At 66.7% G+C, this 109,570-nt stretch carries 110 protein-coding genes, 1 pseudogene and 1 riboswitch (2 of these 112 cut by a window edge); of the genes and pseudogenes, 51 read left to right on the forward strand and 60 right to left on the reverse strand.

All coding sequences use genetic code 11. The features are described 5' to 3' along the window. Positions 1 to 1,056 carry the 5' portion of a murein hydrolase activator EnvC gene (locus tag CDO87_RS09050; RefSeq protein ID WP_100928473.1) on the reverse strand. Its footprint begins 54 nt before the window's first position, so 1,056 of the gene's 1,110 nt are visible here — the first part of the coding sequence; its start codon is at positions 1,054 to 1,056; its stop codon lies off the left edge, out of view. Further along, on the reverse strand, positions 1,053 to 2,606 hold the full coding sequence (gene gpmI / locus CDO87_RS09055) for a 2,3-bisphosphoglycerate-independent phosphoglycerate mutase (RefSeq protein WP_100928474.1): 1,554 nt from the start codon (positions 2,604 to 2,606) through the stop codon (positions 1,053 to 1,055). The genes CDO87_RS09050 and gpmI overlap by 4 nt, the downstream gene beginning before the upstream one ends. 360 nt (positions 2,607 to 2,966) lie before the next feature. On the opposite strand from gpmI, the gene CDO87_RS09060 reads away from it, so the two are divergent. Together CDO87_RS09060 and CDO87_RS09065 are read left to right on the forward strand one after the other, a co-directional pair. Further along, positions 2,967 to 3,701, forward strand: coding sequence for a MipA/OmpV family protein (locus CDO87_RS09060; protein WP_100928475.1), 735 nt, complete (start codon positions 2,967 to 2,969; stop codon positions 3,699 to 3,701). A 505-nt stretch (positions 3,702 to 4,206) separates the two neighbouring features. Next, on the forward strand, positions 4,207 to 4,863 hold the full coding sequence (locus tag CDO87_RS09065; protein ID WP_157814953.1) for a putative phage abortive infection protein: 657 nt from the start codon (positions 4,207 to 4,209) through the stop codon (positions 4,861 to 4,863). A 4-nt stretch (positions 4,864 to 4,867) separates the two neighbouring features. Here the strand turns inward: CDO87_RS09065 and carB are convergent, their stop codons facing one another. Both carB and CDO87_RS09075 read right to left on the reverse strand, forming a co-directional pair. Beyond that, the gene (carB, locus tag CDO87_RS09070) at positions 4,868 to 8,230 is read right to left on the reverse strand and encodes a carbamoyl-phosphate synthase large subunit (RefSeq protein WP_100928477.1); all 3,363 of its coding nucleotides are present in this window, start codon (positions 8,228 to 8,230) and stop codon (positions 4,868 to 4,870) included. A gap of 242 nt (positions 8,231 to 8,472) precedes the next feature. Beyond that, complete coding sequence (locus CDO87_RS09075; RefSeq protein WP_198521852.1) at positions 8,473 to 9,699, reverse strand: cyclopropane-fatty-acyl-phospholipid synthase family protein; 1,227 nt, start codon at positions 9,697 to 9,699, stop codon at positions 8,473 to 8,475. A 157-nt stretch (positions 9,700 to 9,856) separates the two neighbouring features. Here CDO87_RS09075 and aspS point away from each other — a divergent pair, with 157 nt between their 5' ends. After that, the gene (gene aspS / locus CDO87_RS09080; protein ID WP_100928479.1) at positions 9,857 to 11,638 is read left to right on the forward strand and encodes an aspartate--tRNA ligase; all 1,782 of its coding nucleotides are present in this window, start codon (positions 9,857 to 9,859) and stop codon (positions 11,636 to 11,638) included. Between the two features lie 482 nt (positions 11,639 to 12,120). Here aspS and CDO87_RS09085 read toward each other — a convergent pair whose 3' ends face one another. Further along, complete coding sequence (locus CDO87_RS09085; protein ID WP_157814954.1) at positions 12,121 to 12,357, reverse strand: hypothetical protein; 237 nt, start codon at positions 12,355 to 12,357, stop codon at positions 12,121 to 12,123. 134 nt (positions 12,358 to 12,491) lie between these two features. Further along, positions 12,492 to 12,968 (reverse strand): hemerythrin domain-containing protein, encoded by a 477-nt coding sequence (locus tag CDO87_RS09090; protein ID WP_100928481.1) that lies wholly within the window; start codon positions 12,966 to 12,968, stop codon positions 12,492 to 12,494. Between the two features lie 282 nt (positions 12,969 to 13,250). Here CDO87_RS09090 and CDO87_RS09095 point away from each other — a divergent pair, with 282 nt between their 5' ends. After that, the gene (locus tag CDO87_RS09095) at positions 13,251 to 14,639 is read left to right on the forward strand and encodes a DUF1800 family protein (protein ID WP_100928482.1); all 1,389 of its coding nucleotides are present in this window, start codon (positions 13,251 to 13,253) and stop codon (positions 14,637 to 14,639) included. 4 nt (positions 14,640 to 14,643) lie between these two features. Then, complete coding sequence (locus tag CDO87_RS09100; RefSeq protein ID WP_100928483.1) at positions 14,644 to 15,858, forward strand: DUF1501 domain-containing protein; 1,215 nt, start codon at positions 14,644 to 14,646, stop codon at positions 15,856 to 15,858. Between the two features lie 22 nt (positions 15,859 to 15,880). Here CDO87_RS09100 and CDO87_RS09105 read toward each other — a convergent pair whose 3' ends face one another. Further along, positions 15,881 to 16,597 carry a response regulator gene (locus CDO87_RS09105; RefSeq protein ID WP_100928484.1) on the reverse strand — a complete coding sequence of 239 codons (717 nt, stop codon included), beginning with the start codon at positions 16,595 to 16,597 and terminating at the stop codon, positions 15,881 to 15,883. 200 nt (positions 16,598 to 16,797) lie between these two features. Here CDO87_RS09105 and mce point away from each other — a divergent pair, with 200 nt between their 5' ends. Both mce and CDO87_RS09115 read left to right on the forward strand, forming a co-directional pair. Then, positions 16,798 to 17,202: a methylmalonyl-CoA epimerase gene (gene mce, locus CDO87_RS09110; protein WP_100928485.1), complete on the forward strand. Its 405-nt coding sequence runs from the start codon at positions 16,798 to 16,800 to the stop codon at positions 17,200 to 17,202. Beyond that, positions 17,202 to 17,489, forward strand: a complete 288-nt coding sequence (locus tag CDO87_RS09115; protein ID WP_100928486.1) for a DUF1467 family protein — start codon at positions 17,202 to 17,204, stop codon at positions 17,487 to 17,489. Before mce ends, CDO87_RS09115 begins: the two co-directional genes overlap by 1 nt. Before the next feature lie 212 nt (positions 17,490 to 17,701). Here the strand turns inward: CDO87_RS09115 and CDO87_RS09120 are convergent, their stop codons facing one another. Then, positions 17,702 to 18,403, reverse strand: a complete 702-nt coding sequence (locus tag CDO87_RS09120; protein ID WP_100928487.1) for an EI24 domain-containing protein — start codon at positions 18,401 to 18,403, stop codon at positions 17,702 to 17,704. Further along, entirely contained in the window at positions 18,400 to 18,978 is a 579-nt protein-coding gene (locus CDO87_RS09125; protein WP_100928488.1) for a nitroreductase, read from the reverse strand. Before CDO87_RS09125 ends, CDO87_RS09120 begins: the two co-directional genes overlap by 4 nt. A 100-nt stretch (positions 18,979 to 19,078) precedes the next feature. On the opposite strand from CDO87_RS09125, the gene CDO87_RS09130 reads away from it, so the two are divergent. Continuing rightward, complete coding sequence (locus CDO87_RS09130; RefSeq protein WP_100928489.1) at positions 19,079 to 19,333, forward strand: DUF167 domain-containing protein; 255 nt, start codon at positions 19,079 to 19,081, stop codon at positions 19,331 to 19,333. A gap of 10 nt (positions 19,334 to 19,343) precedes the next feature. Here the strand turns inward: CDO87_RS09130 and arsB are convergent, their stop codons facing one another. Next, on the reverse strand, positions 19,344 to 20,387 hold the full coding sequence (gene arsB, locus CDO87_RS09135; RefSeq protein ID WP_100928490.1) for an ACR3 family arsenite efflux transporter: 1,044 nt from the start codon (positions 20,385 to 20,387) through the stop codon (positions 19,344 to 19,346). 125 nt (positions 20,388 to 20,512) lie between these two features. Between arsB and CDO87_RS09140 the strand changes: the two genes are divergently transcribed. Both CDO87_RS09140 and CDO87_RS09145 read left to right on the forward strand, forming a co-directional pair. Beyond that, positions 20,513 to 20,836, forward strand: a complete 324-nt coding sequence (locus CDO87_RS09140) for a helix-turn-helix transcriptional regulator (RefSeq protein ID WP_100928491.1) — start codon at positions 20,513 to 20,515, stop codon at positions 20,834 to 20,836. An 89-nt stretch (positions 20,837 to 20,925) separates the two neighbouring features. Continuing rightward, positions 20,926 to 21,555 (forward strand): LysE family translocator, encoded by a 630-nt coding sequence (locus CDO87_RS09145; RefSeq protein WP_198521853.1) that lies wholly within the window; start codon positions 20,926 to 20,928, stop codon positions 21,553 to 21,555. Positions 21,556 to 21,763: 208 nt separating this feature from the next. On the opposite strand, the gene CDO87_RS09150 is transcribed toward CDO87_RS09145, so the two are convergent. Continuing rightward, positions 21,764 to 22,447: a helix-turn-helix transcriptional regulator gene (locus CDO87_RS09150; protein WP_100928492.1), complete on the reverse strand. Its 684-nt coding sequence runs from the start codon at positions 22,445 to 22,447 to the stop codon at positions 21,764 to 21,766. 73 nt (positions 22,448 to 22,520) lie between these two features. Between CDO87_RS09150 and CDO87_RS09155 the strand changes: the two genes are divergently transcribed. Then, complete coding sequence (locus tag CDO87_RS09155) at positions 22,521 to 22,844, forward strand: NIPSNAP family protein (protein WP_100928493.1); 324 nt, start codon at positions 22,521 to 22,523, stop codon at positions 22,842 to 22,844. After that, positions 22,841 to 23,188: an antibiotic biosynthesis monooxygenase gene (locus tag CDO87_RS09160; RefSeq protein WP_100928494.1), complete on the forward strand. Its 348-nt coding sequence runs from the start codon at positions 22,841 to 22,843 to the stop codon at positions 23,186 to 23,188. Before CDO87_RS09155 ends, CDO87_RS09160 begins: the two co-directional genes overlap by 4 nt. A 169-nt stretch (positions 23,189 to 23,357) precedes the next feature. Here the strand turns inward: CDO87_RS09160 and clpB are convergent, their stop codons facing one another. Then, a complete protein-coding gene (gene clpB / locus CDO87_RS09165) occupies positions 23,358 to 25,970 on the reverse strand; it encodes an ATP-dependent chaperone ClpB (RefSeq protein ID WP_100928495.1) in 2,613 nt (870 codons plus the stop codon). A gap of 272 nt (positions 25,971 to 26,242) precedes the next feature. Between clpB and pyrF the strand changes: the two genes are divergently transcribed. Together pyrF and CDO87_RS09175 are read left to right on the forward strand one after the other, a co-directional pair. Next, a complete protein-coding gene (gene pyrF, locus CDO87_RS09170) occupies positions 26,243 to 26,998 on the forward strand; it encodes an orotidine-5'-phosphate decarboxylase (RefSeq protein ID WP_100928496.1) in 756 nt (251 codons plus the stop codon). 380 nt (positions 26,999 to 27,378) lie between these two features. Then, entirely contained in the window at positions 27,379 to 27,657 is a 279-nt protein-coding gene (locus CDO87_RS09175) for a hypothetical protein (protein ID WP_100928497.1), read from the forward strand. A gap of 316 nt (positions 27,658 to 27,973) precedes the next feature. Here the strand turns inward: CDO87_RS09175 and CDO87_RS09180 are convergent, their stop codons facing one another. The 3 genes from CDO87_RS09180 to CDO87_RS09190 are packed head-to-tail and all read right to left on the reverse strand — an operon-like array spanning position 27,974 to position 29,557. Next, a complete protein-coding gene (locus CDO87_RS09180) occupies positions 27,974 to 28,405 on the reverse strand; it encodes an NUDIX hydrolase (RefSeq protein ID WP_254698394.1) in 432 nt (143 codons plus the stop codon). Then, on the reverse strand, positions 28,398 to 28,664 hold the full coding sequence (locus CDO87_RS09185) for an NfeD family protein (protein WP_100928498.1): 267 nt from the start codon (positions 28,662 to 28,664) through the stop codon (positions 28,398 to 28,400). Before CDO87_RS09185 ends, CDO87_RS09180 begins: the two co-directional genes overlap by 8 nt. Further along, a complete protein-coding gene (locus CDO87_RS09190) occupies positions 28,661 to 29,557 on the reverse strand; it encodes an SPFH domain-containing protein (RefSeq protein ID WP_100928499.1) in 897 nt (298 codons plus the stop codon). The genes CDO87_RS09185 and CDO87_RS09190 overlap by 4 nt, the downstream gene beginning before the upstream one ends. A 95-nt stretch (positions 29,558 to 29,652) precedes the next feature. Between CDO87_RS09190 and CDO87_RS09195 the strand changes: the two genes are divergently transcribed. Further along, entirely contained in the window at positions 29,653 to 30,906 is a 1,254-nt protein-coding gene (locus tag CDO87_RS09195; RefSeq protein WP_100928500.1) for a DNA polymerase IV, read from the forward strand. Positions 30,907 to 30,931: 25 nt separating this feature from the next. Here CDO87_RS09195 and CDO87_RS09200 read toward each other — a convergent pair whose 3' ends face one another. The 5 genes from CDO87_RS09200 to CDO87_RS09220 form a co-directional block, all read right to left on the reverse strand. Further along, entirely contained in the window at positions 30,932 to 31,261 is a 330-nt protein-coding gene (locus CDO87_RS09200; protein ID WP_100928501.1) for a DUF3775 domain-containing protein, read from the reverse strand. Between the two features lie 65 nt (positions 31,262 to 31,326). Continuing rightward, the gene (locus CDO87_RS09205) at positions 31,327 to 32,058 is read right to left on the reverse strand and encodes an SDR family oxidoreductase (RefSeq protein ID WP_100928502.1); all 732 of its coding nucleotides are present in this window, start codon (positions 32,056 to 32,058) and stop codon (positions 31,327 to 31,329) included. Next, positions 32,055 to 32,618, reverse strand: a complete 564-nt coding sequence (locus tag CDO87_RS09210; protein WP_100930896.1) for a DUF3833 family protein — start codon at positions 32,616 to 32,618, stop codon at positions 32,055 to 32,057. The genes CDO87_RS09205 and CDO87_RS09210 overlap by 4 nt, the downstream gene beginning before the upstream one ends. Further along, positions 32,618 to 33,391: a DUF1365 domain-containing protein gene (locus CDO87_RS09215; protein ID WP_100928503.1), complete on the reverse strand. Its 774-nt coding sequence runs from the start codon at positions 33,389 to 33,391 to the stop codon at positions 32,618 to 32,620. Before CDO87_RS09215 ends, CDO87_RS09210 begins: the two co-directional genes overlap by 1 nt. Next, positions 33,388 to 34,683, reverse strand: coding sequence for an NAD(P)/FAD-dependent oxidoreductase (locus tag CDO87_RS09220; protein WP_100928504.1), 1,296 nt, complete (start codon positions 34,681 to 34,683; stop codon positions 33,388 to 33,390). The genes CDO87_RS09215 and CDO87_RS09220 overlap by 4 nt, the downstream gene beginning before the upstream one ends. A 176-nt stretch (positions 34,684 to 34,859) precedes the next feature. Here CDO87_RS09220 and CDO87_RS09225 point away from each other — a divergent pair, with 176 nt between their 5' ends. Both CDO87_RS09225 and CDO87_RS09230 read left to right on the forward strand, forming a co-directional pair. After that, positions 34,860 to 35,546, forward strand: a complete 687-nt coding sequence (locus tag CDO87_RS09225; RefSeq protein ID WP_100928505.1) for a sigma-70 family RNA polymerase sigma factor — start codon at positions 34,860 to 34,862, stop codon at positions 35,544 to 35,546. Beyond that, positions 35,543 to 36,193, forward strand: coding sequence for a ChrR family anti-sigma-E factor (locus CDO87_RS09230; protein WP_100928506.1), 651 nt, complete (start codon positions 35,543 to 35,545; stop codon positions 36,191 to 36,193). Before CDO87_RS09225 ends, CDO87_RS09230 begins: the two co-directional genes overlap by 4 nt. 93 nt (positions 36,194 to 36,286) lie before the next feature. Here the strand turns inward: CDO87_RS09230 and lpdA are convergent, their stop codons facing one another. The 7 genes from lpdA to CDO87_RS09260 form a co-directional block, all read right to left on the reverse strand. Further along, positions 36,287 to 38,038 carry a dihydrolipoyl dehydrogenase gene (gene lpdA, locus CDO87_RS09235; protein ID WP_198521855.1) on the reverse strand — a complete coding sequence of 584 codons (1,752 nt, stop codon included), beginning with the start codon at positions 38,036 to 38,038 and terminating at the stop codon, positions 36,287 to 36,289. A gap of 5 nt (positions 38,039 to 38,043) precedes the next feature. Further along, positions 38,044 to 39,336, reverse strand: coding sequence for a dihydrolipoyllysine-residue acetyltransferase (aceF, locus tag CDO87_RS09240; protein WP_100928507.1), 1,293 nt, complete (start codon positions 39,334 to 39,336; stop codon positions 38,044 to 38,046). 21 nt (positions 39,337 to 39,357) lie between these two features. Then, the gene (gene aceE / locus CDO87_RS09245) at positions 39,358 to 42,018 is read right to left on the reverse strand and encodes a pyruvate dehydrogenase (acetyl-transferring), homodimeric type (protein WP_100928508.1); all 2,661 of its coding nucleotides are present in this window, start codon (positions 42,016 to 42,018) and stop codon (positions 39,358 to 39,360) included. Positions 42,019 to 42,252: 234 nt separating this feature from the next. Then, on the reverse strand, positions 42,253 to 43,419 hold the full coding sequence (locus tag CDO87_RS09250; protein WP_100928509.1) for a DNA recombination protein RmuC: 1,167 nt from the start codon (positions 43,417 to 43,419) through the stop codon (positions 42,253 to 42,255). Next, positions 43,416 to 43,700 carry a hypothetical protein gene (locus CDO87_RS26705; protein ID WP_157814955.1) on the reverse strand — a complete coding sequence of 95 codons (285 nt, stop codon included), beginning with the start codon at positions 43,698 to 43,700 and terminating at the stop codon, positions 43,416 to 43,418. Before CDO87_RS26705 ends, CDO87_RS09250 begins: the two co-directional genes overlap by 4 nt. Next, positions 43,700 to 45,595: a DNA mismatch repair endonuclease MutL gene (mutL, locus tag CDO87_RS09255; protein ID WP_100928510.1), complete on the reverse strand. Its 1,896-nt coding sequence runs from the start codon at positions 45,593 to 45,595 to the stop codon at positions 43,700 to 43,702. Before mutL ends, CDO87_RS26705 begins: the two co-directional genes overlap by 1 nt. Before the next feature lie 368 nt (positions 45,596 to 45,963). Further along, positions 45,964 to 47,187 carry a urate hydroxylase PuuD gene (locus CDO87_RS09260; RefSeq protein ID WP_100928511.1) on the reverse strand — a complete coding sequence of 408 codons (1,224 nt, stop codon included), beginning with the start codon at positions 47,185 to 47,187 and terminating at the stop codon, positions 45,964 to 45,966. A gap of 216 nt (positions 47,188 to 47,403) precedes the next feature. On the opposite strand from CDO87_RS09260, the gene CDO87_RS09265 reads away from it, so the two are divergent. The 3 genes from CDO87_RS09265 (at position 47,404) to CDO87_RS09275 (ending at position 49,542) form a co-directional block, all read left to right on the forward strand. After that, a complete protein-coding gene (locus CDO87_RS09265) occupies positions 47,404 to 48,300 on the forward strand; it encodes an MBL fold metallo-hydrolase (RefSeq protein WP_100928512.1) in 897 nt (298 codons plus the stop codon). An 11-nt stretch (positions 48,301 to 48,311) separates the two neighbouring features. Then, on the forward strand, positions 48,312 to 48,692 hold the full coding sequence (locus CDO87_RS09270) for a rhodanese-like domain-containing protein (RefSeq protein WP_100928513.1): 381 nt from the start codon (positions 48,312 to 48,314) through the stop codon (positions 48,690 to 48,692). A gap of 127 nt (positions 48,693 to 48,819) precedes the next feature. Further along, positions 48,820 to 49,542, forward strand: coding sequence for an STAS/SEC14 domain-containing protein (locus tag CDO87_RS09275; protein WP_198521856.1), 723 nt, complete (start codon positions 48,820 to 48,822; stop codon positions 49,540 to 49,542). Positions 49,543 to 49,759: 217 nt separating this feature from the next. Here CDO87_RS09275 and CDO87_RS09280 read toward each other — a convergent pair whose 3' ends face one another. Next, on the reverse strand, positions 49,760 to 51,163 hold the full coding sequence (locus tag CDO87_RS09280) for an aspartate aminotransferase family protein (protein WP_100928515.1): 1,404 nt from the start codon (positions 51,161 to 51,163) through the stop codon (positions 49,760 to 49,762). Between the two features lie 314 nt (positions 51,164 to 51,477). Beyond that, positions 51,478 to 52,140: a GntR family transcriptional regulator gene (locus CDO87_RS09285; RefSeq protein WP_100930898.1), complete on the reverse strand. Its 663-nt coding sequence runs from the start codon at positions 52,138 to 52,140 to the stop codon at positions 51,478 to 51,480. 149 nt (positions 52,141 to 52,289) lie between these two features. Between CDO87_RS09285 and CDO87_RS09290 the strand changes: the two genes are divergently transcribed. From CDO87_RS09290 to CDO87_RS09310, 6 genes and pseudogenes are all read left to right on the forward strand, one after another. Next, positions 52,290 to 53,387, forward strand: coding sequence for a polyamine ABC transporter substrate-binding protein (locus CDO87_RS09290; protein ID WP_198521858.1), 1,098 nt, complete (start codon positions 52,290 to 52,292; stop codon positions 53,385 to 53,387). Between the two features lie 72 nt (positions 53,388 to 53,459). Further along, positions 53,460 to 54,233: pseudogene (locus CDO87_RS27575) on the forward strand (ABC transporter ATP-binding protein); the annotation flags it as partial. A gap of 66 nt (positions 54,234 to 54,299) precedes the next feature. After that, positions 54,300 to 54,908, forward strand: coding sequence for a TOBE domain-containing protein (locus CDO87_RS27580; protein ID WP_404944750.1), 609 nt, complete (start codon positions 54,300 to 54,302; stop codon positions 54,906 to 54,908). Continuing rightward, positions 54,905 to 56,005, forward strand: coding sequence for an ABC transporter permease subunit (locus tag CDO87_RS09300; RefSeq protein WP_254698395.1), 1,101 nt, complete (start codon positions 54,905 to 54,907; stop codon positions 56,003 to 56,005). Before CDO87_RS27580 ends, CDO87_RS09300 begins: the two co-directional genes overlap by 4 nt. Positions 56,006 to 56,189: 184 nt before the next feature. After that, positions 56,190 to 57,008 (forward strand): ABC transporter permease, encoded by an 819-nt coding sequence (locus CDO87_RS09305; RefSeq protein ID WP_100928518.1) that lies wholly within the window; start codon positions 56,190 to 56,192, stop codon positions 57,006 to 57,008. Beyond that, positions 57,005 to 58,303: an FAD-binding oxidoreductase gene (locus CDO87_RS09310; RefSeq protein ID WP_100928519.1), complete on the forward strand. Its 1,299-nt coding sequence runs from the start codon at positions 57,005 to 57,007 to the stop codon at positions 58,301 to 58,303. The genes CDO87_RS09305 and CDO87_RS09310 overlap by 4 nt, the downstream gene beginning before the upstream one ends. Positions 58,304 to 58,360: 57 nt before the next feature. Here CDO87_RS09310 and CDO87_RS09315 read toward each other — a convergent pair whose 3' ends face one another. The 6 genes from CDO87_RS09315 to mbfA all read right to left on the reverse strand — a co-directional run bounded on the left by CDO87_RS09315 (position 58,361) and on the right by mbfA (position 64,426). Next, positions 58,361 to 59,275 (reverse strand): DMT family transporter, encoded by a 915-nt coding sequence (locus tag CDO87_RS09315; protein WP_100928520.1) that lies wholly within the window; start codon positions 59,273 to 59,275, stop codon positions 58,361 to 58,363. Between the two features lie 404 nt (positions 59,276 to 59,679). Next, positions 59,680 to 60,066 carry a hypothetical protein gene (locus tag CDO87_RS09320; RefSeq protein WP_100928521.1) on the reverse strand — a complete coding sequence of 129 codons (387 nt, stop codon included), beginning with the start codon at positions 60,064 to 60,066 and terminating at the stop codon, positions 59,680 to 59,682. A 22-nt stretch (positions 60,067 to 60,088) separates the two neighbouring features. Beyond that, positions 60,089 to 60,865: a DUF6478 family protein gene (locus CDO87_RS09325; protein WP_100928522.1), complete on the reverse strand. Its 777-nt coding sequence runs from the start codon at positions 60,863 to 60,865 to the stop codon at positions 60,089 to 60,091. Between the two features lie 163 nt (positions 60,866 to 61,028). Next, a complete protein-coding gene (locus CDO87_RS09330; RefSeq protein ID WP_100928523.1) occupies positions 61,029 to 61,610 on the reverse strand; it encodes a dihydroxy-acid dehydratase in 582 nt (193 codons plus the stop codon). A 5-nt stretch (positions 61,611 to 61,615) separates the two neighbouring features. Continuing rightward, positions 61,616 to 63,349: a dihydroxy-acid dehydratase gene (ilvD, locus tag CDO87_RS09335; RefSeq protein WP_100928524.1), complete on the reverse strand. Its 1,734-nt coding sequence runs from the start codon at positions 63,347 to 63,349 to the stop codon at positions 61,616 to 61,618. 102 nt (positions 63,350 to 63,451) lie between these two features. Then, positions 63,452 to 64,426 (reverse strand): iron exporter MbfA, encoded by a 975-nt coding sequence (gene mbfA, locus CDO87_RS09340; protein ID WP_100928525.1) that lies wholly within the window; start codon positions 64,424 to 64,426, stop codon positions 63,452 to 63,454. Between the two features lie 174 nt (positions 64,427 to 64,600). Between mbfA and CDO87_RS09345 the strand changes: the two genes are divergently transcribed. From CDO87_RS09345 to CDO87_RS09370, 6 genes are all read left to right on the forward strand, one after another. After that, complete coding sequence (locus tag CDO87_RS09345) at positions 64,601 to 64,807, forward strand: hypothetical protein (RefSeq protein ID WP_100928526.1); 207 nt, start codon at positions 64,601 to 64,603, stop codon at positions 64,805 to 64,807. 77 nt (positions 64,808 to 64,884) lie between these two features. Beyond that, a complete protein-coding gene (locus CDO87_RS09350; protein WP_254698396.1) occupies positions 64,885 to 65,547 on the forward strand; it encodes a TetR/AcrR family transcriptional regulator in 663 nt (220 codons plus the stop codon). 35 nt (positions 65,548 to 65,582) lie between these two features. Beyond that, positions 65,583 to 66,413, forward strand: coding sequence for an S-formylglutathione hydrolase (gene fghA, locus CDO87_RS09355; protein ID WP_100930901.1), 831 nt, complete (start codon positions 65,583 to 65,585; stop codon positions 66,411 to 66,413). Positions 66,414 to 66,418: 5 nt separating this feature from the next. Continuing rightward, a complete protein-coding gene (locus CDO87_RS09360; RefSeq protein WP_100928527.1) occupies positions 66,419 to 66,877 on the forward strand; it encodes a YaiI/YqxD family protein in 459 nt (152 codons plus the stop codon). Then, complete coding sequence (locus CDO87_RS09365) at positions 66,874 to 67,494, forward strand: HAD family phosphatase (protein WP_100928528.1); 621 nt, start codon at positions 66,874 to 66,876, stop codon at positions 67,492 to 67,494. The genes CDO87_RS09360 and CDO87_RS09365 overlap by 4 nt, the downstream gene beginning before the upstream one ends. Next, the gene (locus tag CDO87_RS09370; protein ID WP_100928529.1) at positions 67,491 to 68,420 is read left to right on the forward strand and encodes an alpha/beta fold hydrolase; all 930 of its coding nucleotides are present in this window, start codon (positions 67,491 to 67,493) and stop codon (positions 68,418 to 68,420) included. Before CDO87_RS09365 ends, CDO87_RS09370 begins: the two co-directional genes overlap by 4 nt. 16 nt (positions 68,421 to 68,436) lie before the next feature. Here CDO87_RS09370 and CDO87_RS09375 read toward each other — a convergent pair whose 3' ends face one another. Then, positions 68,437 to 69,687 carry an MFS transporter gene (locus CDO87_RS09375; protein WP_100928530.1) on the reverse strand — a complete coding sequence of 417 codons (1,251 nt, stop codon included), beginning with the start codon at positions 69,685 to 69,687 and terminating at the stop codon, positions 68,437 to 68,439. Positions 69,688 to 69,912: 225 nt separating this feature from the next. Between CDO87_RS09375 and zapE the strand changes: the two genes are divergently transcribed. Continuing rightward, positions 69,913 to 70,977: a cell division protein ZapE gene (gene zapE / locus CDO87_RS09380; protein WP_100928531.1), complete on the forward strand. Its 1,065-nt coding sequence runs from the start codon at positions 69,913 to 69,915 to the stop codon at positions 70,975 to 70,977. 76 nt (positions 70,978 to 71,053) lie between these two features. Here zapE and CDO87_RS09385 read toward each other — a convergent pair whose 3' ends face one another. The 9 genes from CDO87_RS09385 to CDO87_RS09425 form a co-directional block, all read right to left on the reverse strand. After that, a complete protein-coding gene (locus CDO87_RS09385; RefSeq protein WP_157814956.1) occupies positions 71,054 to 71,665 on the reverse strand; it encodes a LysM peptidoglycan-binding domain-containing protein in 612 nt (203 codons plus the stop codon). Positions 71,666 to 71,880: 215 nt separating this feature from the next. After that, complete coding sequence (locus tag CDO87_RS09390) at positions 71,881 to 72,498, reverse strand: LysM peptidoglycan-binding domain-containing protein (protein ID WP_100928533.1); 618 nt, start codon at positions 72,496 to 72,498, stop codon at positions 71,881 to 71,883. Positions 72,499 to 72,512: 14 nt separating this feature from the next. Continuing rightward, positions 72,513 to 73,088, reverse strand: a complete 576-nt coding sequence (locus CDO87_RS09395) for a rhodanese-like domain-containing protein (protein ID WP_100928534.1) — start codon at positions 73,086 to 73,088, stop codon at positions 72,513 to 72,515. Positions 73,089 to 73,217: 129 nt separating this feature from the next. Continuing rightward, positions 73,218 to 73,646 carry a hypothetical protein gene (locus CDO87_RS09400; protein WP_157814957.1) on the reverse strand — a complete coding sequence of 143 codons (429 nt, stop codon included), beginning with the start codon at positions 73,644 to 73,646 and terminating at the stop codon, positions 73,218 to 73,220. Positions 73,647 to 73,717: 71 nt separating this feature from the next. Continuing rightward, positions 73,718 to 74,989 carry a folylpolyglutamate synthase/dihydrofolate synthase family protein gene (locus tag CDO87_RS09405; RefSeq protein ID WP_100928536.1) on the reverse strand — a complete coding sequence of 424 codons (1,272 nt, stop codon included), beginning with the start codon at positions 74,987 to 74,989 and terminating at the stop codon, positions 73,718 to 73,720. A 37-nt stretch (positions 74,990 to 75,026) separates the two neighbouring features. Further along, positions 75,027 to 75,962: an acetyl-CoA carboxylase, carboxyltransferase subunit beta gene (gene accD, locus CDO87_RS09410; protein WP_100928537.1), complete on the reverse strand. Its 936-nt coding sequence runs from the start codon at positions 75,960 to 75,962 to the stop codon at positions 75,027 to 75,029. Positions 75,963 to 76,132: 170 nt separating this feature from the next. Beyond that, positions 76,133 to 77,464, reverse strand: coding sequence for a hypothetical protein (locus tag CDO87_RS09415; RefSeq protein WP_100928538.1), 1,332 nt, complete (start codon positions 77,462 to 77,464; stop codon positions 76,133 to 76,135). Positions 77,465 to 77,542: 78 nt separating this feature from the next. Then, positions 77,543 to 78,442, reverse strand: coding sequence for a CPBP family intramembrane glutamic endopeptidase (locus CDO87_RS09420; protein ID WP_100928539.1), 900 nt, complete (start codon positions 78,440 to 78,442; stop codon positions 77,543 to 77,545). Next, the gene (locus tag CDO87_RS09425; protein ID WP_100928540.1) at positions 78,442 to 79,377 is read right to left on the reverse strand and encodes a fatty acid desaturase family protein; all 936 of its coding nucleotides are present in this window, start codon (positions 79,375 to 79,377) and stop codon (positions 78,442 to 78,444) included. The genes CDO87_RS09420 and CDO87_RS09425 overlap by 1 nt, the downstream gene beginning before the upstream one ends. A 206-nt stretch (positions 79,378 to 79,583) precedes the next feature. Between CDO87_RS09425 and CDO87_RS09430 the strand changes: the two genes are divergently transcribed. Further along, positions 79,584 to 80,519: an AEC family transporter gene (locus CDO87_RS09430; RefSeq protein WP_100928541.1), complete on the forward strand. Its 936-nt coding sequence runs from the start codon at positions 79,584 to 79,586 to the stop codon at positions 80,517 to 80,519. A gap of 35 nt (positions 80,520 to 80,554) precedes the next feature. Here the strand turns inward: CDO87_RS09430 and CDO87_RS09435 are convergent, their stop codons facing one another. From CDO87_RS09435 to CDO87_RS09465, 7 genes are all read right to left on the reverse strand, one after another. Then, positions 80,555 to 81,256 (reverse strand): NYN domain-containing protein, encoded by a 702-nt coding sequence (locus tag CDO87_RS09435; RefSeq protein WP_100928542.1) that lies wholly within the window; start codon positions 81,254 to 81,256, stop codon positions 80,555 to 80,557. Positions 81,257 to 81,340: 84 nt separating this feature from the next. Continuing rightward, on the reverse strand, positions 81,341 to 81,841 hold the full coding sequence (locus CDO87_RS09440; RefSeq protein WP_100928543.1) for a hypothetical protein: 501 nt from the start codon (positions 81,839 to 81,841) through the stop codon (positions 81,341 to 81,343). Then, positions 81,838 to 82,446, reverse strand: coding sequence for a hypothetical protein (locus tag CDO87_RS09445; RefSeq protein WP_100928544.1), 609 nt, complete (start codon positions 82,444 to 82,446; stop codon positions 81,838 to 81,840). Before CDO87_RS09445 ends, CDO87_RS09440 begins: the two co-directional genes overlap by 4 nt. Continuing rightward, positions 82,446 to 82,802 carry a hypothetical protein gene (locus tag CDO87_RS09450; protein ID WP_100928545.1) on the reverse strand — a complete coding sequence of 119 codons (357 nt, stop codon included), beginning with the start codon at positions 82,800 to 82,802 and terminating at the stop codon, positions 82,446 to 82,448. The genes CDO87_RS09445 and CDO87_RS09450 overlap by 1 nt, the downstream gene beginning before the upstream one ends. A 103-nt stretch (positions 82,803 to 82,905) precedes the next feature. Continuing rightward, positions 82,906 to 83,340, reverse strand: coding sequence for a GNAT family N-acetyltransferase (locus CDO87_RS09455; RefSeq protein WP_100930902.1), 435 nt, complete (start codon positions 83,338 to 83,340; stop codon positions 82,906 to 82,908). A 138-nt stretch (positions 83,341 to 83,478) separates the two neighbouring features. Further along, a complete protein-coding gene (locus CDO87_RS09460; RefSeq protein ID WP_100928546.1) occupies positions 83,479 to 84,240 on the reverse strand; it encodes a potassium channel family protein in 762 nt (253 codons plus the stop codon). 28 nt (positions 84,241 to 84,268) lie between these two features. Then, positions 84,269 to 85,687 (reverse strand): TrkH family potassium uptake protein, encoded by a 1,419-nt coding sequence (locus CDO87_RS09465; protein ID WP_100928547.1) that lies wholly within the window; start codon positions 85,685 to 85,687, stop codon positions 84,269 to 84,271. A 320-nt stretch (positions 85,688 to 86,007) separates the two neighbouring features. On the opposite strand from CDO87_RS09465, the gene CDO87_RS09470 reads away from it, so the two are divergent. Beyond that, on the forward strand, positions 86,008 to 86,844 hold the full coding sequence (locus tag CDO87_RS09470) for a hypothetical protein (RefSeq protein ID WP_100928548.1): 837 nt from the start codon (positions 86,008 to 86,010) through the stop codon (positions 86,842 to 86,844). Positions 86,845 to 86,869: 25 nt separating this feature from the next. Here the strand turns inward: CDO87_RS09470 and CDO87_RS09475 are convergent, their stop codons facing one another. Beyond that, complete coding sequence (locus CDO87_RS09475; protein ID WP_100928549.1) at positions 86,870 to 87,907, reverse strand: zinc-dependent alcohol dehydrogenase family protein; 1,038 nt, start codon at positions 87,905 to 87,907, stop codon at positions 86,870 to 86,872. Between the two features lie 126 nt (positions 87,908 to 88,033). Then, positions 88,034 to 89,146: an S-(hydroxymethyl)glutathione dehydrogenase/class III alcohol dehydrogenase gene (locus CDO87_RS09480; RefSeq protein WP_100928550.1), complete on the reverse strand. Its 1,113-nt coding sequence runs from the start codon at positions 89,144 to 89,146 to the stop codon at positions 88,034 to 88,036. A 187-nt stretch (positions 89,147 to 89,333) separates the two neighbouring features. On the opposite strand from CDO87_RS09480, the gene CDO87_RS09485 reads away from it, so the two are divergent. Continuing rightward, a complete protein-coding gene (locus tag CDO87_RS09485) occupies positions 89,334 to 89,795 on the forward strand; it encodes a hypothetical protein (RefSeq protein ID WP_100928551.1) in 462 nt (153 codons plus the stop codon). A gap of 9 nt (positions 89,796 to 89,804) precedes the next feature. On the opposite strand, the gene CDO87_RS09490 is transcribed toward CDO87_RS09485, so the two are convergent. Continuing rightward, positions 89,805 to 90,068: an I78 family peptidase inhibitor gene (locus CDO87_RS09490; protein WP_157814958.1), complete on the reverse strand. Its 264-nt coding sequence runs from the start codon at positions 90,066 to 90,068 to the stop codon at positions 89,805 to 89,807. 239 nt (positions 90,069 to 90,307) lie between these two features. Here CDO87_RS09490 and CDO87_RS09495 point away from each other — a divergent pair, with 239 nt between their 5' ends. After that, entirely contained in the window at positions 90,308 to 91,945 is a 1,638-nt protein-coding gene (locus tag CDO87_RS09495; protein WP_100928553.1) for a DNA polymerase Y family protein, read from the forward strand. Between the two features lie 22 nt (positions 91,946 to 91,967). Here CDO87_RS09495 and CDO87_RS09500 read toward each other — a convergent pair whose 3' ends face one another. After that, positions 91,968 to 92,525 (reverse strand): gamma-glutamylcyclotransferase family protein, encoded by a 558-nt coding sequence (locus CDO87_RS09500; protein ID WP_100928554.1) that lies wholly within the window; start codon positions 92,523 to 92,525, stop codon positions 91,968 to 91,970. Between the two features lie 105 nt (positions 92,526 to 92,630). On the opposite strand from CDO87_RS09500, the gene CDO87_RS09505 reads away from it, so the two are divergent. From CDO87_RS09505 to serB, 5 genes are all read left to right on the forward strand, one after another. Further along, positions 92,631 to 93,146: an Rrf2 family transcriptional regulator gene (locus tag CDO87_RS09505; RefSeq protein WP_100928555.1), complete on the forward strand. Its 516-nt coding sequence runs from the start codon at positions 92,631 to 92,633 to the stop codon at positions 93,144 to 93,146. 7 nt (positions 93,147 to 93,153) lie between these two features. Continuing rightward, positions 93,154 to 93,240: riboswitch (glycine riboswitch) on the forward strand. 149 nt (positions 93,241 to 93,389) lie between these two features. Then, positions 93,390 to 94,532, forward strand: a complete 1,143-nt coding sequence (gcvT, locus tag CDO87_RS09510) for a glycine cleavage system aminomethyltransferase GcvT (RefSeq protein WP_100928556.1) — start codon at positions 93,390 to 93,392, stop codon at positions 94,530 to 94,532. 18 nt (positions 94,533 to 94,550) lie between these two features. After that, a complete protein-coding gene (gene gcvH / locus CDO87_RS09515; protein ID WP_100928557.1) occupies positions 94,551 to 94,910 on the forward strand; it encodes a glycine cleavage system protein GcvH in 360 nt (119 codons plus the stop codon). 96 nt (positions 94,911 to 95,006) lie between these two features. Next, entirely contained in the window at positions 95,007 to 95,297 is a 291-nt protein-coding gene (locus CDO87_RS09520; protein WP_100928558.1) for a hypothetical protein, read from the forward strand. A 74-nt stretch (positions 95,298 to 95,371) separates the two neighbouring features. Further along, complete coding sequence (serB, locus tag CDO87_RS09525; protein ID WP_100928559.1) at positions 95,372 to 96,235, forward strand: phosphoserine phosphatase SerB; 864 nt, start codon at positions 95,372 to 95,374, stop codon at positions 96,233 to 96,235. Between the two features lie 3 nt (positions 96,236 to 96,238). Here serB and CDO87_RS09530 read toward each other — a convergent pair whose 3' ends face one another. Next, on the reverse strand, positions 96,239 to 97,216 hold the full coding sequence (locus CDO87_RS09530) for an asparaginase (RefSeq protein WP_100930903.1): 978 nt from the start codon (positions 97,214 to 97,216) through the stop codon (positions 96,239 to 96,241). Between the two features lie 183 nt (positions 97,217 to 97,399). Here CDO87_RS09530 and CDO87_RS09535 point away from each other — a divergent pair, with 183 nt between their 5' ends. The 9 genes from CDO87_RS09535 to CDO87_RS09575 all read left to right on the forward strand — a co-directional run bounded on the left by CDO87_RS09535 (position 97,400) and on the right by CDO87_RS09575 (position 104,920). Next, a complete protein-coding gene (locus CDO87_RS09535; RefSeq protein ID WP_100928560.1) occupies positions 97,400 to 97,930 on the forward strand; it encodes an invasion associated locus B family protein in 531 nt (176 codons plus the stop codon). Positions 97,931 to 97,940: 10 nt separating this feature from the next. Next, positions 97,941 to 98,825 carry a 2-dehydro-3-deoxygalactonokinase gene (locus CDO87_RS09540; protein WP_100928561.1) on the forward strand — a complete coding sequence of 295 codons (885 nt, stop codon included), beginning with the start codon at positions 97,941 to 97,943 and terminating at the stop codon, positions 98,823 to 98,825. Further along, positions 98,822 to 99,427, forward strand: a complete 606-nt coding sequence (locus CDO87_RS09545; protein WP_100930904.1) for a 2-dehydro-3-deoxy-6-phosphogalactonate aldolase — start codon at positions 98,822 to 98,824, stop codon at positions 99,425 to 99,427. Before CDO87_RS09540 ends, CDO87_RS09545 begins: the two co-directional genes overlap by 4 nt. A gap of 249 nt (positions 99,428 to 99,676) precedes the next feature. Beyond that, positions 99,677 to 101,182 (forward strand): alkaline phosphatase, encoded by a 1,506-nt coding sequence (locus CDO87_RS09550; protein ID WP_100928562.1) that lies wholly within the window; start codon positions 99,677 to 99,679, stop codon positions 101,180 to 101,182. A 103-nt stretch (positions 101,183 to 101,285) separates the two neighbouring features. Continuing rightward, positions 101,286 to 101,714: a hypothetical protein gene (locus CDO87_RS09555; protein ID WP_100928563.1), complete on the forward strand. Its 429-nt coding sequence runs from the start codon at positions 101,286 to 101,288 to the stop codon at positions 101,712 to 101,714. Between the two features lies 1 nt (position 101,715). After that, entirely contained in the window at positions 101,716 to 102,378 is a 663-nt protein-coding gene (locus tag CDO87_RS09560; protein ID WP_198521859.1) for an ABC transporter ATP-binding protein, read from the forward strand. Further along, positions 102,375 to 103,688: an ABC transporter permease gene (locus tag CDO87_RS09565; protein WP_100928564.1), complete on the forward strand. Its 1,314-nt coding sequence runs from the start codon at positions 102,375 to 102,377 to the stop codon at positions 103,686 to 103,688. The genes CDO87_RS09560 and CDO87_RS09565 overlap by 4 nt, the downstream gene beginning before the upstream one ends. Then, entirely contained in the window at positions 103,685 to 104,149 is a 465-nt protein-coding gene (locus CDO87_RS09570; RefSeq protein ID WP_100928565.1) for a copper chaperone PCu(A)C, read from the forward strand. The genes CDO87_RS09565 and CDO87_RS09570 overlap by 4 nt, the downstream gene beginning before the upstream one ends. 75 nt (positions 104,150 to 104,224) lie before the next feature. Continuing rightward, the gene (locus CDO87_RS09575; RefSeq protein WP_100928566.1) at positions 104,225 to 104,920 is read left to right on the forward strand and encodes a GntR family transcriptional regulator; all 696 of its coding nucleotides are present in this window, start codon (positions 104,225 to 104,227) and stop codon (positions 104,918 to 104,920) included. A gap of 2 nt (positions 104,921 to 104,922) precedes the next feature. On the opposite strand, the gene CDO87_RS09580 is transcribed toward CDO87_RS09575, so the two are convergent. The 3 genes from CDO87_RS09580 to CDO87_RS09590 form a co-directional block, all read right to left on the reverse strand. Further along, complete coding sequence (locus tag CDO87_RS09580; protein WP_100928567.1) at positions 104,923 to 107,403, reverse strand: heavy metal translocating P-type ATPase; 2,481 nt, start codon at positions 107,401 to 107,403, stop codon at positions 104,923 to 104,925. Between the two features lie 89 nt (positions 107,404 to 107,492). Then, positions 107,493 to 108,677, reverse strand: coding sequence for a 23S rRNA (adenine(2503)-C(2))-methyltransferase RlmN (gene rlmN, locus CDO87_RS09585; RefSeq protein WP_404944747.1), 1,185 nt, complete (start codon positions 108,675 to 108,677; stop codon positions 107,493 to 107,495). Positions 108,678 to 108,899: 222 nt separating this feature from the next. Further along, positions 108,900 to 109,570, reverse strand: partial view of a gamma-glutamyl-gamma-aminobutyrate hydrolase family protein gene (locus CDO87_RS09590; RefSeq protein WP_100928568.1) — the 3' portion only. 43 nt of this gene lie beyond the right edge of the window; 671 of the gene's 714 nt are visible here — the last part of the coding sequence; its start codon lies beyond the right edge, outside the window; it ends in the stop codon at positions 108,900 to 108,902.

Genomic DNA, 109,570 nt, shown 5'->3' on the forward strand with positions numbered 1-109,570 from the left:
TCTGACCTCTATATAGAGCGTTTCCGTACGCCCTGCGCCAGCCCCTTCACCGGGAGTTGACGCATTTGTGGCCCCACCCATGAGGCCGATCGGACTGCCCGCTGGCAGCACCTCTCCTATCTCGCCGTAGACGAGGTCCAACCCGGCGAAAACAAAGAGAATATCGGGTGACGGCTCGAGGATCGTCACCAGACCGTAGTCCAGCAACGGGCCGTTGTAGCGGATCGTGGCGGCGGTCGGCGTGGTCACAAGCGCGCCGGGACGGGTGGCGATCAGGATGCCCGGACGGGTCACTCCGGCGGCGTCCGGATCGCCCGCCTCGCGCAGCAGCGTGCCCCTCACGGGCAGCGGAAGGGTGCCGCGCAGGTCCTCGATATCCGGGAGCGGAGCGCCCTCTTCCTCCCCCTCCGCGATCTGGCTGAGACCGGAGGCGAACCCCTGCAGCGTCTCGGTGGCGGAGATCAGGATGGCGGTGCGCACCGGGTCCTCGGTGAAGCGCTTGGGCAGATCGGTGCGGTCGGCGATGGCCTGGCTGAGGTCGGTGCGCGCTTCCTGTACACCTTTCAGCCCTTCGGCCAGCGTGTGTGCCGCGTTCTGCTGAAGATCGCGCAGGGCGGTGACCTCTTCGAGATCGGCGCGCAGGTCGGCGGCCTGCGCGGCCAGCCCCGGCGTCACTGCGGCGACCAGCATGCCCGACCGCGCGGTTCCTAAGGGCCCCATCGGATGCAACAGAGCACCCGGCGAGGCCCGCCCGCCCATCGCGGTAAGTACACCCAGCAGCTGGGAAATTTCCTGGTTCTGCGCCTCAAGCTTGCGCTCCAGCTCGGTCTGGCGGATGGCGGCGGCGCGCAGCCCTTCGCGCATCGCGGCCAGCCCGTCCTCGTAGGCACGGATGGTGTCGGTCAGGGCAGAGACCCGGTCCTGCGCGTCCTCGGCCCGGTCGAGCTGGACGGAGGCCGCCTCCAGCGCCTCTGCCGCGCGGCGCGCATCCTCGCCCGCGTCCTGCGCGGCAAGCGGCGTGGCGGCCAGGGTCAGAAGGAGCGCGAGGCGTTTCACCGGATCAGACTTTCCCCTGTCATTTCATCGGGTTGCGGCAGGTCCATCAGCGCCAGCAGCGTCGGCGCCACATCTGCCAGCCGCCCATCCGCCAGCGATGCGCCCTCCGGCCCGCCGAACAGGATCACCGGAACGAGGTTCGTCGTATGCGCCGTATGCGGCCCGCCGGTTTCCGGATCGACCATCGTCTCGCAGTTGCCGTGGTCGGCGATCACCAGCAGGGCACCGCCGGTTTGCTCAAGCTTCTCAACCACTTGTCCAAGGCCATGGTCCACCGCCTCGCAAGCCTTGATGGCCGCGTCCAGATCGCCGGTGTGGCCGACCATATCGGGGTTCGCGTAGTTCACGACGATCAGGTCATAGCCTTTGCCGATGGCTTCAAGGAACTTCTCCGTGACCTCGCCCGCGCTCATTTCCGGTTGCATGTCGTAGGTCGCGACCTTGGGCGACTTCGGCATGAAGCGGTCTTCGTGCGGCTCCGGGGTTTCCTTGCCGCCGTTCAGGAAGAAGGTCACATGCGGGTATTTTTCCGTCTCGGCGAGGCGGAACTGCGTCTTGTCGTGCTTGGCCACCCATTCGCCCAAAGTGTTGACGATCTCGCGCTTCGGAAAGGCCGTGGTCATGTATTTGCCGTGCGCCTCGGAGTATTCGACCATGCCGAGACAGGCGGAGAGCGCGGGCTTCTCACGCGCGAAACCGTCGAAGTCCGGCGCGGCGATGGCGGCGAGGATCTCGCGCGCGCGGTCGGCGCGGAAGTTCAGGAAGAACAGCCCGTCGCCTTTGCCAAACCCTTGATATCCTTCGATGACAGAGGGCTTGATGAACTCGTCGCCCTGGCCCCGCTCCGCGTACCCGGCCTTGATCGCGGCCTCTGGCGTGGGGTGCGTGCCGCCGTTCGGGAAGGCATCGGCGTTGCTGTCGGCATAGGCGGTCATGGCGCGGTAGGCCGCCTCAACCCGTTCCCAGCGGTTGTCGCGGTCCATGGCGTAGTAGCGCCCGATCACCGTGGCGAAGCGCACCGGGCCGGTGTTGTCCTCCGGGATGTCCAGCTCTTCACGAAGGTTAGCGATATAATTGAGCGCGCATTTCGGATCGGTGTCGCGGCCGTCCGTCAGGATGTGCAGCCAGACCTCAAGCCCCTGATCCCGCATCATTTTCGCGGCGGCGATCATGTGGCTGACATGGGCGTGCACCCCGCCGTCGGAGGTCAGCCCCGCAAGGTGCACCTTGCCGCCGGCTTCGTTAACGGCGCCGCAGAAATCGAGGATCTCCTTGTTTTCGAAGAAGCTTTTGTCCTCGATGGCAAGGTCGATCTGGCCAAGGTCCATGGCCACCACCCGGCCCGCGCCGATGTTGGTGTGCCCCACTTCGGAGTTCCCCATCTGCCCGGTCGGCAGACCCACGTCAGGCCCGTGGGTGATCAGCGTCGCATGCGGACAGGTCGCCATAAGCCTGTCGATTGTCGGGGTTTTTGCCAGCGCGGGGGCGTTGTTCGCCGTCTCTTCGCGCAGGCCCCAGCCGTCGAGAATGGTAAGGATGACGGGTTTCATGATCTGCGCCTCCGGACTGCCCTGCGCTGTCCTGTAACAGAGCCGGAGCGCGATGTGGAGAGCGCGCGGGTCAATGCTGCGTGCGGTGGCTTAACCCTGCCCGGTTAACGCCTCGTTATGGTGAGTCCCGGCCGGTTCAGGGGGTCGAACCGGCCGGTTGTTAACCATGCCCGCCGCCCGCGAATCGGCAGTCCGGCGCCTTTCGCCGGGATCCGGCGTCGCGCCGCCGCGCGCGCCGTTCCGCCGATCACGACTGCGTGAAGGTGACGCGGGGACCCCACTTTCGGAGCGGCGCCGCTGGCACCCGGGGGCGCGCGTGCTACGCTCGGGTCAAATGCCTTTCCCCTGGAGACCCATCCTATGACGCTGACCCACCGGCTTTCCGTCCTGGCCCTGGCCGCCTCTGCCCTGCCCGCAGCCGCGCAGGAACGCGCGCTGTCCTTCGAACTGGGGCTTGGTGTGCAATCGCGCCCGGCCTACGAGGGGTCGGACGAATATGTCGCCGGTCCGGCGCTGGGGGCATCGGTCACGACCTTCCGGATGCTGGGCCTCGACATCGACCGGGGCGACGGCATGGGCTTCGGCTTCGGCCCGTCCTTCCGCTACCTGCCGGAGCGCGAGGCGTCCGACTATTCCCGCCTGACCGGCATCGACGACGTGGACGCGGCGCTCGAACTGGGCGGCCGGGTGTCCTACCGCTGGCCGTCGGTGGAGGTCTGGGGCGCGGTGCGCAAGGGTGTCACCGGGCACGAAGGCGTGGTCGGCGACCTGGGTTCGGACGTGGTGCACGACTACGGCCAGGGAACGGAGGTCCGCTTCGGCCCGCGCCTGTCCTTTGCCAACGACGAATACATGGACACCTATTTCGCCGTCCCGACCGGCGCGACGCTGCCGGCCTATTCGGCGGACGGCGGGCTGTACACGGCCGGGCTGGAGTTCACCGTGCGGCACGACTTCTCGGAGGTCTGGGCGGTCGAGGGCGCGCTCGGCTGGACCCGGCTGGTGGGCGACGCGGGCGACTCCCCGGTCGTACAGGACCGCGACAGCGGCACGGTCAGCGTGAAACTGATCCGGACGTTCGACTGGCGGTGGTGAGGGACGTGTCGAAGACCCTCTTTGCAAAAGCGCCGTCTTCCGACTGATCGGCGTACCCGGCGCGGAACAAGGCCGAAGGCCGCCGCGCCAGAGACGACGCGCCCCTATGCGGCGGCTCTCTGGATGGTCCTGGTTTGACCTTCGAGGTCCTACGGATGTGTAGGGATAAAGCGCACCCGAACTAAGGATGGCGAGCCGCCGCGCGCGCCGTCACTGGCGCCGCTTGCACAAGCAATCGTTCTCATACAACTTAAGAAAGGAACCCGTGTTTTCAAAAGGTGGACGCTTGCTTGGCCTCATAGTCTTTATCCTAGTGTGCGTGGCCTCCTATCAATTCCTATCTACAGCCGCGGAGCGAAGACTTAATCGTTCGAGGCTGGAGGCAATACTGTCTCGTCCCGCAAATTGGTTTGCGATTGTCCTTATTGCCTGGGCATCGACATTCTTCACCATGCCTGCATTCTTTCCTCCATCGGACAAGTTAGGGACCGGGGAGGCTGGCGACATGTTTGGCGCAGTCACCTCACTTTTCTCCGGACTGGCCTTCTCCGGACTAGTGTGGACGCTTATCCTCCAAAAAAAGGAACTTGGCCTGCAGCGCGAGGAATTGCGTCAAACGCGGAAGGTTTTTGAACGCCAAGCGTTCGAAACCACGTTTTTCAATCTTCTTGAAAGTCTCGAATCCTACATTTCCTCTCTCGAAGTATCTTCACGAAAGCCCAATGATACAGAATATCGAGCGAAAGGGCGCCGCGCACTGCGAATTATCGCAAACGAATGTAGAGACCTTGATGCAGGAACCCGAATGTACGTGACCGATAGCGCAAAAATTGAAATGGCGCTCATAGACTTATATGAGCGCCATTTTAAAAAGTATGAAATCGAACTGGCCCCTTACTACAGGTCACTATTCAACGTCTTCAGACACATTCGCATTTCAGACTTATCAGAAGAAGAGAAATTTAAGTTCGGAAAGATCGTGCGCGCCCGACTGTCCAGTCCCGAAATCTATCTGATAGTTGTTAACGGCCTTTCATCAAACAAAGACGGTTACACGAAGTCCATATCTGAGTTCGGCCTACTTAGGCACTTGCCCGAAACGTGGGCAAGTGATTTGCCAAGTGCGCGCGCGACTTTCGGGGAAGGTGCTTACCGGGAGTAAGCACTCACCCCTGCAGCGACTTCACCACCAGTTCGCCCTCTTCCCGCGCCTGCATGGCCAGCGTTGCGGCGTGGGCGCCGGCGGCGGTCGTGAAGTAGGGGATCTTGTCGTAGAGGGCGACGGAGCGGATCTCTCGCGAGTCCTCGACCGCGGCGGAGCCTTCGGTGGTGTTCAGCACCAGCTGCACGCCGCCGTCCTTCATCAGGTCGACGATGTTCGGCCGGCCCTCGTAGACCTTCTTCACCGTGTCGCAGGTCAGCCCGTGCTCCGACAGGAAGGCCGCGGTGCCGCTGGTGGCGATCAGGCGGAAGCCCAGGCCGGACAGGATCTGCGCCGCCTCGACCATCTGCGGGGTCTTGTCGTCGTTCTTGATCGACAGGAAGACCGCGCCTTCGGTCGGCAGGTGGGTGCCGGCGCCAAGCTGGGCCTTCAGGAAGGCGCGCGGGAAGGACTTGTCCCAGCCCATGACCTCGCCGGTCGAGCGCATCTCGGGCCCGAGGATGGTGTCGACGCCGGGGAAGCGGGCGAAGGGCAGCACCGCCTCCTTGACCGAGAACCACGGCATGTCCGGGTCGGCCAGCGTCATCATGTCGGCCATCGGCACGTCGGTGTCGTAGTCGATGTCGGCGGCATAGGGCAGACGCGTCGGGAAGGCAGAGAGCTTCTCTCCGGCCATGAGGCGCGCGGCGATAGAGGCAATCGCACTGTCCGTCGCCTTGGCCACGAAGGGCACGGTGCGGGAGGCGCGCGGGTTCACCTCGATCAGGTAGATCTCGTCGTTCTTGATGGCGAACTGCACGTTCATCAGGCCGACCACGTTCAGCGCGCGGGCCAGCGCCTCTGTCTGGCGCTTGACCTCTTCGATCAGGTCCTTCGACAGGGAGTAGGGCGGCAGCGAGCAGGCGGAGTCGCCGGAGTGCACCCCGGCCTCCTCGATGTGCTGCATGATGCCGGCGACGTGCACCGCCTCGCCGTCGCACAGCGCGTCGACGTCAAGCTCGGTCGCGCCCGAGAGGTAGCTGTCGAGCAGCACCGGGCTGTCGCCCGAGACCACCACGGCGTCGCGGATGTAGCGCTTGAGCCCGTCCATGTCGCGGACAATCTCCATCGCGCGGCCGCCCAGCACGTAGGACGGGCGGATCACCAGCGGGAAGCCGATCTTCTCGGCGATCTTGAACGCTTCCTCGTCGGTGGAGGCGATGCCGTTGTTGGGCTGCTTCAGGCCCAGATCGTTGACGAGGTTCAGGAACCGGTCGCGGTCCTCGGCCAGGTCGATGCTGTCGGGCGTGGTGCCGAGGATCGGGATGCCCGCCTCTTCCAGCGCGTTGGCCAGCTTCAGCGGCGTCTGGCCGCCGAACTGGACGATGACGCCGTGCAGCGTGCCGCGCTCCTGCTCGACTCGCATGATTTCCATCACGTGCTCGAAGGTCAGCGGTTCGAAATACAACCGGTCAGAGGTGTCGTAGTCGGTCGACACCGTTTCCGGGTTGCAGTTGATCATGATGGTCTCATAGCCCGCGTCGGCCAGCGCAAAGCAGGCGTGGCAGCAGCAGTAGTCGAATTCGATCCCCTGCCCGATCCGGTTCGGGCCGCCGCCCAGCACGACCACCTTCTTGCGGTCGGAGGGACGCGCCTCGCATTCGACCTCGCCCATCATCGGCTCTTCGTAGGTCGAGTACATGTAGGGGGTCTGCGCCTCGAATTCGGCGGCACAGGTGTCGATGCGCTTGAAGACGGCGTTGACGCCGAGGTTCTGGCGGGCGCGGCGCACCTGCCCCTCGGTCCGGCCGGTCAGCCCGGCCAGGCGCGCGTCGGTGAAGCCCATCATCTTGAGCTGGCGCAGCCCGTCCTCGGTGACGGGCAGGCCGTCGCGGCGCACTTCCTCCTCGGCCTCGACGATCTCGCGGATGCGTTCGAGGAACCACGGATCGTAGGCGGTGACGCCCTGGATCTCGATGTCCGAAAGCCCGTGGCGCATGGCCTGCGCGATGGTCCGCAGCCGGTCGGGGGTGGCCTCCGACAGCGCCTTGATGACGGCGGCCTTGCCTTCGCTGCCGACGGATTCCCAATGGCCTTCCTTCAGCCCGGGGATGTCGACCTCGTTGAAGCCGGTCAGGCCGGATTCCATGGAGGCCAGCGCCTTCTGCATGGATTCGTGGATCGTGCGGCCGATGGCCATCGCCTCGCCCACCGACTTCATCGCGGTGGTCAGCTTCGGCTCGGAGCCGGGGAACTTCTCGAAGGCGAATTTCGGGATCTTGGTGACGACGTAGTCGATGGTCGGCTCGAAGGAGGCGGGCGTGACCTTGGTGATGTCGTTGTCGAGCTCGTCCAGCGTGTAACCCACGGCCAGCTTCGCCGCGATCTTGGCGATGGGGAAGCCGGTGGCCTTCGACGCCAGCGCCGAGGAGCGCGACACGCGCGGGTTCATCTCGATCACCACCATGCGGCCGTTTTCCGGGTTGATCGCCCACTGCACGTTGGATCCGCCGGTCTCCACCCCGATCTCGCGCAGCACGGCGATGGAGCCGTTGCGCATGATCTGGTATTCCTTGTCGGTCAGCGTCAGCGCCGGCGCCACGGTGATCGAGTCGCCGGTGTGCACACCCATCGGATCGACGTTCTCGATGGAGCAGACGATGATGCAGTTGTCCGCCTTGTCGCGGACGACCTCCATCTCGAATTCCTTCCAGCCCAGCAGCGATTCATCGACGAGGATCTGACCCACCGGAGAGGCATCCATGCCCGAACGGCAGTAGTGGATGTAATCCTCGCGGTTGTAGGCAACGCCGCCGCCGGTGCCGCCCAGCGTGTAGGCGGGACGGATGATCGCGGGCAGGCCGATGTGCTCCAGCGTCTCCAGCGCCAGCCGGACGCCCTCGTCGAGGTCGCGCTTGCCGTTGGCCTTCTTCGGCGCGGTGATGATCTCGGCCTTGGGGTTCTCGAGGCCGATGCGGTCCATTGCCTCGCGGAACAGCTTGCGGTCCTCGGCCATCTCGATGGCCTCGCGCTTGGCGCCGATCATCTCGACATTGTATTTCGCCAGCACGCCCATCTCTTCGAGCGCGAGCGAGGTGTTCAGCCCGGTCTGGCCCCCCATCGTCGGCAGAAGCGCGTCGGGGCGTTCCTTCTCGATGATCTTGGCGACCACCTCGGGGGTGATCGGCTCGATGTAGGTGGCATCCGCCAGGCCCGGGTCGGTCATGATCGTCGCCGGGTTGGAGTTCACCAGGATGACCCGGTAGCCTTCTTCGCGCAGCGCCTTGCACGCCTGGGCGCCGGAGTAGTCGAACTCGCAGGCCTGCCCGATGACGATGGGTCCGGCGCCGATGATCATGATGGATTTGATATCGGTACGTCTGGGCATGGAGAACCTCGTCTGGCGGCGTGTTTCAGCGGGGCAGGGACTCGCCTGTCCTGCCCGCAAATTGTGGCGGTTATAGACGGGCGTCGCGCGGGTTCAACCCCCAAGCTGACGCAGGAGGCCGCGCGGCGTCGCACCACGCGGAAAGGGGCGGATCGGCGACCCGCCCCTCCTTCATCTTGGCGATAAATACCTCCCCGCCGGAGGCGTCCCGCAACCGCCACCCGCGGGTGGCCGGGACGGGCTCACTCCGCCGCCATGCGGTGATCCTCCGCCTCGGACGCATACAGGTAGTCGCGGGTGATCGGCACCGCGTCCATGCGCTTGGCGAGCTGCCACTGCTGGACGTGCAGCGTGCCGATCCGGAAGGATACCTCCATCGAGGTCAGGTAGAAGCGGAACATGCGGACAAAGCGCGTGTCGAACATCTTCTCGATCCGGTCGGACTGCGCCTCGAACCGCATCCGCCAGGCGTGAAGCGTCTTGGCGTAATGCAGGCGCAGCGCCTCGTCGTCGGACTGGAAGAGCCAGGCCTTCTCGATCGCACCGTAGATCTCGGAGGCGGAGGGCGCGTAGCTGCCCGGAAAGATGTAGCGGTCGATCCACGGGTTGTTGGCACGCGGCGGCCCGGATTTCACGATGGAATGGATCAGCGCGATGCCGTCGGCGCCCATCAGGTCCGAGACCTTGGCGAAGTACTCGTCGAAATGCGGGGCGCCCACGTGTTCCAGCATCCCCACCGACACCACCCGGTCGAATTCCTCGTCGAGCTTGCGGTAATCCAGCAGGCGGAAGTCGGTCACGTCCTCCAGCCCTTCGGCACGGGCGCGGGCCTGCGCGGTGGCAAGCTGGTTCTCCGACAGGGTCACGCCGGTCACCCGTGCGCCGTGGTCGCGCGCCAGTGTCAGCCCCAGCCCGCCCCAGCCGCAGCCGATGTCCAGCACCCGCATCCCCGGCTCGATCAGCAGCTTCGAGGCGATATGCGCCTTCTTGGCCTCCTGCGCCTCGTCCAGCGTCATGTCGGGCCGCGGCCAGTAGGCACAGGAATACTGCATGTCCCGGTCGAGGAAGAGCGCGTAGAGATCGTCGGAGATGTCGTAGTGATGCGCCACGTTCCGCTTCGACTTGAGCGGGTTGTTGCGCTGGATGACGCCGCGCAGCGCGGTCCGGGCCTTCAGCGCGCCCATGTACCACCCCGGCATCCGGTTGTAGCTTTCGTTTTCCAGCAGAAGCGTCATGAAGCCGGTCAGGTCGTCCCCGTCGATGCGGAGCGTGCCGTCCATGTAGCACTCTCCCAGCGCCAGCGCGGGCTGCGTCACGAGCCGCCTGACCGACTCGTCGGAGGTGATGTTCACCATGATCTCGGGACTGCCCTGTCCGTACGTGCCGGTCTGGTCATCCGGACCGACGACGCAGAGCCTGCCCCTGACGATCATCCGTTTCAGCATTCTGTCGAGTACGGTCCACCACATCGTATACCCCCATACGGTTGTCAGAAGACTGCTTTCCCAAACGTTAATCTTCGTTAATGGTTCCCTTCGGTCCAGCGTTTTTTGCGCCGCTCTTGACTTCCCGGGGCTGGAACGGTGTATCGGCGCCTGATCAAGCCGCTTTTTGAGGGGAGCCGTCATGCACGCCTACCGCAGCCACACCTGCGCCGATCTGACCAAGGATAACGTGGGCGAGACCGTGCGCCTGTCGGGCTGGGTGCATCGCATCCGAGACCACGGCGGCATCCTGTTCATCGACCTGCGCGACCACTTCGGCACCACGCAGGTGCTGTGCGACCCCGACAGCCCGGCCTTCAAGGACGTGGAGAAGGTGCGCTCCGAATGGTGCATCCGCATCGACGGCAACGTGAAGGCGCGCGACCCGGAGCTGGTGAACCCCAAGCTGCCGACCGGCGAGATCGAGGTCTTCGTCCGTGACCTCGAGGTTCTGGGGCAGGCGCAGGAACTGCCGCTGATGGTCTTCGGCGAACAGGAATACCCCGAAGAGACACGCCTGAAGTACCGTTACCTCGACCTGCGCCGCGAGAACATGCAGCGCAACATGACGCTGCGCTCGGACGTGGTGGCGTCGATGCGCAAGCGGATGTGGGACAAGGGCTTCCGCGAGTACCAGACGCCGATCATCACCGCCTCCTCGCCCGAAGGCGCGCGCGACTTCCTCGTGCCGTCGCGCCTGCATCCGGGCCGGTTCTACGCGCTGCCGCAGGCGCCGCAGCAGTTCAAGCAGCTGATCATGGTGTCGGGCTTCGACAAGTATTTCCAGATCGCGCCCTGCTTCCGCGACGAGGACCCGCGGGCCGACCGTTCGCCCACCGACTTCTACCAGCTCGACCTTGAGATGTCGTTCGTGGAGCAGCAGGACGTGTTCGACACGATTTCCCCGGTGATCGCGGGTGTCTTCGAAGAGTTCGGCGGCGGCAAGTCGGTGGACGCGCCCGAGAGCTGGCCGCAGATCCCCTACAAGGAAGCGGCGCTAAAGTACGGCACCGACAAGCCCGACCTGCGCAACCCGATCGTGATGCAAGACGTGTCCGAGCATTTCCGCGGCTCCGGCTTTGCGATCTTCGCCAAGCTGCTTGAGCAGGATGGCACCGAGATCCGCGCCATCCCCGCCCCCACGGGCGGCAGCCGCAAGTTCTGCGACCGGATGAACGCCTGGGCCCAGAAAGAGGGCCTGCCGGGCATGGGCTACATCTTCTGGCGCGATCAGGGCGAGGGCATGGAAGCCGCCGGTCCGCTGGCCAAGAACATCGGGCCGGAGCGCACTGAGGCGATCCGCGAGCAGCTTGGCCTTGGTGTCGGCGACGCGGCGTTCTTCCTTGGCGGCAAGCCCGCCTCCTTCCAGAAGGTCGCCGGCCGCGCGCGTGACGTGCTCGGCCATGACCTGGGCCTCATCGACGAGAACCGCTTTGCCTTTGCGTGGATCGTGGACTTCCCGATCTACGAAAAGGACGAGGAAACCGGCGAGATCGACTTCGAGCACAACCCGTTCTCCATGCCGCAGGGCGGGATGGAGGCGCTGCAAGGCGATCCGATGGCGGTGAAGGGCTACCAGTACGACCTCGCCTGCAACGGCTACGAACTGGTGTCCGGCGCGATCCGGAACCACAAGCCGGAGGTGATGCTGAAAGCCTTCGAACTGGCGGGCTACGGCGCGGACGAGGTGAAGGCGCGCTTCGGTGCGCTGTTCAACGCCTTCCACTACGGCGCCCCGCCGCACGGTGGCTGCGCCGCGGGCATCGACCGGATCGTGATGCTGCTGGCGGGTACGTCGAACATCCGCGAGGTCATCATGTTCCCGATGAACCAGCGCGCCGAGGACCTGATGATGAACGCGCCCTCCGATCCGACCAGCGATCAGCTGATGGAGCTGGGCCTGCGGATCATGCCGCGCGAGTGAGCCCGGGCCATAGGCCTCTGCCCATGTGACAAAGTGAAAGGGTGCCTCCGGGGAGGCACCCTTTTTCGTTTACGGAGGGAGAGAGAGTATTCCGCCGGAGACCCCCCGGCACCCGCGGACATATGCGCCGGAAATCCGGCTGAATTTTTGAGGACTGCGACCTGCCCACCCAGTTGAAGCACATCTGGTCGCAGTCCTCGCTGCTGATCGGTCCGAAAGCGATCACGGTGATATCCGTCAACTCGTTCGATCCGAACACGGCTGCATAACTGTTGTCCCGGTGCCGGAAGCGCCCGCCATGGGGCGCCTTGGCACCTGCGACGTCACGCCGGTGCATGAGGTCGCGTATCCTTCCTTGTCTGCGTCCCGGGCTGGCCTGCCGCCTGCCCCGGCTTTCGTTTTCCGTCCGCCGCACCCGCGCCGGGCCGTCTGTACGTCCGACCCGTGCCAACCCCCGTTGCACGCATCGCAGGCGCAGCCCGTCAGTGCAGGCCGCTGCCCGGCGCCAGGATCTGCGGGTCGAGCGTCAGCACCGCGAAGACCATCGCCAGCGTTGCGGTGGTGACGAGCGCGAAGCGCATCTTGTCGTTGCAGCTTTCCGCAGCCTCGGGACCGTACTTCCGCATGAAGGCCCGTTTGACGAAACACTTCAGCATGAAGAGCGGAAACATCAGCGCCAGAATTGCCCCCGAAACCATCAGAGCGACTTGAGTTGCCATTTCATAACTCCGTCTGCGGTTGTATCTGCAATTGGAGATTGTAAGGCAATTGTGGCGCGATTGCGGCAAAAGGGTGCGGAAATAGCGGTTTGTTAACTTTTGTATAGCCCGCACCCCAATCGTATAGGTTTCGCTCAGTCTTCGAGCGAATCCTCGCGCTTCTCGTCGATCAGACCGGCCTCTTCCTGCTTCCGCTTGAGGAAGCGCTCGCCGTATCCCTTGATCTCCGAGTCGTCGATAACCTCTTTTGCGCGCGAGAAAACTTCGTCTTCTTCCTCGTCGACGTGGTGTTCGTAGTCGTGCCGGAGGGTCTTGAACTTGGTCAGCCAGCCAGAGGACGACATGTCCATCTCGTTGAGCTCTTCCATCAGGTCGTCGAGCTGCTGGTGCTCGTGGACGGAGTGCCGTGCGGCGTCCTGACCCCAGGTCTTGGAGATCAGCTTGGAGTAGAATGTCTCTTCTTCCGCCGCGGCGTGAGCCTTCACGTCATGGTAGAACTCGTCCCATGCCGCCTTGCGCTCGTCCGAGGCGCCGGAGGTGTCGGAGATCTTCTCCAGCAGGTCCCGATGCCTGTCGTGGTCGGACTTGATGGCGGTGTAGATGTCGGTCATTTGGCTCCCCTGGCTGTTGTCGCTTTCATGCCGCGGCTCATTCGCGCGTTTTCGCGTTCAGAACGCACAAACCCGCGTCAGGTTCCGGATGTGCAGGCGAATTCCCGCCTTGGCCCGGAGGGGCGTATTGGCGGGCGGCCCGGGCGGGTCTAGATTCAGGACTGTGCCGGCCCAGCCGGAATGGCCCGCCGGGGGATGGCGACCCCGGGCACCCGAACGCCCTGCCGACCAACGATGCAGGACACGCCGGGCCGGGTGAGGCGCTACGAGCAGGAGGCTTCCATGTCCTTCGATGCAGTCCTTGCAGAAAAACGATTCGGTTGCGGGCTGTCGCCCCGCATCGCGCCCCCGGCGGACGTGGCGGCGATGATGGCCGGGCTGCGCGCGCCGGACGTCATGTCCGAGCGGTTCCCGATCGAGCCGTTCCCCGCCTTCCTGAGCCGGATGGCCGAATACCGCCAGCTGGCGAAGCGTGCGCGCAAGCAGGGCGAGACGCAGGAAGGCACCGGCCTGAAGAAGCAGACCCGGCTGATGCAGCGCGAGGCGCGCGAGGCCTGGCTGCACTGGATGGCGGCGCATATCTCGCGCCGGGTGCACACCGAGTCGGGCTTCCGCGAACGGCTGGAGTTCTTCTGGGCCGACCATTTCACCGCGACGGGCAAGAACGCGCTGATGCGGCGGTCGTCCTCGCCCTACATGCAAAGCGCGCTGCGCCCGCGGATCATGGGCCGGTTCGAGGACCTGCTGGTGGAGGCGGTGACGCACCCGGTGATGGTGGATTACCTCGACCAGACGCGGTCCACCGGGCCGGGATCGCCGGCGACGCTGAAGCGGCCCGACAAGCGCGGCATGAACGAGAACCTCGCCCGCGAGGTGCTGGAGCTGCACACGCTGGGCGTCGGCGCGCCCTACACCCAGACCGACGTGCGCGAGCTGGCCGAGCTGATGACCGGCCTGACCTTTGACCCGCAGAACGGACGCAAGTTCGTCAAGGGCTGGGCGGAGCCGGGCGCCGAGACGGTGCTGGGCAAGACCTACGGCGGCACGAAGAACGCGACCTTCCGGGATCTGGAGGCGGCGCTGCGCGACATCGCCAACCACCCCTCGGTCGCCGGGCACCTGGCGTGGAAGCTGGCGATGCATTTCGTGTCGGACACCCCCGACCCCGCGCTGGTGGCCGAGCTGGAGGGCGTCTGGACGGAGACCTCGGGCGACCTGCCCTCGGTCTACGAGGCGCTGTTGCGGCACCCGGCGGCCTGGCGGCCGGAGGGCGCGAACGTCAAGCAGCCGTTCGACTTCATCTCGTCCGCGTGCCGGGCGCTCGACGTGCCGCACGCGGCGCTGGCAGACCTGAGCGAGCGCGATTTCCGGCTGCGCATCCAGCGGCCGCTGATGCTGATGGGCCATGTCTGGCAGAAGCCCGACGGCCCGGACGGCCTGCCGGAAGAGGACGACGCGTGGATCAAGCCGCAGGGTATCGCGGCGCGGCTGCAATGGGCGGTGACCATGCCGCAGATCATGCTGGACGACCTGCCCGACCCGCGTGACTTCGTCGAGGTGGCGCTGGGACCGGATGCGCCGGAGGCGGTGCGCTTTGCCGCCTCTGCCGCCGAAAGCCGGGCGGACGGAATCGGGCTGGTGCTGGCAAGCCCGGCGTTTCAGAGGATGTGAGCGGATGGATCGGCGCGGATTTCTGACGGGTCTTGTGGGATGTTCGCTGGCGGCCTCGCCGCTGGTGACCCCGGTGAGTTTTGCCTCGGTCCCCGGGGACCGGCGGCTGGTGGTGATCCTGCTGCGCGGCGGGATGGACGGCATGGGGCTGGTCGCGCCCTACGGCGACCCGGGCTATGCCGCCCTGCGCGGCGCGCCCGGCATCGGACCGAAGGGGGCGGCGGACCTCGACGGGTTCTTTGCCCTGCACCGGGGCGCGCGGCGGCTGCTGCCGCTCTGGACCGCGGGCGAGCTGAGCTTCGTGCACGCGGTGTCGACTCCCTACCGTGACAAGCGCAGCCATTTCGACGGGCAGGACCTGCTTGAGGCGGGCTTGGGCGAAGGCAATGTCGGGCAGGCCCGCGACGGCTGGCTGAACCGGCTGACCGGCCTCCTGCCCGGTGCGGTGGCCGAGACCGCCTATGCGGTCGGCAACGATCCCCTCGCCATCCTGAACGGGCCCGCCCCGATGACGCGCTGGACGCCGGATGCCGACCTCGCCCTGTCGCCGCAGGCGATCCGGCTGGCGGAGCTGGTGATGCGCGACGACCCGATGATGAGCGCCGCGCTGGCCGAGGCCTTTGCGCTGGCCGGCAGCGACGGCGACGGCGTTGCCTTCGACGGCGACGCAGAGGCGATGATGGGCGGCATGGTCGAGGACATGAAGGCCGCACGCAATTCCGATGCGGTGGCCCGCATGGCGGAATTCGCGGGCAAGAAGCTGCGCAACGACGCGGCGATCGCCACCTTCTCGATCAACGGGTGGGACACGCATGCCCGGCAGGACAAGCTGCTGGAGGCGGCGCTGGAGCAGCTTTCGACCGCGGTGCTGACGCTGAAGGAGCACATGGGCGCGGCGACATGGGGCAAGACCGTGGTGGCCGCCGTGACGGAGTTCGGGCGCACCGCCCGGCTGAACGGCAACGCGGGCACCGACCACGGGACGGCGGGGGCGATGCTGCTGGCGGGCGGCGCGCTGCGCGGCGGCAAGGTCCATGGCGACTGGCCGGGGCTGGCGGAGGCCGACCTTTACGCCCGGCGCGACCTGATGCCGACGCGCGACCTGCGCGCCCACCTGGGCTGGCTGATCCGCGGCCTGTACGGCACCGGGATCACGGACGTGGAGCGCACGATCTTCCCCGGGCTCGACATGGGCGCCGATCCGGGGCTGCTGCTTTAGGGCTTCGGCGTCGCCTGACGGCCTACATCGCCAGCCGGTCGGTCAGCCGGTCCTGCACAAGTGCCGCGACGCGGGCGAGGCTGGTTTGCGTCGGCCGGCCGGAGCGGCGGGCGTCGGCCAGATCCTCTGCCGCGCTTTGCAGCGCCCGGTCCCCGGCGCTGCGCGCCACCCCGGTCAGGAACTGCGTGACATAGCGGATGGAGCGTTCGTCGTCCCGGTCGTCCAGCACGTCGGCGGCATGGGCCATGTCGTCGCGATAGGCCAGCGGGTCGGGCAGGATCGGGTCGTCGATCACCAGCCGCGGGCCGGTGGGCTGCCGTTCGGGCGGCAGGGCCGAGAGGATCGCGTTCTGGAACCCCGTCACCGACGAGATGGGCTTCGCCAGGAAACCGTCTGCCCCGGCGGCCAGCGCCACCTCCTCTGCAAAGCTGTCGCCGGAGGTGCCGAGCAGCACGTCCACCCGCGGGCAGGCGATGGCCAGTTCCGAGATCAGCTCTGCCCCCGAGCCGTCGGGCAGGCCGAGGTCGACGATCACCACGCTGGGCCGGTAGACCTGCAGGTGGCGGCGGGCGGATTTCAGGCAGTCGGCCCGGCGGATGCGCGCGCCGGAGCGCAGGCACAAGAGCCGCATGGCGTCGCAGGCAAAACGGCTGTCCTCGACCACGAGGATGGTGAGGCCGAGAAGCGGCCGGGTGGCGGTGGGCCGCCTGTGCGCGGCGAGGTGGTCGTTGCGGTCCATTCGTCCCTCCTGTTGATCGAGTCGCCGGTCATGATGCCGCCTGGCTGGTGAACAAGCGGTTAAGCACGGTTGCGGGGCGGTACAGGGCGGGGCGAGCCGGGGCGCGGGGGTGGCGCCTGTTGTCGCGGGGCGCCGGGTGGCGCTTGTCTTGCGCGGGTCCGCACGGGCATAAGATGGCAGCCCAAGACAGGAGTTCAGGAATGATCGGTCGTCTCAACCATGTCGCCATTGCCGTCCCGGATCTGGAGGCGGCCTCTGAACAGTACCGCAGCGCGCTGGGCGCCAAGGTCGGCGCGCCGCAGGACGAGCCCGATCACGGGGTCACGGTGGTCTTCATCGAGCTGCCCAACACCAAGATCGAACTGCTGTATCCGCTGGGCGACGACAGCCCGATCAAGGGGTTCCTGGACAAGAACCCCTCTGGCGGCATTCACCATGTCTGCTACGAGGTCGAAGACATCCTTGCCGCGCGCGATCACCTGAAGGCGTCGGGCGCGCGGGTGCTGGGAACGGGCGAGCCGAAGATCGGCGCCCACGGCAAGCCGGTGCTGTTCCTGCATCCCAAGGACTTCAACGGCTGCCTCGTGGAACTGGAGCAGGTCTGATGGGTGTCACCTCCGGACTGGTGCTGTTCGCCGTCATCTGGTTCATGACGTTCCTCTGCGTGATCCCGGTGCGGCTGAAGACGCAGGGCGACGTGGGCCAGGTGGTCGAGGGCACCCACGCGGGCAGCCCCGAGGTCCATAACCTGAAGAAGAAGGCGCTGATCACCACGGGGATCTCGCTGGTGCTCTGGGCGGTGATCGCGGGCACCATCCTCTCCGGCGCGATCACGGTGCGCGACATCGACGGCTGGATGTTCAACCGGATGGCGCCGCTGGACGGCCAGTAAGGCGGCGCGGAGCCCCGCCCTGCATGGCGTATCGCGGGGCGGTCTGCTGAGTGTGGTGACCTTCGGGCGGTGGCGGCGCAGAGCCCCGCCCTACGGCGGTTCCGCAGTTGGCGGTTGGCACGCGATGCCCCGGACGGGGGCGCGCCAGCCTGCGACGTCCTCCGGTCATGCTCCCCCCTTTCGTTCCGGGACCGGCGGGTTGTAGGGCGGGGCTATGCGCCGCCCCTGCCCCGGTTCAGCCCGTGGAAGATGTGGGTGAAGGTCGCCGCGCCCAGCACCGGGATCAGCAGGTTCACCACCGGCACCGACAGCGGCATCGCCATCAGCACGCCTCCGGCCCAGATCGTCGTCAGGTGTCTGCGCCAGAGCCGCTTCGCCTCCACCCGGCCGACGCGGCGCATGGCGGCGAGGATGAAGTATTCCCGGCCCAGCAGGAACCCGTTCAGCCCCCAGAAGATGAACGGCGCGAAGGGGGCGAACAGCAGGTAGAGCACCAGCGCCACCACGTTCGCCAGCACCATCGTGCCCAGGAACCCCAGCCCGTCCATCACGCTTTCCGAGAACGGGACGGAGGCGGCGCGGCCGGCCTCCGGGTAGTGCACGTCCTCCACCGCCTGCGCGACCTCTTCGAGGAAGAGCCCCGTCACGGCGGAGGCCACGGGCACCATCAGGAAGACGGAGGCGATCATCGTCACCGGCACCATGGCCCAGCTCAGCACGTTGTCGACCCAGGTGATCGTGCCGATCCACGGCAGGGTCAGGCTGTCGCCCACCAGCCAGCCCGCGCCCCAGACCATCAGCGCGGCGAAGGCGAAGAGCACCAGCACGGTGATCCCCACCCCGCGCAGCAGCACGGAGCGGAAGCGCGGGTCGCCCATCTGGCCCACCGCCTTGAAGAAGGCGTCGAAGATCATGCGTCGACCCAAGTGGTGATGGCGCCGAGGTCCGGGCGCGGCCGGTCCGGCGGCGTGGAGGTTTCCGTGCCGATGTGGACGAAGCCCGCGATGGTCTCGTTCTCGGCCAGTCCCAGCGCGTCGCGGCGGAAGTCCGCGTCGTGGCTCGCCCAGCCCGACAGCCAGTTCGCGCCCCAGCCGCTGGCCAGCGACGCGTTCAGCAGCGCGAGGCAGACAGCCCCCGCGGAATAGGTCTGTTCGATGGCGGGGATCTTGTCGGAGGGTTTCTGCACTTCGATCACCGCAACGCAGAGCGGGCTGTCGTCGAAGGCCGCGCGCGCCTTGGTGATGGTGGGTTCGTCCTTTCCAAGCCGCTGGCCGGTGGCCTCCACCGCGCCGGCCATGCGCTTCAGCGCGTCGCCGGACAGCACGATGAAGCGCCACGGCTCCAGCTTGCCGTGATCGGGCGAGCGGGCGGCGGCGGTCAGCAGCGTCTCCAGCGTGGCGCGGTCGGGGGCGGGGGTGGTCAGCGTCTTGGAGGGGCGAGAGCGGCGGGTGAGAAGGAAGTCCATGGCTTCCGGGTTCGGGGTGGGCATGTGACGTCTCCTTGTCCTGTCGGATGGTATCAAAGCCCTGAGCGCCCGGGATTCAACCGGGAAAGTTGCGGGTTTGTCGTCAGGATGCTAGCGCCGTCCCATGAAACCGCCCGATCTCTCCGACCTTGCCGTGCCCGGCGCGACCCTTGCGGTGCGCGTCACGCCCAAGGCGTCGCGCAACGCGGTCGAACGGGACGGCGTCGCGCTCCGGGTCTACGTGACCACGGTGCCAGAAGGCGGCAAGGCGACGGCGGCGGTGGTGAAGCTGCTGGCCAAGGCGCTTGGCGTGCCGAAGTCGCGGCTGGAGCTGGTGCGCGGAGAGACCTCGCGCGACAAGGTGTTCCGGGTGCTGTGAGCCCGGCCCGTCAGGCCGCGCCGGGAAAGCGCGCCCGCGTGCGGTTGGCGAAGGCCACGAGCGACAGCATCACCGGCACCTCGACCAGCACGCCGACCACGGTGGCCAGCGCCGCGCCGGAGTTCAGCCCGAAGAGCGAGATCGCCACGGCCACCGCCAGTTCGAAGAAGTTCGACGTGCCGATCATCGCGCAGGGGGCGGCGATGCGATGCGGGACCTTGAGCAGGAAGGCCGCGCCGTAGGCCAGCGCGAAGATGCCGTAGCTCTGGATCAGGATCGGCACGGCGATCAGGGCGATGACCACGGGACGGCTCAGGATGACCTCGCCCTGCAGGCCGAAGAGGATCGCGACCGTGGCGACGAGACCGATCATCGACAGCGGTTTGACCCGGGCCGAGAAGGAGTCGATCGCTGCGTCCGACCCCAGCACGCGGCGGGTGATCAGCCCGGCGATCAGCGGCAGCACGACGTAAAGCACCGTCGCCAGCACCAGCGTGTTCCAGGGCACCGCGATCTCCGTCACGCCCAGCAGCAGCGCCACGATGGGCGCGAAGGCCACGACCATGATGAGGTCGTTCACCGAGACCTGCACCAGCGTGTAGGTCGCATCCCCGCGCGTGAGCTGCGACCAGACGAAGACCATGGCCGTGCAGGGGGCGGCGCCCAGCAGGATCAGCCCGGCGATGTACTGGGAGGCATCCTCGGGCGCGATCCACGGCGCAAAGATGTGGTCGAAGAACAGCACCGCCAGCAGCGCCATGGTGAAGGGCTTGATCAGCCAGTTGACCGTCAGCGTCACCAGAAGGCCCTTCGGCTGCTTGGCCACGCCCGCCACCGCGCCGAAGTCGACGCCGACCATCATCGGGTAGACCATGGCCCAGATCAGCACCGCGACGACAAGGTTGATGGAGGCGACCTCGGCCCCCGCAATGGCCTGCACCAGCCCCGGCGCCACCACGCCGACCGCGATGCCGGCGATCATGGCCAGCGCGACCCATAGGGTCAGCAGGCGTTCGAAGGGGCCCATGGGTTGCGGTTCGGCGGCGTCGCTCATCGTTCCCTCCGGCCCGGTCTGCGGGCTGTCATGATGGTGTCATTTCGCGGAATCCCGAATTGAGGGCGGTGTAGCCCCCGCCCGCCGATCTTGTCAAGATTCGTCATTTCGCGTATTCACGAAACATGGATCAGGCCAAGGCAACGGACGCTTTCACCGCACTGGCGCACGATGTGCGGCTGTCGGTGTTCCGTCTGCTGGTAAAGCGCGGTCCGGAGGGGACGCCCGCGATGGAGGTGGGGCGGCTTCTGGATCTCAAGCCCTCGACCCTGTCGGGCCACCTGTCGGTGCTGAAACGCGCGGGCCTCGTGACGGCGACGCGCCAGCACCGCGAGGTGCTATATGCACCGAACTTCGCGGCGGTTAACGGGCTGGTGACCTTCCTGCTGGAGGACTGCTGCGGCGGCGATGCGGCGGCCTGCGCCGGAATCGGCCTGCCGCTGCGCTGACCCCCGCGCCCGCCCGGAAGGACAGGCGGTTTGACGGCTGTGCCGCGCAGGGCCTAGCATGGCCGCGAGCAACCGGAAGGACCGCGGCCATGCCGATGGAGACGTACCTGATCTACCTGGCCGCCGTGGCGGTGTTCTTTGCGACGCCACCCGACACCAGCCAGCTTCTCATCATCTCGAACAGCGTGCGCCACGGGCTGCGGCGGAGCGTGTTCACCATCGCCGGGGACCTGACGGCCAACTGCCTGCAGATGACCGGAGCGGCCTTCGGGCTGGCCGCGATCATCGCCACCTCGGCCAGCGCGTTCCTCTGGATCAAGTGGCTTGGCGTCGCCTACCTGCTGTGGATCGGTGTGCAGCTTGTCCTCGCGAAGGAGCGGGCCGGGGACGTGTCGGCCAATGCCTCCGGCCAGTCCTTCCGCCTGTTCCGGCAGGGCTTCGTCACCTCCATGGCGAACCCCTTCGCCGTGGTGTTCTTCGGCGCGCTCTTCCCGCAGTTCATCGACCCCGGCGCGCCGGTGCTGCCGCAGCTTCTGATCCTCGGGGTCACCTACCTGGCGGTCGACGGGGCGATCCTGCTGCTGTGGGGCTGGCTGGGCATCCGGGCGGCAGCCGTGCTGAAGCGGTATTCCTTCGGGCTGGTGAACAAGGTGTGCGGCGCGCTGATGATCGCCGCGGCCGGGCTGCTGGCCAGCAAGGATTTCCAGCCGCAGAAGTGATCTGGGGCCATTGCGCAAGCGGGAGCACAGGGGAAGAGGCGGAGGGTCCCCCAGCCATTGGCTTAGGCTGATGCCGTGCATGCGGGATGACCTTTGGCCAGGACGTCATGCTCCCGGAGAAAGCTCCGGTATCTGGCTGCAGAGGTCGGCTTGGCGGACAATCCCGCCATTCATCCGTTGGCTGCCTTGGTGCAATCCGTAGCGGTTCTCAGTTCACCGGGAAGAGTTTGTTGAATTCCACTGCTCCATTCCGAGAGAAGGTCACGATCCGGGTTTTCTGATCCCGCTTGGCCCAGGACAGCTCCTCGAACCGACCGAGGAATGCGCGCCCCAAGCTGCCCGCCAGATGCGACCGCCGTTCACTCCAGTCGAGGCATTCTCGGCAAACAGGCGCGCGCGCCTTGCGCAGGCCCGCGACGTCGATGCCAAATTCGGCGGAGAATGCCGCCCCGGTCTCGGTCAGTCTCAGGTCTTCGCCACCCTGGACCAGATGCCCCTGCGCGATAAGGCTGTCGAACATCTGTGTGCCCATATCCCCGGCGAGATGGTTGTAGCAGACACGCGCCTGGCGCAGTTCCGCATCCCGCGGGCCGGTGCGTTTGCGCAAATGACCCGACCCCGCCGCGAGACCCATCAAACCTTCGAGCACATGGGCCACCTCGTCACTGGCAAGCGCGAAGTACTTGTGTCGTCCTTGTTTCCGGGGCCTCAACAAGCCGCCATCATCGAGCTTCGACAGGTGCGAGCTGGCGGTCTGGACCGTCACTCCCGCTTCTTCCGCCAGTTCGCTGACCGTCAGGGCTTTCCCGCTCATGAGCGCGGTCAGCATGTTGGCGCGGGCGGGATCGCCGATCAAAGCAGCTATTCGCGCGATATCCGGACCTTCTTTCATAGTTCGATCTTGATCGAAGCATCTGCAGAAAGCAACCGGCTATGGTCGGAGGACACGCTGCAAGGAGTCCATCATGCTGACATGCGTAATCCGCTACCATATCGATCCGACGAAAAAAGCCCAGTTTGAGGAGTATTCCCGCAATTGGGGGCAGGCGATCCCGCGCTGTGGAGCCGACCTGATCGGCTACTACGCCCCGCACGAAGGGTCATCCACGCTCGCTTACGGCATCTACAATGTCGCGAGCCTTGCAGACTACGAAGCCTACCGCGCGCGTCTTGCCGCCGACCCGCTAGGCCGCGAGAACTACGAGTTCGCCCAGAAGGAGAAGTTCCTGCTCCGGGAAGACAGGACCTGGCTCAAACTCGCTTCCGCGTCGCATGGAGACGGCGCATGATCGCCGTCATTTTCGAGGTCGAACCGGCGGAGGGTCGCAAGGACGAGTACCTCGACATCGCTGCCGAGATGCGTCCGATGCTCGATGATGTCGAAGGTTTCATCTCGGTCGAGCGGTTCCAGAGCCTGACCGATCCGCGCAAGATCCTGTCCCTGTCGTTCTTCGAGGATGAAGACGCGATCACACACTGGCGCACCCTCAATGCCCATCGAGGCGCACAAACGAAGGGGCGCAGTGGGGTCTTCGATGACTACCGCTTGCGGATCGCCAGCGTGATCCGGGACTACGGCATGTTCGACCGGGCCCAAGCTCCGGCTGACAGCAGCAAAGCGCATGCGACCTGAGTTCGGTCCACTCACTGACCAAGCCCACGTTCGCGGCACAGCGGAAACCTAACCGAAATGGGCTCGAAGCGGTCATTGGAGTACGAACCGCTTCCTGGATTGCAGGAGTACTTTGCATGAAAAAAGGCGGGGTTTCCCCCGCCTTTCTCGTAGCTTTCCGGCGTCCGGATCAGTGCACCACGGCATCGTCCGGCTTGGGCCGGTTGGTGGCGCCGACGCGGTCGCCGATCAGGAGGCCTTCTGCCCCGGCAGAGACCGGAACCACGTCGCCGTCGTTCACGTCGCCGGACAGGAGCATCTCTGCCAGCGGGTCCTGCAGGGCGCGCTGGATCACCCGCTTGAGCGGACGCGCACCGAACACCGGGTCGTAGCCCTCGTCCGCCAGCCACGCCTTGGCCGCATCGTCCAGCTCCAGCCGGATCTTGCGGGCCGCGAGGCGCTTCAGCAGACGGCGGAGCTGGATCTCCACGATGCCGCCCATGTCCTCGCGCTTCAGCCGGTCGAAGATGATCGTCTCGTCGAGACGATTCAGGAACTCCGGCCGGAAATGGGCGCGCACGGCGTCCATCACGTCACGCTTGGCCTGGCCGCCGTCAGCGCCGTCGGGCAATTGGCTGAGGGCCTGGGAGCCGAGGTTCGACGTCAGCACGATCAGCGTCTGCTTGAAGTCCACGGTGCGGCCCTGACCGTCGGTCAGCATGCCGTCATCGAGGACCTGCAACAGCACGTTGAACACGTCCGGGTGCGCCTTCTCGACCTCGTCGAACAGCACGACCTGATACGGACGCCGCCGCACGGCTTCGGTCAGGACACCGCCCTCGTCGTAGCCCACGTAGCCCGGAGGCGCGCCGATCAGGCGGGCCACCGCGTGCTTCTCCATGAACTCCGACATGTCGATGCGGACCATCGCCGAGTCGTCGTCGAACAGGAACTCTGCCACGGCCTTCGTCAGCTCGGTCTTGCCGACGCCGGTGGGGCCGAGGAACAGGAAGCTGCCCAGCGGACGGTTCTCGTCGTTGAGACCCGCACGCGCCCGGCGCACGGCATTCGCAACGGCGGTCACCGCCTGGTTCTGGCCGACAACCCGGCGATGCAGGTTCTCTTCCATGCCCAGCAGCTTCTCGCGCTCGCCTTCCAGCATCTTGCCGGCGGGGATACCGGTCCAGCGCTCCACGACAGAGGCGATCTGGTCCGGGCGCACCGCTTCCTCGACCATGACGTCGTCGGACGCCTCGGCCTCGGCAAGCTGCTTCTCCAGCCCCGGGATGATGCCGTAGGACAGTTCCCCGGCGCGGGCGAGGTTGCCCTGCCGCTTCACCTGCTCCAGTTCGGCGCGGGCCCGGTCGAGCTGCTCCTTCAGGTCGTTGGCCGAGGCCAGCTTGTCACGCTCCGCCTGCCAGCGCGCGGTCATCTCCGCGCTCTGTTCCTGCAGGTCGGCCAGGTCCTTCTCCAGCTTCTCGAGCCGGTCCTTCGAGGCCTGGTCATCCTCGGACCGCAGGGCTTCGACCTCGATCTGCTTCTGCAGGATGTCGCGGTCGAGCGCGTCGAGTTCCTCCGGCTTCGAGTCCACCTCCATCCGCAGACGGCTGGCGGCCTCGTCCATCAGGTCGATGGCCTTGTCCGGCAGGAAGCGGTCGGTGATGTAGCGGTGAGACAGCTGTGCCGCCGCCACCAGCGCGGAGTCGGCGATCCGCACGCCGTGGTGCAGTTCGTACTTCTCCTTGATGCCGCGCAGGATCGAGATGGTGTCGTCGACCGTCGGTTCCTCGACCATGACCGGCTGGAAACGCCGCGCCAGCGCCGCGTCCTTCTCGACGTGCTTGCGGTACTCGTCCAGCGTGGTCGCGCCGACGCAGTGCAGCTCGCCCCGCGCCAGGGCCGGCTTCAGCAGGTTCGACGCATCCATCGCGCCGTCCGCCTTGCCCGCGCCGACCAGCGTGTGCATCTCGTCGATGAAGAGCACGATCTCACCGGCGGCCGAGGTGACCTCCGACAGGATCGACTTGAGCCGCTCCTCGAATTCGCCGCGGTACTTCGCACCGGCAATGAGCGCACCCATGTCGAGCGCCAGAAGACGCTTGTTCTTCAGGCTTTCGGGCACGTCGCCGTTGATGATGCGCAGGGCGAGGCCTTCCGCGATCGCGGTCTTGCCGACGCCCGGCTCACCGATGAGCACCGGGTTGTTCTTGGTCCGGCGGCTGAGCACCTGCATGGTCCGGCGGATTTCCTCGTCCCGTCCGATGATCGGGTCGATCTTGCCCTCGCGGGCGCGCTCCGTCAGGTCCAGCGTGTACTTCTTCAGCGCCTCATAGCTGTCTTCGGCATTGGCGCTGTCCGCCGTGCGCCCCTTGCGCACGTCGTTGATGGCCGTGTTCAGGCCCTGCGGCGTGACCTTGCCCGCTTCCAGCGCTTCCTTGGCGGGGGATTTCACCATGGCCAGCGCCATGAGCATCCGCTCCACCGGGACAAAGCTGTCGCCGGCCTTCTTGGCGATCTTCTCTGCCTCGTCCAGCACCTTGCCGGTGGCGGAATCGAGGTACACCTGCCCGGCATCGCCGGACACCTTGGGGATCTTCGCCAGCTTGGTATCCAGCACCTGCACAACGCGCTTCGGCTCTCCGCCGGAAGCTGCGATCAGGTTGGGTGCAAGCCCCTGCTCATCGTCCATAAGCGCCTTGAGAAGGTGCTCCGGGGCCAGCTTCTGGTGGCTCTCCCGCATCGCGATGGTCTGCGCCGCCTGAATGAAGCCGCGCGCACGCTCCGTGAACTTGTCCAAGTTCATCTTACTCTCCTTTGCACAAGCACCCTGTTGCGACCGCGCCTGCACAAGGCAGCGCCCGGCCTTCTGGGCCTCACATCCTAAATGGGCGTGTTTGCGCAGCCCTTCAAGATATTCGTTGCAAAAATGCAACGCGAATGGTGCGGTCGATACGGCGGGCCGCGGGCGCCCCGGCCCGGTCGGCAAACCCGCGGCGCCCGGGCCGTCAGGACCCCCGGCGTGCTTGACGCGACTCGTCGGGGCGGTCACATGGGGAAAACCTCAGGAGCCCCGCCATGACCCTTGCCCGTGCCACCGAACAGAACGCCCCCACCGCCGCCGACGACCGGCTGATCGTGGCGCTGGACGTCCCGAACGTGCTGGAGGGCATCGACCTCGTGCAGAAGCTGGGGGATGCGGTGTCCTTCTACAAGATCGGGCTCGGGATGCTGACCGGCGGCGGGCTGGCGCTGGCCAACGAGCTGAAGGCCGAGCACGGCAAGCGCATCTTCCTCGACATGAAGCTGTTCGACATCGGCGCCACGATCGAGGCGGCGGTGCGGGGCATCGCGCAGTTCGACCTCGACTTCCTCACGGTGCACGGCGACCCCTACGTGGTGCGCGCCGCCAAGGAGGGCGCCGCCGGGTCGGACCTGAAGATCCTTGCTGTCACGGTGCTGACCTCGCTGGACCGCGACGACCTCGATTCCGCGCTCATCAAGGATGGCGTCATCCCGGACCTCGTGACCGAACGGGCCGGGCGCGCCTTCGACGCCGGAGCGGACGGGGTGATCTGTTCGCCGAACGAGGCGGCGTTGGTCCGCGCCCTGCCGGAGGCCGATGGCCGCCTGATCGTCACGCCGGGCGTGCGCCCCTTCGGGGCCGACGTGGGCGACCAGAAACGCATCGCAACCCCGGCCCAGGCGATTCGCGACGGCGCGGATCACATCGTGGTCGGCCGCCCAGTGCACCGCGCCGCATCGCCCCGGAAGGCCGCCGAGGCCATCGTGGCCGAGCTCCGCTCGCCCCAGGCGCAGCGCGCGAACTCCTGATCATTTCAATCACGCCCTGAAACATGTGAGCCGCCTAGATCCAGCAGGATTCAGGCGGCTCTATCGCTATATCTGGTCGATTTTGGAACCGATTCGCGAAGGTTCGCGTTTTTCCACCGTAAGAAGTGCAGAAATGCCGGTCTGACGGAGATAAACGTGGCTCAGGTTCGAAATAATTTGACACGTGGTCGTGATGCAACGGCTGTCGTCCGGTCAACGATGGGCAAAAAGGCGCCGAATCCTGCGCTGACTTCCGCTTACACATTGGAGTCATGGGGAAATTCCATACCTGATTCCGTGATGAAACTTATCCACAACTTCTTACGTTATGTATACACAGGGGCCGAAAGTGGGGCCCGTTACAAAAAAGGGTTGAGGTTATGAGCGATATGACACCCCGAATTCACGACGTCCGTTACAACGCCGCCGAACAGTGCTTCGAGGCCCTTGTGACCCTTCACACGCCGGGTGGACGGGTGCGCGTGGCCAGCACCTTCTCCGCGCCGATGACCACCGATTTCGAGGCCGCGTCGCGCGGACTGCTGAACACGGCACTGATGGCGATGGGCGACCGCGCCGCGCTGAAGTCGCGCGAGTTGCGCAAGCCGATCGTTCCGCCGCGCAGCCCGATGGCGTCGCACATGCCGCACGCCGCCTGATCCGTTTCCGTCTTTCGTCGCGCTGTCGATGGCATCCGGCGCGACGCCTGCTGCCTGCCGCTCATACGCCTGTATGAGCCTGCCTGACCGAACCCCTTCTGTCCCTCGGGGAGCGGTCTTACTGCCGGGGCGCCGCACGCTGCCTTTCGCGGCCCCCGGCCTTTTCTCCCCCAGGGGGAGACCCATTCCCGCCGCGCCTTCCGTCCCCGGCATTGCGCGGCACGATCTGCCTGCAGCCCATGCGCCTGTATGGGCCTGCCTTCCGGGATCTCTACTGTCCCCTTGAGACCCGGACAAACTGCCGGGGCGTGCCAATTCAGGCACGTCCCGGTTTTTTCTTTTCCGAAGCAAGGTAGCTGGCGAGGATGCCGCGGAACGGCCAGACGGCATCCGGGGCGTTGACCAAATCCATGGGCGGTATGGCGGCCCATTCCAACCCTTCGCCACCGAAACGCACCTCGTCCACCAGACCGGCCGGGCCGTGGGCCGCGAAGAACCAGCTTCTGCGCCCGCCTGCGTCGCGCAGGTGCACCCAGCGCAGCAGGTCGGGGTCGAGGGTCAGGCCCAGCTCTTCGCGGGTTTCGCGCAGGACGCAGGCGACGGGGTCCTCGTCGCCCTCTGCCACCCCGCCGGGGAAGTCCAGCATCCCCGGCCACGCCAGCCCCGGCGCGAAGTCGCGGCGCAGGACCAGAAGGTCGTCCCCGGCGAACAGCATCACCTTCGCGCCATAGAACCGGCGGCTATTCATTGATGTCGGTGGTCCAGATCTTCACCTGGCCCTTGCGCTCTCCGGCGAGCTTGCGGATCACCAGCCACGCGACAAGCGAGGCCACGGCCCAGATCAGCAGCGTCAGCGGCAGAGAGCCCAGACCCGTGACCAGCAGCAGGAACCCGACGATGAAGGCGCCGACCGCCAGCCCGAGGGCGATGAACCCCGGCGCCAGCACCTCGACGATCAGGAGGACGATGCCCCCCGCGATCCAGAGCCACCAGGTGTCCCAGCTCATGACGTGCCTCCCTTGAATAGCTTGAACGCGTTGCCGAAGGCCTCGATTGCGCTCGACGGCAGGACGATGGTCTGCGTGCCGCCCTTCTCGGCCATGCGGCGCAGGGCGTCGACCTGCTTCAGCGCGACCTCGTACTGCGCGGCCTCGACGCCGTTTTCGCGGATGACCTTGGCCACGACCTCGGTGGCGTAGGCCTCGGCGTCGGCGGTGATGCGGCGCGCCTCGGCCTCCTGCTTGGCGGCGTAAAGCTGGGCGTCGGCGGCCAGTTCGACCGCGCGGCGCTTGCCCTCGGCCTCCGTCACCTGCGCGCGGCGGGCGCGTTCGGCGTTGAGCTGCTGGAGCATCGCGTCGCGCGTCGCCTGGTCGAGGTTCACGTCGAGGATCTCGGCCCGCGTCACCTCGATCCCCCAGTTGTCGACAGCGTCCTCCACCAGCATCTTGATCTCGGCGATCAGGCGGGCGCGGTTCGACTGTACCTCGTCCAGTTCCATCTTGCCGATCTCGGCGCGGACGATGCCCGCCACGGTGGTCGCGATGGCCGCGTCCACGTCACGGATGCGGTAGACGGTCTTTTCCGGTTCGAGGATGCGGTAGAAGACCGAGGTCTCCACCTCCACCAGGACGTTGTCCATGGTGATCGCGTCCTGCGAGGCGGTGGGCAACTGGCGTTCGAGGATCGAGATCTTGTGCCGGACCTTGTCGAGGAAGGGCACGATGAAGTTTATCCCCGGCCCGAGGACCGCGCGCAGCCGCCCGAAGCGTTCGACCACGTGTTTTTCGGACTGCGGAACGATCCGCACGCCCAGGAAAATGCAAAGCAGGATAAAGACCGCCAGCAGGAGGAACACGATGTTCCCGCCGAGGAATTCGGCGATCAGCGACTCAATGGGCATCGAAGGACCTTTCTCGGAAATAATCTTCGACTTATGTAAGCATGGCCGGAGATTTGCGCCAGATTATCCGGTGACCCGGCAAGGATAACCCGACCATGCCCGCGCTGTGCCGCGACTGCCTGACCCTCTTTGACAGCGGACCGCGCTGCCCCGCCTGCGGGCGGCCGCGCGTGATCGCCCATCCGGAGCTGGCCGAGCTGAGCATCGCGCACATGGATTGCGACGCCTTCTATGCCTCGGTCGAAAAGCGCGACAATCCGGAGCTGGCCGACAAGCCGGTGATCATCGGCGGCGGGCGGCGCGGGGTGGTGTCGACGGCCTGCTACGTGGCGCGCATCCGCGGCGTGCGTTCGGCCATGCCGATGTTCAAGGCGCTGCAGCTCTGCCCCGACGCGGTCATCATCAGGCCCCGGATGGAGGTCTATGTCGGCGTCTCGCGCCAGATCCGAGCCATGATGGAAGAGCTGACCCCGGCGATCGAGCCCTTGTCGCTGGACGAGGCCTTCATGGACCTGTCGGGCACCACGCGGCTGCACGGCGCGCCGCCCGCCGTCATGCTGGCGCGTCTGGTCAAGCGGATGCAGGCGGAGCTGGGGGTGACCGGCTCCATAGGGCTTTCGCACAACAAGTTCCTGGCCAAGATCGCCTCCGACCTCGACAAGCCGCGCGGGTTTGCCGTGATCGGCAAGGCGGAGACGCAGGCGTTTCTCAGGCCGAAATCGGTGCGCATGTTGTGGGGTGTGGGTCAGGCCGGGCAGGAGAGCCTCGACCGCGCGGGCATCCGCACCTTCGAGGACCTCTTGCGCTGGGACCGCCGCGATCTCGAGGCGCGGTTCGGCGCCATGGGCACGCGGCTGTGGCACCTTGCGCGGGGCGAGGATCACAGGCGGGTCACGCGCAACGCGCCGGTGAAGTCGATCTCGAACGAGACGACCTTCAACGAGGACACCGCCGATGCGGATATCCTCGACGGGCATCTGTGGCGGCTGTCGGAAAAGACCACGGACCGCGCCAAGGCGAAGGGCATGGCCGGCCGCACCGTCACGCTGAAGCTGCGGCGCACGAATTTCAGCATCCTCACCCGGCGGATGACCCTGCCGGACGCGACGCAGATGGCCGACCGGCTTTACCGGGCGTCCCGTGCACTGTTCGACCAGGTGAAGGAACCGGGGCCGTGGCGGCTGATCGGCGTGGGTCTGTCGGACCTCGTCCCCGAGGCCCAGGCGGATCGTGCGGGCGATCTGCTCGATCCGCAGGCCGGTGCGCGGGCAAAGGCGGAGCGTGCCGCCGACGAGATCCGCGCCCGTTTCGGCAGCGAGGCGATCCTGAAGGGCCGCGCGCTGCGCTGACGGCGTGCGGGGCGGTGTGCCCCTGTCAGGCGCCGCGCCGCATCAGGTCGTCTTCTTCCTCGGTGACGCTGTACCCCAGCGCGTCCAGCCCGGCCTCAAGGTTGTCGGCGAGGTGCGGCGTGCCGATCAGGTAGTCCGACGTGGGCGCCGTCGCCTCTGCCAGCGCGGTGCGGTAGGCCTCGTCGAATTCCTCCGGCTCGAACGAGCCGCGCCCGATCCACATGATCGCGGTCAGCGCCGCGGCTTCCTCTTCGTCCATCCGGTCGATCAGGCCGCGCAGCTCGCCCTCGCCCCGTTCGATTTCGCGCGCCATGAGAATCACGGCCGCCACTTGTCTTGTGCTGATCTGGTCCATGCGGTCATCCTTCACTGTCTGATCAGGGCGGACACTGCACCGAAAAGAGGTACGGCACCTTGATCTTAAGCAAACAGCCGGAAATAGAGCCAATCCGGCAAAAACTGGCTGCCGCGGAACAACAGGCTGAACATGCGAGGAAACGCGCGCTGGAAGCTGTTGCCGCTCATGTGGCGGAAGACGATGTCCGCCGCCTCTTCGGGCTCCATGATGAAGGGCATCCTGAAGTCGTTCTTTTCGGTCAGCTGCGTGCGGATGAAGCCCGGGTTCACAAGCTGCACGTCGACGCCGGTGCCCTTGAGGTCGGCGTAAAGCGATTCCGCCAGCGCCATGATGCCCGACTTGGTCGCGACATAGGCCGCGGCCCCCGGCAGGCCGCGATAGCCAGACAGCGACCCGGTCAGCACGATGTGCCCGGACCCGCGCGCCACGAAGCGCGGCACCACCACGCCCACCAGCCGCATCGCCCCGCCGAAGTTGACGTCGGCCATGAGATTGGCGTGCTCCGCCTCCCATTCCTTGCCGCCGAAGGGCCAGTAGACCGCCGCAAGCTGCACCACGCCGTCGAACGTCCCGATCTTCTGCGCGGCCTCTTCCAGCGCCTCGGCGTCGGTGACATCCACGGGGACCACCTCGGCCTTGCCGGGCAGCTTGTCGGCCAGCGCGCGCAGCTTGTCCTCCGACCGGGCCGAGAGGATCAGTTCGGCGCCCGCCTCGCTCAGCCTGTGGGCCAGTGCGGCGCCCAGTCCTTCGCTTGCGCCCACGATCCAGTAGCGCTTTCCGTTCCAGTCTCTCACACAACCTCCTTGCGGCGCATGACCGCCACGAGTTCAGCAACCTTCAGACCCAACTTCCGAAACTGCGAGCGGTTCACGATGGTCCCGTCGGGGGTGAGATACATCCAGTCCGTGGCGTTCAGCACGATGCCGCCCTTGTCCTCCGGCAGGCGCAGCCGGTAGCGCATCTGCACGGACGGGCCGCTCTGCCGGCCGCTGCCCTCGCCCACCACGTCCGCTGCCGTGGCGCGGATGCGGCCGTCGTTGCCGAGCGTGAGGTGCCAGGCGCGCTCTTCCTCCACGCCGGAGGCATAGAGGTAGCGTTCGTGCAGGACGCAGGTGTTGCCCTCCCACGTGGCGACGAAATCGCCCCTGAAGCGGGATGTGACGCGGCCGGTGGGTCCGTAGATCACGCCCTCCGCTTCCAGCGCGCCGTTCAGATGGCGGCGGATGTCCATCGCTTCGCCGGGGGCATCGGCATAGTCGGCGGGGCGCTGTGCGGAGAAGCCCGCCAGCCGGTCGCGCAGCCAGACGAGGGCCAGCGCCACGAACGCGCCGGTCAGGAGCCAGACGGCCGTCATCATGCGGCTTTCCTTTCGTGATGCGGGCCGGAGACCTCGGGCTTCGGCGGTTCGGGGCGGTTGCGGTAGCGCGCGCCCTTCCACCACAGCTTCAGCGCCTGCCAGTGGATCAGCGCCAGCACACGGCGCGACCCGAACGGACGGCGCAGCAGGGTCCAGAGCAGGTGCCCGCTGGTCAGCGGCCGGCGCGGGCCGACCAGCGTGGCGATCAGGCCGCCGCCGTCGTGGTCGAGGTCGATCCAGATGCCGATCCGCTTGGCCGTGATGTCGAAGCGGAAGGTGTAGCCCCCGGCAATCGGCTGGAACGGCGAGACGTGGAAGACCTTCTCTGCCGCCAGTTCGTCGCCCGGCCCGATGGGCGCGCCGTCCGGCTTGTGGCAGAGGTAGGAATGCCGGTCGCCGAAGGTGTTGCTGACCTCGGCGATCACCGCCTTCAGCGCGTCGCCGTCATAGGCCAGCCAGAAGGACACCGGGTTGAACACGTGGCCAAGGATGCGCGGCTGGGTCAGCAGCATCAGCGGCCCCTTCGCCGCGATGCCGTAACGGTCCAGTACCTCGCGCGCCCAAGGGGCACCGCGCCCGTGCTTCGGCGGGCCGCCGTGGTCGCTGTCCTGAACGGAGGCGACGTTGCGCCGGTTGCGGGAAAACAGCCGCGGGCCCTTCACCTTCGCCTCCGCATCGAAGAGCACGTAGTCGACGGAATAGCGGAAGGCGTTTTCCAGCGCCCCCTTCCGCCCGTGCCACGTATGGGCCTGGATGAGGTCGACGGTCATGCCACCGCCCCGAGCCGGTTGCCCGCGCGGATCGCCTCTGCCACGTCGGCGGCGCTGGCCAGACCGTCCTCGTGGAAACCGTTGCGCATCCATGCGCCGCAGAACCACGTGTTCTGCGCACCGTTGAAGCGGGCGACCTGAGCCTGCGCCTGCAACATGCCCTCGTCGTAGACCGGGTGCCGCAGGATGACCTCGTCGTAGATCAGGTCCTCGCGGATCGGGCGGGTGCTGTTGAGGGTGACGAACATCGGGTCCTCTTCCGGGATCGGCTGGAGGCGGTTCATCCAGTAGGTGAGGTCGATGGTCTCCACCGTCTTGTCGGCGGCTTCGGTGTAGTTCCACGACGACCACGCGGCGCGGCGCTTGGGCATCAAAGTCTCGTCGGCGTGCAGGACGACGCGGTTCGGCTGGTAGGCGACCTTCGACAGGGCGGCGCGTTCCTCGACGCTCGGGTCTTCGAGCAGGCGCAGGGAGGTGTCGCCATGGGTGGCCATCACCACCTCGTCGAAGGTGTCCCAGTCGGCGCCGGGCACCTTGATCCGCACCTTGCCGCCCGCGCGCCGCACCGCCTGCACCGGCGTGTCGGGGCGGAGCGTCGCACCGCGCGCCACAAGCGCCGCGGTCAGCCGCCGCACGTATTCCACCGATCCGCCCTGCACCGTCCACCACTGGTGCTGGCCGGTGGCGCTGAGCAGCGCGTGGTTCTGGAAGAAGGTGACAAGCGCGTGGGCGGGGAAATCCATGATCTTCTCGGTCGGGGTCGACCAGATCGCGCCGGACAGCGGCAAGAGGTAGTAGTCGCGGAACCACACCCCGGTGCCCAGCACGTCGAGGAACTGGCCCAGCGTCAGGCTGCGGTCGCGGGCGACCTCGACCGCGCGGGCGTTGAACCGCATCACGTCGCGCAGCATCCCCCAGAACTTCGGGTTCCCCAGGTTGCGCTTCTGGGCGAAGATCGCCTTCAGGTTCCGCAGCCCGTATTCCATGCGCCCGCCGCCGAGCGAGGCGGAAAAGCTCATGTCCGAAGGGGTCACCGGCACGTCCAGGTCGTCGAAGAGGCGCGTCAGAAGGGGGTAGTTGGCATAGTTGAACACGATGAAGCCGGTGTCGACCGGCTGGTCGCCCCGCTTGCCCGCCATCCGGGTCCGGGCGTGCCCGCCAAGGCGCGGCTCTGCCTCGAACACGGTGACATGCGCGTCCTCCGCCAGCATGTACGCCGCGCCGAGGCCGGAGATGCCGCCTCCGATGACGGCGATGCGGCGTGGCGCGAGCGGGCTGTTTTCGAACGGCATGGGCAGGTCCTTCTTGATGACTGGCCTGTTGTCTACGCAACAGCCCTCTGGACGGATGACTTTAAGCCGTGACTTGCAAGGAAAAACTGACGCCGCCCGCGTGGCGCGGCCTGCGCCGCAAGCTCCGCACGCGGTGATGAAAAAAATGTGATCCGGGTGGCGCACACCTCCGTAAGATGGGCATGTTCACCGCAACCGACACCGCCGACCCTTGCGACTCCCTGCCCCCTGCCATCCCGGCGGGCGGCGGGCGATCAAGGGTGAGACGACCGAAGAGGACCGCCGTGAACAGACAGTCCGACAGCGAACGCGAAGAGGAGCAGGCCACCTGGGCCGCGCTTCTGATCCGCATTCGCGACCATCGGGACGAAGCCGCCTTTGCCGCGCTGTTCGCGCATTTCGCGCCGCGGCTGAAGGGCTTCCTGATCCGCAGCGGCGCCGACGCCGCGCAGGCGGAGGAATGCGTGCAGGAGGTGATGACGACGCTCTGGCAGAAGGCCGCGCAGTTCGACCCCGACCGCGCCTCTGCCGCGACGTGGCTGTTCACCATCGCGCGGAACAAGCGCATCGACCTGCTGCGCCGCGCCCGCCGCCCGGAACCGGAGGACCTGCCCTGGGGGCCGGAACCGGACCCCGACCAGGCGGAGATGCTGGGGCTTCAACAGGAGACGGAGGCCCTGGGTGCCGCCGTGGCCGCGCTGCCGCCGAAACAGCGCGACCTGATCCACAAGGCCTATTTCGGCGAGATGACACACAGCGAGATCGCCGCCGAGACCGGCCTTCCGCTGGGCACGATAAAATCACGTATTCGGCTCGCGCTGGACCGCCTGCGCCATGCCATGGACGGAAAGAACGAGAGATGACGGAGATCACGCACCACCTGACCGAGAGCCTCGTGATGGGCTATGCCGCGGGCACCCTGCCCGAGGCGGTGAACCTGATTGTCGCCGCGCATGTGTCGATGTGCGACACCTGCCGTGCCGCCGTGGAGGCGCATGAGGCAGTCGGCGGCGCGCTGCTGGACGACACCGACGCCGTGGCGATGGACGACGGCGCGCTGGACCGCGCGCTGGCCGCCGTGCGCGGCGCCGCTCCCGAGGAGCGCCCGATCCACATGCCGAAGACCGACCCGGTCGTTCCGGCCCCGCTGGTCGACTACATCGGCGGCGGGCTGGAGGACGTGCGCTGGCGTCCGCTGGGCATGGGCGTGAAGCAGGCGATCCTGCCCACCGCTCCGGGCGCCACCGCACGGCTGCTGTATATCCCGGCGGGCACCGCCGTGCCGGACCACGGCCACAACGGGCTGGAGCTGACGCTGGTCCTGCAGGGCGCGTTTTCAGACGAGGACGGCCGCTATGCCCGCGGCGACGTGGAGGTCGCCGACGGCGACACCCAGCACATGCCCGTGGCCGACATCTCGGGCGACTGCATCTGCCTTGCCGTGACCGACGCGCCGCTGAAATTCCGCAGCTTCCTCCCGCGTCTGCTGCAGCCCTTGTTCCGTATCTAGTGACAGGGTTCGACGAAGAAGGGGCGCGCCGGTGATCGGCGCGCCCCGCTTCGTTCGGAAGGAGGGTGGCGCAAAGCCCCACCCTACAGGATCTCAGTGCTTCTTCTTCCGGGGCGGCATGAGGTCCGTGATGGTGCCCTCGAACATCTCCGCCGCGAAGTTCACCGTCTCCGACAGGGTCGGATGCGGGTGGATCGTGTGGCCCAGGTCGACCGCATCGGCGCCCATCTCGATGGCCAGCGCCACTTCGGCGATCAGGTCGCCCGCGCTGGGGCCGACGATGCAGCCGCCGACGACGCGCTGATCCTCCGGATCGAAGAGCAGCTTGGTCATGCCCTCGCTCCGGCCCAGCGACAGGGACCGCCCCGAGGCCGCCCATGGGAACACGCCCTTCTCGACCTTGATGCCCTGCTCCTTGGCCTGCGTTTCCGTCAGGCCGACCCATGCGACCTCCGGATCGGTATAGGCCACCGACGGGATCACCAAGGCGTCGAAGTGGCGCTTCTCTCCGGCGCAGACCTCTGCCGCGACCTTGCCTTCGTGCACCGCCTTGTGCGCCAGCATCGGCTGGCCCACCACGTCGCCGATGGCGAAGATATGCGACACGCCGGTGCGCTGCTGGCTGTCCACGGCGATGAAGCCGCGGTCGTCCACCGCCACGCCCGCCTTGTCGGCGTCGATCTTCTTGCCGTTCGGACGGCGGCCCACCGACACCAGGACCTTGTCGAAGGTGTCGGAGAAGGACTCGCCCTTCTCGTCCTCGAAGGTGACGTGCAGGCCGTCGTCCTTCGCCTCGACCCCGGTGACCTTGGTCTTGAGGAAGATGTTCTCGTACCGGCCCTTGATGCGCTGCATCAGCGGCTTGACCACGTCCTTGTCGGCGCCCGGGATGATCTGGTCCATCAGTTCGACGACCGTGATCTTCGACCCCAGCGCGTCGTAGACGCAGGCCATCTCCAGCCCGATGATCCCGCCGCCCAGCACCAGCATCCGCTTCGGGATGTCGGCCAGTTCCAGCGCGCCGGTGGAGTCGATCACCCGCGGATCGTCATGCGGGATGAAGGGCAGCGCCACAGGTTCCGATCCGGCGGCGATGATGCACTGGTCGAAGCTGACCGAGGTGCCCTCGACGTCGATCATGTTCGGCCCGGTGAACTTGCCGAAGCCCTTCACCACCTTGACCTTGCGCTGCTTGGCCAGCCCGTCGAGGCCGCCGGTCAGCTTGCCGACCACCTCGTTCTTGAAGCCGCGCAGCGCGTCGAGGTCGATCTCCGGCTTGCCGAACTTGAGCCCGTGGTGCGCGGTCTCCTCCGCCTCCGTGATGACCTTGGCCATGTGCAGAAGCGCCTTCGAGGGGATGCAGCCGACGTTGAGGCAGACGCCGCCTAGGCTGTCGTACTTCTCGATCAGCACCACCGACTTGCCGAGGTCCGCCGCACGGAACGCAGCCGTGTAGCCGCCGGGGCCGGAGCCCAGAACGACCACCTCGGCGTGGACATCGCCGGGGCCTGTGGCGGTGCCGCTGGCCTCGACGGCCTTCGGCGCCTCCTTGGCGGGGGCCTTCTCCTCGGACTTGCCTTCGCTGTCGCCGGACTCCGGGCCGCCGGAGCCGCCCGACGCGCCTTCGAGCACGACGATCACGTCGCCCTCGGACACGCGGTCGCCTTCCTTCACCTTGATTTCCTTGACCTTGCCGGCGCCCGAAGAGGGCACCTCCATGGTCGCCTTGTCGGATTCCAGTTCGATCAGGGCGTCCTCTTCCGCCACGGTGTCGCCCACCGAGACGAGGACCGTGACCACGGGAACGTCCTTGAAATCGCCGATATCGGGTACCTTGATGTCCATGTCGCTCACCACATCAGCTTGCGCATGTCGCCGAGCAGCGTCTTGAGCGTCACGCAGAAGCGTGCGGCAAGCGCGCCGTCGATGGCACGGTGGTCATAGGACAGCGACAGCGGCTGCATGAGGCGCGGGACGAACTGTTCGCCGTCCCAGACCGGGGCCATCTTCGACCGGGTGAGGCCGAGGATCGCCACCTCCGGCGCGTTCACGATGGGGGTGAAGGACGTGCCGCCGATCCCGCCGAGCGACGAGATGGTGAAGGTCGCGCCCTGCATGTCGCCGGACTTCAGCTCCCCCTTGCGGGCCTTGGAGCTGAGCTCCATCAGGTCCTTGGATATCTCCACCAGGCCCTTGCGGTCGGCGTCCTTGATGACCGGCACCATCAGGCCGTTCGGCGTGTCCGCCGCGAAGCCGATGTTGTAGAAGTCCTTCTTGATCAGCTTGTCGCCGTCCGGGTGGATCGACGAGTTCACTTCCCAGTGCTCCTTCAGCGCCGAGACCGAGGCCTTGATCACGAAGGACAGCAGCGTGACGCGATAGCCGTCTTCCTTGGCCATCGTGTCCATTTCCTTGCGGTACTTGTCCAGCTCGGTGATGTCGGCTTCGTCGTTGTGGGTGACATGCGGGATGTTCAGCCACGAGCGGTGCAGCGCGGGGCCGGAGATCTTCTTGATCCGCGGCATTTCCACGTCCTCAACAGGCCCGAACTTCGAGAAGTCGACCTTCGGGATCGGCGGAATGCCCATGCCACCGGACGCCGCGGGTGCACCCGCAGCCGGAGCAGCCTGGCCCTTCAGCGCCTTTTCCACGTCCTCGCGCAGGATGCGGCCCTTGCGGCCCGACCCGTTCACATGGGCGAGGTCGACCTCGACCCGGCGGGCGAATGCCCGGACGGACGGCGAGGCGTGGACCTTGTTGAACCCCTTGTCGGTCACGGCAGAGGGCGCCGGGGCGGCCTGCTGTCCGGCAGAGGACTCCTTCGGCGCGTCCTTGGATTCGCTCTTGGAGGTGTCCTTCGACTCTTCCTTGGGCGCCTCGGACTTCTCTTCCTTGGCGGCGCCCGCGTCGTCGCCTTCCAGCAGGATGATGACGGTGCCTTCGGACACCTTGTCGCCTTCGGAGACCAGGATCTCCTTCACCTTGCCCGCGGCGGACGACGGCACTTCCATCGTCGCCTTGTCGGATTCCAGTTCGATCAGCGCGTCCTCTTCCGCGACGGTGTCGCCGACGCTCACAAGGATGCTGACCACCGGGACATCGGTGAAATCGCCGATGTCCGGCACTTTAACTTCGGTTGCCATTCGTATTCCCTCCTCGTGCCGTCAAACCAAACGCGGGTTCGGCTTGCCGCCGTCGATGTCGTATTTCTTCATGGCCGCCTCGAGATCCTTGTCCGAGACGACGCCTTCGCGCCAAAGGTCCACCATCGCCGCGGCGGCGATGTGGTTGGCGTCCACCTCGAAGAACTTGCGCAGGTTCACCCGGCTGTCCGAGCGGCCGAAGCCGTCGGTGCCCAGCACGGTGAAGCGCTGCTTGACCGCACCGCGCACCTGTTCGGCGTAGTTCTTCATGTAGTCGGTCGCCACCACGATCGGGCCCTGCACGTTGGTCAGGGTCTGGGTGATGTAGGGCACCCGCTCTTCCGCGAACGGGTTGAGACGGTTGTGCCGCTCGCAGTCCTGGTAGTCGCGGGCGAGTTCGTTGAACGAGGTCGCCGACCAGATGTCGGAAGTGACGGCAAAGTCCTCCTCCAGCATCTTCGCTGCCTTGATCGCCTGCACGAGGATCGTGCCGGAGCCCATCAGGTTGACGTGCTTCTTGGCGGGCTTGTCGGCCTTCTTCATCCGGTAGAGGCCCTTGATGATGCCCTCTTCGGCGCCCATCGGCATTTCCGGGTGATGGTAGTTCTCGTTCATCAGGGTCAGGTAGAAGTAGACGTCCTCCTGGTCCACGAACATCCGCTGCAGGCCGTTCTGCACGATCACCGCCACCTCGTAGGAGAAGGTCGGGTCGTAGCTGATGCAGTTCGGGATGGTCCCGGCAAGGATGTGGCTGTGGCCGTCCTCGTGCTGCAGGCCCTCGCCGTTCAGCGTGGTCCGCCCGGCGGTGCCACCCAGCATGAAGCCGCGCGCACGGCTGTCACCGGCGGCCCAGGCGAGATCGCCGATCCGCTGGAAGCCGAACATCGAGTAGTAGATGTAGAACGGGATCATCGGGACGCCGTGGTTGGAATACGACGTTGCCGCCGCGATCCAGTCCGCCATGGCACCGGCCTCGTTGATGCCTTCCTGCAGCACCTGGCCGTCCTTCGATTCCTTGTAGTAGGACATCTGTTCACGGTCTTCGGGGGTATAAAGCTGCCCCTTCGGATTGTAGATGCCCACCGACCGGAACAGCCCTTCCATCCCGAAGGTGCGGCTTTCGTCCGGCACGATCGGCACGACCTGCTTGCCCACCTTCTTGTCCCGCAGGAGCGTGGTCAGGATGCGGACAAAGGCCATCGTGGTCGAGAACTCGCGGTCGCCGGAATCCTGCAGCTCCTTCTTGAAAGCGTCGAGTTGCGGGATCTCCAGCTTCGGCGCGTCGGTGAACCGCTTGGGGAAGGCCCCGCCCAGTTCCTTGCGCTTCTCGGCAAGGTAGGCCTTCTGCGCGTTGTTCAGCGTCACGAAGGGCGCGTCGCCCTTTTCCAGTTCCTCGTCGGTCACCGGGATGCGGAAGCGGTCGCGCATCGCCTTGAGCTGGTCCACCTGCATCTTCTTCTGCTGGTGGGTGGTGTTCTGGCCCTCGCCGGCGGTGCCCATGCCGTAGCCCTTGACGGTCTTCACCAGCAGGACGGTCGGCTGACCTTCGGACTTCGTGGCGCGCAGGAAGGCGTTGTAGACCTTCTTCGGATCGTGGCCGCCGCGGCGCAGCGCCCAGATCTGGTCGTCGGTCCAGTCCTTCACCAGTTCGGCGGTCTCCGGGTACTTGCCAAAGAAATGCTTGCGGATGTAGGCGCCGTCCTTCGACTTGAAGGTCTGGTAGTCGCCGTCGATGGTCTCGTCCATCAGCTGGCGCAGCTTGCCGGAGGTGTCCTGTTCCAGAAGCTCGTCCCAGCCCCGGCCCCAGAGCAGCTTGATGACATCCCAGCCGGAGCCGCGGAAGTTGCCCTCGAGCTCCTGCACGATCTTGGAGTTGCCGCGCACCGGACCGTCGAGGCGCTGCAGGTTGCAGTTCACCACGAAGATCAGGTTGTCGAGCCCTTCGCGGGCGGCCAGGTGGATGGCGCCCAGCGATTCCGGCTCGTCCATCTCGCCGTCGCCGAGGAAGGCCCAGACCTTGCGGTCGCCCATGTCGATGTGGCCGCGGTTGTGCATGTATTTCATGAACCGTGCCTGGTAGATCGCCATCAGCGGGCCGAGGCCCATGCTGACCGTCGGGAACTGCCAGTAGTCGGGCATCAGCCAGGGGTGCGGGTAGGAGGAAAGACCCTCGCCGCCGACTTCGGAACGGAACAGCTTCAGCTGCTCCTCGCTGATCCGGCCCTCCATGAAGGAGCGCGCGTAGATGCCGGGGATCACGTGGCCCTGGAAGAACACCAGATCGCCGCCGTGGATCGCGCTCTTGGAGCGCCAGAAGTGGTTGAGGCCCACGTCATAGAGCGCGGCAGAGGACGCGAACGATGCGATGTGGCCGCCGTATTCGGAGGATTCCTTGTTCCGCTTCACCACCGTCGCCATGGCGTTCCAGCGGTTGATGGTGCGGATGCGCCATTCCATCTCCGCATCGCCGGGCATGTCGACCTCGTCGTCCGGCGAAATGGTGTTCTGGTAAGGGGTCGTCGCAGAAAAGGGCAGCCTTGCCCCGGCTGCCCTTGCGCGCTGAACCGCCTTGTCCAACAGGAAATGCGCACGGTCCGCACCGTCGCGCTCGATCACATCCTCGATGGCTTCCTGCCATTCCTGGGATTCGACCGGATCAAGATCCTGGGGAGCGTCTTTCATGTATTCTCCTCCTGCCACCGATGCCGCAGTGCGGCATTGGTTTAGCTCTAAACAATTCCACAGCCTTGCCGAAGCAAACTGCCCATTGGGGAGAAGCCTAGCACAATCCTCCCATGGTTAAAGTGGGGTCTATCAGGGGGCGTGACGGAGCGGCAGATTACCCGCCGCATAACGTCCATGCGCGGGGCGCATAACTTGGGACGCGGAGCGCATAGCTAATAGTTCAGTGTTAAACTACTTCTGCGGAACCGGCTGCGCGGTCCGGTCGGTCAGCACCAAAGGCTCTTCGGACAGTTCCTCGAAATCGAAATTATCCAGTCTTCTCGCCCGCTTACCGGCCTTGTCGGCGCTGATGCGAATGTCTTCGATGTCCTTCGCGGCCATCCCGAAATGCCGGTCGAGGTTGCCGACACGGATGCCCAGACGCTCCAGATCGCCGGACAGCGCGTGCAATTCCTTCCGGATCGCCCCCGCCTGCGCCCGCATCCGCGCATCCTTGAGAATCGCCCGCATCGTGTTCAGCGTCGCCATGCAGGTGGTCGGCGAAACGATCCAGACGCGGGCGGTGAACCCCTCCCGCACCAGCTCCGGGAAATTGGCGTGCAATTCCGCGTAGATCGCCTCGGACGGCAGGAACATCAGCGCGCCATCCGCCGTCTCGCCCTCGATCAGGTAGCGGTCGGAAATGTCGCGGATGTGCTTGCGGACAGACATCCGGAAGGCCTGCGCGGCGCGGGTCACCTGCTCGGGCGTTTCGGCGCGGCGCATCGCCTCGTAGCCCTCCAGCGGGAACTTCGCGTCCACCACGATCGGCCCCGGCGGGTTCGGCAGGTGGATCAGGCAATCCGCCCGCCGCCCGTTCGAAAGCGTGGCCTGCAGCGTGTAGCTGTCCGAGGGCAGCGCCTTCGACACGATATCGGTCAACTGGATCTCGCCGAAGGCGCCGCGCGTCTGCTTGTTCGACAGGATGTCCTGCAACGACAGCACGTCGCCCGAAAGACGCGTGATGTTGGCCTGCGCCTTGTCGATGACCTGCAACCGCTCCTGCAATTCGCCAAGCGAGCGGGCCGTGCGCCGGGCAGAGCCGTGCAGGTTCTCGGCCATGCGCTCCTGCACCTCGGCCAGCCGCTGCTCCATCAACTGGATCATCGCCGACTGGCTCGCCGCCTGCGCCTCGCTGACGTGATGCAGACCGCCGGCCAGCCGCTCCTGTCCGTCCGACAGGGCCTGCACCCGGCGCGCCAACTGGCCCAGCGGCTCCACCGCCCGGGCAGACCGCCCCGCCGCGCGCACCGTCATCACCAGCAGAAGCAGGATCAGCAGCACCACCGCCACACCCGCCAGCCCGGCCAGCACCAGCGGATCGATCAGGTCCAGCGTCACCCCGCCCAACGCGATCATGTTCGTTCAATCGATCCGAACGAAATAACGCCGGTGCCTCCGATTTTTCGATCTTTTTTGTCCAAGGAGTCAATTCGCGCACCGACCACATCGACGTCAATCGGAACTCCGCCGACGTTGAGCTGGCAGGAAAGCCGTCCTCGATTTGAGACCGCCATGGCCATCAAATTTAGAGCTTCCGAATGCAAGAGCTCAATCTCCAGTTTTGCTGTGTTGTCGTATTTATGAAGAACAGCTCTTGCACCTGCTTTCTTTCCATCGGTCCTTTTATAGCGCGGCATCAAGATCTCCCAAAAAGCCGTTCGATGTCAGACAGTTTCAGTTCCACGTAGGTCGGGCGGCCATGGTTGCACTGGCCGGAATGGGGGGTCGCCTCCATCTCGCGCAGCAGCGCATTCATTTCCTCGGCCCGCATAACGCGCCCCGACCGGATGGAGCCGTGGCAGGCGACCCGGCTCAGGATCGCCTCGATCTTTTCCTGCACGAGGGAGGTTTCGCCCATGTCGTCCAGCTCGTCGAGGATGTCACGGATCAGGCCCTGGCTGTCCACCTCGCCGAGGATCGCGGGGGTTTCGCGCACCGCGATGGCGCCCGCGCCGAAGGGTTCCACCGTCAGGCCCATGCGCGACAGGTCGTCCGCCACGGCAAGCAGCCGCGCCGCGTCGTCCGAGGACAGGTCGACCACGTCCGGGATCAGCAGCGCCTGCGCGGGCACGCCGTTTTCCGCCATCTGGCGCTTCAGCTTTTCATAGACCAGCCGTTCGTGCGCCGCGTGCTGGTCGACGATCACCACACCGTCCTCGGTCTGGGCGATGATGTAGTTCTCGTGCACCTGCCCGCGCGCAGCGCCCAGCGGGCGGCGTGTCACATCCTCGGCGGGCGCTTCGGCCACAGGCGCCGTCTCCACCACGCGGCCGGAATAGCTGTCGCCCAGATCGGCGAAGCCCGGCGCCGGGGCCTGCGCCCGGTAGGCCGCCGCGCGTGCGCCAAGCGAGGGGCGGTCCATCTGGTAGACGCGCGGGCCGCTCACCGGCTCGGGCGCCGCGCCAAGCGCCGCATGCGGGTGCGACGCGTAGGACTGCCCGGCCTCCGGGCGCATCGCGTCCAGCGTCGCCGCCGCCACGGTGGACGAGGCCCGGTGCCCCGCCTGCGCCAGCGCGTGACGGAGGGTCGTCACGATCAGGCCACGCACCACGCCGGGATCGCGAAAGCGCACTTCGGATTTCGCCGGGTGCACGTTCACGTCCACCTTGTGCGGGTCGCAATCGACGAACAGCGCCACCGCAGGGTGCCGTTCGCGCGACAGGAAGTCTTGGTAGGCGCCGCGCAGCGCGCCGATCAGCATCTTGTCGCGGACGGGGCGGCCATTGACGAAGAGGTACTGCGCCACCGCCGTGCCGCGCGAATATGTCGGCAGCGCGGCATAGCCGGTCAGGCGGAAACCCTCGCGCTCCGACTCCACCGCCAGCGCGTTGTCGGTGAACTCCGCCCCCATGATCCGCGACAGCCGCCCGCGCAGCGCATCGAAGAGGTCGCCGGTCTCCGGCTCAACCCGGAAGGTGACGCGGTCGCCCCCGCCGGACACGTCGCGCAGGGTGAAGCCCACCGCCGGTTCCGCCATCGCCAGCCGCTTCACCGTGTCGGAGATCGCCTGCGTCTCCGCCCGGTCGGTGCGCAGGAACTTCAGCCGCGCGGGGGTGGCGTAGAACAGGTCGCGCAGCGTGACCACCGTGCCGCCGTTCAGCGCGCAGGGTTTCACGGCGCTCATCACGCCGCCCTCGACCGAAAGCTCCACCCCGGCCTCGCCGCGCACCCGGCTTTGCAGCGTCAGCCGCCCCACCGCGCCCAGCGAGGGCAGCGCCTCTCCGCGGAACCCGAAGGAGTGGATGTCCAGCAAATCGGAGCCGTCGATCTTCGACGTGGCATGGCGCGACAGGGCCAGGGGCAGCTCCGCCCCGGTCATGCCGCAGCCGTCGTCGGTGACCCGGATCAGGGTCTTGCCGCCATCCGCGATCTCGATTCCCACCCGGCGCGCGCCCGCGTCTATAGCGTTTTCCACCAGTTCCTTGACCGCCGAGGCAGGCCGTTCGACAACCTCGCCCGCCGCAATACGGTTGACAGCCGCGTCGTCGAGTTGTCGGATAACCGGGCGCATATTGGGGTCATGGGTATTCATGCCACCAGACCTAGCAGGGCCATGCCGATTCTGGAACCATGCGCCGCGCGTAGCGTGACGAAATCTTAACGGTGATACGTGATACAGGGGCAACATATGTACCTTTGTATCATGTCCCACGAAACTTTCTTGCGTTAATAAAGTTTAAAGAATATGTTAGCGTTCACAAGGGAAAGGAAACGAAGATGCTAGTGCCCCTGATTGCGTTCGAAACGATTTCGTCTCTGTACGGCGAAGCCTTCGCAAAGACCTGGTTCCAGCCGGTTTCTGTCGCGCGCAAATAAAGACGACCCGCGCAGAGACGCGGGCCGTTTCATCAAGACCGGGGCAAGACGGCGACGCCTGGCCCCAGCCGGACCTCTTGTCGCTCAGCCCTCTTCCGCCGCCCTGAACCAGCGACGGATGGCAGCGCGCTCTTCTTCTTCCATGTAGGACAGGTTGGCCGGCGGCATCGCATGCGTCACGCCAGCCTGAAGGTAGATCGCCCGCGCCTGCCGCGCGATCTGATCCGCGGTTTCCAGCCGCACGTTCTTTGGCGGCCAGAGGAACGGACCGTATCCAGGTTCCGCCGCGTGGCACATCGAACAGCGGCCCAGCACGATGTCGTGCACCTCGTCGAAGCCCTCCGCCTCGGCATAGCGCAACGCCGCGCCCTGCGCCTCTTCCACCGGATCGTCGCGGTAGAGCGGCGCGGTCGACAGCCACATCACGATGATGAACAGGATCGCCGTGGCCAGCCACGTCCAGTGCGGATTGCCCTTCCGCGCGTGCATCGTGTTGAAGAAGTGCCGGATCGTGACCCCCATCAGGAACACCAGCGACGCGATCAACCAGTTGTATTCGCTCGCAAAGGCCAGCGGGTAGTGGTTCGACAGCATCAGGAACAGCACCGGCAGCGTCAGGTAGTTGTTGTGCGTCGACCGCTGCTTGGCGATGTAGCCGTACTTCGGATCGGGTTTCCGCCCGGCCAGCAGGTCCGCCACCACGATCTTCTGGTTCGGAATGATGATGTTGACCACGTTTCCGGTCATGATCGTCGCGGTGAAGGCGCCGAGGTGCAGCATCGCCGCCCGCCCGCTGAAGACCGAGGTGTAGAACAGCGCCATCAGCACGATGATGACGAACAGCACGACCATCAGCAGGTTCATGTTCTTGCCGATGGGCGACTTGCAGATCTGGTCGTAGGCCACCCAGCCCAGCACCAGCGACAGTATCGAGATGCCGATCGCCTGCCACCCGGCAATATCCGCGACGCTCGGGTCGACAAGGTAGAATTCCGCCCCGAAGTAATAGACGATGGTCAGCAGGGCAAAGCCCGAGATCCACGTCCAGTAGCTTTCCCATTTGAACCACACGAGGTCGCCGGGCATCTGGTCCGGCGCCACGAGGTACTTCTGGATGTGGTAGAAACCGCCGCCGTGCACCTGCCATTCCTCGCCGTCCGCGCCCGAGGCGAGGTTGCGGTCCCGGTGCAGCCCGAGGTCCAGCGCGATGAAATAGAACGACGACCCGATCCAGGCGATGGCGGTGATGACATGCAGCCATCGGACGGCGAACTCCATCCAGGCGCCGATGGTGGCGAAATCGTACATGCCGTGTCCCTCTTTTTCGTATTTTCCACGAAGTTAGCCCGCCGCCGCGCCGGCTGCAAAGCCCCGTTAAGTGCCTTGCGACGACAGGTCTTTTCGCCTGCGCAGAAAAAGGGCAGCGATCCGCCGTGGAACCGGCCCCCTTGTTCCCCGTTTATATTCGACTACGTGAATGTCAAACACGCCAACGACACAACGCAAAGACACAAGGAGACACCCATGTTCACCCGAACCAGCCCATCGACCGGCACAGGTTCGCCCGAGGTCACAGGCTTCTACGACTCCGACACCGGTTCCATCATGTACGTGGCCGCGGACCCCGCGACGAAGAAGGCCGCGCTGATCGACGTGGTGCTCGACTTCGACGCACCGGCGGGCCGCACCCGCACGGACAGCGCGCAGGAAGTGCTGGATTTCGTCAGGGACAAGGGGCTCAGCGTCGAGTGGATCCTCGACACCCACCCGCATGCCGATCACCTCATGGCCTCTGCATGGCTGAAGGAACAGACCGGCGCGCCCACCGCCATCGGCGAGAAGGTGCACGAGATCGCCGAACTTTGGCGCAAGCTCTACAACCTGCCCGATGCCTTCGACCCGGACCGCGACTTCGACCGGCTCTTCGCCGACGGCGACACCTTCAGGCTGGGCGAGATCGACGTGAAGGTCATGCTGTCCCCCGGCCACACGCTGGGCTCGATCACCTATGTCATGGGCGACGCCGCCTTCGTGCACGACACCTTCATGCACGTCGATTCCGGCACCTCGCGCGCCGACTTCCCCGGCGGCTCGTCGAAGGATCTGTGGGACTCGCTGCAGGCGATCCTGTCCTTGCCCGACGACACCCGCCTGAACGTCGGCCACGACTATCCCCCGGTGGACGGGCGAGAGGACCCGGCGTGGGAGGCCACCGTGGCCGAGCACCGCGCCCGCAACAAGCACATCGGCGGCAACGTGACCGAGGCCGAGTACCGCAAGCTGCGCGACGAACGCGACGCAACGCTGTCCCTGCCCGACCGGATGCTGCACGCGCTGCAGGTCAACCTCCGGGGCGGGCGCTTGCCCCCCGCCGAGTCCGACGGCAACCATTATTTCAAGATCCCCGCGAACAGGTTCTGAGGAGACAGATCATGAAGACCGAAACCATAAACGACGCCACGTTCGAGACATGGACCCCCGACGAGGTCGAGACCGCGATGCAGAAGGGCGAGATCGTCCTGATCGACGTCCGCACCCCGCAGGAATACATGTTCGAACACATCGAGGGCGCGCTGCTGATGCCCATGGCCTTCTTCAGGGCCGATGCGCTGCCCGGCCAGTCCGACAAGCGCATCGTGTTCCACTGCGGCTCCGGCGTGCGGTCCGAGAAGGTCAGCCGCGCCGCCATCGAGGCCGGCGTGAAGACCATCGCCCATATGGAGGGCGGCTTCGGCGCCTGGAAGCAGGCAAAGAAGGCCTACACCGGCACCGACATGGGCTCCGGCGCGCCGAAGAAGGTGCCCGCCGGCTGAGCGCCCGATGGCCGCCGCCCGGGCGGCCACATGATCCAGCGCAACGTCACGCGGCTTGCGCAATGGCATGCTGAAACCAGAAGGTCCCCCGGGCGTTGTCCGGGGGTCCCCCAGAAGGAGAGGCACCATGATCACCATCACCCCCCTGCCCCCGAAGGGCCACTACGAAGTCCGCATGTCCGGCCGCATCCGCGAGGACGACTACGAGGACCGGCTCATCCCCGCGCTCGACAAGGCGATCGAGGAACACGACCGCATCCGCATCCTGACCGTCATCGAGGACGACGCCGAGTTTTCCATCGGCGCGATGCTCGACGACGCGGAACTCGGGATGCGCCACTGGAAGGGCTTCGACCGCGTCGCGGTCGTGGGCAAGCCCGGCTGGATGATGCGCCTCGTGCGCGGTTTCGGCCCGGTCATGCCCTGCCCCGTCCGCACCTTCGCGCCGGGCCAGGAAGACGACGCGCGCCGCTGGCTGCAGGAATCGCTGGGCGCCATGCACCAGACCGACCTCGGCGACGGCGTGCTGCATGTCCAGCTGGTCGGCAAGCTCGACCCGGCGGTGATGGAGGAGGAAGAGCGCGACATGGACGCCTTCGTGCGCGCCAACCCGCGCTTCCGCCTGCTCCTCGACCTGACGGAGTTCGACGGCTGGCAGGGGCTGGCCGCGCTGAACCAGCACTTCCGCATCGCCCGCAACCACTACGACCTGATCGACAAGGCTGCGGTGGTGGGCAAGGCGTCCTGGCAGAAACTCGCCGCCCGCGGTCTCGGCCACCTCTCGGGCGCGAAGGTCAAGCACTTCGACCCGGACGATCTCGACGCCGCCAAGACCTGGATCAAGGCCTGAGCCGGCACGCTCGCGACGAACAGGCCCCGGCGGGAACCGGGGCCGCCTCGCCGGGCCGCCACGCGATCCCCGCTGCAAGGGACCAGACCCCGGTCCCTTCATCTTGGTGATAAATACCTGATCCCCGGCCTGTCCCGGGACACTCCGCCGGGCCCCGCGGCGATCCCCGCGACAAACGCAATAGGCGCGGCGCGTCCCACACGCCGCGCCCGACCCTTCAGGCCGTGGGCATCGCCACCATCAGGCCCTGTGCCTGCAGCGCCTCATGCGCCTCGTCGAGGCTCTTCCAAGCCCGCTCGATCAGCGTGTCGATCTCCTCGTGGGAAATCACCAGCGGCGGAGAGATGATCATCCGGTCGTTCACGTGCCGCATGATCAGGTTGTTGGCAAAGCACCGCTCCCGGCAGATGTAGCCGGCCTGCCCCGCCTCGCCCGCGAACTCCGCCCGCGACGCCTTGTCCGGCGTCAGCGCGATGGACCCCATCAGCCCGACAATCGTCGCCTCGCCCACCAGCGGATGTTCGGTCAGCGATTCGAAGCGCTCCTTGAGGTAGGGCGCCACGTGGTCGCGCGCCCGCGTCACGATGCCTTCCTCGTCCAGCAGGCGCAGGTTCTCCAGCGCCACGGCACAGGCCACCGGGTGGCCGGAATAGGTGTAGCCGTGGTTGAACTCCACGTCGCCGATCACCGCCTCGACCGCGTCCGACACGATGGACGCGCCGATCGGCTGGTAGCCCGAGGACAGCCCCTTCGCGACGGTCATGATGTCGGGACGGATGTCCATGGTCTGCGACCCGAACCACTCGCCGGTCCGGCCGAAGCCGCAGATCACCTCGTCGGCGATCAGCAGGACCCCGTACTTGTCGACGATGCGCTGGATCTCCGGCCAGTAGGTCGAGGGCGGCACGATCACCCCGCCCGCACCCTGGATCGGCTCGGCGATGAAGGCCGCGACCTTGTCCTGCCCGATCTCGAGGATCTTCTCCTCCAGCAGACGCGCCCGCGCCAGCCCGAACTCCTCCGGCGTCATGTCGCCGCCCTCGAGGTACCAGTACGGCTGGTCGATGTGGTGGATGCCGGGGATCGGCAGGCCGCCCTGCGCGTGGATGCCCTTCATCCCGCCAAGGCTGCCCGACCCCACCGAGGACCCGTGGTAGCCGTTCCACCGCGCGATGATCTGGTCGCGCTGCGGCTGGCCCTTCTCGGCCCAGTAGGTCCGCACCATGCGCAGGTTGGTGTCGTTTGCCTCCGACCCGGAGTTGGCGAAGAACACGTGGTTCAGATCGCCCGGCGCCAGCTCCGCCAGCCGCGCGGCCAGGTTGATCGCCGGCACGTGGCTGGTCTGGAAGAAGGTGTTGTAGAACGGCAGGTCGCGCATCTGCCGGGCGGCGACCTCGGCCAGTTCCTCGCGCCCGTATCCCACGTTCACGCACCAAAGCCCCGCCATGGCGTCGAGGATGCGGTTGCCCTCGCTGTCCTGCAGCCAGCAGCCCTCGGCCCGGGTGATGATCCGCGCGCCCTTGTCCTTCAGCCCGCTCGCATGGGTGAAGGGGTGGATGTGGTGTGCCGCGTCCAGGGCCTGCAGCTCGGCGGTGGGGGAATTGATGGTCAGGATGTTCATGAAACGCCTCCGGTCAGAGTTGGCGCCAGAATATGATCAAATTTTGCGAAGTCAATCGACTCGCCCCGGAACGACCGATCCCGACCAGAGACCCGGACACCCCGATGGCCCGACGCCGGGACCACCCAAACGCCCCCGTCTTCCCGACACGCACGGACAGGCAAACCCTGCTCCTTCATCTTGGCAAAAATACCTGACTCCACACCGCCACACGCGCCGAACCCGCCGCTCCTCACCCGAAAAGGGATGGCCGGGGCGGGCGGGCCGACTTCCGCAGGAAGAGGTACGCCCCGCCCCGGCCCGAAGCCCCGGCATCAAAGGCTCTGCGCGATCAGCTCCATGCCCTGCCGCACGTCGCCCGCCATCGCGGCAGAGGCCGCCGCGGCATCCCGCGCCAGAAGCGCCTTCAGCAGGTCCTTGTGGCGGTCGGGCAGGTTGCGCGTGCCGGTCTGGCCGCAGACCACCCGCAGCGACGGGCCGAATCGCAGCCACAGCCCCTCGGTCATCGACGTCAGGATCGGCGCGCTGGCCTCGGCGTTCAGGGCCGCGTGGAAGGCGAAGTTCTCCCGCAGGTAGGCCTCCACGTCGCCACGGGCTATGGCCTGGTCCAGACGGGCGTCGATCGCGGCCAGCGCCGTCACCGCCTCCGCGCCGATGCGTTCCGCCGCGCGCTCCGCCAGCCGTGTCTCGACGGTCAGCCGCGCCTCCGTCAGGTCGGCCACCGCCGCCGCGTCCAGCACCGGCACCATGATCCGCCGGTTGCCGAGCGCGGCCAGCGCGCCCTCCGCCGTCAGGCGCCGCAGGGCCTCCCGCACCGGTGTCATGCCCGCGCCCATGCGGTCCACCAGCCCCTGGATGGTCACCGGCTCGCCCGGGGCCAGCGCGCCGAACAGCACCATCTCGCGCAAGGCGCGGTAGACTTGTTCATGCGCCGGAAGGCCCGCACCGTCGCGTATATCTGCCGCTTTCGTCACCACGTGCCTCCCCATTACGCATCCGGCGGCCAGAGCCGCTTGCACCCGTCATCAGGCCATGGAAACATCGCGCAAGTTGCCTCTCAGCGCAACTTATGATCAAAATCCTGGCACGGGGGCGCCGAAGACCCCCCGACCAACGGGAGAAAGAGATGACCAAGACCCCTATGACGACCCTGGCGAGCCTGACCGCCTCCGCGGCGCTGCTGGCCACCATGGCTGCCGCCGAAGAGGTGCGAGTCTACAACTGGTCGGACTACATCGACGAAAGCCTGCTCGAGAAGTTCGAGCAGGAAACCGGCATCGACCTGATCTACGACGTCTTCGACTCCAACGAACTGCTGGAGACCAAGATGCTCGCCGGCAACTCCGGCTATGACGTGGTGGTGCCCACCGGCACCTTCCTGCAGCGCCAGATCGCAGCCGGCGCCTTCCAGAAGCTCGACAAGGAGCAGCTGCCCAACCTCGACAACATGTGGGACACCATCGAGGAGCGCACGGCGAAGTACGACCCCGGCAACGAATACGCCATCAACTACATGTGGGGCACCACCGGCATCGGCGTGAACGTCCCCAAGGTCAAGGAACTGCTGGGCGAGGACGCCCCGCTCGACAGCTGGGACCTGGTGTTCAAGCCGGAGAACATGGAAAAGCTCGCCGAATGCGGCGTCCATTTCCTCGACGCCCCGGCCGAGATGCTGCCCGCCGCGCTGAACTACATCGGCGAGGACCCGGACAGCCATGACCCGGACGTGATCGCCAAGGCCGAAGAGGTCTACGCCCCGATCCGCCCCTACATCCAGAAGTTCCACTCGTCCGAGTACATCAACGCGCTCGCCAACGGCGAGATCTGCGTGGCCGTCGGCTGGTCCGGCGACGTGCTTCAGGCCCGCGACCGCGCCGCCGAGGCCGACAACGGCGTCGAGGTGGCCTACATCATCCCGAAGGAAGGCGCGCAGATGTGGTTCGACCAGATGGCGATCCCGGTCGACGCCCCGAACCCGGAGGGCGCGATGAAGTTCCTGAACTTCATCATGGACCCCGAGAACATGGCCGCAGCGTCGAACTACGTCTACTACGCCAACGGCAACAAGGCCTCGCAGGAATTCCTGAACGAGGACGTGATCGGCGATACCGCGATCTACCCGGACGAGGAGACGCTGGACAACACCTACACCACGACTCCCTACGATCCGAAGGTGCAGCGCGTGGTCACGCGCCTGTGGACCTCGATCAAGTCGGGCACCTGACACGCTGATCCCAACGAACGGCCCGCGCCCGACGACCCTGGCGCGGGTCACCTCACCTGCGGAAAGAACCACATGGCCCAGACCGTCTTTGCCCCTTGGGAGAACCCCGAGGAAAAACCGCTTATCCGGTTCCGGAACGTCACCAAGCGCTTCGGCGATTTCACCGCCATCGACGATCTGACGCAGGACATCTACGCGCGGGAATTCTTCGCGCTGCTCGGCCCCTCGGGCTGCGGCAAGACCACCCTGATGCGGATGCTCGCGGGCTTCGAACAGCCGACCGAGGGGCAGATCCTTCTCGACGGTCAGGACATCGCGAAGATCCCCGCCAACAAGCGCTCGGTGAACATGATGTTTCAGAGCTACGCGCTGTTTCCGCATCTTTCCGTCTGGGAAAACATCGCCTTCGGCCTGAAGCGCGCAAAGAAGCCCAAGGCCGAGATCGAGAGCCGCGTGAGCGAGATGCTCCGCCTCACGCACCTCGAGAAGTTCGCCCAGCGCAAGCCCCACCAGATTTCCGGCGGCCAGCGCCAGCGCGTGGCCCTCGCCCGCTCGCTCGCCCGGGCACCGAAACTCCTGCTCCTCGACGAACCGCTCGGCGCGCTCGACCGCAAGCTGCGCGAGGAAACCCAGTTCGAGCTGATGGACATCCAGGAGAAGACCGGGACCACCTTCATCATCGTGACCCACGACCAGGAAGAGGCGATGACCGTCGCCTCCCGCGTGGCGGTCATGGACCACGGCAAGATCATCCAGGTCGACACGCCCGACCGCATCTACGAGGCGCCCGTCTCGGTCTACGTGGCCGACTTCATCGGCGACGTGAACCTGTTCCGCGGCATAGCCGAGGCGCGCCCGGCCCCGACCCCCGCCACGCCCGGGCCCGCGACCCAGCCCGAATCGAAGCTCCCCATGCCGGAGCCAGACACGCCGGAGGCCGAGGCCGCCCTGCAGGAAGCCGCAGAGGAACACGCCCGCCGCCCGCAGCCCAACGAACTGGGACAGAAGCTGCACGACAAGGTGCTGGCGCCCATCGTCGGCAAGTGGCTGGACGAACCGCAGAAGGCCCTGCCCCTGCCCGACGCCGCGCCGCAGACCGGCACCACCGCGGACCCCGTGACCGCCTCCGCTCCCGCGACGCAGACCGTTCCGCCCCCCGCCGTGGCGGACGTGCCCCCCGGCGGCCTCGCCATCGCCTGGGCCGAAGGCCAGCCCAGGCTGATCGCCGTCAACGGCCCCGAGGAAAAGGCCGGCCAGAAGGTCGTCCTCTCGCTCCGCCCGGAAAAGATCGCGATCTCCAAGACACCGCCCGACGCCGTGAACGTGCTGAAGGGCAAGGTGATCGACATCGCTTACCTCGGCAACATCTCCACCTACCACGTCGAGCTTGCCGGCGGGCTGATGGTCAAGGCGCAGGCCACCAACACCCGCCGCGTCGCCAACCGCGACATCACCTGGGAGGACGAGGTCTACCTCTCCTTCACCACGACGGCGGGCGTCGTGCTGGAGGATGACGCGTGATCGACGAGGCCGCCAACCGGCGCAACGCCGCGCTGATGATCGCGCTGCTCGTCGCCGCGCTCTACTTCGCGGTGCGTACGGCGCTCCTGCTGGCGGGCCCCGGTCTGGACGATCCCGCCCTGCCCGTGCATGTCGCGGGGCTCGTCGCCACGCTGGGCGGCTTCCTCGCACTCCTGAACAAGAGCGACGCAGACCAGCGCCGCGCCTTCCTCGGCAACGGGGTGATCGGCCTGCCCTACTTCTGGCTTCTGGCGCTGTTCCTCGTGCCCTTCCTGATCGTCCTGAAGATCTCGCTCTCGGACGTGGCGCTGGCCCGCCCGCCCTACATGCCGCAACTGGACCTCTCCGGCGGCTGGACGGCGATCGTCGACTTCCTGTCGGAACTCGACTTCGAGAACTTCGTCTTCCTGACCAGCGACGACCTCTACTGGAAAGCCTACCTCAGCTCGCTCCAGATCGCGTTGATCGCCACCTTCGCGACCCTGCTGGTGGGCTACCCGATGGCCTACGGCATGGCGCGCGCGCCCAAGGAATGGCAGGCGACGCTGCTGATGCTGGTCATCCTGCCGTTCTGGACGTCCTTCCTGATCCGCGTCTACTCGCTGATGGGCATCCTCGGGAACGAGGGGCTGCTGAACCAGCTCCTGCTCTGGACCGGCCTCATCTCCACGCCGCTGCAGATCCTCAACACCAAGATCGCGGTCTACATCGGCATCGTCTACACCTACCTGCCGTTCATGATCCTGCCGATCTACGCCGCGCTCGAGAAGATGGACGAAAGCCTGCTCGAAGCCGCCGAGGACCTCGGCTGCTCGCGGCTCGAAGCCTTCTGGCTCGTCACCTTCCCGCTCTCGCGCGGCGGCATCGTGGCCGGCTGCTTCCTCGTCTTCATCCCGACGATCGGCGAATTCGTCATCCCCTCGCTGCTCGGCGGCTCCGGCACGCTGATGATCGGCAAGGTGCTGTGGGAAGAGTTCTTCAACAACCGCGACTGGCCCGTGGCCTCCGCGGTGGCGGTCATCCTGCTGCTGATCCTGATCGTCCCGATCATCCTCTTCCAGCGCTCCGAGGAACGCGCAAGGCAGGCCGAGAAATGACCCGCCCCGCCCGCCGTTCCCCCGCCCCCCTCCGGCCCGGCACATGCCCGCGCGCCTTCATCTTGGCCGAAATACCTCGGGGGGAGCCGAAGGCGGGGGGCAGCGCCCCCCTCCCCGCCCGCCACCGCACCAAACCGCCGGAACCGGCGCGCCACGCAAGGCACAACCCCTCGGGAGCCGCCGCATGAAACGCTTCTCCTGGTTCAACGCCACCGCCCTGACGCTGGGCTTCGCCTTCCTCTACCTGCCGATGGTCGTGCTGGTCATCTACTCGTTCAATGCCAGCCGCCTCGTCACCGTCTGGGCCGGCTTCTCGACGCAATGGTACGCGGAACTCTTCCGCGACCAGGAATTCCTCGACGCGGCCTGGGTCACGCTGCGGGTCGCCTTCTTCTCCTCGACCATCGCCACGGTGCTGGGAACCATGGCCGCCCACGTGCTGATCCGCGCCGGGCGGTTCCGGGGGCGGACGCTCTTCTCCGGCATGATCTACGCGCCGCTCGTCATGCCCGAAGTCATCACCGGCCTCTCGTTGCTTCTGCTGTTCATCGGCATCGGGCTGGACCGCGGCGTGCTGACCGTGGTGCTGGCGCACACCACCTTCGCCATGTGCTACGTCTCGGTCGTGGTCTCGTCGCGCCTCGCCACCTTCGACACCGCGCTGGAAGAGGCGGCGCTCGACCTCGGCGCCACCCCGTTCGAGGCCTTCCGCCTCGTGACGCTGCCGATCATCGCACCCGCGGTGATCTCCGGCTGGCTGCTCGCCTTCACCCTGTCGCTCGACGACCTCGTGATCGCCAGCTTCACCACCGGCCCCGGCGCCACGACCCTGCCGATCAAGATCTTCTCGGCCGTCCGCCTCGGCGTCAGCCCGCAGATCAACGCGCTCTCGACCCTGCTGATCGTCTTCGTCACCATCGGCGTGATCACCGCCTCGCTGGTGACCAAACGGGGCGCGGTCCAGCGCGCGCGCGAGGAGCGCGCCGCCGAAGCCACCGCGTGATCCGGCTCTACGAACCGGCCGCCTACGCGCGCGATCCCGGCAGCTTCTGGACCGGCACGGTCACGCCCCCGGCGTGGCCGCGCCTCGACGCGCCCTTGAAGACGGATGTTGCCATCATCGGCGGCGGCTTCACCGGGCTGAACGCCGCGCTGACCCTGGCACAGGCCGGAACCCGCACCGCGCTGTTCGAGGCCGAGCCCCCCGGCTGGGGCGCCTCCACCCGCAACGGCGGCTTCTGCTGCATCGGCGGCGCACTGGCGAGCGGGACAACCCTCGCCCGCCGCCACGGCGCCGCCCAGGCCGCCCTCTGGCACGACACGCAGGTCGCCGCGGTGGCCCATGTCCGCGACCTCCTCGACACCCACGGCATCGACGCCGACACCCATTCCGACGGCGAAACCGAACTGGCCCACACCGCCCGCGCCATGAAGGCCCTGCGGCAGGAGGCAGAGGCCGACCCGACCGCCCGCCTCACCGAGCGACACGACCTCGCCGCACAAGGCATGGCCGGTCCCTGGCACGGAGCCCTGACCCGCGCGACGGGCTTCGCCCTCAACCCCGCCAGATACCACGCGGGCCTCGCCCGGGCCGCCGCTGACGCGGGCGCGACCCTCCATGCCGACAGCCCCGTCACGGCGCTCAGCCGCAACGGCACGTGGCGCCTCACCGTCAACGGCCAGACCGTCACCGCCGACCGCGTCATCCTCGCCACCAACGGCTACTCGTCCGAGGACCTGCCCCCCTGGCTCCGCGCCCGCACCCTGCCGGTGCAAAGCTCCATCCTGCTGACCCGGCCGCTCACCGATGCCGAAGCCGAAGACGCCGGCTGGACCACCGCGCAGATGGCCTACGACTCCCGCCGCCTGCTGCACTACTTCCGCCGCCTGCCGGACGGGCGGATGCTGTTCGGGATGCGCGGCGGGCTGACCGCGCGGCCCGCCGAACAGGCGGCCATCGCGAAACGCATCCGCAAGGACTTCGCCGCAGCCTTCCCGGCCTGGGCGGACGTGGAGATCACGCACGAATGGTCCGGGCTGGTCTGCCTGATGGCCAGCGGCCACCCCTTCATCGGCGCCGTGCCGGACCACCCGGGCCTCGACGCGGCGCTGGGGTTCCACGGCAACGGCGTCGCCATGGGCAGCTACGCGGGCCACGCGCTGGCAAAGGCCCTGCTCGGCACGCCGACCGGCCTGCCCGACTTCCTCGCAAAGCCGCCGGCCCGTTTCCCGCTGGGCCGCCACAGGCGCGCCCTTCTGCGCCCGGCCTACCGGATCGCGGAAGCCTTCGACCTCTGACCCCCCAGATTTTTCGAAGAAAAATCTGCCCGCCGGTAAAATCTTCGACCGAAGATTTTACCCCTGCGGCGTCATGTTCGCCCGCGCCTGCCCGCGCTTCAGGCCCAGCTGCCGTTCGCGCCAGATGATGAGCACGCCGGCCAGCACGACGATGGCCGCGCCGATCAGCACGCTGGCTGTCGGCACCTCGTCGAAGAACGCGTAGCCGAAGAGGATCGCGAACAGGATCGAGGCATATTCGAACGGCGCCAGCACCGCAGCGCCCGCGAACTTGTAGGACGAGGTCAGGAAGATCTGCGCCACGCCGCCGATCAGACCGGCGGCCACCAGCATCCAGACCACAGCCCAGCCCGGCCATGTCCAGCCGAACGGCACGGTCGCCAGCGAAAACAGCGTCGCCGTCAGGGAGAAGTAGAACACGATGGCGGAGGTCTCCTCGCTCGACACCATGCGGCGGATCTGGATCTGCGCCAGCGCCCGCATCACCGTGGACACGCCGATGAAGATCAGGCCCAGCATCGCCGCCTCACTCCAGGCGTCAGGCGACAGTCGCGGCCACAGCGCGATGGTCACGCCGCCAAGCCCCAGCAGAACCGCCGACATCCGGAACAGCCGCAGGCGTTCGCCCAGCATCAGCGCGGCCAGAAGCACCGTCAGCATCGGCGCGGCGTAGCCCAGCACCGTGACCTCCGGCAGAGGCAGAAGCCCCAGCGCGGCAAAGTTGCAGCCCATGGCGGTGACCCCCACCAGCCCGCGCCAGACGTGCATCAGGGGGCGCGTGGCCTTGAACCCGGTGCGCAGGTCGCCGCGCAGGGTCAGCCACAGGACGATCACCGGCATGGCAAAGAACGAGCGGAAGAACACCGCCTGCCCCGCGGGCACCTCGGTCGAGCTGGCCTTGATGAGCGAGGCCATGATCGTGAACAGGAAGACGGAGGCCAGCTTCAGCGCAATGCCGCGCATCGGTGACATGTGAGAAGGTCCTTTCGCGTTGCCGCTACCGTGAACCCCGCCAGTCGGAAGGTCAATCTGCCTGCCCCGTTTTACATGCCTTCGGCATGGAAAAAATCGCAATGGGTTAACGCGGCAGAGGGCTACGCAACAGGCGCGCGGCGACGTCGGGACGAAAAGGTTACCAACCGGCCGTTTCGACCCCCTCAACCGGCCGGTTCACCAGTAACGACGGTGCAAGCTGTGTGAAGATTGTCCTGCGGTGTTGTGGACAGCCAACTCCGCGGCACCATATCTGCACGGCGCACGCCCCGTTACCCTTCCGTGCGCCCCGTGCACGAAACCCGGTTGTCACCGCGCGTTAACGCCTCGGGACCAAGGCTCAAGCGCGCGCCAATGTCTCCATACCGGAAACAGTCAGCGGGTCAGGTCGTCTCCAGACAATGCCGGCGGAAGGCCTTCTTCAGCATGTCGAGCTCGGCGCGCAGCAGGTCGACCTCTGCCCGGATGTCATCGCCCAGCGCCTCGCCCGAGATAAGCGAAAAGCTCTGCAACACGCCGTTGGTCGCCGCGTCGGTGATCAGGAAGGTCTGCACCCCGTCGCCGATCGCCTCTGCCGGGACCGGCACCTGAAGCAGCCACTGGGCGCCCGCCTCCCGTGCCTTGCCCGCCACTTCGGTCACCATCACGCCGGTCACCGGCTGGTCGTTCAGCGTCACTTCGACGTCCGGCGCGGCGGTGCCTTCGGTGCTCAGCACCCCTTCCCAGAGCCCTTCCCGGAACCGCGTCTTCGTCAGGGTGAATGCGCTCATTCTCGGGACTCCTTCCGGCGGCTCACAGCGCCGCCCGCTTGCGGCGGCTGAACGTCAGGTCGCGGAGGATCACCTGGTTCATCTCCGGCCCTTCGAAGATCAGGTCGAGCCACATCTTCTCCACCCGCTTCTCGTTCAGCTTGGTGTAAGCGAGGTCGAACTCGACGTTGATCTCTTCCTCGTTCAGCGGCAGCTCACGGACGATCTGCTCCGTGTTCGGGCCGTGCTTGATGTTCAGTCTTGCAAAGATTTCAAGGGGTTTCTCCATCTCGACGATGGTGTCGATCCGGATCAGGTGGCTGCGCTTCAGGCCCTGCGACGCCTCCTGTGGCAGGTCGATGGCCAGCGACAGGTAGGACCCGTCGAAACGGAAGACGTCCAGCCGCAGGCCGTAGGCGGCAAGGTCGGCCTCCCGGGTGTTGCGGATCTGGCGCAGGGTCAGTTCGGAACGCGCGCAGTCGTGGAACAGCGTCGCCTCCCGACCCAGCATGCTTTGTGACTCGACCGAGGACATACCCGGCCGCGGCAGTGGTCCGCACCACAGCTCCGGCCGCCAGGCCCAGTCGGCATCCACGGGGCGCGGAAAGGCCTGGTTGCCGATCATCGGCAGCGCCAGCCGTTCCTCCGCGACGTGGATCAGACGGTCGAGGTGCGTGCGCAGGCGCCGGGCGCGGTTGCGGCTTTCCCGGAGGGCGGCAAGGTCCATGCCGGAGGCGGAGCGCGCGGCCTGCGACCAGCGTCTCAGGCCCGCGGCAAAGACCATCTTGTCCAGCCATCCCTGCCGCTGCCCTGTCGTCATGCCTTGCCGTGTCCCCAAATGTCTTTTGCGTCTCCCGAATACGACAGATCGTTTCGGGTTCGGAAACCATTATGGCTTACACCACGGTTCGAATAAACGCGAAAAACCACGATATCGTTACGCTTTTCCTTGAATCCGCCCGCGCGGCGGATTCACCCTTCCTTCACGGACTTGCGCGTACAATGAAGTCACGCACCTGCCCCAGCATCCGCGCCCCGTCACGGCCCGCCATCGCGTCGCCCTCCGGCGCATAAAGCGCCAGACCGACCATGTGACCGCCCTGCAGGAAGGCCCCCCGCCAGTAGCGCTGATCGCCCTCGCTCAGCATCTTGTCGCCGCCGCTGCCGAGGTGGGCGAGGGTCAGCCCGTCGTCCTCGTAGGCCCCCAGCAGGGGCGCCCCCGCGGCCTTCGCCAGCGCGGCCGGATCGGGCACCGCGCCCCCCGGGTCCTTCGGGCCGACGGTCACCGTCACGATCACCGGCGGCACGTTGTAGCCCGCCTTGCCGCCCGACAGGATGTAACACGACGCGATCACGGCGACGCCCTGACCGTTCCGCGACCGCGAGGTTTCCGGGTCGATGCAGTAGCCCTCCGGCCCGTCCACGACGACGGAGCCCCCGGCAAGGGACACCTTTTCGAGCGGGGGCTTGCTGCCCGTTGACGCGCCCGCCAGATCGGTGGCGGGCATGTCGCAGGCGGCAAGCCACAGCGCCGCCGCGAGGACCGTGAAGATCGTTCCGCGCATCGGCGTCAGAGATCGGCGTAGACGTGTTTCTCGGCCTTGCCGCCCGGATGGGTGACCGCGCCCTTGTAGGTCTCACCGACCAGTTGCGCATACTTCCAGAGCGACCCGGACGCATAGATCGTGTCCCGCGGCCCGGCCCAGGCTTTCTTGCGTGCAGCCAACTGCTCGTCCGTCAGGTCCACGGACAGCTTGCCGGTCAGGGCGTTGATGGTGATGACATCGCCCGTCTCCACCAGCGCGATTGGCCCGCCGTGGGCTGCCTCGGGGCCAACGTGGCCCACGCAGAACCCGCGCGTCGCGCCCGAGAAGCGCCCGTCGGTGATAAGCGCGACCTTCTTGCCCATGCCCTGCCCGGACAGCGCGGCGGTGGTGGCCAGCATCTCGCGCATGCCGGGGCCGCCAGCGGGGCCCTCGTTGCGGATGACCAGCACCTCGCCTTCCTTGTAGGCGCGCATCTTGACCGCCTCGAAGCAGTCCTCCTCGCATTCGAAGACCCGCGCGGGGCCGGTGAAGACCTGGTCCTCCGCCGCGATGCCCGCGACCTTCACGATGGCGCCCTGCGGGGCGAGGTTGCCCTTCAGGCCCACGACGCCGCCGGTCTTGGTGATCGGCGTTTCGATGGGATAGATCACCTTGCCGTCGGCCTCGCGCTCGATCAGGTCGAGCTCTTCGCCCATGGACCGCCCCGTTGCGGTCATGCAGTCCTCGTGGATCAGGCCCGCCTTGCGCAGCTCCTTCATCACGACCGGCACGCCGCCGACCTCGTAGAGGTCCTTGGCCACGTAGTTGCCGCCGGGCTTGAGGTCGACGAAGTAGGGCGTGTCCCGGAAGATCTCGCACACGTCGTCGAGGAAGAACTCCAGCCCTGCCTCATGCGCGATAGCGGGCAGGTGCAGACCGGCGTTGGTCGAGCCGCCGGTGCAGGCGACGACGCGCGCGGCGTTTTCCAGCGACTTCATGGTGACGATGTCGCGGGCGCGGATGTTGCGCTCCAGCAGGTTCATCACGGCGATGCCCGACGCGGTGCCGTACTGGTCGCGGCTTTCGTAAGGCGCTGGCGCGCCGGAGGAATTCATCAGCGCAAGGCCGATGGCCTCGGACACGCAGGCCATGGTGTTGGCGGTGAACTGGCCGCCGCAGGCCCCGGCGGAGGGGCAGGCCGCCTTCTCGATGGCGCGCAGTTCCTCGTCGGAGTTGGCGCCCGCCTGGTGCCTGCCCACGGCTTCGAACACGTCCTGCACGGTGATGTCGCGGCCCTGGTATTTGCCCGGCATGATCGACCCGCCGTAGATGAAGACCGACGGCACGTTGAGCCGCACCATCGCCATCATCATCCCCGGCAGGGACTTGTCGCAACCCGCCAGCCCCACGAGCGCATCGTAGCAGTGTCCGCGCATGGTCAGCTCGACCGTGTCGGCGATGGCTTCGCGGGAGGCGAGCGAGGCGCGCATGCCCTCGTGTCCCATGGCGATGCCGTCGGTCACGGTGATGGTGGTGAATTCGCGCGGCGTGCCGGAGGCTTCCTTGACGCCCAGCTTCACCGCCTGCGCCTGCCGGCTCAGCGAGATGTTGCAGGGCGCGGCCTCGTTCCAGCAGGTCGCCACGCCGATCAGCGGCTGGTGGATCTCTTCCTCGCTGAGCCCCATGGCGTACATGAAGGAGCGATGCGGCGCACGGGCCGGGCCTTCGGTGACGTGACGGCTGGGCAGTTTGGTCTTGTCAAACGGACGCTTGAGCACGGCTATTTCCTCCCGGTAATTGTCCCATCCGGCATAGCCTCAGTCCCCCAACGGGGCAAGCGAGTCATGGTATACCAAATGTGAAAGGGCGGGAGGTGCGCCCTAGCCCGCGCCGATCAGGGCGCCAGCACCGAACACCAGAGCCCCGCCCAGAACCACCTGGAAGGCCGCGCGCCAGAACGGCGTTTCCATGAACCTGTTCTGGATCCACGCGATGGCCCAGAGCTCGACGAAGACGACGATGGTGGCCACGATGGTGGCGGTCCAGAAATGCGGGATGAGGTAGGGCAGCGCGTGCCCGAGCCCGCCGAGCGCCGTCATGACACCGGCGGCGATGCCGCGCTTGACCGGCGAGCCGCGCCCCGAAAGCTGCCCGTCGTCCGACGCCGCTTCCGTGAACCCCATGGAGATGCCCGCGCCGACAGAAGCCGCCAGACCGACAAGGAAGGTCGTCCAGGTGTCCTGCGTCGCAAAGGCGGTGGCGAAGATCGGCGCCAGGGTCGAGACCGAGCCGTCCATCAGACCCGCAAGGCCCGGCTGTACCCATGTCAGGAGGAACTGGCGCTTGGCCATGTCGTCCTCGGACTGGCGGGAGTCGGCGTCGAGGTGTTCGGCCTCCAGCCCCTCGGCAGCCTTCTGGTGGCCTGCTTCGGCGGCGGCGAGGTAGCCCAGCAGCTTGCGGGTGCCAGCGTCCGTGGTCCGTTGCGCGGCGGCGGTGTAGAAGCGTTCGGCGTCGCGTTCCATCGCCTCCGCCTCGGTGCGGATGCGTTCGAGCGAGAGGTTTTCAACCAGCCAGACGGGTTTGCGCGCGTAGAAGCCGGCGACGTGCTCGCGGCGGATCAGAGGGATGACCTCGCCGAACCGCTGCCGGTGCAGTTCGATCAGGGAGGCGCGGTGATGATCCTCTTCCTCGGCCATGCCGTCGAAGATCGCGGCGGTGTCGGGATACTCCGCCCGCAGCCGTTCCGCGTAGCTCCGGTAGATCCGGGCGTCGTCCTCTTCGGACGAGATCGCCAGTGCCAGCACTTCCTGCTCTGAAAGATCGCCGAAACGCCGACGCTGCATCGAAAACCGCATGTCACACCCTTCTTTAGATCGGTTCTAAAGTAGTCATCGGCCCGCCCGCCGCAAGCCGGAATTCGTGACAGGGCCAATTCGCCGCATCGCTTCTACCCACCCTTGACGTTTTCTATCCGATGCGCCATTTCTGAACCGAACAGTTTAGTTCAGAAAGTGATCGGGAGATTCTTCATGACACGTCTTGCCACTGCCGCGCTCCTTGCCGCCTCCGTCCTTGCCGCGCCCGCGTTTGCGGATGTCGGGCCGTCCTACCTGCCGAACCTCACCTTCCCGGACAACGGCCCGAAGCCTGCAACCTCGACCCAGGGGCAGGATCAGGACCAGCGCCCTGTCCAAGGTGAGGTCTGCACGCTGAACCAGCCCACGACCTGCCGGTAACCCGCTCTTGCATTGCGGCGGCTTGCCCGAACTGAACCGCGCGGTCTATACATGCGTTCTACGACAGGAGGGGCGACATGACCGCGGGACACACCGCAGAGGCCCGGGCTGACGAAGCAGCCCGGGATCGCGCACAGGACATCCGGAAGGGCCGCAAGTACGATCAGGTGCTCGCCGGCGCGCAGGAGGTCTTTATGCGCGACGGGTTCGAAGGTGCCTCGGTCGACGACATCGCCCGCGAGGCCGGAGTGTCCAAGGCGACGCTCTACAGCTACTTTCCGGACAAGCGCCTCCTGTTCCTCGAGGTGACCTCTGCCCAGTGCTGCAGGCAGGCGGACGAGGCGCTTCTGTCCATCGAGATGACCCACACGCCGGAACACGTTCTGCGCGACGCCGGTCACCGCATCCTGACCTTCATGCTGTCGGAGCTCGGCCAGCGCATCTTCCGGATCTGCGTGGCCGAAGCCGACCGTTTCCCGGAACTCGGGCGCCAGTTCTACCAGTCCGGCCCGATGATCGCCAAGCGCGCGCTGTCCGGCTATCTGGACGTCGCCCGCACCCGCGGCGAGATCGTCACCGACGACGTGTCGCTGGCCGCCGACCAGTTCGCCGAGCTGTGCAAGGCCGATCTCTGGCCCAAGGCGGTGTTCGGTCTGCAGACGGAGTTCACCCAATCCGAACGCGACCGGATTGTGGATGGCGCTGTCGCCACCTTCATGGCACGTTACGGCGCAAAGTGACCCCTTCGAAAGGAGCCGCCGCCATGACACAGGCCATGAAAACCGTATCCGAAAACCGCTGCTTCGGCGGCGTTCAGGGTGTCTACAGCCACGCCTCCGAGGCCACCTCGTGCGAGATGACCTTTGGCCTCTTCCTGCCGGAGGAAGCGGCGCATGTTCCGGTCCCGGTGCTGTGGTACCTGTCCGGCCTGACCTGCACACACGAGAACGCCATGACCAAGGCCGGGGCGCAGGCCTGGGCCGCAGAACATGGCATCGCGCTGGTCTTTCCCGACACGTCGCCGCGCGGCGAGGGCGTTGCCAACGACGAGGCCTATGACCTCGGCCAGGGCGCCGGTTTCTACGTGAACGCCACGGAGGCTCCCTGGGCGCCGCATTTCCGCATGTGGGATTACGTGGCCGAGGAGCTGCCCGCGCTGATCGGTGCCAACTTCGCCATTGATCTGGAGCGGCAGGCGATCACCGGGCACTCGATGGGCGGGCACGGCGCGCTGACGCTGGCCATGTCGCTGCCGGGGCGCTTCGCCTCCGTCTCGGCGTTTTCGCCGATCGCCAACCCGACGCAGTCCGACTGGGGCACCAAGCAGCTGGGCGCCTACCTTGGCGACGACAAGGCGGCCTGGGAAAAGCACGACAGCTCCCTCCTGATGCGCGACAAGGGTTTCGACGGGCCGGTGCTGATCGACCAGGGCTCGAAGGACCAGTTCCTCGATCTCCTGAAGCCCGAGGCGCTGGCGGAGGCGATGACCGCCAAGCGGCAGGACGGGGTCTTCCGGATGCAGAACGGCTATGACCACAGCTATTTCTTCGTCTCGACCTTCATGGAGGACCACGTGGCCTTCCACGCAGAGGCAATGCTGGGCTGATCTCCGTGACCACACTTTACATCGACGCCGACGCCTGCCCGGTGAAGGAAGAGGCCGAGCGCGTGACCACCCGCCACAAGGTGCCGATGAAGCTGGTGTCGAACGGCGGCATCCGCCCGTCGCGCAACCCGCTGGTGGACATCGTCGTGGTGTCCTCCGGCGCAGACGAAGCCGACAAGTGGATCGCCGATCAGGCCGGACGCGGCGACGTGGTGGTGACGAACGACATCCCGCTTGCCGCGAAATGCGTGGAGGCCGGGGCGCAAGTGTTGCGGCCCGACGGCTCTGCGCTGACCGGCGCCAACATCGGCGCGCAACTTGCGATGCGCGACCTCGCCGCTGACCTGCGCGCTGCCGATCCCTTCCGGCAGGGCGGCGGCAAGTCCTTCACGAAGGCCGACCGGAGCCGTTTCCTCGATGCGCTGGACCGGGCGCTGCGCATGGCCGCGAAGGAGCAGGGATGACCATCGAGGCCGTGATCTTCGACGTCGGCAACGTGCTGATCGAATGGCAGCCGGAGCGTTACTACGATCCGAAGATCGGCGCCGACCGCCGCGCGGCGATGTTCGCGGAGGTTGACCTGCACGGGATGAACGACCTTGTCGATCGCGGCGCCGACTTCCGTGAAACGATCTATGGCTGGGCAGAGAAGTACCCGCGCTGGCGCGATGAGATCCGGCTCTGGCACGACGACTGGCTGGAGATGGCGACACCGGCGATCCCCCACTCTGTCCGCTTACTGGAGGCGCTGAACGCAAAGGGCGTGACGACCTTCGCGCTGACGAACTTCGGCATCGGAACCTGGGCCATCGCGACGCCGGTCTACGGTTTCCTCAACAGCTTCGGCCATGCCTACGTCTCCGGCCACATGGGTGTGACAAAGCCCGACGCACGCATTTACGAGATGGTCGAGGAGCACTCCGGCATCGCGCCCGGCAAGTTGCTGTTCACCGACGACCGGGCCGAGAACATCGAGGCCGCGGCGGCGCGCGGCTGGCAGACTCACCTGTTTAACGGGCCGCAGGGCTGGGCCGATGCGCTGGTGTCCCACGGGCTGCTGACACCGGACGAGGCGCGGTGAGCACGGCGGCGACACTCGCCGCACTGGCCCTCGCCGGGCTGCCCGCTGCGCGTGAACTGCGCCGCACACCGCGCAACGCACGTTTCCGCCAGCAGGCCCCGGGCCGTTTCGCGGAGCTGTCGCAGGGACACACGCATTACGACTGGCTCGGTCCCGAACGCGGCGCGGTCATGGTCTGCGTGCACGGGCTGACCACGCCCTCCTACGTCTGGCTCGGGCTGGCGCGGCACCTCGTCGCCATGGGATTTCGCGTGCTGGTCTACGACCTTTACGGGCGCGGCTATTCCGACGCGCCGAGGGGTCCGCAGACACCGGGCTTCTTCACGCGGCAACTGGAGGACCTGCTGGAGCACGAGGGCCTGACCGACGACCTGACGCTGGCAGGCTACTCCATGGGAGGCGCCATTGCCGCGCATTGGGGAGCTGCAAACCCGGACCGCCTGCGCCGCCTGATCCTGCTGGCACCCGCCGGCATGGGCCATCAGGTCGGACCCGTCGCACGCTTTTGCACGGAATGGCCGCTGGCCGGCGACTGGCTGTTCCACATGGCCTACCCGACCCAGTTTGCCCGCACCGCACGGGCCGCGGCCCATGCCGACAGCAACGTCGACGACATCGCCGGGCTTCAGATGGCAGAACTGCGGCGGCGCGGGTTTCTGAGGTCTGTCCTCTCCTCCCTGCGCGGCACGTTGCGGCGCGATACAGAGGAGGCACACCGCGCGCTGCACAAGGCAAGGGTGCCCGTCGCGGCTATATGGGGGCGCGACGACACGGTGATCCCTCTGCGTGCCATGGGGCGGTTGACCGAATGGAACCGCGACGCCCGCCACGTGGTGATCGACGGCGCCGGCCACGGGCTGCCGTGGACGCATACCGAACAGGTGGCCAAGGCGATCCGCGACACGTGGGAAGGGCCGACGGTCTGACCGCCGTGCAGGCGGGTCAGGCGGCCAGCGCGCCCGCAGGCGGAGTGGTGCGGTTTTCCTTCACCGGCAGGTGCACCAGCGCGCTGAACGCGCCGACCCCGACGCCGATCCACCAGACCATGGTGTAGTCGCCGAAGACGTCGTACATCCGCCCGCCCAGCCACACGCCGAGGAACCCGCCCAGCTGGTGGCTGAAGAATACGATGCCATAGAGCGTGCCCATGTAGCGCAGCCCGTAGAGGTGCGCGATCAGGCCGGAGGTCAGCGGCACCGTCGCCAGCCACAGCGCGCCCATCACGGCCGAGAACACCAGCACCGACACCGGGGTGATCGGCAGCATGATGAAGGCCGCCGCCGCAACGGTGCGGGCGAGGTAGATGAAGGCCAGCAGGTACTTGCGCTGGAAACGGTTGCCCAGCCAGCCCGCCGTCAGCGTGCCCGCGATGTTGAACAGCCCGATCAGCGAGATGGAGACCGCCCCGAGCGCCGACGTGGTTGTGATCCCCATGCCCGACAGGATGCCCCCCGCCATGATCGGCGAGCAGAGCTCGGTCACGAGGGCGGGAAAGTGCGCGGTGACGAAGGCCAGCTGGTAGCCGCAGGAAAAGAAACCGAGGAAGATCATCGTGAAGGACGGGTCGCGGAAGGCCCGGCCGAGGATCTCGCCCATGGTCTCCTCCAGCTCGGCCTTGGAGGCCGCCGCCGGGGCGCGCATCATCGGCAGTGCCAGCAGCACAGCAAGCACCGCCACGGCGAAGACGATAAAGACCATCTGCCAGGACATCACGCCCAGCAGAGCCTCTGCCACCGGCGCGCCGAAGACCTGCCCGGCACTGCCTGCCGCGGTGGCGATGGCCAGCGACATGGAGCGGTTCTCGGCACTCGACGCGCGGCCCACGACGGCAAGGATCACGCCGAAGCCGGTGCCCGCCACGCCGAAGCCCACCAGCACTTCCCACGCCTGCATGGCAAACGGCGTCTCCGCGAAAGACGACATGACGAGGCCCGCTGCATAAATCACAGCGCCGATGATGATGGCCTTCCGGTCGCCGATCTTCTCGGCCACGGCGCCGAACAGCGGCTGGCCGATCCCCCATGCGAGGTTCTGGATGGCGATGGCGAGCGAGAACTCTGCCCGTGCCCAGCCGAATTCCTCGGCGATGGGGATCTGGAAGACACCGAAGCTGGCCCGGATCGCGAAGCTGACCATGATGATCACGCAACCGACGATCAGCACGGGTGTGACAATGGGGGCCGGTCTGTCCATGATCGTTACTCCTGCAGCGTTGCACGATCAGAACCGCAGATGCGGAATTAGGTCAATTTCTCTTACGTGATATTGCCCATCACAATGCGTGATGACCAAGGCCAAATACCGAACGGTAAGGCATGGTTAGATCATTGCCCATACGGAAATCAAGCTGGCATTTCGCGGCGTTCCGAGGTCCGTCCCCCTCTACACATCCGCCGCGGCCCGCGCTAAAGGCGAGGCATGACAACTGTCCCCGACCTCTATGCCAAGCGCGTTCAGGACGGCCGCCTGAAGCCCGACGAGGCACAGCGCGGCGCCCTTCCCGCCTTCGAACGCATCCGCGCCGAACTGGCCGATCCGCCGAAGCGCGGCCTTTTCCGCAAGGCGCCGGAACCGCCGAAGGGCCTCTACCTTTGGGGGGGTGTCGGGCGCGGCAAGTCGATGCTGATGGATCTGTTTGTCGAAACGCTGAATGTCCCGGCCCGGCGCACGCATTTCCACAGCTTCATGCAGGAAATCCATTCGGAGATGCACCGCCTCCGCAAGGAGGGGGTCGAGGATCCGATCAAGCCGATCGCCAAGGCGGTGGCCGACTCGGCAAAGGTACTGGCCTTCGACGAGATGCAGATCACCGACATCACCGACGCGATGATCGTCGGGCGGCTGTTCGAACAGTTGTTCAGCGCGGGCACCGTGGTTGTCACCACGTCGAACCGCATACCCGACGACCTCTACAAGGACGGCCTGAACCGGCAGTTGTTCCTGCCGTTCATCGAGCTCATCAAGGACAAGCTGGAGGTCCGCGAGCTGGCCTCCAAGACCGACCACCGGCAGGACCGGCTGGCCGGGACGCAGGTCTTTTTTACCCCTGCAAACGCCGAGGCGCGCCAGAAGATCGACGAGATCTGGGAAGAGCTGACGCACGGCATCGAGGACACGCTGACGCTGCACGTGAAGGGCCGCGAGGTGGAACTGCCGCGCTACCGCAATGCCATGGCACGGGCGAGCTTCTTCGATCTGTGCGGCCGCGCGCTGGGGCCGGCGGACTACCTCGCGCTGGCCGACGCAGTGCGCGTTCTGGTGCTGGAGGACATTCCCCGACTCTCTCGTCACAATTTCAACGAGGCAAAGCGTTTCGTGACCCTGATCGACGCGCTCTACGAGGCCCGCGTCCGGCTGATCGCCACCGCCGCCGCCGAACCGGAGAGCCTTTACGTCGAAGGTGCGGGCAGTTTCGAATTCGAGCGCACCGCCTCCCGCCTGCGCGAGATGCAGGCCGCCGACTGGGCCGGCGAAGAGGGCTGACGCGACAAGGAACAGGGCCCCTCGGGGCCCTGCTTGGTACTGGCTGCTCGTTTTTGCTTCTCTGCCTTGAAAGGGGTCAGTCCGGGATGGTGAGCACCATGCCGGGCCTCAGTTCGCCCGGCGTGCGCAGCACGTCCTTGTTTGCCTCCAGGATCTGGAGGTAGGCGACGGTGGTTCCGAAATGCCGGAAGGCGATGCCGGGCAGGCTGTCGCCCGCCTGCACCGTGTAGGTCCTTGCTGCGGCGGCGACCGGGGTGGCCGGTTCGGGTGCCGCGATGCGCGCGGCCTTGATTGTTTCGGTCTGCGGCGCCGCAGATACGGGTTTCTGAAGCTCGCGGAGGATGCCGTAGCCCATGGCCTGCATGGCATCGTTGACGCGCTGTTCGGAGGTTGCGGGGACTGCCTGGCCGGTCCGTGAAACCGCGGCCGGTTCCGGCGTCAGCGCCGCCACTTCGGACGGGCGCGCGACGGGCCGCAGGTCTGCGGAGGTGTCGGTCTCGCCAATCGGTTCGGAGGGACGCGGGGCAGCTAGCGGCTCCATCGCGGGTTGAAGGCCCATCGCATCGCGGGTGGCGCGGCTGACCTGATCGGAACGCCCCGTATCGTCCGGCATGGCGCCGCCAACCACCCAGACCAGCGCCACAGTGCTCATCACGAAGCCAGCGGCCATCAGGATCGCGCGGATCATCCGGCCCATCCTGCCCGGCGGGCCATCGCAGGCATACCGGGACGGTTCGCTGAAAGCGATGTCATGCAAGAAATCCCCCGAGACTCCGCGCCGTGATGTTGCCAGTCCGCGCGGTTGCCGAGGACCATAGGCGAATCACTTGCGCTGCGTCAACATCTAGGTGGTTCGCCTAGCTGTTCTGTATTAAGGCGCAGCTCCGTGCTAGAAGTGGTAGGTCACTTCTTCGGCAGGACGAGCGTCTGACCCGGACGCAGGTCGTCAGGCCTGCTCATGATCGACCGGTTCGCCGTGAACAGCGGCCCCGTCATGTTCACGTCGCCATAGATCTTCTCGGCAATCGACACGAGGCTGTCACCCGACACCACCACATAGACCTGAGGCGCGCCCGGAGAGGTCGTGGCCCCTGACGCCTCGGCCGCCGTCGCAGGCGATCCGTCCAGCGACCGGCGCACAATGGCGTGCAGCAGGCTGCCGGGCTGGCCGGGCGCGGTTTCGCGGCCCGTCGCCTGGTTGAGGCTGGAGAGCGTATTCCACGTCATCCGGCGCATCTCCCGGTCGTCCGGTGTGCTGACGGCCCGTGTCACGGACAGTGTGGCGGGCTCGGCTTGCGGCAGGCTGGCCTGTTGCTGTGGCGAGGGGGCCGGTGCCGCTTCGGGCGTCACCGGCACGACGGGCACCTCAGCAGTTTCCGGCGTCGGCAGGTCGAGGTCGCTGCGAGTCACGGGTTCGGCTGCTGCGGCCTCGGACACGTCCCTGCGCGCGCCCGGTTGCACGACGATCAGCGCGACGGTGATCGCGATGAACCCGATTGCGAAAAGCACCATGCGGATCATACCAAGGTTCCCACTTACTGACCCGCGGCGAGGCTGAGACCAAGACCGTCCCACGCCTTCAGACCACCGCGGTAAAACTTCAGCTTTGTCGGGGGATAGCCTGCGTCCAGCAGGTTCCGCACCGCCGCAGCCGCCAGACCGTCGTCCGCCCCCCCGGCAAAAAGGACAAGGTCAAAGGCGCCGGAGAAATCCCCGCTCCGTACCCCGAGCGCCTCAAGAAGGTCGTCGCGGTACGGGTTCTCCGGCGCGAGCGTGGAGGCCGGGACATTCACCGCCCCCGGCACCGTGCCGGTCGAGAAGGCCTCGGGAAGGCGGGCATCGACCAGCAGGCCGCGGCCCTCCGACACGAACAGTTCGAGGAAATCCAGCACCTCCAGCTCGCCGACCGTCGCGACGCCGGAGGCCGCCTGCATCGGCGTCACGCAGGATGGCGGACAGACAGGCCCGCTCCGCGCGATGCGCAGCGGTTGTCCGTTCAGCGTCGTCTGGAACGCGGTCAGGTTCTCCGTGATGTGGCTGGACTGGGCGAACGCGGGCACGGCTGCGCCCATCAAGGCGAAGCAAAGGGTCGGATAAAGACCTTTGGCCATGCTGCTCGTCCTCTGAGGCGCCTCTTGCGGGCCACCCGATCTTTTCGTTTTGACGAAATATAGGCCGCGGGCGTCGAATCAGTCAACATCGGGGGCCTGTTCCGGGCGGATACTTGATCCCTCAAGGCATCAGTCTGCGCCACCACCCGTCATCTGCGCGGCGATGGCGCGATCCAGTCCCAGCCAGTCGAGCGCATCCCCGACGGACCCCAACACGTGCGACGACAGGTAGGCGCTTTCGTTCAGCATGGCGACGTAGACCATGATCCCCGACAGGACAGCCGGATTGTCGGCGACGAAGGCAATCCTGCGGTGGACCTGACGCTTGGCCGCATCGGACTTCACCATGTCCGTCATCATCTCGCTGCCGTTCGTCTGAAGCGAGAAATCTTCGGTTCCGCGCATGTCGTGCAGGGAAAAGCGCACGTCATCGGCGCCGGGCAGGGACAGGAACTCTTCGTAGCCGCGTGACATGTCACCCAGCGTGATGCGCTGCTGCCCCAGGATGCGGACGTGAAGGAGCCTGTGTTCCGCGAGAATGTATTGATGAAACGGCAATTGCATCACCTCCCTTGCCCGGCATGGCCGGCGCTTCAGGAAAGATACTATAGGGATGCATGATTGCGCGATCAACTATAGGAATTGAGCACCCTGCCTGCAAGATAGAGAGAGCCGCAGATCACCACGCGCGCGGCGGGATCGGTTTTCCCGATCCGGTGGATGGCCTCGGTGACATCCGTACACACCTCGGCAGCGTGGCCGACCTCCGCCGCCATGCGCGCCGTTTCCTCCGCGGGAAGGGTATTGGCCTCCCCGGGGATGGACACCGCCAGAAGGCCCTTGGCGCGGGTGGCAAGCGGACGCAGGAAACCGCGCGCGTCCTTGGTGTTCAGCATGCCGCACACCAGCCACGTCGGGCGGTCCGGCAGGCGTGCGAGATGCGCGGCGATGGCTTCTCCGGCGGCCGGGTTGTGGCCGCCGTCGAGCCAAAGCTCGATCCCCGGCAAGCTGTCGAGGTCCGGCCCATGCCGCAGCCTCTGCATACGTGCGGGCCAATAGGCTTGCGTCACGGCCGCTTCATGTGCCGCCTCTCCGGCGCCGAGATGCCGCAAGGCCGCCAGGGCCGCGCCTGCGTTCTGCACCTGATGTGCGCCGGGCAGGTTCGGCATAGGCAGGTCCAGCAGGCCGGTTTCATCCTGATAGACCAGACGTCCCCGCTCTTCCCAGGCGTGCCACTGCTGGCCGTAGGCCAGAAGCGGTGCACCCAGTGCTTGCGCCCGTGCCTCGATCACGTCCATTGCCTCGTCCGGTTGCGGACCGACGACGCAGGGCACGCCGCGTTTCAGGATCCCGGCCTTCTCGCCCGCGATCTTCGCCAGCGTGTCGCCAAGAAAGCTTTCGTGATCCATCGAGATCGGCGTGATGATCGTCAGTTCCGGCTTCTCGACGACGTTCGTCGCGTCGAGGCGTCCGCCGAGGCCGGTCTCAAGCAGGGTGAAATCGGCGGGCGTGCGGGCCATGGCCAGAAGCGCGGCGCAGGTCGTGATCTCGAAATAGGTGATCGGCGCGCCGCCATTGGCGGCCTCGCATTCGTCCAGAACCGCGGCCAGCGCGTCTTCGGTGATCAGCGTCCCGGCCAGACGGATACGTTCATGGAACCGGACGAGATGCGGAGAGGTATAGGCGTGGACGCGCTTGCCCTCGGCCTCCAGCCCGGCGCGGATCATCGCCTGGGTCGACCCCTTGCCGTTGGTCCCGGCAAGATGGATCACGGGGGGCAGGTCGCGCTCCGGATGCCCCAGCGCCTCGAGCAGGCGCCAGACCCGGTCCAGAACGAGGTCGATGACCTTGGGATGCAGCGCCATCAGGCGCTCCAGTATCACGTCAGAGCCCTGACCCATCTCTTTCACATCCTCGAAAGGGGCGTTCAGCCCGGTCTCACGCCTTGGTGTTGTCCAGAGCCGCGTTCGGCTCCCGCACCATGTCCTCTGGCCCCGGGGCCGGAAGATCGCCCCACGTCGGCGGCGGCATCTTCATCAGCAGGCGGCACAACACGATCAGCTCCTCGCGCATGTCGCGGCGGTCGGTCACCCGGTCGAGCATGCCGTGTTCCAGCAGGTACTCGGCGCGCTGGAAGCCTTCGGGCAGCTTCTCGCGGATGGTTTGCTCGATCACGCGCGGGCCGGCAAAGCAGATAAGCGCGCCGGGTTCGGCGATCTGCACGTCGCCCAGCATCGCGTAGGAAGCCGTCACCCCGCCGGTGGTCGGATGGGTCAGGACGACGATATACGGCAGCCCGGCCTCCTTCAGCATCTGCACGGCGACGGTGGTGCGCGGCATCTGCATGAGGCTCAGGATACCCTCCTGCATGCGCGCACCGCCCGCGGCCGAGAACAGGATCAGCGGGCGGCCCAGCTTCACCGCCTCTTCGGCAGCGGCGACGATGGCATTGCCGACGTACATGCCCATCGACCCGGCCATGAAGCTGAAGTCCTGCGCGGCACAGACCACGGGCGTGCGCCCGATCTCGCCAGCGCCGACCAGCATGGCCTCCTTCTCGCCTGTGCCTTTCTGCGCGGCGCGCACCCGGTCGGGGTAGCGCTTGGAGTCTCGGAAGTGCAGCGGGTCGGCCATCGGTTCCGGCACGGCCACCTCGGCGTAGATGCCACCGTCGAACAGCGCGTGAAAGCGGTCACGCGGCGTGATGTGCATGTGGTGGCCGCAGTTGGTGCAGACGTTCAGGTTGTCGCTGATCTCGCGGTGAAACAGCATCGTTCCGCAGCTTTCGCACTTCGACCACAGGTTCTCCGGGACTTCCCGGCGGGAGAAGATCGAATTGATGCGCGGACGGACGTAGTTGGTGATCCAGTTCATGGAAGCCCCGAGTTCATCGTTTGCGCGTGACTTATGCCCCGCTGCGACGAATTGCAATCTTCCCCTCGGATGGCGTCCGGTTCGCGGGCGCCGTGAAAGGGCCGCCGCGCAAGCCAATCCGGCACGCGCGACGGCCTGTAGGGCGGGGCTCTGCGCCGCCCCCGTTCCGGTCAGTAGCAGTCTACGCCGCAGCTTGGCGGCATGGGCGGCAGGTTGAAGCTGCCCCCCGATCCGAGGTGGCAGACCCCGCCGCAGCCGACACCTTCGGTGTTCACCCAGCCCGGCCGCGCCGGGGTGCCGCTGTAAGGCGCGTAGCGCGAATGCCGGATCGAGGTATTGGGGACGTTGACCGTGTTGACCTCCGCCTCCACCGCCAGCGTGAACCCGGCAGAGCCCGGACCGTTCACCGCCGAACATCCCGATCCGCCCTGCCCGCCGCGCAGCAGCTTGCACCACGTCGGATCGTCGGGCGACACGAGGAAGACGTTGTTGCCCTTGTGACAGGCCGGGCAGGTTTCCGACAGTTCGCTGCCGTCCTTCAGGTCCCGGATCACCAGCGTCTCCGTTGCCCATGGCACGCGCTGGTTGTCGGAACGCCGGATGTTGTCCCAGAAGCAGGCGTTGCCGGTCTCGGCCGACTGGCAGATTATCCCGGCAAGGCTCCCCGGCCCGCCTGTTCCGCGCGGCAGGGCCACGCAGGCGCCGCGCTTGCCCGTGACGTTCCACGTCCAGACATTGGCCACGGCGCCGGGTGAGAGCAGGTTCGTGGACAGGCCTCCCTGTTCGCGCCACGCCGTTCCGGTCAGCGCGAAGTCCGGCGGCACCGGCACCCCGGCGGCGGCGCATTCGCGCATGTAGTCGGTCCGCAGGAACCACCGGATGATCCAGTCATTGATCTCCACGATGATCACGAAGTTGGTCAGCAGTTTCGGCTCGACCAACTTCTGACGGACCATCTCGTCGCGGATGAAATCCACCCGCCAGAGGTATCCCGACCGCAGTTCGTCCGGCAGACGGTGGGCCATCGCGCGCACCAGCTCAAGGTCGAGCAGCACCGCCTCCGGCCCTTTCAGCTCGCCGCGCCGGCGCATCTCCAGCCCGCGGTCGAGGATCTGTTTCAGTTGCGCCTCCGCCTCGCGCTCCAGCACCGGTTTCTCCGGGTCCTCTGCCCGGACGACGCCCAGCATCTCCTCGGCGATTTCGGTCATGTCCCGCTCCGACAGGGTGACACGCTGGCCCTCGATGTCGAACAGCACGCCATGTCCGGACAGCGTCATCCGCTTCTGGAAGCCAAAGCGCACGTCCGCGCGCAACTCCGGCGGGATCATGACGCTGCCGTTGTCGAGCACGATCTGCTTGCGATCCTCGGCAGGCGTGGCGAGGAAGTCGGAGATCGCCCGCTCCATCCTGTTGTGGAAGTTGTCCTGCGCCAAGGCCGCACATGGCAGAAGCACAGGGAAAAGCACGGCAGCCACGCGGGCCACCCCCTTGAAATGTCTCATGGTTTCAATCCGTCCGGTTCAAAATAAACGGCTATGCGCCGAACCGAAGGATACCACCAATGCGGGAAACTATCAATTCTATACGCGTAAGGCGAGACGCGCGGCGAGCCAGCTTACGAAGAGCGTTGCAAGGTCGACAGGCAGGATCGCGGCCAGTGCCGCCTCGTCCTCCGGCCCGTAGGGCAGCTTCGTCAGCGCCAGGCCCGAGAGGTCGCCCTGCAGGGACATCACGCCGATGGCCACGAAGTTGTTGACGAGGTGAAAGGCGATGGCGGGGCCAAGGCTGCCCGACCGCGCCGTCAGGTCGGCGGCGGCCAGACCGAAGGCCACGGCCCACAGCGCGATGGGCACCGCATTGCTGCCCCAGACGTCCGGCGCATAGTGCCCCAGGCCGAAGGCCAGCGAGGGCAGGATCAGCCAGACGGCAGGCCATTTCACCCTCGCGGCCAGCGTGCTCTGGAAATAGCCGCGGAACAGCACCTCTTCCGATGCGGTCTGGACCAGCAGCGCGCCGATCGTCAGTGGCAGCAGCGCCAGCCACTGCCCGGGCGGCAGGCCCGGCTCCGACGCCATCTGCAGCGGCCAGGGCGGCAGCAGCGCGATCACGACGTTCAGCGCCACCAGTACGGCCGCGACCCGCAGGAACTGTGGCCAGAACAGCCGCGCCGGACCGAACAGGCTGCCGGCAGTGCGTCCGTGCAGGGTTTCGGCCACGACGATGGCGCCGATGCCCATGGCCCCCATCAGCGACAGTTGCGCCAGAAGCCCCCATGGGTCCCGCCCGGAGGTGATCATGCTCAACACCGCCGGGAACCGATCCGGGCCGACGATGCCGCTGATGAGCGCGATGATGCCCCGCGTCAGCCCGAACATGATGACGGTCGCGAGCACAAGTCCCAGCACCAGCCGCCACAGCTCGCAGCGGTGGAATGTGGGCAGGGTGAGGACCGCGTGGGGCGCGTAGCTTTCGCGCTTCATCAACCTCGCGCGCTCGCCTGCCGGAGCACGTCGAGATAGCCGTTTGCCTGTGTCATCCGTTCGCCCAGCCCCTTGTCGCGCAGCATGCGGTGAAGCATCGGCAGCCTGTAGGCCGGAACGTGCATCACCAGGTGATGCTCCAGATGATAGTTGACCCAGTAGGGCGCGACCAGCAGCCGTTCCAGAGGTCCGGCAAGTGTGGTCCGGGTGTTGCGCAATGGGTCCTCGGACTTCTCGACCGCGCCGTGTTCGGCGATGTTGCGCACCCTGAGGACAAGCTGGAACCACGTCAGCAGCGGCAGGAGCCAGAAGGCGAACCACGTCCACCAGCCGAACAGCGCCCAGAACAGCGCGAACAGGACGGCGTTGACGATCAGGGCCTTGCCCAGCACAGGCCCACTGAACGCCTGCGCGAGGTCCTGGCTCGACACGCCCTCCGTCTCTCCGGCGAGGCGGAAGGCAAAGGCGATCTGGGCTGCACGCTGCCTGATGCCGGTCTGCCCGGTCAGATCGCGGATCAGCTTGCGGCGCAGAGAGGCGCGCGTGGTCGGGAACGGCGCCGAGAGCTTCAGGTCGGGGTCCTTGTCGGTCTGCGTGTGCCGGTGGTGCATCAGGTGGTAATGCCGGTAGCTGGCCAGATCGGCGAGGATCGGTCGCCCGCACAGCCACGCCCCCGCCCATTCGTTCCAGGCGCGTGTCCTGAACAGGGCGTTGTGCGCCGCCTCGTGCATCAGGATCGCCAGCCCCAGTTGACGCGAACCGATGACGATCACCGCAAGCACGAAGGTCAGGGGATTGGGCCACAGGGTGAACAGCCAGACGCTGCCGAGGATCAGCGCCCAGGCGTGCGCCACAAGCGCCAGACCCCAGGCGTCGGACCGCTGCGACAGCGCCCGAATCTCCTCGCTCGTCAGGTAGGCTTTTCCCGGTGTCATGCCGGGAATGATCCCGCGCCCACCCCCATCCTGTCAACGACTCCGCTCCGTCACTTCGATGGAGAGGGACAGTAGGCGTGTCGTCGCGGCGCGCCTGCGGGATCGCATCAGACCGGAGGATCCTCCGACCCTGCCCCGGGCGCGCCTTGATACGCCGCAAGGCCGGCGCGGATTGACGCCACCGCCCCCCGTGCTATCGAACGATCATGCTGGCGATCTTCCTCAAGACGTTACCTTTCTTCGGCCTGATCGGTCTTGGCTACGGGGCCGCGCGCATCCGCTTCTTCTCGGAGGAAGCGAGCGCGCACCTGACGAAGTTCGTCTTCTACTTCGCATTGTCGGCGATGCTGTTCCGGTTCTCGGCCAACCTGTCCTTCGACGAGATCTTCGAACCCCGGCTGGCGTCCGCGTATCTCTGGGGCACGGGCGTCACCTACGCCATCGGTATGCTGATCGCCTTCGCGCGCGGGCTGGACACCCAGACCGCCGCGATCGAGGCGCAATGCGCGGCCATCGGCAACACCGGCTTCCTCGGCGTGCCCATGCTGGCGCTGCTGCTGGGACAGGAGGCGGTGGGCCCGATCATCCTGATCCTGTCCATCGACCTGATCGTCTTTTCCTCGGCGCTGACCCTGATCGTCACGGCGGCGCGGGAAGGGTCCATGTCGCTGCGCATCTTCCAGAAGCTGGCGGTCGGGCTGCTGAAGAACCCGATGATCGTCTCCATCGCCGCCGGGCTCATGGTGTCGGCCACCGGGCTGGGGCTGCATGACGTGCTGGACAGCTTCTTTTCGACGTTGGGCGCGGCGGCGACGCCGGGGGCGCTGTTCGCCATCGGCGCCTCGCTCGCGTCCAAGTCGGCAGAGCGGCTGCAGATCGCGGCCTGGCTGTCGTTTGCCAAGCTGATCCTGCACCCGCTGTTCGTCGGACTGGGCGTCTACCTGTTCTTCCCGGTCGACGCCTACCGCGCGTCGGTCGCCGTGTCGGCGGCGGCGCTGCCCGTCGCGGGCAACGTCTTCATCCTGGCGCAGCACTACGGCATCGCGCCACAGCGGGTCTCTGCCTCGATCCTGATCTCGACCGCGGCGTCGATCCTGACCGTCTCGGCGATCATCGCGCTCGTGGCCACCACCCCGCTCTGACGCCCTGCAGGGCGGGGCTTTGCGCCGCCTGCCCCTCAGTCGACGCGCCGCACCAGCAGCTGGCTGGCGGAGTTCCGGGTCTCGAACACCTTGAGCGCCTTCACGAGGTCCGACAGCTTGCGCTTGCCGTATGTCCGGGTGTCGAAGTCGGGGTTGGCCGCGGTGATGACCTGCCCGATGTCACCCAGCTTGTACCAGTCGTCGTCGCCGTCGATCGAATCCATCGCCTTGAAGATCAGGTCGCGCGCCTCCGTCATCGGCCGCTTGTCGGTCTTGATGTCCTTCGATTCTTCCGGCGCGCTGTCGATGTTCTCGAGGTAGATGAAACGCTTGCAGGCCTTGCGGAAAGCGTCAGGCGTCTTCTGCATCCCCATGCCGTAGACATCGAGGCCCTGTTCGCGGATCCGGCTCGCCAGCCGGGTGAAGTCCGAATCCGAGCTGACCAGCACGAAGCCGTCGAACCGCTCGGTGTGCATCAGGTCCATGGCGTCGATCACCAGCGAGATGTCAGAGGCGTTCTTGCCCACGGTGTTCGCGGGCGAGTGCAGCGGCACAAGGCCGTATTCCGCGGTGACCCGGCTCCAGCCGTTCATCTGCTGGCTGCCGAAATCGCCGTAGACCCGTCGGACGGAGGCCTCGCCCAGCGAGGCGATCTCGTCGAAAAGCGCCCTCGCATATTTCGGGGAGGTGTTGTCCCCGTCGATCAGTACGGCCAGCAGGCGTGTATCATTGGGCATCGGTGCTTCCTCGGTTCTCTCGGTGTGGCCCTCCTAACACGGACAGGGGCACTGTCGAACCGAAACCCGGAGGGCGGAGCGGGCTCAGAGGAAACTGATCGGCACCGGATCGACCCCCGGCACCACGACCCGCGTGCCCGGCGCGCGCAGGATCATCACCCGGTCGTCCTGGTCGTCGCGGTCCCGGTCGAAAAGGCGATCCTCCCGCGGGAAGTAGTACCCGGTGCACGAGACATTCAGCGCCACGAACTCCAGCGTGTCGAAGGTCAGGCCCGGCGGGGCGCCGTTGGCCTCTTCGAGCGCGGCGAGCACCTCGTTCGGCGGGGCGGCAAAGATGTCGAGTTCACCGAAGCGCACGCGCGGGACGTCCGCGACAGCGGCGATGTAGGTGACGACACCTTCGGCGTAACCGATGCTCGGCACCAGCGGCCCGCGCTGCTCCGTCACGCCACCGCCGAACTGCGGCACGGATCGTTCCACCACGGGCATCCCGGGCAGGGCCGCAACAGCGTCGGGCGTGTCTCCGAAGCGCACCGGCAGGAGCCCCTCGTTCGGCGCGATCTGCCATGTGACATCGTCCATCATTGCACCACTCCATTCTGCTTGAGACATTCCGCGTAGGCGACCATCTGCGCCAGCGCCACGTCGTATTTGCCGGGGAACTTGGACTGGATGTCCGCCACGTCCATCATGACCGCTCCCATGAAGTTGCCAGACGCGATAAGTGAAGCCTGCGCCGCCTGGTATCCAAGGTAGTCGCCACCCGAGGCCGGGTGGCTGGCCGTCATCATGTGATCGGCGGTGTCCATCTGCAAGGCCGGTCCGATCGCATGGGGCAAGGGGCTGACCGCCTTGGCCGGGGTGTGATGACGATGACCGCCGTTCGCCGCAAGCGTGCCATAGGCGCCGCCGCGATACGGACCGCCGGGCGCCCCCGCCGCCAGATGCCGGCAGGGATTGTTCCGGGCGCAGGTGGCACAGGCCTGCGTGGCATCGGCGGGCGCGAGGGTCTGGTCGATCTCGTCGTTCGCGCCGTTCGTCATCTCGTGCACGGCGGCAGCCCCGGCGGTGACGGCTGCGCCGGTCGCCGCCTGCTGCGCGCCCCGCCCGAGCAGCGCGCGTCCGGCCCACATCGCACCCTGGCGGAGCAGGTTCCACGCCAAGGGCGCAGCCAGTGCCGGCAGCGCCATCAGGCGCCCCCGTCCGGAGCGGACAACCGGGCCAGCGTATCGACAAGACGCCGGATATCCTCCTCCGGATCGCCGTCGGGGCGCATCAGGTAGGACGCCACGCCGGGGTCGCGCTCGGCAGCGCCGCCGTAGACCACCTGCACGAGGCAGAAACGCGCCACGCCCTGTTCTGAGGTAATACCGAAGCGTGCGGCGAGCCCGCGGTTGCGCCGGACAAAGCCGAGAAGGGTCTCCTCCTCGACGGTCTTCGCCTCTGCCACGCGGCCCCGCAGGAACTCGGCAATCCGGAGGTCGCTTGCGTGGCGCCGTTCGCGCCTGCCCGTCCTCTCGATGAACTCACCCGATAGGAAAATCATTACAACTCAACCCAACATTGTCAGACGTGCATGTAATTCCACGCGCTTGTCGGACAAGGCAATGCGGCGCGCGCCGCTACCTGCCGCGCGCCGATCTTGAGAATCACAGGGTGCGGAACATCACCAGCGCATCCACCGCCACGCCGGATGGCAGCCGGAAGGCTCCGGGCAGGCGGCCGACCGTCTCGAAGCCGGCCTGTTCCCAGGTCTTCACGGCCCTTGTGTTGCTGGACACGACGCAATTGTACTGCATGGCCGTGAAGCCCATCCCCGGCGCCACCTCCAGCGAATGGGCCAGCATGGCGCGCGCGACGCCCCCGCCCCGCGCCGCCTCTGCCGTGACGTAGCCGCAGTTGCAGACGTGGCTGCCGCCGCCCTTCTGGTTGCGCACGATGTAGTATGTGCCCAGGAGCGCGCCCGCCTCCTCGCAGACGAACACGGTGCGCTCCGGCCCGAACCAGTAGGCCAGTGCTGCGTCCTTCGGTATGTCGGTGTCGATGGCATAGGTGTCACCTGCGCGGAACACCGGCTCCAGCATCGACCAGACCGCGTGCCGATCACTTTCAACCGCTTCTCGGATCTGCACGCCGTTCCCCTTCGTCCGGACCGCCCTGCCCGTGTGCTGGCCGAACGCGGACCCGCCGTCAAGCGGTCAGCCGGCCGGGACTGGCCGGAGTCAGGACTGCCCTTCGGTCCTGATGTGCATCACGGTCCCGCAGTGCTTGCAGTGGACCGCGTCGGCATCGTGCAGGACCAGCCCGCATTCCTCGCACTCGCACCGCACCTTGTTGGGCCGGAACAGCACCTGCACCAGCCGCAGGAACAGCGTGATGCCGAATAGCATGACGACGACCGAGATCAGACGTCCCACTGACCCCTGCAACACGATGTCCCCGAACCCGGTGGTCGTCAGCGCCGTCACCGTGAAATACAGCGCGTCGGCGTAGTTCCGGATCTGGGGGTTCACGTTGTACTGCGTCGCGTAGACCAGCCCGGTCATCACGAAGATGAAGACCCCGAGGTTCAGTACAGCGAGGACGATATCCCCGTTGCGGCGGAAGTAGGGGAAGTCGCGCTTCAACTGTTCCGACAGGTGGTAGGTGTGCAGGAGCCGGAGCGTCCGCATCACCCGAAGGAATCCCAGCCCCTCGCCCGCCAGCGGCGCAAGGAAGGACACGATGGCCACGAGGTCCGCCAGCGTGGTGAGCCGGGTCATCAGCCGCCAGCGGTTGGTCGAAATCCACAACCGCATCCCGAACTCAATCAGGATGACCACGCCAAAGAACGCGTCGATCGCTTCGAAAAAGGGCCCGTGCTCGGTGAAGGAGGTGGCGATCACGAACAGGATCGTGCCGATGTCGAAAGCCAGCAACGCGTAGCGGAACCGGTGCGCACGCGTGCTTTCGCCGACATAGAGCTCCCGGATCCTGTTCCTCATGTCCACCCTTTCCCACAGACGCGATACGTCAGGCCACCTCGCGCCAGAATACACGGGTGAACAGAACGTAGACCGTCATCATCTCGAGACGACCCGCGTACATGCCGAAAGACAGCCACCACTTTGCGCCCTCGGGCAGGTTGGCGAAGTTGCCGGAGGGGCCGATCTGGCTGCCGATGCCCGGCCCGACGTTCGCCACCGCCGTCAGCGCGCCGCTGAAAGAGGTCATCATGTCCAGTTCGTAAAGGTCGAGCACAACGGCCAGGCCGAAGACCGTGATCGCGTAGAGCACGAAGAAGGTCATCACCCCGGTCACCACGTCGTCACCGATCACCCGGCCCTGATAGCGCGGCGAATCCATCGAATGGGGCAGGCGCACGCGCTGGAACCGGATGCGCAGCACGCGCAGCATGATCAGCCACCGCATCATCTTGGCCCCGCCCGAGGTCGAGCCGCTGCACCCGCCCATCGCCGTCAGCACGAGGAAGGCGGTCGCGGCGAAGGGCCCCCATGTCGTGTAGTCGACCGTGGCATAACCCGTTGTCGTCACCACGGAGACCACGCTGAACGCCACGTGCCGCAGCACCTCGAAAACCGGTTCGCCCGAGGTCCAGACCCGCCATGCCGTGATCAGCAATATCGAGACGAAGAACAGGACAGCGAGGGCGCGCACCTGCTCGCTGCGGAAATCGCCCTTGCCGATGCCCTTCATGTACCACGCGAAGGGAAGCGCCCCTGCGGCCATGAAGAACGTCCCGGCCCATTCGAGGAACGGTTGCTCGAACTGGCCGAAGGACGCGTCCGAGGTCGAGTAGCCGCCCGTCGAAAGTGTGGTCAGCGCGTGCACCAGCGCCTCGAAGGCGGTCATTCCGCCGGCGTGGTAGACCGCGAGACAGGACACCGTCAGCCCGGCATAGACCCAGAGCGTCGTCCCGGCAAAGCGGGCCGCCGTCGCCATTTCCTTGTCGCCCTTTTCGGAGCTTTCGGTCTTGAAGAGCTGCATCCCCCCGACCCGCAGGATCGGCAGCAGTGCGATGCCCGCGACGATGAACCCGATCCCGCCCAGCCATTGCAGGATGGCACGCCACAGGAGGATGCCGCGCGGGGTGGAATCCAGCCCGGTCATCACCGTCGACCCGGTGGTGGTGATCCCCGACATCGATTCGAAGAAGGCGTCCACCGGGGTCATCTGCCAGAACCACAGCGGGATCGCGCCCATGGTCGCGCCGGTGATCCAGATCGTGCCGGTGACAAGGAAGGAGTGCATGCGCCGGAAGCCGCGTGGCCGGTTCGCGACGGCGAGCGTTGACAGCCCGCCGACGAAACCCACCAGCGTCGCCGCCTCCAGGAAAACCCCGCGTGTTTCGGGATATGCCAGCCCGATCAACGCCATCAGCGCCGCCATGCCCATCATGAGCAGGCCATTCGCCAACATGACCAGCGTCATGTGCCCCAGTGCCTCCGACCATCTTCAACCGGGGCGTCCGCCAGGACGAGCGCCGGATCACCGCGCACCATGCGCCGGGTCTGCGGGAAGGTCCAGACGTGCCGTCGCCGGACCCATCCGACTGGGGTAGGTAGAAACCTACCTTGACCGGGAAATGCCCGTACCCCAGACTGACGCAACGTAATAGGTGACCGCGCCGGCGACCGATTTCGGGTCGGGCGGGTCTTTGATCCCTTAGCCGATTTCATCACGTCCCTGTTCACCCCGGATGCCGCGGGGGGCCTGACGCGCCCCACGCGCTCTGACAGACGGAGCATGCCATGAATCAGCCGCTCAACACGCTCGAAGCCGCCCCCCAGCCGTCCTTCTCGCCGCAGGCACACGCCATCCGCGTCGCCAGCTTCCGTCACCGGGTCAAACGTGCGCAGGGCTTCACCAAGGCGCCGCTGACCGTTTTCCTGAAGGAACTGACCGGCACCTTCACGAAGCAGGAGATCGAGGTGATCTTTACCGTGTTCGCCGAGTGGGCGCCGGTCGAACTCGTCGAGGGCAAATCCGTGTCTCCGATTATCCGGCTGCAGAAGGCCCATCCGGCAGGCACGCCCGTGAACACCGACGTCTTCGATTACTACATGGGGATCGGCGCACATGCCCGGACCATCCGTGTCATGTCCTCAGCCGCAAACCCGCCGGACGAGCAGCAGCTGAACAACCCGACGCCCTCGCACTATACGAAGAAGGGCAAGCCGGTGTACGTCACCGAAAGCCCCGGCCAGCGCATCCTGCGGCAACTGGGCGAAGGAAAATACCTCTACGGCGATGTCGGCGGACTTGTCGGCGGGTTCGTGTTCTACAGTTCGAAGCAGATGGGCCACTCGCACGACGCGGCCACTGCGCACGGCAGGTTCGCCTCGGACATCGTGGGCCTGCTGTCCAACATCAAGGACGTGCGCGACGGGATGAAGAAGCGGACAGAGGCGCCGAAAGGTTACGCCGGTGCGGGCAAGCCCGGCATCCATCATGTGGGCCAGGCCCCCCAGCGCGGCGACCCGATCCGTTTCATCCCGGCCCTGCCCCTGCCAAAGGACATGGGACCGGACGCCAACCGCGCGATGACCAGCCTTCTGAAGACGATCCGCGGCAAGAACGACCAGTAGCCAACGCGCCCCGGCTCCTGATGCGTCAGAAAGAGGTGATAACCGTCGCGCCGATGGACTGGAATCTGTCCATGTTCATAAGGGCCGCCGGCGCATCCTCCAGACTGATCCGGTCACCGACAAGGCGCGACGGATCCAGCTTGCCGGAGGTGATCATGTCCAGCATCGCGCCATAGCGGTGGGCCTGCATCCCGTGCGAGCCGAGGATCTCCAGCTCCTTGCCGATGACCTTCGCCATGGGGACCTGCGGTGTCGTGTGCTCGCCCAGCATGAGGCCGACCTGCACGTGCTTGCCGCGCGGTTTCAGGTTCTGGATCGAGTTGAAGCAGGTCACCGGATGCCCCAGCGCGTCCAGCGAGACATGCGCGCCACCGCGGGTCAGGTCGATCACCGCTTCGGGCACGTCGCCCGTTGCGCCGTTGATCGTGGCCACCGCGCCCAGTTCCTTTGCCAGAGCCAGCTTCCGGTCGTCGATGTCGATGGCGATGACGTTGGCGCCCACGGCATTGGCGATCATCACCGCCGACAGCCCGACACCGCCGCAGCCGTGCACCGCAACCCACTGGCCCGCCGAGACCTTCCCCTGATCCACGACAGCGCGGAACGACGTGGCGAACCGGCAGCCCAGGCTGGCGGCAGTCGCGAAATCCATGTTTTCCGGAAGGGCCACGAGGTTCAGGTCCGCCTTGTGGACCATCACGTACTCCGCGAACGACCCCCAGTAGGTGAAGCCGGGCTGCTCCTGTGCAAGGCACACCTGCTGGTGTCCGGCGTGGCACTCAGGGCAGGACCCGCAGCCCGAGATGAAGGGGACGGTCACGCGGTCGCCGCGCTTCCAGTTGACCACGTCCTTGCCCACCGCCTCGACGATGCCGGCCAGTTCGTGCCCCGGCACATGCGGCAGGTGGATGTCGCTGTCGTGCCCCATCCAGCCATGCCAGTCAGAGCGGCAGACCCCGGTCGCCTCGACCTTGATGACGACGCCGTGCGGATCGGGCGTCGGGTCGCTGACCGTCACGACCTTCGGGGCTTCACGGAATTTCTCGAAGAGGACCGCTTTCATGGGGATGGCTCCGTTTTCGTGGGCTGGAACGAGGGGCGGCAGGCAGATCGCCACGCCCGCAAGGCGTGACCATGGGCCGCCGCCGGTTGATCGGGCCCGCGCAAAAGCGGCGCGGGCCCGGCCTTGTCAGTAGACCACGACCGAACGGATCGACTCGCCCGCGTGCATCAGGTCGAAGCCCTTGTTGATCTCGTCGAGGGTCAGCGTGTGGGTGATCATCGGATCGATCTCGATCTTGCCCTGCATGTACCAGTCGACGATCTTCGGGACATCCGTGCGCCCGCGCGCGCCGCCGAACGCGGTGCCTTTCCAGACCCGCCCGGTGACAAGCTGGAAGGGACGGGTGCTGATCTCGGCCCCAGCCGGCGCCACGCCGATGATGATCGATTCACCCCAGCCCTTGTGGGCCGCTTCCAGCGCGGTGCGCATCACGCCCACGTTGCCCGTCGCGTCGAAGGTGTAATCCGCACCGCCTTTGGTCAGGTCCACGAGGTAGGGAACGAGGTCGCCCTCCACGTCCTTCGGGTTGACGAAATCGGTCATGCCGAAGCGCGTCGCCATCTCGACCTTGTCGGGGTTCAGGTCGACGCCGACGATCTGGTCCGCGCCCGCCAGCCGCAGGCCCTGGATCACGTTCAGGCCGATCCCGCCCAGGCCGAAGACGATGGCGCGCGACCCGATCTCCACCTTGGCGGTGTTGATGACCGCGCCGATGCCCGTGGTCACGCCGCAGCCGATGTAGCAGACCTTGTCGAAAGGCGCGTCCGGGTTGATCTTTGCCAGCGCGATCTCCGGCAGGACGGTGTGGTTCGAGAAGGTCGAACAGCCCATGTAGTGCAGGATCGGCGTGCCATCGAGCATCGAGAAGCGCGAGGTGCCGTCCGGCATCAGGCCCTGTCCCTGCGTGGTCCGGATGGCCTGGCAGAGGTTGGTCTTGGGGTTGAGGCAGTATTCGCACTGGCGGCATTCGGGGGTGTAAAGCGGGATCACGTGATCGCCCGGCTTCAGCGAGGTCACGCCCGGGCCCACCTCGAGCACCACGCCTGCGCCTTCGTGGCCGAGGATGGCGGGGAACAGCCCCTCCGGATCGGCGCCCGACAGGGTGAATTCGTCCGTGTGGCAGATGCCCGTCGCCTTGATCTCGACCAGGACCTCGCCCGCCTTCGGACCTTCGAGGTTCACTTCCATTACCTCCAGGGGCTTGCCCGCTTCCAGCGCCACCGCCGCTTTTGTCCGCATCGTCATCTCTCCTTAAGACACACTGATTTGCGCGGACACTGCGCCAAACCAATTGACGCCGCAACCCGACAGTCCTGCGCCGGAGGGTGCTTCCGGCCGCGTGCGGCCCGCTTGCAGAATTTTAACCGAATCTTCGGAAGTCGCCGCCAGTCTCGGGCGGACCCTGCGGAGAGAGGTTCCCATTCCCATGACCGCCCCGACCTTGCCCGACGCCTTCCTGTCTCCGGAAACCGCGCAACTGGTAGCGCGGCTGCGGGCGGTCGAACGCCCCGACCTGCTGCGCGAGGCAATCGTCACCCATTGCGACGGCGCGGTGGAAGGCGGGTATCTGGCGCTTCTCCTGTCGGACAGCCGCGATCCTGCGGCCATCCGCGCACGCCGCATCGCCCGGCGGAGGGAGGCGCTGACCGCCTTGAAGGCGCTCGACACCTCGCTCAGGGCGCGGACCCAGGCGGCCGATACGACGGACGAGCGGCAGCTTGTCGACGCGCTCCGCCATTCCGTCCGAAGCTGCGACCTGCGGCTTCAGAAGGAACTGGAAGACCTCATCCGCTCCGGCGAGGACACGGGCGAACTGCGCGCCGCCCTGCGCCGCCTGACCGAAGAACCGGAGGCGGACGCGCCGCGCGTCTCGGCACGCCGGGGCTGACGCGTCAGGTCAGCCGCACTTCAGCTCGGTGATGACGTCCTGCCCGTCGAGGTACACGTTCGTGCGGTTCGACCTGTAGTCCTCCGTCACCATGTCGCCGGGGCGGATGATCCGTTTCGGTTCGGGTACGGCAGCGGCCGCGGCGACCGGTTGCCCCACGATGCCAGCGAATTGTCCTGCGGCGCAGGTGGGCGCAGGGCCGCGCGGGTCCGTAACCGGCTCGCAGGCCGCCAGCGCGGGAATCACCAATGTCAGTATCCATGCCTGTCGCATGAGCTTGCTCCTTCCGGCGGGCGGGACGTCGTGTTTCCGTAACCGCACGCACACCATGTCGTAGGGCGGAGTTCACTCCGCCTTCCATCCAAACATCGGTCGGCATGCCGGATTTTCCAACAACCACGGCCTGTTGCGGGCCGCGTTGCGCCGTTTTCCGCCCAAGCACCCGCAGCCCGCCGGACTCGACTCCCCGGCCCGCCCTCTATAGAACAAATGAAGAACAACGCTGCTGCCTCATGTCCAAACGCCGTATCCTCTCGCTCTGGTTTCCCCGCCTCGGCGCCGAACGCTGGCTGCGGGCGGAGCCGCATCTTGCCGGGCAACCCTTTGCCACCGTCGCCTCTGACGGCAACGCCCAGACGCTGGCCGCGCTCTCTGTCGAGGCCACGGCCGCGGGGTTGTCCCGCGGGCAGTCCCTGCGCGATGCCCATGCGCTCTGCGCGACGCTGCTGACCCGCCCCGCGATGGCGCACCGCGAACAGGGGTTCCTCGACGCGCTGCACCGCTGGGCAGGCAAGTTCTCGCCCTGGGTCGCGGCAGAGCCGCCCGACGCGCTGGTGATCGACCTGACCGGCTGCGCGCATCTCTTCGGCGGAGAACGGCAGCTGTGCGATCAGGTCGCGCGCGACTGTGCCGACCTTGGCCTGACGGTGCGGCTCGGGCTTGCCGACACGCTGGGGGCGGCCTGGGCGCTGGCGCGGTTCGCCGAAGGGGGGCGCAGCGTGGCCCGCTCCGGCGACGCCATCGACCAGGAGGCCCCCGCGACCCGCGCCCGGGCCGGCAAGCGCCGGGCGATCTCCGATGTCCCGGCCGGCGGTCCTGTGGCCACGCGCATCGCCGCCCCCGGTGCCGCGTGGGGGGCGCTGTCCGCCCTGCCGATCAGCGCCCTGCGCCTGCCGCCGCAGACGGTCGAACAACTCACGCGGCTGGGCCTGCGGCAGGTGGGCGACATCCTCGGCCAGCCACGCGCCGGCCTGGCGCGGCGCTTCGGGCGCGGGCTGGTCGAACGGCTGGATCAGGCCATGGGCAGCGCGCCGGAACCGGTCTCTCCGAAGGCCGCGCCGGAACGCTTTGCCGTGCGCATGTCCTTCCCCGATCCCATCGGGCTGGAGGACGACGTGGCAGAGGCCTTTGCCCGCATGACGGAGCGCCTCTGCGCCCGGCTGAAGAACGCCGGGCGCGGCGTCCGCACCCTGCGGATGGAAATCCACCGCTGCGATCACGAGATGATCTGGCAGACGGTGACCGCCGCCCGCGCCGCGGATCAGGCACACCGGCTGGTGCCGCTGATGAAGCTGAAGATCCCCGGGATGGACGCGGGCCCCGGCATCGACATGCTGCGGCTGGAGGCGCTGGTGACGGAACCGCTGCACGCCCGCATCACCGCCGGCCATGCAGAGGCGGCGGCCCTCGGCGCCCGCCGCCGCGACAGGGGCGCCGCGCTGGAGGACCTGATCGGCCGCCTCGGCGCCCGGCTGGGGATGGAGGCCGTCACCCGCCGCCATCCCGCCGACAGCCACATCCCCGAGAAGGGCTCGAAGGTGGTGCCCGCCGCCTGGACAGATCCCTCCCGCGACTGGCAGCCGCCGCCGCGCCCGCGTCCGCTGATGCTCTGGCATCCGGAGCCGGTCCACGCACCCGACACGCCGCGCCTGCCCGGCCGGTTCCGCTGGCGCGGGCGGGACTGGCAGGCGACGGGGCAAATCGGCCCGGAACGCATCGCGCCGGAATGGTGGTTCGACGATCCGGCCTGGCGCTCCGGCCATCGCGACTACTGGCAGGTGGAGACCGACCGGGGCGACCGGCTGTGGCTGTTCTACGCCCACGGCGGGACACTGTCGTCCGGCTGGTTCTGCCATGGCAGCTTTGCCTGAGGCGGTCAGCCGGTCGCCGCAGCTACTCCGCCGTCACGATCCGGCTGCCCAGAGAGGACAGCGACTCGTCGATAAGGTCCAGAACCTCGTGCGTGGGGGCGATGCTGCGCGGATAGCGGGGCGCGGCACGGTCGTTCAGCACCGCCGCCTCCCAGCCGGAGGTGGTGGCAAAGAACGCCTCCGCCCCGGCACGCCCGTGCAGGTGAAGAAACCCGCCGATCACCGTGTCGAGGTAGCTGAGCAGGATCGCGTTCTCCGGACCGGGGGCCCCGCTGTGTTCCGGCGGGACGGAGTATATCGCGATCTGCCCGGCCTCGCTGTCATGGGTCACGTCCGCCGTGGCGTCGTGGCGGGCATAGGCCGCCTCCCGCAGGTCGAGCGCGGCCCAGTCGCCATCGGGCACCGGGGCAATCGCCCCTTCGACCTGACCGGCAGGATCGCGCACCACGCTCAGGTAGCACAGGGCGCGCTGCGGCGTCGCCACCCAGGTCCGCCGCCAACCGCGCACCGTTGCGGGCAGGCAGGGCGCGTGCGCATGGGTGGCCGCGTTCACAAGCGAGCCGTAACCGAAGAAAAACATGCTTCTCATAGACGGCATTTATTTGGCCAAATTGATGCATGTCAAACGCTTGTCCCCCGCGAGATGCCATACAGACCGCGCAACAAAGGGATCGGAGGGCCGTCCGTGCGAGTCACCAAGAGAACCAACATCGCCATGCGCGTCCTGATGTATTGCGCGGCGCACACCGGACGACTGGTGACCAAGCACGAGATCGCGCAGGTCTGCAACGCCTCGGAAAACCACCTTGCACAGGTCATCAACCAGCTTGCCCAGCTTGGCTTCCTGCACACCCAGCGCGGCCGCAACGGCGGGCTGGAACTGGCACGCCCGGCCAGCGAGATCGTCATCGGCGACGTCTTCCGCCACCTGGAGCAGCCAGTACCGCTGGCCGAGTGCTTTGCCGACGTGGACAACACCTGTCCGCTGACAGAGGCCTGCCGCCTGCGCGACCTGCTGACCAAGGCCGCGAACTCCTTCTACGAGACGCTCGACCCGATCACGCTGGACACGCTGGTGTGCGACAATGTTCCGCTTCTGGACATCATCGCACCGCAGGCGAAATGCTCTGGCCGGGCGTCGGTTGCGGCACGGGCCAAAGGGGCCGACAGCGCGCTTGTCATCGCCGAAGGCATCCACTAGCGTCCGGAAAATCCAGACGGGAGAACCGGCAAGCGCCGGTGCCGAAGGCGCAACCGCCCCGGAAACGCTCAGGCCCAAGGACCGTCGGGGGAAAGAAGACTCTGGAGAGTGGCGCGTCACGCGTCCGCCGAAGGGATAACGATCTCAGGCGACGGGACAGAGGGGGCAGACGCGGCGTGCCGAGGGGCGCGCCAGACCTGTCCCGGCGCGATGCTGCCCCGGGAACGACCTAGAGGAGCGCGCATGGCCCACGACCATAGCCACGACCATGATGACGACGAGGACGGCCTGAAGGAAACCGTGCTGAACGGGCTGCACCGTTCGCTGGGCGCCAAGATGGTGCCCTTCGCCGGTTACGAGATGCCGGTGCAATACGGCCTTGGCGTCATGAAGGAACACCTTCACACCCGCGCCGCCGCCGGCCTGTTCGACGTGTCCCACATGGGCCAGGTCGTGCTGCGCGGCCCCGGGCTGGACGAGGCGCTGGAAAAGATCGTGCCGGTGGACATCGCGAACCTGCCCGAGGACCGACAGAAGTACGGTTATCTCACCAACGCCGACGGCGGGATCGTCGACGACCTGATGATCGCCCGGCGCGAGGATCACCTGTTCGTGGTGGTCAACGCCGCCTGCAAGGACACCGACCTCACCCTGATGCGCGCCGCGCTGGAGCCGGAAGGCATCCGCGTGAAGCTGCTGGAAAACCGCGCGCTGATCGCGCTGCAGGGCCCGGCTGCGGAGGACGTCCTGGCCGAGCATCACCCCGCCGTCCGCGACATGAAGTTCATGGACGTGGCAACGCTGCCCCTTGGCGGCGCGGAATGCTGGGTGTCGCGTTCGGGCTACACCGGCGAGGACGGGTTCGAGATCTCGCTGCCCAATCAATCGGCAGAGGCCTTTGTGAAGGCACTGCTGCAGGACCCGCGGGTCGAGCCCATCGGCCTCGGCGCACGGGATTCGTTGCGGCTCGAGGCCGGGCTGTGCCTTTATGGCCAGGACATCGACGAGACGACGACGCCGGTCGAGGCCGGTCTGACATGGGCCATGGGCAAGCGCCGCAAGACGGAGGGCGGCTTCGAGGGGGCGGATTACATCCTTGGCCAGCTTGCCGACGGTGTGAAGCGCAAGCGCGTCGGCCTGCGGCCCGAGGGCCGGGCGCCGATGCGGTCGGGCGTGCCGCTCTTCGACGCGGAGACCGGCGGCACGCAAATCGGCGAGGTGACCTCCGGCGGGTTCGGTCCGACGGTTGGCGGGCCGGTGGCTATGGGCTACGTCGCGACGGACTTCGCAGGCGAGGGAACGCGGCTGTGGGGCGAGGTACGGGGCAAGCGGATGGCGGTCGATGTCGCCGCGCTGCCTTTCGTTCCGGCAGGATTCAAACGGTGAACGGACAGGAGACGACACATGAAATTCACCGAAGAGCATGAATGGCTCGAAGTCGAAGGCGACCTCGTTGTCGTCGGCATCACGGCGCACGCTGCCGAACAACTGGGCGACGTGGTCTTTGTCGAACTGCCCGATGTCGGGCGTGAGGTTTCGAAGGACGACGAGGTCGTGGTCATCGAATCCGTGAAAGCGGCGTCGGACATCCTCGCGCCGCTGGACGGCGAGATCGTGGAGGTCAACGAGGCGATCGTCGAGGACCCGGGCAAGGTGAACGAGGACCCCGAAGGGGACGCCTGGTTCTTCAAGCTCAAGGTCGAGGACCTGTCCGAGCTGGAGGACATGATGGATGAAGCGGCCTACAAGAAGTTCATTTCCTGAGGCTGCCTCTCTGGCTGGGGCGGTGGCGCAAAGCCCCGCCCTACCCACGGGCGCGCCCGTGGCCGGTGGATGCCCGCCGTCCGCAGGGGTGAACCGATGGAGATGACACCGCCACAGTCCGCAGTCTGGACGCAGGTCGGCAAGGCGCTGTCGCACCAGATCTTCGACCGCTTCGAGCGGTTCGAGGACGCAGTGGACGAAGCGGTCTCCGGCATCGCACCCGACGAACGCCCGGTCCTGCGCGGATTGCTGGAGGACATGCTGGCCAGCGGCGAGGACGCCCGATCCCTGTGGGAGACCAGCGGCGCAGGCATCGCCTTTCAGGACGCCCGCGGCGCCCGAATGGCAATGGAGATGCTGCTGCAGGCGGTGAAGTCGAAGGGCTGAACACCGCCCCGGCGTCTGGTCCTTCCCGCGCCGGCGTGCTTAAAGCGCGCGACATTCCTTGTCGGGGGACCTTCATGCTTATCGCCTCGCTCATCGCGAAACCGGGCACGCTGGACGCGGCCCTTGTGGACAGCCTGCGCAACGCCTTCGGGGGCGGCACCGCGACCTGGCTTTCTCCGGACGAAGCCGCCGAATTTCCGCTGGAGGTGAAGCCCGGCAATTTCGACGAGGTGCGCGACAGCATCACGACACAGGCGGACCTGAACCTCGTCCCCGCCGAGAACCGCCGCAAGAAGATGCTGCTGGCCGACATGGACAGCACGATGATCCAGCAGGAGTGCATCGACGAACTGGCCGAAGAGGCGGGCGTCGGCGCGCATGTGAAGGACATCACCGCGCGGGCGATGAACGGGGAACTGGACTTCGAAGGCGCGCTGATCGAGCGTGTCGCGCTGCTGAAGGGTCTGCCGGAAAGCGTCATCGACAAGGTCGTGGCCGAACGCATCACGCTGATGCCGGGCGGCCAGACCCTGATCGACACGATGCACGCCGCGAGCGGACATGCGGCGCTGGTGTCGGGCGGCTTCACCGCCTTCACCGCGCGCGTGTCGGCGCTTCTGGGTTTCGACGAGAACCGTGCCAACACCCTGCTGATCGACGCGGGCCAGCTGACGGGTGAGGTCGGGCGTCCGATCCTCGGCCGCGAGGCGAAGATCGAGGCACTGGAACAGATCACCGCGCGGCTCGGCATCACGGAGGCCGATGCCGTCGCAGTGGGCGACGGGGCCAACGATCTCGGGATGCTGAACCGGGCAGGCATGGGCGTCGCGCTGCACGCCAAGCCCAGCGTGCAGGCGCAATGTGACCTGAGGATCAACCATGGCGACCTGACGGCGTTGCTGTTCCTGCAGGGCTACGCCCGGTCCGACTTTGCCTAGACGCTAGAAGACGCCGGGGGCGGGGCGGACCCAACCGGTGACGCGCCCGTCCCAGTTGCGGATCTCGGGGTTGAGGAAGCGCTTCACGTCGGGGTGCTCTGCACTCAACACCCCCAGGCGGACGAGGATCGCCGCCATGGCGCATTCGGAGGCGCGCGTGGCCCCGTCCGCGATCTTCAGCGATATGCCAAGCCCGCGCTCCGGCAGGATGGCGATGAAGTAGCCTTCGGCGCCGGTCTTGATTGCCACCGGCTCTTTCGCGGCCTGCATCATCAGCGTGCAGGCACGGCCCTCGCCCGCGACCAGCAGCGGATGGGCGATCATCGCCTCCACCAGCCTGGCCGCCGAGCGTGACAGAAGGTCGCCCCGCTGGCTGGCCGTCGCGTAGAATGCCATCGCCCGGGCCATGCCCGCCATGGAGGTGGCGAAGTTCGGCGCGGAACAGCCGTCGATTCCGAAGCCGGGGGATTCCATTTCGGTGACTTCCTCGAAGGCCGAAAGGCAGGCCCTCTGCACCGGGTGATCCGGGTCGCAATACTCCGCCCCTGCGCCGAGGTGACGGGTCAGCGTCAGGAAGCCGGTGTGCTTGCCCGAGCAGTTGTTGAGAACCCGGCCCGGCTCCTGGCCGTCGCGGATCATCCCGAGCCACAGGTCCTTGTCGCGCGAGGGCTGCGGCCCGCAGATCAGGTCACTCTCCGACCGGCCGATATCCGCCAGCCATTCGCGCACCGCGCCATTGTGAACGGGCGCCCCTTCGTGGGACGCGCAGGACAGCGCAAGCCGTTCGGTCGACAGGGAAAATGCGTCCGCCGCGCCCGAGGCGACAAGCGGCAGGGCCTGGATCATCTTGGCCGAACTGCGCGGCAGGATCACGGCTTCGGGATCTCCCCAGGCCTCGACGATTTCGCCGGTGCCGTCACAGACCACAGCATGGCCTGCATGCACGCTTTCTGCCAGCGGTCCGCGCCAGACTTCCACCATCATCCGAGCTGCCATTCCGACCTCCTTTCGCCTGAGCGACTTTCTGCCAACGGGGCTTTCGCATTTTGCTTTTTTCAGGCTAAAGTCCTGCCGTCGAGAGAAAACACCGCCGCGGACCACAATGGTCGGGACAGGGCCGGGAACGCGGACGGTCAGAGGCATGGACAGCTGGAGGCTGCAGGAATGAATTCTACTCTTGGTCGCATGGTTGGCGCCGTGGCGATGATGTTGGGCGCGACCTTTGCACAGGCGCAGGAAAGCAGCACGAACCGGGTCGACGCGATGACCGACTGGTCGGTGTTCGAGGGTCAGAACCCGCGCGAATGCTGGGCTGTCACCACGTACAAGGAAAGCGTGAACACCAAGGATGGCCGCGTGGTCGCCGTGACCCGGGGCGAGATCCTCCTGATGGTGTTCTTCCGCCCCGAAGCGGGCGTCAACGGCCAGGTGGCCTTTACCGGCGGCTACCCGTTTGCGCCGGGCTCGACCGTGAACGTCACGGTCGATGGCACCGAGCTCGAGATGTACACCGAGGGCGAGTGGGCATGGCCCGCCACGCCGCAGGACGACGCCAAGCTGGTCACCGCGATGAAGCGGGGCTCCAGTGCCGTGCTGACCGCCGTGTCCTCGCGCGGGACCACCACGAAGGACACCTTCTCCCTGCTGGGCTTCACTGCCGCGGTCGAGGACGCCGAAACGCGCTGCAAGTCCTGACGCGTCTGACATGAGCGCTCCGGACTGGATTGCCGCCGACTGGGGCACGTCGCACCTGCGCCTCTGGATGATGCAGGGCGACGCCCCCGTGCGCCGGATCGACGACCCGCGCGGCATGTCGAAACTGTCTCCGGACGGTTACGAAGCCGTGCTTCTGGAGCTTCTGGGCGACAGCCTGACCGGTCCGACCGATGTCATCATCTGCGGCATGGCCGGGGCGCGGCAGGGCTGGAAGGAAGCGCCATACGCCTCGGTGCCCTGCGCGATCCCCTCCGAAGGTATCCCTGTCCCCACCTCCGATCCCCGGCTGCGCGTGCGCATCCTGCCGGGGATGAGCCAGTCCGCCCCGCCCGATGTCATGCGCGGCGAAGAAACCCAGATCGGCGGTTTCCTTGCCGCTGAGTCCGGCTTCGACGGCGTTCTCTGCCTTCCGGGCACGCATACCAAGTGGGTGCATGTCAGCGCGGCAGAGGTCGTTTCCTTCCGGACCTTCATGACCGGCGAGATGTTCGACCTTCTGTCGAAACAGTCGGTCCTGCGCTTTTCCGTCGGCGAAGGCTGGGAACAGGACACCTTCCTCGAAGCCGTCGATCAGGCGATGGGCCGGCCCGCGACGGTCGCGGCGGATCTCTTTGCCATCCGCGCCGGGAGCCTTCTCTCCGGCGATGGACCCGGCGCTGCCCGCGCCCGGCTGTCGGGCCTGCTGATCGGCCTCGAACTTGCCGGCGCAAGACCCTACTGGCTGGGGCAGCAGGTCGTCATCCTCGGCGAAAACGCACTGGCAGAAATCTATCGCACCGCGCTTGCGGCGCAATCGGCCATGGTACGCACCGTGTCCGTCGAAGGCGTGACACTGGCCGGCCTGACTGCGGCCTACAGAAAAGGAACCGCCTGATGCGGAATATCATCGCCATCCTCCGGGGCCTCACGCCGTCGGAGGCGGAGCCCGTGACCGAGGCGCTGATTGCCGCCGGGATCACCCGCATCGAGGTGCCGCTCAATTCGCCGGAGCCGTTCGACAGCATCGCGCGCATGGTCCGCTGTGCAGGGGATCGCGCGCTGATCGGCGCGGGCACCGTTCTGGACCCGGCCGATGTGCTGCGGCTGAAGGACATCGGCGCGGGCATGGTCGTGTCGCCGGACTGCAACCCGCGCGTGATCGTGGCGACCAAGCAGGCGGGCATGGCCTCCTATCCCGGTGTGTTCACCGCGACAGAGGCCTTCACCGCCCTGCGCAACGGGGCCGACGGGCTGAAGTTCTTCCCCGCGTCCAAGCTTGGCCCTGACGGGTTGTCTGCATTGAAGGCCGTGCTGCCTGCGGGGACCGAGACGTTTGCCGTGGGCGGCGTCGGGCCGGACGACTTCGCCGACTGGCACGCTGCGGGCGTGTCCGGCTTCGGCATCGGATCGCAGCTTTTCAAACCGGGCCGGACCGCCGAGGACATCGGGAAGCGCGGGGCAGAGATCGTCGCCGCCTTCGACGCCGTCTTCCTCTAAACCCCGCAGAACGTTCCAAAAATTCCCGTTGACAACGAAACGTTACTGAATAACATTGCGGCTACGCGATGAGATAACATGCGCATCGAGGTTGGAACGGCTCCGATCATCTTCTCGCAGTCCAATGCGTCCAAGGTGGGGCAGGACTGCGGAATGATTGCGTTTCATGAATCCGTTACGAGGGTGTCACACTGCCGAGACCTCGCGGCCCTATCGGCAGGCTGTAGAATGCCAACTGGGAGCAACCCGATGAAAAAGACCCTCGTGTCGATGGCCGCCATTCTGGCCGCCACCTCCGCATTTGCCGAAAGCCATGCCATGGACCTGCCGCAGGCCGGTTCCGACTGGTACACCGCCGGTCAGTCGCACATCGAAGCGATGCTGGCCCGCCAGCCCAACACCGGCCGCGCCAAGAACGTCATCGTCTTTGTCGCAGACGGCAACGGTGTCGGCACCAACTACGCCGTGCGCCTGTTCGACGGCCAGCAAAAGGGCATGCTGGGCGAAGAGAACGTCCTCCCCTACGAGACGCCAGAGTGGTACTCGGCGCTGGTCAAGACCTACAACATCAACGCCCAGACCCCGGACTCCGCACCGACCGCGGGCGCGCTGAACACCGGCGTCAAGCAGCGCTTCAACCTCATCAACCTCGGTGAGAACGCGATCCACGACGATTGCACCACCGAGGAAGGCAACCGCCTGACCACCTTTGCCGAGATCGTCTCGGGCATGGACAAGTCGGTCGGCATCGTCTCGACCGCGCGTATCACCCACGCCACCCCGGCGGCCGTCTACGCCAAGACCGCCAACCGCAACTGGGAAGGCGAGATCGAGGGCGACTGTGCAGGTTCCAAGGACATCGCGACCCAGCTGATCGACCAGATGGAAGCGGGCGTGATCGACATGGCCATGGGCGGCGGCGGCCGCTTCTTCCTGCCGGAAGGCGAGACCAACGGTCAGTCCAAGGGCCGCCGCACCGATGGCGTGAACCTGATCGACCGGGCCACCGGCCTGGGCGCGCAGTTCGCCGAGGACACCGCCGGCTTCGAGGCGCTGACCATGGATGCGCCGATCCTCGCGCTGTTCAACGACAGCCACATGGAATACGAGGCCGACCGCGCCGACGAGGACGAACCCTCGCTGGCCGACATGACCCGCAAGTCCATCGAGTTCCTGTCGCAGAACGAGAACGGCTATTACCTCGAGGTCGAGGCGGGCCGCGTCGACCACGCGAACCATGACGGCAACGCCTACCGCACCCTGTCCGACGGCGTTGCTTTTGCCGAGGCCGTGGCGCTGGCCGACGAGATGACCGATGACGCCGACACGCTGATCATCGTCACCGCCGACCACGAACACGCCATCGCGTTCAACGGCTACTGCGGCCGCGGCTCCGACATCCTCGGCCTGTGCATGGGCGTGTCGAAGGAAGGCGAGGCCAACGACGGCACCCCGCTGACCGCCGCCGACGGCAAGCCCTACACCGTGCTGGGCTACCTGAACGGCGCCGGTTCCGTGCTGAAGGAACCGACCGACGGCAGCAACGACTGGACCGGCTCGCGCGGCGATCTGACCCAGGAAGAGGCCACCGACATCGACTACGTCCAGCAGGCACTGATCCCCATGTCCTCGGAAACCCATTCGGGCGAGGACGTGTCGGTCTATGCCAAGGGCCCGTGGTCGCATCTGCTCGACTCCACCATCGAGCAGAACGTGATCTTCCACGTGATGAAGCACGCGGTGGACGCAGAATAAACGGCCGCGCAGGCTGAGAGGGGCCGCCCTGTTCCGGGGCGGCCCTGTTCGTCCGACATGACATGTGGGACACGTTAGACAGACCAGACCAAGGAGACGGACCATGGACCGCCGCACCGCCCTGACAACCGTTCTCGCCGCGCCTTTCCTTCTGCCGACACTCGCGCGGGCCGCCGACGGACCTGCCAAGATCCGCGAACTCTACGAGAAGAACGGCGATTTCTCCTCGTTCGCACAGGACGCCTCCGGCAGCCGCATCCTGTTCGAAGGGTTCATGGCCCCGCCGCTGAAGGCGGAGTCGCGCTTTTTCGTGCTGACGAAACGCCCGATGGCCGTCTGCCCCTTTTGCGAGACGGAGGCAGAGTGGCCCGACGACATCCTCGCGATCTACACGAAGCGGATCGTCGACGTCGAACCCTTCAACGTGAAGCTTGCCGTGCGCGGCGACCTGACCCTCGGTGCTTACAAGGACCCCGACACCGGCTTCCTGAGCATGGCCCGACTGACGAACGCCACATACGAGCGCGCCTGACATGGGTCTCGCCCTGCACGTCCGTGACCTGACCGTCGCCTCTCGCCGGGGGCGGGTTCTGCTGACGCTCCCCGAGCTTGACCTGCCCGCGGGCGGCCTTCTGGGCGTGCGCGGGCCATCGGGCGCCGGCAAGTCGACCTTCCTGAACGCGTTGAGCGGTCTGCTCGATGCGAAGGGTCGCGTGCAATGGGGCGAAACCGACATCGCCAGCCTGTCGCCGGAGCGCCGCACGGCGTTCCGCGCCGCGCAGATGGGCATGATCTTTCAGGACTTCCTGCTGTTCGAGGAGCTGTCGGCAGAGGCCAACGCCGCCCTGACCGCACAATTCGCACCCGCCGCAAACCGCCCGGGCATCCTGAGCCGCGCAAGGGACCGTCTGTCCCGGCTGGCCGTCCCCTCTGGCGCGCGCACGGTCGAGAGCTTCTCGGGCGGGGAACGGCAGCGGGTCGCGGTCGCGCGGGCGCTGGCCTCCGATCCGCAGGTCATCCTTGCGGACGAGCCGACCGCCGCGCTCGACCGCACCGCGGCGGACCGGCTGGTGGCCGACCTCGTCAGTCTTTGCCGTGACGGCGGCAAGACGCTGGTGGTGGTCAGTCACGACCTGCACCTGCTGGACGCGATGGACCGCGTCGTGACCATCGAAGACGGGCAGGTAACCGGATGAGAGACCTATGGGACAGCCTGCCGGTACTGGCGCAGGACATTACGATAGCCATCGCACTGCTGCTGCCGCTGCTGCTGATCGGCGTACTGCTGCTGCGCGGCTTCCGCCCCTTCCCGCTGATCCGTGCCCTGCTCTGGCGGTTCCGCTGGGCGAACCTGCTGTTTGTCCTGCTGATCGCCACCTCCGTCGGCATGGGTATCGGCCTGATCGCGCAGGAACGCGGGCTGCGGGTCGGCACCGCGCGTGCAGCATCGAAATTCGACATGGTTGTCAGCGCGCCCGGGTCCGAGCTGACGATGATGATGGCCGCCGTCTACCTGCAGGCCAGCGACGTGCCGCTTCTGGACGGCGCCGCCTACGACCTGATCGCCAACCACCCGCAGGTGAAGATCGCCGCCCCCATCGCCTTTGGCGACAGCTACGACGGCGCGCCGGTTGTCGGGACCATCGCGGACTTCGTCACCTACCTGTCGGACGGCCGGATCGAGGGCCGCCTCTTCCAGAAAAGCGGAGAGGCCGTGGTGGGTGCCGCCGCCGGGCTGAAAGTCGGCGACAGCTTCACCCCGCAACACGGGCACGGCGCCTCTGCCGACGACGAGGCGCATGAAGGGTTCGAGATCGAGGTGGTCGGACTTCTGCCCCGGACGGGTTCCCCCTGGGACCGCGCCGTGCTGATCCCGGTCGAAACCGTCTGGGAGGTGCACGGCCTTGCCAACGGCCACGCCTTCGACGAGGGGGACCGCATCGGCCCGCCCTTCGATCCGTCCCTGTTCCCCGGCACACCGGCGGTGATCGTCCGCGCCAAGGAGCTGTGGGCCAACTATGCCCTGCGCTCCGAATTCACCCGCAAGGGAGAGATGATGGCCTTCTTCCCCGGCACCGTGCTCTCCAACCTCTATCGCGTCATGGGCGACGTCCGGCAGGCCATGTCGGTCATGTCCGTGGTGACGCAGGTGCTTGTCGCGGCTTCCGTCCTGTTGGGGCTGTTCATCCTGTCGCGCCTGTTCCAACGGCAACTGGCGATGCTGCGCGCGCTCGGCGCGCCCCGCCGCTTTGTCATGGCCGTCGTCTGGGGCTATGGCGTCGCGCTGCTGATGGCAGGCACCGCCCTGGGCCTTGTCTTCGGCCTTGGCGCTGCATCGGTCCTGTCGCAGGTGGTGACGGCACGCACCGACATCCTCGTGACCGCCGCCATCGGCTGGCCCGAGATCACCCTGGCGCTGGCCTTCCTGTCGGCCACGTCCGTTTTGTCGCTCATCCCGGCGGTCATCGTTCTTGCCCGCCCAATCGTGGAGTCCCTACGCGCATGAAACACCTTCTGCTGGCCACCGCGCTTCTGACCACGCCGCTCGCCGCCGAGGAAACCCACCTTTTCGAGGTTGGCGGGCTTGAGGTCCTGCATCCGTGGACCAACGCGACGGCCCACGACCACGCGCTGCTTTACATGGAACTCCACAACGAGGGCGACGCGCCGGTCGAGATTATCTCGGCCCGGACCGAGGACGGCGTGAACGGTCAGCTTGTGGGCTTCCGCATGGCGGATGGTACCATGGTGGCGGACCCACTGCCCCCGATCCCGGTCGCCCCCGGTACAGAGCTGGCGCTTGAACCGGACGTGATCGCGATTTCCTTCGACGGACTCCCCGCCCCGCTGGAAGAGGGGGATCACCTGGAGATAATCCTCGAGACCTCTGCCGGAGAGCTGGAGGTCGAGGTCGCCGTGGAGGCCGCCGACGCCCGCCAGCACAGCCACGCCGGTCACAGCCACTGAGCCCGGCCGCTGCCGCATTTGACGGACGACGGACCGCTCACGTACACCAGTCGTACACATCCGGGGAGGACAGCGATGACCGTCAGCAGAAAGACCGCGTGTCTTGAAGATCTCCGGATGCGGATCCTGAAGCTGGAGCTCGCGCCCGGTGCCGAACTGGACGAGACCCAGGTGGCCACCGCCTACGGGCTGTCACGGACGCCGCTGCGCGAGGTCTTCCAGGTGCTTGGCGGAGAGGGCTACCTACGGCTTGAACACAACCGGGGCGCCCGTGTCGCCGCCATGGACCTTGCCGCGTTGCGCTGTCTTCTCCAGACCGGGCCGCTGCTGCTGGCGACGATGGCCCGGCAGGCCGCCGAGCACCGGGGCGAAGCCGCGCTACCGCCGCTGCGCGACGCACAGGCGGGCTTTGCCGCAGCGACGGAAGAAGGAGACGCAGCTGCCGCCGCCCTGTTCAACCACAGCTTTCACACGCAGGTCGCCTGCATGGCGTCGAACCCCTACCTGATGCCGGCGCTGCGGCGCCTTCTGATCGACCACACGCGCCTGACGCAGGGCTTCTTCCAGCCGGTCAAGAAGAAGGAGAAGAAGCAGCTCAGGAAGGTGTCGCAGCACCACGCCACCCTGACCGACGCCATCACGGCGCAGGACGCGGAGGCCGCCGTCTCGACCACGCTCCAGAACTGGGACCTGTTCCGGGAACGGATCGAGAAGCTGATGACCCCCGAGGCCCTGCCGATCTCGGTGGAGGCCGCCGCGGCGACGGCCTGACGTTACTCTGCCGCGCTCACCGCCGTTGGCATGTCCGGCTGGCCGGCCGCGCTGGTCCGGTCCATAGCCGAAATACCTGTCCCCAACCCGCGCAACCTCAGGGCGTTCGTCAGGACGAACACCGACGACAGCGCCATCGCCCCCGCAGCCAGCATCGGTGACAGCATCAGCCCGGTCAGCGGATAGAACACACCTGCAGCGACCGGGATCAGCACGACGTTGTACCCGAAGGCCCAGAAAAGGTTCTGGCGGATGTTGCGCATGACACGGCGGCTGACGTGGTGCGCGGTGACGACGCCGGACACCCGGCCCGAGGCCATGACCACATCGGCGCTCTCGATGGCGACATCCGTGCCGGTGCCGATGGCCAGACCGACCTCTGCCGCGGCGAGCGCCGGGGCGTCGTTGATGCCGTCGCCGACAAAGGCCACCTCGCCGAACCGCTGTTGCAGGTCGCGCAGCGCGTCCAGCTTGCCCTCCGGCAGGACCTCCGCAGTGACATGTGCGATGCCGAGGTCGCGCGCGATGGCCTCTGCCACAGGACGGGCATCGCCCGAGATCAGCGCGACCTCCAGCCCTTCCGCCCTCAGCGCGGCAACGGCGGCGCGGGCGTCGGGTTTCAGCCGGTCAGCCACGCCGAAGACGGCGGCGATCTGTCCGTCGACCGCGACAAGCACCGGGGTCTCTGCCGCCTGCGCCGTCCGGTCGAGCGCGTCGGCAACCGCGGTCGTGTCGATCCCGCGCGCCGCCATGAGGCGCGGGGCACCGACGAGGATCGCGCGTCCGTCCACCACCGCCTCTAGCCCCTGTCCCGGGAGCGCGGTCACGTCCTCGGGCTGCGGCGCATCCGGCGCGGCGCGCATCAGGGCCTGTGCGATGGGATGCTCGGACCCCTGCTCTGCCGAGGCGGCGAGACGCAGCACCTCATCGGCGTCAAAGCCGGGCGCAGCCGAGGCGTGGCTCAGCTCGGGGCGGCCTTCGGTCAGCGTGCCGGTCTTGTCGAAAGCCACCAGGTTCACCGTGTCGAGCCGCTGCAGCGCGTCGCCCTTGCGGAAGAGCACACCCAGTTCGGCCGCGCGGCCGGTGCCGACCATGATCGAGACGGGCGTCGCCAGCCCCATGGCGCAGGGGCAGGCGATGATGAGGACGGACACGCCCGCGACCAGCGCGAAGGTCAGGCCCGGACCGAACACCAGCCAGGTCAGCGTCGTCAGCGCGGCAAGCACCAGAACCGCGGGCACGAACCACAGCACGACCTTGTCCGCCAGCGCCTGGATGGGCAGCTTGGCGCCCTGCGCCTCTTCGACCAGCGCGACGATGCGGGACAGGACGGTGTCCTTGCCGACGGCCTCTGCCCGGTAGCGCAGCGTGCCGTTGCCGTTCACAGTACCGCCGGTCACAACCGTACCTTCGGCCTTTTCCACCGGGGCGGGTTCGCCGGTCAGCATGGATTCATCGACGAAGGACCGCCCCGTCAGGACAACCCCGTCCACGGCAATGCGTTCGCCGGGGCGGACAAGCAGCGTGTCGCCCTTCTGGATCTCTTCGATTGCGGTCTCGGTCATCGTGCCGTCGCGGTCGACCATGGCCGTCGCGGGCCGCAGGCCGACGAGATGGCGGATGGCAGCGCCGGTCCGGCCCTTGGCGCGCGCCTCGAGGAAACGGCCCAGCAGGATCAGCGTGACGATGACGGCGGCGGCCTCGAAATAGACGGCGCGCGCGGTGTCCGGCAGCAGCCCCGGCGCCAGAAGCGCGACCGTCGAATAGACCCAGGCCGCCAGCGTCCCGAGCGCGACAAGCGTGTTCATGTCCGGCGCGCCCTTCATCAAAAGCGGCAGGCCGATGCGATAGAACCTTCGTCCCGGCCCGATCAGGACAGCGGTGGTCAGCAGGAACTGGATCGTCCACCACGTCGTCTGGCCCAGCGTCATGGTCAGCCAATGATGGAACGGCGGGAACAGGTGTCCCCCCATCTCGCCAATGAACACCGGCAGGGTGAGCAGAGCGGCGAGGATCAGATCGCGCTTCAACCGCGCCTGCTCGACCTGCTGGCGGTCTTCGGTCGCTTCCGCATCCTGCAGGGGCTTTGCCGGGTAGCCGGCCTCCGTCACGACTTTTGCCAGCGAGGGCGCATCGGTGGACCCGGACAGGCTCACGACCTCGGCGGTTTCGGTGGCAAGGTTCACGGAGGCACGCAGCACGCCCGGCTGACCGGCCAGCGCCTTTTCGACGCGCGCGGCGCAGGAGGCGCAGGACATGCCGTCGATGGCAAGGCGCGTGTGGCTCTCGGCAGCCGGATAACCCGCCGCCTTCAGCGCCGCCTGCAACGTGGCGGCCCCGGCACTGCCGCTGACCTGCGCCGTCTTGTTCGCAAGGTTGACGGAGGCGCTGTCCACGCCTTCCGCACCCGCAAGGGCACGTTCGGCGCGCCCGGCGCAGCCGCCGCAGTTGAGTTTCGTGACTTCGAATCGCAAATCGGTCATGGGTCTCACCCTCCTGACCGGTCACATAAGGGTTCCAGTCAGGGGAGGGTCAATACCCTCTCGTCACCTTCCCCCGATCACGCCCGATTTCAGCCCGAACGGACCTCTGCCTCGATCTCCTTGCGGGATTTCCGGGCGCGTTCGGTGGTGGACTTGAGCTGCCCGCAGGCGGCCATGATGTCCTCTCCGCGCGGCGTGCGGATGGGCGAGGCATACCCGGCCTTGTGCACGATGTCGGCGAAGCGTTCGATCCGCGACCAGTCGGACCGCTCGTAGGGGGAGCCGGGCCATTCGTTGAACGGGATCAGGTTGATCTTGGCCGGGATGCCCGCGATCAGCTTGACCAGCCGCCGCGCGTCCTCGTCGCTGTCGTTCACGTCTTTCAGCATCACGTATTCGAACGTGATCCGTTCGGAGTTCGACAGCCTCGGATATTCCCGCAGCGCGTCCAGAAGCGTCGCGATGTTCCAGCGCTTGTTGATCGGCACCAGCTTGTCGCGGACCTCGTCGGTCGTGGCGTGGAAGGACACCGCCATCAGGCAGCCGATCTCTTCGGCGCACTTCGCGATCTCCGGCACCACGCCGGAGGTCGACAGCGTGATCCGGCGGCGCGACATGGACAGACCTTCGTGGTCCATCGCGATCTTCATCGCGTCGCGCACGTTGTCGAAGTTGTAGAGCGGCTCGCCCATGCCCATCAGCACGATGTTGGACAGAAGGCGCGGCCCCTGATCGCCCGTGCCGGTGCCCGGCTCGGGCCATTCGCCAAGGTCGTCGCGCACCAGCATGATCTGACCGACGATTTCCCCGGCGGTCAGGTTGCGGACCAGCTTTTGCGTGCCGGTGTGGCAGAACGAACAAGTCAGGGTGCAACCCACCTGCGAGGAAACGCAGAGCGTGCCGCGATCTTCCTCGGGGATGTAGACCGTCTCGACCTCGTGGCCGCCCGCGATGCGGACAAGGTACTTGCGCGTGCCGTCGGCCGAGACCTGCTTCGACACGATCTCCGGCAGGGAAATCTCGAAGGTGGCGGCCAGTTTCGCGCGGTAGTCCTTGGCAAGGTTGGTCATCGACTCGAAGTCGCGGACGCCCCAGAAGTACACCCATTGCCAGACCTGATTGACCCGCATCTTGGCCTGTTTCTCGGGCGTGCCCATGGCCAGAAGCGCATCACGCAGCCCGGCCCGGGTCAGACCGACCAGGTTGATCTTGCCGCCTTCCGGCAGCTTGCGCGGGATCGTCACGAGATCCTGGGTGATGGGTGCGTCAGACATGATAGGCGTCCTTCGGATAACAAGCGGCCTGTATACAGGATTCGGGCGGAATTTCCATGGCCTTTGGCGCAACTGCGTCCGGCCCCGCCCCGATCCATGCAGACCTGTGGTGCGCTTCGCGGATTACAACCGTCGGCGGCACCTGACCCGCAGGTCATTGCCGGAAAAAAGGAAAGGGCCGGGCGTCCTGTCCCGGCCCTTCTTGACCCCATCACGCCAATGTCAGGCGGCTTCGTTCAGGACGGCGTGGGTCTGGCTGCGCCGCTCGGAATAAGCCCGGGCGGCGGAAACGAGTGCGCGGAAGATCGCGCGTTGTCTGTGTGCGTAAAACAGATGCTCGGGGTGCCACTGAATACCCAGCGCAAAGGGATCGCTCCCCCGTTCGATGGCCTGCACCATGCCGGCGGTGTCGCGGGCACTGACGCGCAGCCCCTCCCCCAGCTTGTCGACGGCCTGCGTGTGCAGGGCGTTCACCTTCATCGGCTGTTCACCGACGTAGCGGGCGAGCTGGGTCTCGGCCACGACGCAGACCTCCCGCTTGGGCAGGATCGTCTTGATCATCGGGGAGTCGCTGAAGGTCTCCCACGCGTTTTGATCCAGCGTGCCGCCAAGCGCGACGTTCAGCATCTGCGCCCCGCGGCAGATGCCGAGGACGGGGATGTTGTCCTGCATGGCCTGCGCGGCAATGGCAGCTTCAAAGCGGTCGCGTTCACGGTCCAGCCGGGCCGAGACGCCGATCTTCCCGCCGTAGAGTTCCGGCGCGATGTCGTCGCCGCCACCGATGATGACGCCATCCACCGCGGCCAGGTCCGAAGGCCGGCCCGCGCCCCAGCGCACGCCGCGCGCACCGGCAAGCCAAAGGTTCAGGTTCACCAGCGGATAGATCCGCCATC

The sequence above is a fragment of the Sagittula sp. P11 genome, from assembly GCF_002814095.1.
Classification (GTDB): Bacteria; Pseudomonadota; Alphaproteobacteria; order Rhodobacterales; family Rhodobacteraceae; genus Sagittula.

Coding starts and splice junctions, on each gene's coding strand:
- gpmI (WP_100928474.1), bottom strand. CDS start 2,606: ATGAAACCCGTCATCCTTACCATTCTCGACGGCTGGGGCCTGCGCGAA.
- CDO87_RS09060 (WP_100928475.1), top strand. CDS start 2,967: ATGACGCTGACCCACCGGCTTTCCGTCCTGGCCCTGGCCGCCTCTGCC.
- CDO87_RS09065 (WP_157814953.1), top strand. CDS start 4,207: ATGTTTGGCGCAGTCACCTCACTTTTCTCCGGACTGGCCTTCTCCGGA.
- carB (WP_100928477.1), bottom strand. CDS start 8,230: ATGCCCAGACGTACCGATATCAAATCCATCATGATCATCGGCGCCGGA.
- CDO87_RS09075 (WP_198521852.1), bottom strand. CDS start 9,699: ATGTGGTGGACCGTACTCGACAGAATGCTGAAACGGATGATCGTCAGG.
- aspS (WP_100928479.1), top strand. CDS start 9,857: ATGCACGCCTACCGCAGCCACACCTGCGCCGATCTGACCAAGGATAAC.
- CDO87_RS09085 (WP_157814954.1), bottom strand. CDS start 12,357: ATGGCAACTCAAGTCGCTCTGATGGTTTCGGGGGCAATTCTGGCGCTG.
- CDO87_RS09090 (WP_100928481.1), bottom strand. CDS start 12,968: ATGACCGACATCTACACCGCCATCAAGTCCGACCACGACAGGCATCGG.
- CDO87_RS09095 (WP_100928482.1), top strand. CDS start 13,251: ATGTCCTTCGATGCAGTCCTTGCAGAAAAACGATTCGGTTGCGGGCTG.
- CDO87_RS09100 (WP_100928483.1), top strand. CDS start 14,644: ATGGATCGGCGCGGATTTCTGACGGGTCTTGTGGGATGTTCGCTGGCG.
- CDO87_RS09105 (WP_100928484.1), bottom strand. CDS start 16,597: ATGGACCGCAACGACCACCTCGCCGCGCACAGGCGGCCCACCGCCACC.
- mce (WP_100928485.1), top strand. CDS start 16,798: ATGATCGGTCGTCTCAACCATGTCGCCATTGCCGTCCCGGATCTGGAG.
- CDO87_RS09115 (WP_100928486.1), top strand. CDS start 17,202: ATGGGTGTCACCTCCGGACTGGTGCTGTTCGCCGTCATCTGGTTCATG.
- CDO87_RS09120 (WP_100928487.1), bottom strand. CDS start 18,403: ATGATCTTCGACGCCTTCTTCAAGGCGGTGGGCCAGATGGGCGACCCG.
- CDO87_RS09125 (WP_100928488.1), bottom strand. CDS start 18,978: ATGCCCACCCCGAACCCGGAAGCCATGGACTTCCTTCTCACCCGCCGC.
- CDO87_RS09130 (WP_100928489.1), top strand. CDS start 19,079: ATGAAACCGCCCGATCTCTCCGACCTTGCCGTGCCCGGCGCGACCCTT.
- arsB (WP_100928490.1), bottom strand. CDS start 20,387: ATGAGCGACGCCGCCGAACCGCAACCCATGGGCCCCTTCGAACGCCTG.
- CDO87_RS09140 (WP_100928491.1), top strand. CDS start 20,513: ATGGATCAGGCCAAGGCAACGGACGCTTTCACCGCACTGGCGCACGAT.
- CDO87_RS09145 (WP_198521853.1), top strand. CDS start 20,926: ATGCCGATGGAGACGTACCTGATCTACCTGGCCGCCGTGGCGGTGTTC.
- CDO87_RS09150 (WP_100928492.1), bottom strand. CDS start 22,447: ATGAAAGAAGGTCCGGATATCGCGCGAATAGCTGCTTTGATCGGCGAT.
- CDO87_RS09155 (WP_100928493.1), top strand. CDS start 22,521: ATGCTGACATGCGTAATCCGCTACCATATCGATCCGACGAAAAAAGCC.
- CDO87_RS09160 (WP_100928494.1), top strand. CDS start 22,841: ATGATCGCCGTCATTTTCGAGGTCGAACCGGCGGAGGGTCGCAAGGAC.
- clpB (WP_100928495.1), bottom strand. CDS start 25,970: ATGAACTTGGACAAGTTCACGGAGCGTGCGCGCGGCTTCATTCAGGCG.
- pyrF (WP_100928496.1), top strand. CDS start 26,243: ATGACCCTTGCCCGTGCCACCGAACAGAACGCCCCCACCGCCGCCGAC.
- CDO87_RS09175 (WP_100928497.1), top strand. CDS start 27,379: ATGAGCGATATGACACCCCGAATTCACGACGTCCGTTACAACGCCGCC.
- CDO87_RS09180 (WP_254698394.1), bottom strand. CDS start 28,405: ATGAATAGCCGCCGGTTCTATGGCGCGAAGGTGATGCTGTTCGCCGGG.
- CDO87_RS09185 (WP_100928498.1), bottom strand. CDS start 28,664: ATGAGCTGGGACACCTGGTGGCTCTGGATCGCGGGGGGCATCGTCCTC.
- CDO87_RS09190 (WP_100928499.1), bottom strand. CDS start 29,557: ATGCCCATTGAGTCGCTGATCGCCGAATTCCTCGGCGGGAACATCGTG.
- CDO87_RS09195 (WP_100928500.1), top strand. CDS start 29,653: ATGCCCGCGCTGTGCCGCGACTGCCTGACCCTCTTTGACAGCGGACCG.
- CDO87_RS09200 (WP_100928501.1), bottom strand. CDS start 31,261: ATGGACCAGATCAGCACAAGACAAGTGGCGGCCGTGATTCTCATGGCG.
- CDO87_RS09210 (WP_100930896.1), bottom strand. CDS start 32,618: ATGACGGCCGTCTGGCTCCTGACCGGCGCGTTCGTGGCGCTGGCCCTC.
- CDO87_RS09215 (WP_100928503.1), bottom strand. CDS start 33,391: ATGACCGTCGACCTCATCCAGGCCCATACGTGGCACGGGCGGAAGGGG.
- CDO87_RS09220 (WP_100928504.1), bottom strand. CDS start 34,683: ATGCCGTTCGAAAACAGCCCGCTCGCGCCACGCCGCATCGCCGTCATC.
- CDO87_RS09225 (WP_100928505.1), top strand. CDS start 34,860: ATGGGCATGTTCACCGCAACCGACACCGCCGACCCTTGCGACTCCCTG.
- CDO87_RS09230 (WP_100928506.1), top strand. CDS start 35,543: ATGACGGAGATCACGCACCACCTGACCGAGAGCCTCGTGATGGGCTAT.
- lpdA (WP_198521855.1), bottom strand. CDS start 38,038: ATGGACATCAAGGTACCCGATATCGGCGATTTCAAGGACGTTCCCGTG.
- aceF (WP_100928507.1), bottom strand. CDS start 39,336: ATGGCAACCGAAGTTAAAGTGCCGGACATCGGCGATTTCACCGATGTC.
- aceE (WP_100928508.1), bottom strand. CDS start 42,018: ATGAAAGACGCTCCCCAGGATCTTGATCCGGTCGAATCCCAGGAATGG.
- CDO87_RS09250 (WP_100928509.1), bottom strand. CDS start 43,419: ATGATCGCGTTGGGCGGGGTGACGCTGGACCTGATCGATCCGCTGGTG.
- CDO87_RS26705 (WP_157814955.1), bottom strand. CDS start 43,700: ATGCCGCGCTATAAAAGGACCGATGGAAAGAAAGCAGGTGCAAGAGCT.
- mutL (WP_100928510.1), bottom strand. CDS start 45,595: ATGAATACCCATGACCCCAATATGCGCCCGGTTATCCGACAACTCGAC.
- CDO87_RS09260 (WP_100928511.1), bottom strand. CDS start 47,187: ATGTACGATTTCGCCACCATCGGCGCCTGGATGGAGTTCGCCGTCCGA.
- CDO87_RS09265 (WP_100928512.1), top strand. CDS start 47,404: ATGTTCACCCGAACCAGCCCATCGACCGGCACAGGTTCGCCCGAGGTC.
- CDO87_RS09270 (WP_100928513.1), top strand. CDS start 48,312: ATGAAGACCGAAACCATAAACGACGCCACGTTCGAGACATGGACCCCC.
- CDO87_RS09275 (WP_198521856.1), top strand. CDS start 48,820: ATGATCACCATCACCCCCCTGCCCCCGAAGGGCCACTACGAAGTCCGC.
- CDO87_RS09280 (WP_100928515.1), bottom strand. CDS start 51,163: ATGAACATCCTGACCATCAATTCCCCCACCGCCGAGCTGCAGGCCCTG.
- CDO87_RS09290 (WP_198521858.1), top strand. CDS start 52,290: ATGACCAAGACCCCTATGACGACCCTGGCGAGCCTGACCGCCTCCGCG.
- CDO87_RS27580 (WP_404944750.1), top strand. CDS start 54,300: ATGCCGGAGCCAGACACGCCGGAGGCCGAGGCCGCCCTGCAGGAAGCC.
- CDO87_RS09305 (WP_100928518.1), top strand. CDS start 56,190: ATGAAACGCTTCTCCTGGTTCAACGCCACCGCCCTGACGCTGGGCTTC.
- CDO87_RS09315 (WP_100928520.1), bottom strand. CDS start 59,275: ATGTCACCGATGCGCGGCATTGCGCTGAAGCTGGCCTCCGTCTTCCTG.
- CDO87_RS09320 (WP_100928521.1), bottom strand. CDS start 60,066: ATGAGCGCATTCACCCTGACGAAGACGCGGTTCCGGGAAGGGCTCTGG.
- CDO87_RS09325 (WP_100928522.1), bottom strand. CDS start 60,865: ATGACGACAGGGCAGCGGCAGGGATGGCTGGACAAGATGGTCTTTGCC.
- CDO87_RS09330 (WP_100928523.1), bottom strand. CDS start 61,610: ATGCGCGGAACGATCTTCACGGTCCTCGCGGCGGCGCTGTGGCTTGCC.
- mbfA (WP_100928525.1), bottom strand. CDS start 64,426: ATGCGGTTTTCGATGCAGCGTCGGCGTTTCGGCGATCTTTCAGAGCAG.
- CDO87_RS09345 (WP_100928526.1), top strand. CDS start 64,601: ATGACACGTCTTGCCACTGCCGCGCTCCTTGCCGCCTCCGTCCTTGCC.
- CDO87_RS09350 (WP_254698396.1), top strand. CDS start 64,885: ATGACCGCGGGACACACCGCAGAGGCCCGGGCTGACGAAGCAGCCCGG.
- fghA (WP_100930901.1), top strand. CDS start 65,583: ATGAAAACCGTATCCGAAAACCGCTGCTTCGGCGGCGTTCAGGGTGTC.
- CDO87_RS09365 (WP_100928528.1), top strand. CDS start 66,874: ATGACCATCGAGGCCGTGATCTTCGACGTCGGCAACGTGCTGATCGAA.
- CDO87_RS09375 (WP_100928530.1), bottom strand. CDS start 69,687: ATGGACAGACCGGCCCCCATTGTCACACCCGTGCTGATCGTCGGTTGC.
- zapE (WP_100928531.1), top strand. CDS start 69,913: ATGACAACTGTCCCCGACCTCTATGCCAAGCGCGTTCAGGACGGCCGC.
- CDO87_RS09385 (WP_157814956.1), bottom strand. CDS start 71,665: ATGATCCGCGCGATCCTGATGGCCGCTGGCTTCGTGATGAGCACTGTG.
- CDO87_RS09390 (WP_100928533.1), bottom strand. CDS start 72,498: ATGATCCGCATGGTGCTTTTCGCAATCGGGTTCATCGCGATCACCGTC.
- CDO87_RS09395 (WP_100928534.1), bottom strand. CDS start 73,088: ATGGCCAAAGGTCTTTATCCGACCCTTTGCTTCGCCTTGATGGGCGCA.
- CDO87_RS09405 (WP_100928536.1), bottom strand. CDS start 74,989: ATGGGTCAGGGCTCTGACGTGATACTGGAGCGCCTGATGGCGCTGCAT.
- accD (WP_100928537.1), bottom strand. CDS start 75,962: ATGAACTGGATCACCAACTACGTCCGTCCGCGCATCAATTCGATCTTC.
- CDO87_RS09415 (WP_100928538.1), bottom strand. CDS start 77,464: ATGAGACATTTCAAGGGGGTGGCCCGCGTGGCTGCCGTGCTTTTCCCT.
- CDO87_RS09420 (WP_100928539.1), bottom strand. CDS start 78,442: ATGAAGCGCGAAAGCTACGCGCCCCACGCGGTCCTCACCCTGCCCACA.
- CDO87_RS09425 (WP_100928540.1), bottom strand. CDS start 79,377: ATGACACCGGGAAAAGCCTACCTGACGAGCGAGGAGATTCGGGCGCTG.
- CDO87_RS09430 (WP_100928541.1), top strand. CDS start 79,584: ATGCTGGCGATCTTCCTCAAGACGTTACCTTTCTTCGGCCTGATCGGT.
- CDO87_RS09435 (WP_100928542.1), bottom strand. CDS start 81,256: ATGCCCAATGATACACGCCTGCTGGCCGTACTGATCGACGGGGACAAC.
- CDO87_RS09440 (WP_100928543.1), bottom strand. CDS start 81,841: ATGATGGACGATGTCACATGGCAGATCGCGCCGAACGAGGGGCTCCTG.
- CDO87_RS09445 (WP_100928544.1), bottom strand. CDS start 82,446: ATGGCGCTGCCGGCACTGGCTGCGCCCTTGGCGTGGAACCTGCTCCGC.
- CDO87_RS09450 (WP_100928545.1), bottom strand. CDS start 82,802: ATGATTTTCCTATCGGGTGAGTTCATCGAGAGGACGGGCAGGCGCGAA.
- CDO87_RS09455 (WP_100930902.1), bottom strand. CDS start 83,340: ATGCTGGAGCCGGTGTTCCGCGCAGGTGACACCTATGCCATCGACACC.
- CDO87_RS09460 (WP_100928546.1), bottom strand. CDS start 84,240: ATGAGGAACAGGATCCGGGAGCTCTATGTCGGCGAAAGCACGCGTGCG.
- CDO87_RS09465 (WP_100928547.1), bottom strand. CDS start 85,687: ATGACGCTGGTCATGTTGGCGAATGGCCTGCTCATGATGGGCATGGCG.
- CDO87_RS09470 (WP_100928548.1), top strand. CDS start 86,008: ATGAATCAGCCGCTCAACACGCTCGAAGCCGCCCCCCAGCCGTCCTTC.
- CDO87_RS09475 (WP_100928549.1), bottom strand. CDS start 87,907: ATGAAAGCGGTCCTCTTCGAGAAATTCCGTGAAGCCCCGAAGGTCGTG.
- CDO87_RS09480 (WP_100928550.1), bottom strand. CDS start 89,146: ATGCGGACAAAAGCGGCGGTGGCGCTGGAAGCGGGCAAGCCCCTGGAG.
- CDO87_RS09485 (WP_100928551.1), top strand. CDS start 89,334: ATGACCGCCCCGACCTTGCCCGACGCCTTCCTGTCTCCGGAAACCGCG.
- CDO87_RS09490 (WP_157814958.1), bottom strand. CDS start 90,068: ATGCGACAGGCATGGATACTGACATTGGTGATTCCCGCGCTGGCGGCC.
- CDO87_RS09495 (WP_100928553.1), top strand. CDS start 90,308: ATGTCCAAACGCCGTATCCTCTCGCTCTGGTTTCCCCGCCTCGGCGCC.
- CDO87_RS09500 (WP_100928554.1), bottom strand. CDS start 92,525: ATGTTTTTCTTCGGTTACGGCTCGCTTGTGAACGCGGCCACCCATGCG.
- gcvT (WP_100928556.1), top strand. CDS start 93,390: ATGGCCCACGACCATAGCCACGACCATGATGACGACGAGGACGGCCTG.
- gcvH (WP_100928557.1), top strand. CDS start 94,551: ATGAAATTCACCGAAGAGCATGAATGGCTCGAAGTCGAAGGCGACCTC.
- CDO87_RS09520 (WP_100928558.1), top strand. CDS start 95,007: ATGGAGATGACACCGCCACAGTCCGCAGTCTGGACGCAGGTCGGCAAG.
- serB (WP_100928559.1), top strand. CDS start 95,372: ATGCTTATCGCCTCGCTCATCGCGAAACCGGGCACGCTGGACGCGGCC.
- CDO87_RS09530 (WP_100930903.1), bottom strand. CDS start 97,216: ATGGTGGAAGTCTGGCGCGGACCGCTGGCAGAAAGCGTGCATGCAGGC.
- CDO87_RS09535 (WP_100928560.1), top strand. CDS start 97,400: ATGAATTCTACTCTTGGTCGCATGGTTGGCGCCGTGGCGATGATGTTG.
- CDO87_RS09540 (WP_100928561.1), top strand. CDS start 97,941: ATGAGCGCTCCGGACTGGATTGCCGCCGACTGGGGCACGTCGCACCTG.
- CDO87_RS09550 (WP_100928562.1), top strand. CDS start 99,677: ATGAAAAAGACCCTCGTGTCGATGGCCGCCATTCTGGCCGCCACCTCC.
- CDO87_RS09555 (WP_100928563.1), top strand. CDS start 101,286: ATGGACCGCCGCACCGCCCTGACAACCGTTCTCGCCGCGCCTTTCCTT.
- CDO87_RS09560 (WP_198521859.1), top strand. CDS start 101,716: ATGGGTCTCGCCCTGCACGTCCGTGACCTGACCGTCGCCTCTCGCCGG.
- CDO87_RS09565 (WP_100928564.1), top strand. CDS start 102,375: ATGAGAGACCTATGGGACAGCCTGCCGGTACTGGCGCAGGACATTACG.
- CDO87_RS09570 (WP_100928565.1), top strand. CDS start 103,685: ATGAAACACCTTCTGCTGGCCACCGCGCTTCTGACCACGCCGCTCGCC.
- CDO87_RS09575 (WP_100928566.1), top strand. CDS start 104,225: ATGACCGTCAGCAGAAAGACCGCGTGTCTTGAAGATCTCCGGATGCGG.
- CDO87_RS09580 (WP_100928567.1), bottom strand. CDS start 107,403: ATGACCGATTTGCGATTCGAAGTCACGAAACTCAACTGCGGCGGCTGC.
- rlmN (WP_404944747.1), bottom strand. CDS start 108,677: ATGTCTGACGCACCCATCACCCAGGATCTCGTGACGATCCCGCGCAAG.